Origin of the sequence: Agromyces zhanjiangensis (assembly GCF_040496055.1) — a bacterium.
GTDB lineage: Bacteria > Actinomycetota > Actinomycetes > Actinomycetales > Microbacteriaceae > Agromyces > Agromyces zhanjiangensis.
The window spans coordinates 114120-227531 of the sequence record NZ_JBEPKB010000001.1; the positions used below are offsets into that span (position 1 = coordinate 114120).

The 113412-nt window shown below is 72.6% G+C and carries 108 protein-coding genes, 1 tRNA gene and 1 other RNA gene (1 of these 110 cut by a window edge); 45 read left to right on the forward strand and 65 right to left on the reverse strand.

What is annotated here, in order from left to right:
* The 7 genes from ABME02_RS00510 to ABME02_RS00540 all read right to left on the reverse strand — a co-directional run.
* Positions 1-564, reverse strand: the start of a protein-coding gene (locus tag ABME02_RS00510; protein WP_353813306.1) for a DUF4012 domain-containing protein. Its footprint begins 1266 nt before the window's first position; 564 of the gene's 1830 nt are visible here — the first part of the coding sequence; its start codon is at positions 562-564; the stop codon falls past the left edge of the window.
* A gap of 67 nt (positions 565-631) precedes the next feature.
* Entirely contained in the window at positions 632-2110 is a 1479-nt protein-coding gene (locus ABME02_RS00515; RefSeq protein ID WP_353813307.1) for a sugar transferase, read from the reverse strand.
* Between the two features lie 154 nt (positions 2111-2264).
* Positions 2265-2882 carry a thymidine kinase gene (locus ABME02_RS00520; protein ID WP_353813308.1) on the reverse strand — a complete coding sequence of 206 codons (618 nt, stop codon included), beginning with the start codon at positions 2880-2882 and terminating at the stop codon, positions 2265-2267.
* On the reverse strand, positions 2882-3562 hold the full coding sequence (locus tag ABME02_RS00525; RefSeq protein WP_353813309.1) for a response regulator: 681 nt from the start codon (positions 3560-3562) through the stop codon (positions 2882-2884). Before ABME02_RS00525 ends, ABME02_RS00520 begins: the two co-directional genes overlap by 1 nt.
* The gene (locus tag ABME02_RS00530; protein ID WP_353813310.1) at positions 3552-4700 is read right to left on the reverse strand and encodes a hypothetical protein; all 1149 of its coding nucleotides are present in this window, start codon (positions 4698-4700) and stop codon (positions 3552-3554) included. Before ABME02_RS00530 ends, ABME02_RS00525 begins: the two co-directional genes overlap by 11 nt.
* Positions 4697-6040 (reverse strand): sensor histidine kinase, encoded by a 1344-nt coding sequence (locus ABME02_RS00535; protein WP_353813311.1) that lies wholly within the window; start codon positions 6038-6040, stop codon positions 4697-4699. Before ABME02_RS00535 ends, ABME02_RS00530 begins: the two co-directional genes overlap by 4 nt.
* A 90-nt stretch (positions 6041-6130) precedes the next feature.
* The gene (locus ABME02_RS00540; RefSeq protein WP_353813312.1) at positions 6131-7201 is read right to left on the reverse strand and encodes an Rv2578c family radical SAM protein; all 1071 of its coding nucleotides are present in this window, start codon (positions 7199-7201) and stop codon (positions 6131-6133) included.
* 91 nt (positions 7202-7292) lie between these two features.
* Between ABME02_RS00540 and ABME02_RS00545 the strand changes: the two genes are divergently transcribed.
* On the forward strand, positions 7293-7820 hold the full coding sequence (locus tag ABME02_RS00545) for a VanZ family protein (RefSeq protein WP_353813313.1): 528 nt from the start codon (positions 7293-7295) through the stop codon (positions 7818-7820).
* On the opposite strand, the gene ABME02_RS00550 is transcribed toward ABME02_RS00545, so the two are convergent.
* The 3 genes from ABME02_RS00550 to ABME02_RS00560 form a co-directional block, all read right to left on the reverse strand.
* Complete coding sequence (locus ABME02_RS00550) at positions 7756-9573, reverse strand: ABC-F family ATP-binding cassette domain-containing protein (protein ID WP_353813314.1); 1818 nt, start codon at positions 9571-9573, stop codon at positions 7756-7758. The genes ABME02_RS00545 and ABME02_RS00550 overlap by 65 nt on opposite strands.
* A 321-nt stretch (positions 9574-9894) precedes the next feature.
* Positions 9895-11373 carry a malate:quinone oxidoreductase gene (locus ABME02_RS00555; RefSeq protein ID WP_353813315.1) on the reverse strand — a complete coding sequence of 493 codons (1479 nt, stop codon included), beginning with the start codon at positions 11371-11373 and terminating at the stop codon, positions 9895-9897.
* A gap of 85 nt (positions 11374-11458) precedes the next feature.
* Positions 11459-11905 (reverse strand): hypothetical protein, encoded by a 447-nt coding sequence (locus ABME02_RS00560; RefSeq protein ID WP_353813316.1) that lies wholly within the window; start codon positions 11903-11905, stop codon positions 11459-11461.
* 60 nt (positions 11906-11965) lie between these two features.
* Between ABME02_RS00560 and ABME02_RS00565 the strand changes: the two genes are divergently transcribed.
* Positions 11966-12586 carry a MerR family transcriptional regulator gene (locus ABME02_RS00565; protein WP_353813317.1) on the forward strand — a complete coding sequence of 207 codons (621 nt, stop codon included), beginning with the start codon at positions 11966-11968 and terminating at the stop codon, positions 12584-12586.
* 61 nt (positions 12587-12647) lie between these two features.
* Here the strand turns inward: ABME02_RS00565 and ABME02_RS00570 are convergent, their stop codons facing one another.
* The 5 genes from ABME02_RS00570 to ABME02_RS00590 all read right to left on the reverse strand — a co-directional run bounded on the left by ABME02_RS00570 (position 12648) and on the right by ABME02_RS00590 (position 18666).
* Positions 12648-13703 carry an aspartate-semialdehyde dehydrogenase gene (locus ABME02_RS00570; RefSeq protein ID WP_353813318.1) on the reverse strand — a complete coding sequence of 352 codons (1056 nt, stop codon included), beginning with the start codon at positions 13701-13703 and terminating at the stop codon, positions 12648-12650.
* Positions 13704-13869: 166 nt separating this feature from the next.
* A complete protein-coding gene (locus ABME02_RS00575) occupies positions 13870-15144 on the reverse strand; it encodes an aspartate kinase (RefSeq protein WP_353813319.1) in 1275 nt (424 codons plus the stop codon).
* Positions 15145-15319: 175 nt separating this feature from the next.
* Positions 15320-15673: a nuclear transport factor 2 family protein gene (locus ABME02_RS00580; protein WP_353813320.1), complete on the reverse strand. Its 354-nt coding sequence runs from the start codon at positions 15671-15673 to the stop codon at positions 15320-15322.
* A 62-nt stretch (positions 15674-15735) separates the two neighbouring features.
* Positions 15736-16332 (reverse strand): recombination mediator RecR, encoded by a 597-nt coding sequence (gene recR, locus ABME02_RS00585; protein WP_166548388.1) that lies wholly within the window; start codon positions 16330-16332, stop codon positions 15736-15738.
* Positions 16333-16335: 3 nt separating this feature from the next.
* Positions 16336-18666: a DNA polymerase III subunit gamma and tau gene (locus tag ABME02_RS00590; protein ID WP_353813321.1), complete on the reverse strand. Its 2331-nt coding sequence runs from the start codon at positions 18664-18666 to the stop codon at positions 16336-16338.
* 221 nt (positions 18667-18887) lie between these two features.
* Between ABME02_RS00590 and ABME02_RS00595 the strand changes: the two genes are divergently transcribed.
* Positions 18888-19262 carry a TraR/DksA family transcriptional regulator gene (locus tag ABME02_RS00595; protein ID WP_353813322.1) on the forward strand — a complete coding sequence of 125 codons (375 nt, stop codon included), beginning with the start codon at positions 18888-18890 and terminating at the stop codon, positions 19260-19262.
* A gap of 7 nt (positions 19263-19269) precedes the next feature.
* Here ABME02_RS00595 and ABME02_RS00600 read toward each other — a convergent pair whose 3' ends face one another.
* The 4 genes from ABME02_RS00600 to pta form a co-directional block, all read right to left on the reverse strand.
* Complete coding sequence (locus ABME02_RS00600) at positions 19270-20724, reverse strand: MFS transporter (protein ID WP_353813323.1); 1455 nt, start codon at positions 20722-20724, stop codon at positions 19270-19272.
* Positions 20721-21314 (reverse strand): helix-turn-helix domain-containing protein, encoded by a 594-nt coding sequence (locus tag ABME02_RS00605; RefSeq protein ID WP_353813324.1) that lies wholly within the window; start codon positions 21312-21314, stop codon positions 20721-20723. Before ABME02_RS00605 ends, ABME02_RS00600 begins: the two co-directional genes overlap by 4 nt.
* A gap of 87 nt (positions 21315-21401) precedes the next feature.
* Complete coding sequence (locus ABME02_RS00610; protein ID WP_353813325.1) at positions 21402-22613, reverse strand: acetate/propionate family kinase; 1212 nt, start codon at positions 22611-22613, stop codon at positions 21402-21404.
* The gene (pta, locus tag ABME02_RS00615; protein ID WP_353813326.1) at positions 22610-24742 is read right to left on the reverse strand and encodes a phosphate acetyltransferase; all 2133 of its coding nucleotides are present in this window, start codon (positions 24740-24742) and stop codon (positions 22610-22612) included. The genes ABME02_RS00610 and pta overlap by 4 nt, the downstream gene beginning before the upstream one ends.
* Before the next feature lie 138 nt (positions 24743-24880).
* Between pta and ABME02_RS00620 the strand changes: the two genes are divergently transcribed.
* From ABME02_RS00620 to ABME02_RS00650, 7 genes are all read left to right on the forward strand, one after another.
* A complete protein-coding gene (locus tag ABME02_RS00620; protein ID WP_353813327.1) occupies positions 24881-26278 on the forward strand; it encodes a flavin-containing monooxygenase in 1398 nt (465 codons plus the stop codon).
* Entirely contained in the window at positions 26275-27246 is a 972-nt protein-coding gene (locus ABME02_RS00625; protein WP_353813328.1) for a bile acid:sodium symporter family protein, read from the forward strand. Before ABME02_RS00620 ends, ABME02_RS00625 begins: the two co-directional genes overlap by 4 nt.
* A complete protein-coding gene (locus ABME02_RS00630) occupies positions 27243-28205 on the forward strand; it encodes an NAD-dependent epimerase/dehydratase family protein (protein ID WP_353813329.1) in 963 nt (320 codons plus the stop codon). Before ABME02_RS00625 ends, ABME02_RS00630 begins: the two co-directional genes overlap by 4 nt.
* 6 nt (positions 28206-28211) lie before the next feature.
* Positions 28212-28308, forward strand: an RNA gene (ffs, locus tag ABME02_RS00635) — signal recognition particle sRNA small type.
* Positions 28306-28390: transfer RNA gene (locus ABME02_RS00640), tRNA-Ser, on the forward strand. Before ffs ends, ABME02_RS00640 begins: the two co-directional genes overlap by 3 nt.
* A 197-nt stretch (positions 28391-28587) precedes the next feature.
* Positions 28588-29169, forward strand: coding sequence for a hypothetical protein (locus tag ABME02_RS00645; RefSeq protein ID WP_353813330.1), 582 nt, complete (start codon positions 28588-28590; stop codon positions 29167-29169).
* A 186-nt stretch (positions 29170-29355) separates the two neighbouring features.
* Entirely contained in the window at positions 29356-29856 is a 501-nt protein-coding gene (locus ABME02_RS00650) for a hypothetical protein (RefSeq protein ID WP_353813331.1), read from the forward strand.
* A gap of 34 nt (positions 29857-29890) precedes the next feature.
* Here the strand turns inward: ABME02_RS00650 and ABME02_RS00655 are convergent, their stop codons facing one another.
* Entirely contained in the window at positions 29891-30532 is a 642-nt protein-coding gene (locus tag ABME02_RS00655; RefSeq protein ID WP_353813332.1) for a GNAT family N-acetyltransferase, read from the reverse strand.
* The gene (locus ABME02_RS00660) at positions 30529-32364 is read right to left on the reverse strand and encodes a helicase HerA-like domain-containing protein (RefSeq protein WP_353813333.1); all 1836 of its coding nucleotides are present in this window, start codon (positions 32362-32364) and stop codon (positions 30529-30531) included. The genes ABME02_RS00655 and ABME02_RS00660 overlap by 4 nt, the downstream gene beginning before the upstream one ends.
* A 49-nt stretch (positions 32365-32413) precedes the next feature.
* Here ABME02_RS00660 and ABME02_RS00665 point away from each other — a divergent pair, with 49 nt between their 5' ends.
* Entirely contained in the window at positions 32414-33265 is an 852-nt protein-coding gene (locus ABME02_RS00665) for an aminoglycoside phosphotransferase family protein (RefSeq protein ID WP_353813334.1), read from the forward strand.
* An 11-nt stretch (positions 33266-33276) separates the two neighbouring features.
* Here ABME02_RS00665 and ABME02_RS00670 read toward each other — a convergent pair whose 3' ends face one another.
* Positions 33277-33702, reverse strand: a complete 426-nt coding sequence (locus ABME02_RS00670) for a rhodanese-like domain-containing protein (protein ID WP_353813335.1) — start codon at positions 33700-33702, stop codon at positions 33277-33279.
* 44 nt (positions 33703-33746) lie between these two features.
* Here ABME02_RS00670 and trxA point away from each other — a divergent pair, with 44 nt between their 5' ends.
* From trxA to ABME02_RS00690, 4 genes are read left to right on the forward strand one after another with little or no spacing between them, the layout of a single operon-like run.
* Positions 33747-34127 carry a thioredoxin gene (gene trxA, locus ABME02_RS00675; protein ID WP_129235775.1) on the forward strand — a complete coding sequence of 127 codons (381 nt, stop codon included), beginning with the start codon at positions 33747-33749 and terminating at the stop codon, positions 34125-34127.
* On the forward strand, positions 34124-34399 hold the full coding sequence (locus ABME02_RS00680; RefSeq protein ID WP_353813336.1) for a YgaP family membrane protein: 276 nt from the start codon (positions 34124-34126) through the stop codon (positions 34397-34399). Before trxA ends, ABME02_RS00680 begins: the two co-directional genes overlap by 4 nt.
* Before the next feature lie 40 nt (positions 34400-34439).
* A complete protein-coding gene (locus tag ABME02_RS00685; protein ID WP_353813337.1) occupies positions 34440-35318 on the forward strand; it encodes an endonuclease/exonuclease/phosphatase family protein in 879 nt (292 codons plus the stop codon).
* Entirely contained in the window at positions 35318-35920 is a 603-nt protein-coding gene (locus ABME02_RS00690; RefSeq protein ID WP_353813338.1) for a DUF2238 domain-containing protein, read from the forward strand. The genes ABME02_RS00685 and ABME02_RS00690 overlap by 1 nt, the downstream gene beginning before the upstream one ends.
* A 48-nt stretch (positions 35921-35968) precedes the next feature.
* Here the strand turns inward: ABME02_RS00690 and menC are convergent, their stop codons facing one another.
* The 10 genes from menC to aceB form a co-directional block, all read right to left on the reverse strand.
* Positions 35969-37291, reverse strand: coding sequence for an o-succinylbenzoate synthase (gene menC, locus ABME02_RS00695; protein WP_353813339.1), 1323 nt, complete (start codon positions 37289-37291; stop codon positions 35969-35971).
* Positions 37292-37485: 194 nt separating this feature from the next.
* The gene (locus tag ABME02_RS00700) at positions 37486-38307 is read right to left on the reverse strand and encodes a GNAT family N-acetyltransferase (RefSeq protein WP_353813340.1); all 822 of its coding nucleotides are present in this window, start codon (positions 38305-38307) and stop codon (positions 37486-37488) included.
* Between the two features lie 182 nt (positions 38308-38489).
* The gene (locus tag ABME02_RS00705; protein ID WP_353813341.1) at positions 38490-39767 is read right to left on the reverse strand and encodes a saccharopine dehydrogenase family protein; all 1278 of its coding nucleotides are present in this window, start codon (positions 39765-39767) and stop codon (positions 38490-38492) included.
* A 97-nt stretch (positions 39768-39864) separates the two neighbouring features.
* Positions 39865-40764 (reverse strand): factor-independent urate hydroxylase, encoded by a 900-nt coding sequence (gene pucL / locus ABME02_RS00710; RefSeq protein WP_353813342.1) that lies wholly within the window; start codon positions 40762-40764, stop codon positions 39865-39867.
* A 2-nt stretch (positions 40765-40766) separates the two neighbouring features.
* Positions 40767-41141, reverse strand: a complete 375-nt coding sequence (uraH, locus tag ABME02_RS00715; protein ID WP_353813343.1) for a hydroxyisourate hydrolase — start codon at positions 41139-41141, stop codon at positions 40767-40769.
* On the reverse strand, positions 41138-41635 hold the full coding sequence (gene uraD / locus ABME02_RS00720) for a 2-oxo-4-hydroxy-4-carboxy-5-ureidoimidazoline decarboxylase (RefSeq protein WP_353813344.1): 498 nt from the start codon (positions 41633-41635) through the stop codon (positions 41138-41140). Before uraD ends, uraH begins: the two co-directional genes overlap by 4 nt.
* Positions 41622-43058, reverse strand: a complete 1437-nt coding sequence (gene allB, locus ABME02_RS00725) for an allantoinase AllB (RefSeq protein WP_353813816.1) — start codon at positions 43056-43058, stop codon at positions 41622-41624. Before allB ends, uraD begins: the two co-directional genes overlap by 14 nt.
* 8 nt (positions 43059-43066) lie before the next feature.
* On the reverse strand, positions 43067-43894 hold the full coding sequence (locus ABME02_RS00730; protein ID WP_353813345.1) for a bifunctional allantoicase/(S)-ureidoglycine aminohydrolase: 828 nt from the start codon (positions 43892-43894) through the stop codon (positions 43067-43069).
* 52 nt (positions 43895-43946) lie between these two features.
* Positions 43947-45203 (reverse strand): DUF6986 family protein, encoded by a 1257-nt coding sequence (locus ABME02_RS00735; RefSeq protein WP_353813346.1) that lies wholly within the window; start codon positions 45201-45203, stop codon positions 43947-43949.
* A gap of 5 nt (positions 45204-45208) precedes the next feature.
* Entirely contained in the window at positions 45209-46804 is a 1596-nt protein-coding gene (gene aceB, locus ABME02_RS00740) for a malate synthase A (protein ID WP_353813347.1), read from the reverse strand.
* Positions 46805-46964: 160 nt separating this feature from the next.
* Here aceB and ABME02_RS00745 point away from each other — a divergent pair, with 160 nt between their 5' ends.
* From ABME02_RS00745 to xdhC, 3 genes are read left to right on the forward strand one after another with little or no spacing between them, the layout of a single operon-like run.
* Positions 46965-48452, forward strand: a complete 1488-nt coding sequence (locus tag ABME02_RS00745) for a xanthine dehydrogenase small subunit (protein WP_353813348.1) — start codon at positions 46965-46967, stop codon at positions 48450-48452.
* Complete coding sequence (xdhB, locus tag ABME02_RS00750; RefSeq protein WP_353813349.1) at positions 48449-50857, forward strand: xanthine dehydrogenase molybdopterin binding subunit; 2409 nt, start codon at positions 48449-48451, stop codon at positions 50855-50857. Before ABME02_RS00745 ends, xdhB begins: the two co-directional genes overlap by 4 nt.
* 13 nt (positions 50858-50870) lie before the next feature.
* Positions 50871-51716, forward strand: coding sequence for a xanthine dehydrogenase accessory protein XdhC (gene xdhC / locus ABME02_RS00755; protein WP_353813350.1), 846 nt, complete (start codon positions 50871-50873; stop codon positions 51714-51716).
* 106 nt (positions 51717-51822) lie between these two features.
* Here the strand turns inward: xdhC and ABME02_RS00760 are convergent, their stop codons facing one another.
* The 4 genes from ABME02_RS00760 to ABME02_RS00775 all read right to left on the reverse strand — a co-directional run bounded on the left by ABME02_RS00760 (position 51823) and on the right by ABME02_RS00775 (position 55626).
* On the reverse strand, positions 51823-52626 hold the full coding sequence (locus ABME02_RS00760) for a phosphatase PAP2 family protein (protein WP_353813351.1): 804 nt from the start codon (positions 52624-52626) through the stop codon (positions 51823-51825).
* Between the two features lie 145 nt (positions 52627-52771).
* A complete protein-coding gene (locus ABME02_RS00765; RefSeq protein ID WP_353813352.1) occupies positions 52772-54043 on the reverse strand; it encodes a multidrug effflux MFS transporter in 1272 nt (423 codons plus the stop codon).
* Between the two features lie 228 nt (positions 54044-54271).
* Positions 54272-55462, reverse strand: a complete 1191-nt coding sequence (locus ABME02_RS00770; protein WP_436408222.1) for an ROK family protein — start codon at positions 55460-55462, stop codon at positions 54272-54274.
* Positions 55459-55626, reverse strand: a complete 168-nt coding sequence (locus ABME02_RS00775) for a hypothetical protein (RefSeq protein ID WP_353813354.1) — start codon at positions 55624-55626, stop codon at positions 55459-55461. The genes ABME02_RS00770 and ABME02_RS00775 overlap by 4 nt, the downstream gene beginning before the upstream one ends.
* Between ABME02_RS00775 and ABME02_RS00780 the strand changes: the two genes are divergently transcribed.
* From ABME02_RS00780 to ABME02_RS00810, 7 genes are all read left to right on the forward strand, one after another.
* Complete coding sequence (locus ABME02_RS00780; protein WP_353813355.1) at positions 55607-56902, forward strand: ABC transporter substrate-binding protein; 1296 nt, start codon at positions 55607-55609, stop codon at positions 56900-56902. The genes ABME02_RS00775 and ABME02_RS00780 overlap by 20 nt on opposite strands.
* Positions 56902-57900 carry a carbohydrate ABC transporter permease gene (locus ABME02_RS00785; protein ID WP_353813356.1) on the forward strand — a complete coding sequence of 333 codons (999 nt, stop codon included), beginning with the start codon at positions 56902-56904 and terminating at the stop codon, positions 57898-57900. The genes ABME02_RS00780 and ABME02_RS00785 overlap by 1 nt, the downstream gene beginning before the upstream one ends.
* A gap of 1 nt (position 57901) precedes the next feature.
* Positions 57902-58801, forward strand: a complete 900-nt coding sequence (locus tag ABME02_RS00790; protein WP_353813357.1) for a carbohydrate ABC transporter permease — start codon at positions 57902-57904, stop codon at positions 58799-58801.
* Positions 58798-61224: a beta-xylosidase/alpha-l-arabinosidase gene (locus ABME02_RS00795; RefSeq protein WP_353813358.1), complete on the forward strand. Its 2427-nt coding sequence runs from the start codon at positions 58798-58800 to the stop codon at positions 61222-61224. The genes ABME02_RS00790 and ABME02_RS00795 overlap by 4 nt, the downstream gene beginning before the upstream one ends.
* A 107-nt stretch (positions 61225-61331) precedes the next feature.
* Positions 61332-61727: a RidA family protein gene (locus ABME02_RS00800; RefSeq protein ID WP_353813359.1), complete on the forward strand. Its 396-nt coding sequence runs from the start codon at positions 61332-61334 to the stop codon at positions 61725-61727.
* 103 nt (positions 61728-61830) lie between these two features.
* Positions 61831-62145, forward strand: a complete 315-nt coding sequence (locus ABME02_RS00805; RefSeq protein ID WP_353813360.1) for a hypothetical protein — start codon at positions 61831-61833, stop codon at positions 62143-62145.
* Positions 62145-62627, forward strand: coding sequence for an SRPBCC family protein (locus tag ABME02_RS00810; protein ID WP_353813361.1), 483 nt, complete (start codon positions 62145-62147; stop codon positions 62625-62627). The genes ABME02_RS00805 and ABME02_RS00810 overlap by 1 nt, the downstream gene beginning before the upstream one ends.
* A 66-nt stretch (positions 62628-62693) precedes the next feature.
* Here ABME02_RS00810 and ABME02_RS00815 read toward each other — a convergent pair whose 3' ends face one another.
* Positions 62694-63200 carry a MarR family winged helix-turn-helix transcriptional regulator gene (locus tag ABME02_RS00815; RefSeq protein ID WP_154347045.1) on the reverse strand — a complete coding sequence of 169 codons (507 nt, stop codon included), beginning with the start codon at positions 63198-63200 and terminating at the stop codon, positions 62694-62696.
* A 167-nt stretch (positions 63201-63367) separates the two neighbouring features.
* On the opposite strand from ABME02_RS00815, the gene ABME02_RS00820 reads away from it, so the two are divergent.
* Complete coding sequence (locus ABME02_RS00820) at positions 63368-64624, forward strand: MFS transporter (protein WP_353813817.1); 1257 nt, start codon at positions 63368-63370, stop codon at positions 64622-64624.
* 18 nt (positions 64625-64642) lie between these two features.
* Here the strand turns inward: ABME02_RS00820 and ABME02_RS00825 are convergent, their stop codons facing one another.
* Together ABME02_RS00825 and ABME02_RS00830 are read right to left on the reverse strand one after the other, a co-directional pair.
* Positions 64643-64927: a hypothetical protein gene (locus tag ABME02_RS00825; RefSeq protein WP_353813362.1), complete on the reverse strand. Its 285-nt coding sequence runs from the start codon at positions 64925-64927 to the stop codon at positions 64643-64645.
* Positions 64928-64998: 71 nt separating this feature from the next.
* Positions 64999-65697: a hypothetical protein gene (locus ABME02_RS00830; RefSeq protein WP_353813363.1), complete on the reverse strand. Its 699-nt coding sequence runs from the start codon at positions 65695-65697 to the stop codon at positions 64999-65001.
* 171 nt (positions 65698-65868) lie between these two features.
* Here ABME02_RS00830 and ABME02_RS00835 point away from each other — a divergent pair, with 171 nt between their 5' ends.
* The 4 genes from ABME02_RS00835 (at position 65869) to mdlC (ending at position 69959) form a co-directional block, all read left to right on the forward strand.
* Complete coding sequence (locus ABME02_RS00835; RefSeq protein ID WP_353813364.1) at positions 65869-67011, forward strand: sensor histidine kinase; 1143 nt, start codon at positions 65869-65871, stop codon at positions 67009-67011.
* Complete coding sequence (locus tag ABME02_RS00840) at positions 67008-67742, forward strand: response regulator (protein WP_353813365.1); 735 nt, start codon at positions 67008-67010, stop codon at positions 67740-67742. The genes ABME02_RS00835 and ABME02_RS00840 overlap by 4 nt, the downstream gene beginning before the upstream one ends.
* Before the next feature lie 130 nt (positions 67743-67872).
* On the forward strand, positions 67873-68238 hold the full coding sequence (locus tag ABME02_RS00845) for a DUF2255 family protein (protein WP_353813366.1): 366 nt from the start codon (positions 67873-67875) through the stop codon (positions 68236-68238).
* Between the two features lie 89 nt (positions 68239-68327).
* Entirely contained in the window at positions 68328-69959 is a 1632-nt protein-coding gene (gene mdlC / locus ABME02_RS00850) for a benzoylformate decarboxylase (RefSeq protein ID WP_353813367.1), read from the forward strand.
* A 13-nt stretch (positions 69960-69972) separates the two neighbouring features.
* Here mdlC and ABME02_RS00855 read toward each other — a convergent pair whose 3' ends face one another.
* The 6 genes from ABME02_RS00855 to ABME02_RS00880 form a co-directional block, all read right to left on the reverse strand.
* Entirely contained in the window at positions 69973-71019 is a 1047-nt protein-coding gene (locus ABME02_RS00855; protein ID WP_353813368.1) for a LacI family DNA-binding transcriptional regulator, read from the reverse strand.
* A 36-nt stretch (positions 71020-71055) separates the two neighbouring features.
* Positions 71056-73203 carry an alpha-xylosidase gene (gene yicI / locus ABME02_RS00860; protein WP_353813369.1) on the reverse strand — a complete coding sequence of 716 codons (2148 nt, stop codon included), beginning with the start codon at positions 73201-73203 and terminating at the stop codon, positions 71056-71058.
* Complete coding sequence (locus ABME02_RS00865) at positions 73203-74177, reverse strand: carbohydrate ABC transporter permease (RefSeq protein ID WP_353813370.1); 975 nt, start codon at positions 74175-74177, stop codon at positions 73203-73205. Before ABME02_RS00865 ends, yicI begins: the two co-directional genes overlap by 1 nt.
* A complete protein-coding gene (locus tag ABME02_RS00870) occupies positions 74174-75178 on the reverse strand; it encodes a carbohydrate ABC transporter permease (RefSeq protein WP_353813371.1) in 1005 nt (334 codons plus the stop codon). The genes ABME02_RS00865 and ABME02_RS00870 overlap by 4 nt, the downstream gene beginning before the upstream one ends.
* Positions 75179-75287: 109 nt before the next feature.
* Positions 75288-76580, reverse strand: a complete 1293-nt coding sequence (locus ABME02_RS00875) for an ABC transporter substrate-binding protein (protein WP_353813372.1) — start codon at positions 76578-76580, stop codon at positions 75288-75290.
* Positions 76581-76731: 151 nt separating this feature from the next.
* Positions 76732-77754, reverse strand: a complete 1023-nt coding sequence (locus ABME02_RS00880; RefSeq protein ID WP_353813373.1) for a LacI family DNA-binding transcriptional regulator — start codon at positions 77752-77754, stop codon at positions 76732-76734.
* 197 nt (positions 77755-77951) lie between these two features.
* Between ABME02_RS00880 and xylA the strand changes: the two genes are divergently transcribed.
* The 3 genes from xylA (at position 77952) to ABME02_RS00895 (ending at position 80940) form a co-directional block, all read left to right on the forward strand.
* Positions 77952-79142, forward strand: coding sequence for a xylose isomerase (gene xylA / locus ABME02_RS00885; protein WP_353813374.1), 1191 nt, complete (start codon positions 77952-77954; stop codon positions 79140-79142).
* Between the two features lie 26 nt (positions 79143-79168).
* Positions 79169-80617 (forward strand): xylulokinase, encoded by a 1449-nt coding sequence (locus ABME02_RS00890; RefSeq protein ID WP_353813375.1) that lies wholly within the window; start codon positions 79169-79171, stop codon positions 80615-80617.
* A gap of 62 nt (positions 80618-80679) precedes the next feature.
* Entirely contained in the window at positions 80680-80940 is a 261-nt protein-coding gene (locus ABME02_RS00895; RefSeq protein WP_353813376.1) for a hypothetical protein, read from the forward strand.
* Between the two features lie 58 nt (positions 80941-80998).
* On the opposite strand, the gene ABME02_RS00900 is transcribed toward ABME02_RS00895, so the two are convergent.
* From ABME02_RS00900 to ABME02_RS00955, 12 genes are all read right to left on the reverse strand, one after another.
* Complete coding sequence (locus ABME02_RS00900; RefSeq protein WP_353813377.1) at positions 80999-82096, reverse strand: glycerate kinase; 1098 nt, start codon at positions 82094-82096, stop codon at positions 80999-81001.
* Positions 82093-82794, reverse strand: coding sequence for a ThuA domain-containing protein (locus ABME02_RS00905; protein ID WP_353813378.1), 702 nt, complete (start codon positions 82792-82794; stop codon positions 82093-82095). The genes ABME02_RS00900 and ABME02_RS00905 overlap by 4 nt, the downstream gene beginning before the upstream one ends.
* A 34-nt stretch (positions 82795-82828) precedes the next feature.
* Complete coding sequence (locus ABME02_RS00910) at positions 82829-84901, reverse strand: beta-galactosidase (protein WP_353813379.1); 2073 nt, start codon at positions 84899-84901, stop codon at positions 82829-82831.
* A 53-nt stretch (positions 84902-84954) separates the two neighbouring features.
* On the reverse strand, positions 84955-86244 hold the full coding sequence (locus ABME02_RS00915) for an ABC transporter substrate-binding protein (RefSeq protein ID WP_353813380.1): 1290 nt from the start codon (positions 86242-86244) through the stop codon (positions 84955-84957).
* A gap of 389 nt (positions 86245-86633) precedes the next feature.
* Positions 86634-87311 carry a hypothetical protein gene (locus ABME02_RS00920; RefSeq protein ID WP_353813381.1) on the reverse strand — a complete coding sequence of 226 codons (678 nt, stop codon included), beginning with the start codon at positions 87309-87311 and terminating at the stop codon, positions 86634-86636.
* Positions 87312-87321: 10 nt separating this feature from the next.
* Entirely contained in the window at positions 87322-88245 is a 924-nt protein-coding gene (locus ABME02_RS00925) for a carbohydrate ABC transporter permease (protein ID WP_353813382.1), read from the reverse strand.
* Complete coding sequence (locus ABME02_RS00930) at positions 88242-89237, reverse strand: carbohydrate ABC transporter permease (protein WP_353813383.1); 996 nt, start codon at positions 89235-89237, stop codon at positions 88242-88244. Before ABME02_RS00930 ends, ABME02_RS00925 begins: the two co-directional genes overlap by 4 nt.
* 70 nt (positions 89238-89307) lie before the next feature.
* On the reverse strand, positions 89308-90609 hold the full coding sequence (locus tag ABME02_RS00935) for an ABC transporter substrate-binding protein (RefSeq protein WP_353813384.1): 1302 nt from the start codon (positions 90607-90609) through the stop codon (positions 89308-89310).
* 115 nt (positions 90610-90724) lie between these two features.
* The gene (locus ABME02_RS00940; RefSeq protein ID WP_353813385.1) at positions 90725-91690 is read right to left on the reverse strand and encodes a family 43 glycosylhydrolase; all 966 of its coding nucleotides are present in this window, start codon (positions 91688-91690) and stop codon (positions 90725-90727) included.
* Positions 91687-92802 (reverse strand): Gfo/Idh/MocA family protein, encoded by a 1116-nt coding sequence (locus tag ABME02_RS00945; protein WP_353813386.1) that lies wholly within the window; start codon positions 92800-92802, stop codon positions 91687-91689. Before ABME02_RS00945 ends, ABME02_RS00940 begins: the two co-directional genes overlap by 4 nt.
* Positions 92799-93551 (reverse strand): cupin domain-containing protein, encoded by a 753-nt coding sequence (locus ABME02_RS00950; RefSeq protein WP_353813387.1) that lies wholly within the window; start codon positions 93549-93551, stop codon positions 92799-92801. The genes ABME02_RS00945 and ABME02_RS00950 overlap by 4 nt, the downstream gene beginning before the upstream one ends.
* Positions 93548-94504, reverse strand: a complete 957-nt coding sequence (locus tag ABME02_RS00955; protein WP_353813388.1) for a DUF6807 domain-containing protein — start codon at positions 94502-94504, stop codon at positions 93548-93550. Before ABME02_RS00955 ends, ABME02_RS00950 begins: the two co-directional genes overlap by 4 nt.
* Positions 94505-94811: 307 nt before the next feature.
* Here ABME02_RS00955 and ABME02_RS00960 point away from each other — a divergent pair, with 307 nt between their 5' ends.
* The 4 genes from ABME02_RS00960 to arfB are packed head-to-tail and all read left to right on the forward strand — an operon-like array spanning position 94812 to position 97000.
* Entirely contained in the window at positions 94812-95387 is a 576-nt protein-coding gene (locus ABME02_RS00960; RefSeq protein WP_353813389.1) for an ArsR/SmtB family transcription factor, read from the forward strand.
* Positions 95384-95914 (forward strand): SRPBCC domain-containing protein, encoded by a 531-nt coding sequence (locus ABME02_RS00965; RefSeq protein WP_353813390.1) that lies wholly within the window; start codon positions 95384-95386, stop codon positions 95912-95914. Before ABME02_RS00960 ends, ABME02_RS00965 begins: the two co-directional genes overlap by 4 nt.
* Positions 95915-95928: 14 nt before the next feature.
* On the forward strand, positions 95929-96555 hold the full coding sequence (locus ABME02_RS00970; protein ID WP_353813391.1) for an N-acyl homoserine lactonase family protein: 627 nt from the start codon (positions 95929-95931) through the stop codon (positions 96553-96555).
* Between the two features lie 7 nt (positions 96556-96562).
* Positions 96563-97000: an alternative ribosome rescue aminoacyl-tRNA hydrolase ArfB gene (gene arfB / locus ABME02_RS00975; protein WP_353813392.1), complete on the forward strand. Its 438-nt coding sequence runs from the start codon at positions 96563-96565 to the stop codon at positions 96998-97000.
* 69 nt (positions 97001-97069) lie between these two features.
* On the opposite strand, the gene ABME02_RS00980 is transcribed toward arfB, so the two are convergent.
* Together ABME02_RS00980 and ABME02_RS00985 are read right to left on the reverse strand one after the other, a co-directional pair.
* The gene (locus ABME02_RS00980) at positions 97070-97339 is read right to left on the reverse strand and encodes a hypothetical protein (RefSeq protein WP_353813393.1); all 270 of its coding nucleotides are present in this window, start codon (positions 97337-97339) and stop codon (positions 97070-97072) included.
* Between the two features lie 35 nt (positions 97340-97374).
* A complete protein-coding gene (locus ABME02_RS00985) occupies positions 97375-97602 on the reverse strand; it encodes an RNA-binding S4 domain-containing protein (RefSeq protein WP_353813394.1) in 228 nt (75 codons plus the stop codon).
* 51 nt (positions 97603-97653) lie between these two features.
* Between ABME02_RS00985 and ABME02_RS00990 the strand changes: the two genes are divergently transcribed.
* The gene (locus ABME02_RS00990; protein ID WP_353813395.1) at positions 97654-98205 is read left to right on the forward strand and encodes a DEAD/DEAH box helicase family protein; all 552 of its coding nucleotides are present in this window, start codon (positions 97654-97656) and stop codon (positions 98203-98205) included.
* 156 nt (positions 98206-98361) lie between these two features.
* Here ABME02_RS00990 and ABME02_RS00995 read toward each other — a convergent pair whose 3' ends face one another.
* Positions 98362-99312: a S41 family peptidase gene (locus ABME02_RS00995; protein ID WP_353813396.1), complete on the reverse strand. Its 951-nt coding sequence runs from the start codon at positions 99310-99312 to the stop codon at positions 98362-98364.
* Positions 99313-99523: 211 nt separating this feature from the next.
* Here ABME02_RS00995 and ABME02_RS01000 point away from each other — a divergent pair, with 211 nt between their 5' ends.
* Positions 99524-100276, forward strand: coding sequence for a DUF4304 domain-containing protein (locus ABME02_RS01000; protein WP_353813397.1), 753 nt, complete (start codon positions 99524-99526; stop codon positions 100274-100276).
* A 173-nt stretch (positions 100277-100449) separates the two neighbouring features.
* On the opposite strand, the gene ABME02_RS01005 is transcribed toward ABME02_RS01000, so the two are convergent.
* The 3 genes from ABME02_RS01005 to ABME02_RS01015 form a co-directional block, all read right to left on the reverse strand.
* Complete coding sequence (locus tag ABME02_RS01005; protein ID WP_353813398.1) at positions 100450-100830, reverse strand: hypothetical protein; 381 nt, start codon at positions 100828-100830, stop codon at positions 100450-100452.
* Between the two features lie 242 nt (positions 100831-101072).
* Positions 101073-102146: a M24 family metallopeptidase gene (locus ABME02_RS01010; RefSeq protein WP_353813399.1), complete on the reverse strand. Its 1074-nt coding sequence runs from the start codon at positions 102144-102146 to the stop codon at positions 101073-101075.
* A complete protein-coding gene (locus tag ABME02_RS01015; protein ID WP_353813400.1) occupies positions 102143-103150 on the reverse strand; it encodes a LacI family DNA-binding transcriptional regulator in 1008 nt (335 codons plus the stop codon). The genes ABME02_RS01010 and ABME02_RS01015 overlap by 4 nt, the downstream gene beginning before the upstream one ends.
* Before the next feature lie 233 nt (positions 103151-103383).
* Here ABME02_RS01015 and ABME02_RS01020 point away from each other — a divergent pair, with 233 nt between their 5' ends.
* From ABME02_RS01020 to ABME02_RS01040, 5 genes are read left to right on the forward strand one after another with little or no spacing between them, the layout of a single operon-like run.
* Positions 103384-104328 carry an NAD-dependent epimerase/dehydratase family protein gene (locus ABME02_RS01020; RefSeq protein ID WP_353813401.1) on the forward strand — a complete coding sequence of 315 codons (945 nt, stop codon included), beginning with the start codon at positions 103384-103386 and terminating at the stop codon, positions 104326-104328.
* On the forward strand, positions 104325-105323 hold the full coding sequence (locus ABME02_RS01025; protein WP_353813402.1) for a 5-dehydro-4-deoxyglucarate dehydratase: 999 nt from the start codon (positions 104325-104327) through the stop codon (positions 105321-105323). Before ABME02_RS01020 ends, ABME02_RS01025 begins: the two co-directional genes overlap by 4 nt.
* Positions 105320-106432: a mandelate racemase/muconate lactonizing enzyme family protein gene (locus ABME02_RS01030; protein ID WP_353813403.1), complete on the forward strand. Its 1113-nt coding sequence runs from the start codon at positions 105320-105322 to the stop codon at positions 106430-106432. Before ABME02_RS01025 ends, ABME02_RS01030 begins: the two co-directional genes overlap by 4 nt.
* Positions 106429-107967, forward strand: a complete 1539-nt coding sequence (locus ABME02_RS01035; protein WP_353813404.1) for an aldehyde dehydrogenase (NADP(+)) — start codon at positions 106429-106431, stop codon at positions 107965-107967. The genes ABME02_RS01030 and ABME02_RS01035 overlap by 4 nt, the downstream gene beginning before the upstream one ends.
* A gap of 8 nt (positions 107968-107975) precedes the next feature.
* A complete protein-coding gene (locus ABME02_RS01040) occupies positions 107976-109145 on the forward strand; it encodes an MFS transporter (protein WP_353813405.1) in 1170 nt (389 codons plus the stop codon).
* Positions 109146-109153: 8 nt separating this feature from the next.
* Here the strand turns inward: ABME02_RS01040 and ABME02_RS01045 are convergent, their stop codons facing one another.
* Complete coding sequence (locus ABME02_RS01045; RefSeq protein WP_353813406.1) at positions 109154-110215, reverse strand: DUF2510 domain-containing protein; 1062 nt, start codon at positions 110213-110215, stop codon at positions 109154-109156.
* Positions 110216-110314: 99 nt separating this feature from the next.
* The gene (locus ABME02_RS01050; protein ID WP_353813407.1) at positions 110315-111664 is read right to left on the reverse strand and encodes a Gfo/Idh/MocA family protein; all 1350 of its coding nucleotides are present in this window, start codon (positions 111662-111664) and stop codon (positions 110315-110317) included.
* 200 nt (positions 111665-111864) lie between these two features.
* Here ABME02_RS01050 and ABME02_RS01055 point away from each other — a divergent pair, with 200 nt between their 5' ends.
* Positions 111865-112908 (forward strand): LacI family DNA-binding transcriptional regulator, encoded by a 1044-nt coding sequence (locus ABME02_RS01055; RefSeq protein WP_353813408.1) that lies wholly within the window; start codon positions 111865-111867, stop codon positions 112906-112908.
* Positions 112909-113412: the final 504 nt, after the last annotated feature.

Sequence of the window (113412 nt, forward strand, 5' to 3'; positions counted from 1 at the left end):
GGCGAGGTCGGCCTCGAGCCCGTCGAGGATGACCTGTGCATCGGCCGCGATCCGGGTGGCGTCGCGGAGCGGCCCGAGGTCGAGTGCGCCGCTGTCGTCGCGCGAGATGCCGAACTCGCCGACGAGCCCACTCGCGGGCTGGACCACCTGCTGCGAGACGTCGTCGACGCCCTCGGCGATGACGCGGACGGCGTGCACGTTCTCCCCCACGACGGGGACCAGTTCCGCCATGCGCCACACCGGGTTCGCCGTCGGCTCGGCCGCGCTGGCGGCGGCCGAGGACAACTCGTCGGCGATGGGCTGCAGCTCGTCGAACCGGCGCTCGTCCGCAGCCTTCTGGAAGGCGACGACCTGGACGCGCGCGGTCTCGAGGTCGTCCCGGACGGCGAGGGCACTGGTTGCGAGCCACCACGCGGCCAGACCTCCGCCGATGATGAGGATGGCCAGCAGCGGCCAGAAGATCGAGTGGAAGATGATGCGACGACGCCGGCGGCGACGACGGCTGCCGCTGCCGGAACTGCGGTGCTGCCGCTCGGGGGCGAGCACGAAGTCTGGGGTCGTCACGATGCCCAATCGTAGACGCGACCGGCCGGGATCCGACCCGGAGCCGGATCACGATCCCGACACGGCATCAGTAGGCGCCCTGCGCCCGGAGGACGGCTCGCGCCGTGCGGTACAGGATGATGACGTCGCCCGTGAGCGACCAGTTCTCGACGTAGTAGAGATCGAGGCGCACGCTGTCGTCCCAGGAGAGGTCGGAGCGTCCCTGCGTCTGCCACAGCCCCGTGATGCCGGGCCGCACGAGCAGCCGGCGGCGCGCCCACTCGTCGTAGCGCTCGACCTCGGACGCCAGCGGGGGCCTGGGGCCCACGAGCGACATCTCGCCGCGGAGCACGTTGACGAACTGGGGCAGCTCGTCGAGGCTGTACCGGCGGAGGACGGCTCCGATGCGCGTGACGCGCGGATCCGAGCGCATCTTGAAGAGCACCCCGTTGCCGTCGGTCCGATCGAGGAGGGTCGTCAGCTGCGCCTCGGCATCCGCGACCATCGAGCGGAATTTCAGCATGCGGAACCGCCGGCCGTTGAGCCCGACGCGCTCCTGGGCGTAGAACGCCGGGCCGGGGCTGTCGCGTCGCACGAGCAGGGCGATCGTGAGGAAGACGGGGCTGAGGACGATGAGTGCGATCGTGGCGACCACGAGGTCGAACGCGCGCTTCGCCGCGTACTTCCGCCCGGTGAACTCGGGGTAGTCGACCTGGATGAGCGGCAGGCCGGCCACCGGGCGCGCGTGGATGCGCGGGCCCGCGACATCCGTCAGTGCCGGCGCCACGACGAGGTTGGTCGCCGTCGCCTCGAGCTGCCACCCGAGTTCGCGCATGCCGCGGGGATCGATCGTGTCGGCACCGGTGAACACGACCGTGTCGGCCCGTGCCGCGCGCAGCGCGTCGTCGAGCGATCCGTAGGCACCGAGGACCGGGATCCCAGGAGCGAGTTCGCGTGCGGACTCGCCGTGCTCGGTGACCGCTCCGACGATGAGGAAGCCCGAGACGCCGTCGCGCGCGATCTGCTCGGCCACGTGCACGGACTTCTGCCGCTCCCCCATGAGGATCGCCCGGTGCAGGAACCGACCGTCCGCCCGTTGCCGCAGCAGCCACTTCCGCCAGGCCCAGCGCCCGGTGATGAGGAGGACCAGCCCGAGCGGAAGCGCGACGAGCACGTACGCGCGGCCGACCTCCGACCGCAACAGGAAGGCCCCGATCGCCAGCACCGCGAAGACGCGGATGCTCGCGTCCGCGATGCGCCGGTACTCGGCCGTGCCCGCGCCGATGATGGTGCGATCGCGCGTGGCGAAGATGGCGAGCGAGGTGAACCACCCGGCGGCCAGGAGCGCCGAGACGAGCGCGTAGCTCAGCAGGTAGTCGGCGTCGCCGTCGAGCCCCGGGATGCGGAGGGACGTGCCGGTGGTGCCGAACCGGATGAACTGCGATCCGTACACGGCGAAGACGATGACGATCAGGTCGGTCACGAGCAGCCGTCGCGCGTAGGAGCGCTGCCACCCGGCGACCACGTCCGACGGCCTCGTCTCCGTGGCGTGCCGCGTGAGGGTCATGCACCACCTCCGCCGCCGTGGCTCGGCGGGCCCGATGACGGCCCCCGAGCACCCGCCGTTCGGGTCGGCGGGCAGAGTCAGGGTAACGCGCCCATGTCCTCCGATGTGAGGACAGGGCGGAAGTGTCCCCCGAACTGGGGCGCGGCCGGCAGGCTCAGCCGTGACGTCCGTCGAGCGCGCCGCCGCTCTCCTGCAGGTAGCACACCCCGCAGAGCGACTCGTAGGTGACCTCGTCGCCGTCGATCGCGACCTGGTCGCCGTCGAAGATGTACCGGTCGCCGACCCGGCGCCCGTTGAAGATGGCCTTCCTGCCGCATCGGCAGATGGTCTTCAGCTCCTCGAGGCTGTGGGCGACCTCGAGCAGGCGCCGACTGCCCGCGAAGGCCACGGTCTGGAAGTCGGTGCGGATGCCGTAGGCGAGGACCGGGATGTCGTCGAGCAGCGCGATCCGCAACAGGTCGTCGACCTGGTCGCCGCTCAGGAACTGCGCCTCGTCGACCAGCAGGCAGCTCACGTCCCGTCCGTGCGTCTCGATGACCGGAGTGCGGTGACGCTGGAAGAGGTCGAGCACCTGGTCGTCCGGCGCGATCGTGAAGTCGACCTCGCGCACGACTCCCAGCCTGGAGACGATGTCGCGGTCGCCCTTGGTGTCGACCGCCGGCTTGGCGAGGAGCACCCGGTGCCCGCGTTCCTCGTAGTTGAAGGCGGCCTGCAGCAGTGCGGTGGACTTGCCCGAGTTCATCGCGCCGTACCGGAAGTAGAGCTTGGCCACTACTCGAGCATCCCGTCCTCCGCCGCACGGCGGATCAATTCGGCCCTCCGGCCGGCCGGCCGGCCGACCTTGGCGTACTTGTCGCGCGCCCGCCGGAGGTAGGTCTTCGCGGTCTCGTAGCCGACCTCCATGGTCGCGGCGACGTCGGCGGTCGACATCCCCTGCACGTACAGTCCGACCGCACGCCGCTCCGCGGCGCTGAGCGCGGCCTCCGGCGGGGCGGCGACCTCCAGCCCCGCATCGTCGCCGACGGCGGAACCGGTCGGACGGGTCGACGCCCGGGACGCGCGCTCGCCCCGGAGCGCACGCCGGGCCTCCGCCACCACGTCCGCCACGGGCAGGGTCTTGGAGACGAAGGCGTCCGCACCCGCGGCGAGGCAGCGCTCGCGCGATGCGTCGTCGTCGAGCGCCGTCACGACGACGACGATCGCACCCGCCGCCCGGCAGGCACGGATCCTCGACTCGATCGACACCGAGTCGCCGAGCTGGAGGTCCATGAGCACGAGATCGACGGGGAAGTCGGGATGGCGGATCAGGTCGAGCCACAGCGTCGTGCGGATGACGACGCCGAGGTCCGGCGCATGCTCGGCGATCCAACTCGCGATGCCGTCGACGATGACGGCGTGGTCGTCGAGGATCGCGACCCTGACGACTTCCTCGGCGTCGGGCTCAGGCGTCATATCGGAACTCCACCCGCATATTCTCTCGCGTCATCTCGAGATCGCCGCGCACGCCCACCGCGCGGGCGACGGCGAGGAATCGCTCGACCTCTCTCCGGGCCGGTGCCGCGCCGGCGCCCCCGCCGACGACGGCGTGGATTCGGACGATCGCGCCGCTGCCCGTCGCGACCACCTCGACCCGGATCGACTCGGCGCGCTCGGCATTGCCCAGCCAGGACAGCAGCGCGGTGAGCGGAGGCCGCTGGTCGCTGCGCAGTCGTGATGCGGTCGCCGCCGGATCGTCCACGGCGATGGGAATCCGGCGCGCCGCTTCGATGGACGACGCGAGGTCGTCGAGCCAGGTCGACTCGATGCCCGCCTTCAGGGCGCGGCGGAGCATGTCCGCGAGTTCGCGCGCCCGATCCGCATCGCCGACGCTGATGCGCTCGGCGCTCATGACGCCCGCGAGGAACGGCAGCACCTCCCGGCTCAGGACCGAGACCCGCCCCTGCTGCACCGATCGGACGATGCCTTCGCGCACGCCGCCGTCGCGCTCGAGCGCGACCGCGTTCGCCTCCCGCTGCCATGCGAGGCTCTCGCGCACGATGGTCGCCGAGTACGCCGCACCCGCAGCCGACAGGGCCAGGACCGCGACCGAGTTGACCGCGATGAGCGCGGCGGCGTTGGCCTCCGTCGCACTCCCCCCGGCCGAGCCGACGGCGAGGATCGCGAGGACGGACGCGGCGACCGTGCCGGCGGCGAGCAACGAGATCCAGGTGCTGAACGGCGCGAGGCAGAGGATCAGCACGCCCACGACGAGCGGCCCGTAGTCGTCGTACAGGTAGCGGTCCGCGCCGACCGTGCTCACGTACTCGGCGATGGCGCCGCCGACCGCCAGCGCCACGGCGAACCAGAGCCGCTCCACGGTGAACGGCGCTCGCGACGGGAGCGCCGACACGGCCGCCACGGCACCGGCCGCGATGACGAACAGCACCCCGGCGATCGCCGCGATCGGCGATCCGACCTCGTCCCAGTGCCACACGGTCAGGGCGATCGCGGTAATTACCGACAGGATCGTGCCGGCGAGCACGAGCGGGGCCGCGGCGACGGCGCCGATCGGGTCGACCTCCTGCTGCGTGAGGCGGAGCGCGGTGCTCATTCGCCGCCCTCCGGAACTGCGAGCATCACGGTCGTGCCGACGCCCGGGCGGGACCAGATCCGCGCGCGACCGCCCTCCTGCTCGATGCGGCCCCTGATGGACGTGCGCAGGCCGATCCGGTCGTCGGGGACGCGCTCGGGGTCGAATCCGCGTCCGTCGTCGACGACCACGACGGTGACCTCGCCGTCGGCGCGGCCCAACGCCACCTCGACGTCATCCACGCCGGCGTGCCGAGCGACGTTCATCAGGCACTGGGCGACGGCGGCCTCGATCGCGGCGCGACGCCGCGGGCCCACCGCGGCGAGGACGTCCGGGGCGCCGGAGACGTTCACCGCCAGACCGGCGTCGCGGGCCATGCCGATGGCGTCGGCGAGCGGTGGGGGGGCCCCGGCTCCGGCGGCGGTGGACGCCGGGCCCGGGCGGCCCGCGCCGCCGGCACGGGACGGACCTCCGTTCGAGATCTCGCGGGCGGCGGCGGGACCGACCGCATTCGCCGCGGCCGGAACGGCGCTCGTCGACCGGGCGCCTGCCCCGGAACCGTCGCCGGCGTCCTCCGAGTGCTCCATCGCCCAGTCGCGCCCGACGATGAGCGAGAGGTCGTGGCTGATGGCGGTCCGCAACCGTTCGTCGACCGGGCCCGACCCCGATGCGGCGATCGCGATGAGGTGGCTGAGCGCGGTGTCATGCAGGCGCGCGATGGCGCGGAGTTCGTAGTCGTGGCGGATGACGAGTTCGCGGGTCTTCTGGCTGGCCCGATGCAGCGCGGTCTCGCGACGCGCGTCGCTTCGCGTCATCGCGTCGAACGCGCGCGTGAGCACGACGATCCCGAGCGCGGCGGTCGCCGCGGCGCTGGGGGCCCATGCCGCGCCCGCGACCGTGGCGCCGAGGAAGGCGGCCGCCTCGCCGAGTCCCCAGCCGAGCGCCGCCCACGCGATCGCGATCCGGGAGCCGATCCCCGCGCCGCCGACGAGGAGCAGCGCGGTGCGCGGCATGGCGAGCAGGGCGTTGTTCGTCGTCTCGAATCCGTTGCCGGGCGCCATCACGAGCACCGTCAGCCCGTACACGACCGCCGTGCCGCCCAGCAGGTACGCGACGGTGAGCGTGACGCTCGGATGGAAGGCGACGAGCGCGAACAGTGCGGCCTGGACCGCGAGGAGCGCGAACGCCGCGACCGCCGCCTGCCGGTCCGGTCCGATCTCGCCGACGGGCTCGACGACGATGGACGCGATCGCGATGACCATGGCCGACGCGAGGCACACCGCGCCCGCCGCATGCCCGGCGCTCGCGAGCGCCCGACTCAGGGACGCCTTCGCGAGGTGCTCGGGCAGGCCCAGGGTCATGTGTGCTCCGATCCGGCCGTCCGGGGAAACGGCGCTTGCCGGATTATCGCAGTTCGGCGACCGATCGACCCAGTCGTCGACATCGCTACGTCAGAACAGCATCGCGGGTGCGGCGGCCTCGAGCATCGGCGCCGGCGACGACGAGCCGGCGGCGCGCGACCGGTCGGCGACGCTCGACCGCACGCCCCCCGTGACGACGTCCTCCCGCCCTCGTTCGAGGCGATGAGCGCGCATGAGCGGCCGGATCCGCGAGGAGAGCCACGCCCGGTACTCCTTGGGGGCGTACGCCGAGGCGCCCGGGAACATCGCTCGGTATCGCGGCACGAGCTCGGGGTGATCGCGGCCGAGCCACGCGAAGAACCAGGGCTTGACCGACCCGCGCAGGTGGAGCGCGGAGTACACGACGCTCGTCGCTCCGGCCGCCTTGGCGCGCCGCAGGGCGTCGTCGAGGTGCGCCCGCGTGTCGGTGAGGTACGGCAGGATCGGCATCAGGAACACGGTGCAGTCGAAGCCGGCGTCGCGCACGGCGGTGACGGTGGCGAGGCGGGCGGAGGTCGTGGGCGTCCCAGGCTCGATCGATCGCTGCAGGTCGTCGTCGTACACGGCGATCGACATCGCGAGATCGACCGACACGTGCTCGCGGGCGCCCGCCAGCAACGGCAGGTCGCGTCGGAGCAGGGTGCCCTTCGTCAGCACGCTGAACGGGGTCCCGCTTGCGGCGAGCGCCTGGATGATCCCCGGCATGAGCGCGTAGCGGCCCTCGGCCCGCTGGTACGGATCGGTGTTCGTGCCGAGGGCGACCGGTTCGTGACGCCAGGACGCCCGCGCGAGTTCGCGGCGGAGGACCTCGGCCACGTTGACCTTCACGATGAGCTGCCGATCGAAGTCGGCGCCGGGGTCGAGATCGAGGTACTCGTGCGTCGGCCGGGCGAAGCAGTAGACGCAGGCGTGGCTGCACCCCCGATACGGGTTGATCGTCCAGCCGAACGGGACGTACGACTGGCCCGGCACCCGGTTCAGCGCCGACTTCGCGAGCACCTCGTGGAAGGTGAGCCCCGCGAACTCCGGCGTCTGCACGGATCGGACGAGGTTGTTCAACCGGGCCAGCCCCGGCAGCGTGCCCTGCTTCTCGACGCCGAGCTCCTGGCCGTTCCACCGCATACCGTCATTCGAACATACGTTCGATGCTCGCGCAAGCGGACGCACCGCGGGCCGACACGCCGCCGCAACGTCCCGCGGCTACGCTGTGGCGATGCCCCGGAGCCCGCGACACGACCCGTGGCGGTCGACCGCGCCATCCGCCCCGGGCCCGACACCGCGCGCGCTCGCCTGGCGGCGCCTGATCATCGTGGTCGTCGGCATCGCCTACGGCATCGGCCTCTGGACCGTCCTCCTCTGGCCCGTGCACGTCGACGGCGAGGGCGGGCTCATCCGGGTCGACGGCATCATCGACTTCCTCGCCCGCATGGGCATGCCGGCCGCGATCCGCTACCCCCTCGTGCAGTCGGGACTGAACGCCGTCCTCTTCCTCCCGTTCGGCGCGCTGTGGGCGAGCTGGTTCCGGCGCCAGCGCCTCCACCTGGTGATCTCGGCGACGCTGCTCGCGTCGGCCGCGAGCCTCGCCGCCGAGATCGTCCAGGGCCGCTACCTTCCGGAGCGCACCTTCGACCTCCGCGACGTCGTCGCGAACGGTATCGGGGCCGGGATCGGTGCGCTCATCGTGGTCCTCGCAGCGCGCTCGGCACGACCGACGTCGTCACCGAACCGGCCGACCCGATGACGACGGATGCCTCCGCGGCGGGCCGCGCATCGAGGTCGAGCTCCTGCCCTGCCCATCGACGCCGCAGCCAGCGGTCGTGGCTCGCGACGACGACCGCCCCCGGGAACCCGCCGAGCGCGTCCTCGAGTTCGCCCGCGAGGGCGAGCGAGAGGTGGTTCGTCGGTTCGTCGAGCAGGAACACGTGCGGCGGCGCGGCGATCACGAGGGCGAGCGCGAGCCGCCGCTGCTGCCCGACCGAGAGCCGGCCGACCGGGCGGTCCAGGTCGCGCACCGAGAAGAGTCCGAGCCCGTCGAGCGGGACCCGCTCGGCGCGCCGCTCCCCCACGGCGCGCGCGTAGATCGCACGCGGCGACGCATCCGGGTCGGCGAACCGCACGTCCTGCTCCAGCAGGCCGACGCGGAGGCCTCGCCGACGATGGACCACGCCGTCGTCCGCCCGGAGGCGGCCGGCGAGCACCGCGAGGAGGGTCGACTTCCCCGCCCCGTTCGCGCCCGTGACGAGCAGGCGCGTGCCCGGCGCCACCCGCAGCGCGCGGACGTCGAGGCGGCCCCGCACCGACACGTCCGACAGGTGCAGCAGCACGCCGGACTCCTCGGGGAGCGGATTCGCCCCCGCCGGGATCCCGGTGAAGGCGAGCGGCGCCGGCGGTCGGGCGACCTGCGTGCGCTCGAGCTCCCCGAGTCGCACCTCGGCGTTCCGCACTCGACGCGAGACCGCCTGTTCGACGTTCTCGCGCTTGAAGTGCTTGAGGAACTTGTCGTTGTCGGTCGCCGCCCGACCATGGGCGACGCTCCGCGCGGTCTCGGCGACCACGACGCGCAGCCGCTTCAGCTCGGCCTGCTCCGCCTCGTGCTGGCGGCGCCAGCGGTCGCGCTCGTCGGCGCGGACGGCGAGGTACTCGGTGAACGAGCCGCCGAAGGCGGTGCCGGCGGATGCCGCGAGCGTCGCGTCCCGGCCGCCCGAGCCGTGCGCCCCGCCGCCCGCCCGTGCGAGCGCGGCCGCCGCACCACGGCCGGGATCGAGGTCGAGCAGGCCGGTGGCCACGCGGTCGAGGAACTCGCGATCGTGGCTGGCGAACGCGACCGGACCCCGCCAGGCGCGCAGTCGGTCCTCGAGGAAGACCGCCGCATCGTCGTCGAGGTGATTGGTCGGTTCATCGAGCAGCAGCGCCTCGGGTGACGACAGGAGCAGCGCAGCGAGCGCGAACCGGCTGCGCTGGCCGCCCGACAGCTCGTCGATCCGGCGGCCGCGGCCGAGGCCGCCGACGCCGAGCCCGTCGAGCAGTTCGTCGCGTCGCCGATCGACGGACCAGACGTCGGCGCGCTCGGCGGCCTCGAGGGCGCGCGCGTAGCGCTCCGCCGCGAGGTCGGGGGAACGATCGACGCCATCGTCGCCCTCGTCCGCGAGCGCGGCGGCCGCGGCGTCGAGCTCTCGCTCGATCGCGCGGACCTCGGCGATCGCGGCCTCGATCACGTCGTCGACGCGGTCGTCGGGCGAGAACGGCAGTTCCTGCAGCAGCAGCCCGGTGCGCGGCGGGCGCACGATGCGGCCGTGCGTCACTGCGCCGGGGAGGTGCGCACCGGCGAGCAGCCGGAGCAGCGTGGACTTGCCGGCGCCGTTCTCGCCGACGAGCCCCAGGCGGTGGCCCGGGGCCACCGCGAGGCCGAGGTCGGTCACGACGCGACGGTCGTCGTAGGCGACGGAGAGGCCGTCGCCGCGGAGGTGGGTGGCATGGGTGACGGTGACTGACATGGGGAAGGGATCCCTTCGCGAGATGCCCCCGGGCCGTCGGCAGGCGCCCGCGCGCTTCGGCGAGCACGGACGACGCGTCGACCGGCGGTCGTCGCGCAGGAGCGGCGACGACGACCCGGGAGCGGTTGGATCCCGCCGGGCATATGCCGTCGTCGAGGCGCGCGCGAACACGGTCGCGAACGGTGCTGGAGCGCACACCCCGGTGTCGACGGCGCCTCAGGCGCGGGACGGTGGGATGTACTCACTTCATAGCGGGGTCGAGGTTAGCAGACCCCGAGGCGCGTGAGAAGAGCGGATGCCGCGGCATCCGCCCTTCGAAGGTCAGGCCGTGATCTGCAGCGCGGCCGCGGTCCGGGAGAGCGAGGCCGCCGCGGCATCCGGGTCGTCGGAGAGCGTCGTGCCGTAGGACGGGATCATCTCGCGGATCTTCGGCTCCCACTCGGCCATGCGGTCGGGGAAGCACTTCTGCATGACCTCGAGCATGATCGGCACGGCGGTCGAGGCACCCGGCGAGGCGCCGAGCAGGCCGGCGATGGAACCATCCGCACCGCTGATCACCTCGGTGCCGAACTGCAGCACGCCGCCCTTCTTCGGGTCCTTCTTCATGACCTGCACGCGCTGGCCGGCCGTGATGAGCTCCCAGTCCTCGGACTTCGCCGTCGGCATGAACTCGCGCAGCGCCTTCATCTTCGCCTCGCGCGAGGCGAGCAGCTCGGAGACGAGGTACTTCACGAGGTCGAAGTTGCGCAGGCCCACCTGCAGCATCGGCACGAGGTTGTGCAGGCGGATCGAGAAGGGCAGGTCGAACCACGTGCTCGACTTCAGGAACTTCGGCGTGAAGCCCGCGTACGGCCCGAAGAGCAGCGAGGTCTCGCCGTCGACGACGCGCGTGTCGAGGTGCGGGACCGACATCGGCGGGGCGCCGACGGCGGCCTTGCCGTAGACCTTCGCCTGGTGCTGGGCGACGACCTTCGGGTTCGTGGTGCGCAGGAACTGGCCGGAGATCGGGAAACCGCCGTAGCCCTTGATCTCCGGGATGCCGGAGTGCTGGAGGAGCGAGAGCGCGCCGCCGCCCGCGCCGACGAACACGAAGCGCGCCCGCACGGTCTCGGGGGTGTTGCCGACGAGGTTGCGGATGCGCAGCTTCCAGGTGCCGTCCTTCTGGCGCTTCAGCCACGTGACCTGGTGGTCGGTGCGGATCTCGGCGCCGCGCGACTCGATGTCGCGGAGCATCTGGAGCGTGAGCGCACCGTAGTCGACGTCGGTGCCCGACTCGATGCGGGTCGCGGCGATCTTCGCCTTCGGGTTGCGCTTCTTGGCGAGGAGCGGCGCCCACTCGGCGATCGTGTCGAGGTCCTCCGAGTACTCCATGCCGGCGAACAGGGGCTCGCCGTCGAGCGCGTCGACGCGCTTCTTGAGGTACTCGATGTTCGACTTCCCGCGCACGAACGTCATGTGCGGCGTGGAGTTGATGAAGCTGTTCGGCTCGGACAGCGCGCCGGACTCGACGAGGTGCGCCCAGTACTGGCGGCTGACCTGGAACTGCTCGTTGATCGAGACGGCCTTCTCGGCGCTCACGGTGCCGTCGGCGGCCTCGGGCATGTAGTTCAGCTCGCAGAGCGCGGCGTGGCCGGTGCCCGCGTTGTTCCACGGGTTCGAGGACTCCTGGGCGACGCGGCCGAGGCGCTCGTAGAGCCGGATGCTCCAATCGGGCTGCAGCCTCGAGATCAGGGAGCCGAGCGTGGCGCTCATGATGCCCCCGCCGATCAGCACGACGTCGACGGTGTCCTCGGAATTCACGGGTTCCAGTGTATGGGCGTGCGGATGGACGCGATGACCACTGCGTCTCCGACGGATGTACGCGCTGACCAGCCCGGGCGCACGGTCAGAGCGCCTGGACGCCGCCCGCGACGAGCCCGACGCCTGCCGTGAGCAGCCCGATCGTGAGCGACGCGGCGCCGAGCCAGAGCAGCAGGATGGCGCGGTTCGGCTTCGCCGGATCGCGTCCGAGCACGGAGAGGAAGAAGCCGGCCGGCATGAGGATGGCGGCGATCGGCACGCCGAGACGGGCGACCCACAGCCATCCGTCGTCGAGTGCCGCATGCTCGAGCACGGCCAGGATCGCGACGGACAGCACGATGAGCACGCCCGCGTGCGCGTGCCCGGCGCGGAAGAAGGACTGCTGCAGCGGGTTCACCGGCGCGAGGCCGCGCGACACGCGGGTGAGGAACCATCCGCCGCTCTCGACGGTCACGAGCGCGAGCAGGAGCGCTCCGATGAGGATCGTGTCGATCGGCGACGGCATGGTGCGGCCCTCCGGGGTCGGTGACATGATTGGATAGTGTGACTCTCCAATATTAGAGAGTCACGCTATCCAATGCAAGGAGTCGACATGCGCATCTCCGGACTCGCCGACGCGTCGGGCGTCGCCGTCGCGACGATCAAGTTCTACCTGCGCGAGGGCCTCCTGCACCCGGGCGTCGCGACCTCGGCGACGCAGGCCACGTACGACGACTCGCACGTGCGCCGACTCCGCCTCATCCGGGCCCTGACCGGGCCCGTCGGGCTCAGCGTGCAGCAGGCCCGCGCCATCCTGGCCCTCGTCGACGACCCCGGCGACGACCTGTACTCGACGCTCGGCCGCGCCGTCGGCGCACTGCCCCCGTCGACCGCCGTCGCCGCCGCCGCCGACCCGGACCCGTACCCCCGCGCTCGTGCCGCACTCGAGGCGCTCGAGCAGGTCTACGACCCGCGCTTCCCCGCCGTCGCGCAGCTCGAGACCGCATTGGCTGCCGCCGAGGACGCGGGGCTGCCGATCAGCCCCGATCGACTGCTCGCCTACGGGCGCTCGCTGCGCGAGCTCGCCGCGTACGACGTCGAGCGGATGCCGCCGGAGCCCCGCGCCGCGGTCGAGTACACGGTGCTCGGCACGGCGCTGTACGAGCCGGTCGTCCTGGCGCTGCGCCGGCTCGCCCACCAGGACGTCGCGGCGCGCCTCGACCTCGCACCGTGACCGCCTGGCAGCACGAGACCCGGCCGCCACACGGCGACCGGGTCTCGTTCGATCGAATCGGTCAGACCGAGGTGGGGAGCTTCGCGGCGACGAGTTCCGCGATCTGCACGGCGTTCAGCGCCGCGCCCTTGCGCAGGTTGTCGTTCGAGACGAAGAGCACGAGTCCCTTGCCGTCGGGTGCCGACTGGTCCTGGCGGATGCGTCCGACGTAGCTCGGGTCGGTACCCGCGGCCTGCAGCGGCGTGGGGATGTCGCTCAGCGCGACGCCCGGGGCATCCGCCAGCAGCTCGGTCGCGCGCTCGGGCGTGATCGCGTTCGCGAACTCGGCGTGGATGGAGAGCGAGTGGCCCGTGAAGACCGGAACGCGCACGCAGGTGCCGGCGACGCGCAGTCCGGGAAGTTCGAGGATCTTGCGGCTCTCGTTGCGGAGCTTCTTCTCCTCGTCGGTCTCGAGGTCGCCGTCGTCGACGATCGACCCCGCGAGCGGGACCACGTCGAACGCGATCGGGCGCGGGAACTTCACCGGCTCGGGCATGGTGACGGCGCTGCCGTCGTGCACGAGCGCGATCGCGTCCTGCGCGACCGCGGCGCGTGCCTGCTCGAGCAGCTCCTCGCCGCCGGCGAGGCCGGCGCCCGACACCGCCTGGTACGTCGAGACCATGAGTCGCTCGAGCCCGGCCTCGTCGTGCAATACCTTGAGTACCGGCATCGCGGCCATGGTCGTGCAGTTCGGGTTCGCGATGATGCCCTTCTTCGCCTCGTCGATGGCGTGCGGGTTCACCTCGCTGACGACGAGCGGGACCTCGGGATCCATTCGCCAGCCGCTCGAGTTGTCGATGACCGTGACGCCGGCGGCGGCGAAGCGGGGCGCTTGAGCCTTCGAGAGCGTGGCGCCGGCGGAGAAGATCGCGATGTCCAGACCCGTGGGGTCGGCGGTCGAGGCGTCCTCGACGACGACGTCCTCGCCCTTGAAGGGCAGCGTCGTGCCGGCCGACCGCGCCGAGGCGAAGTAGCGGATCGAGGCGACCGGGAAGTCGCGCTCCTCGAGGAGACGACGCACGACCGCGCCGACCTGTCCGGTGGCGCCGACGACGCCGATGTTCACTCCGTGTGCCATGGTGCTTCCTCTCGTGGCATCCATCAAGTATTCAGGAGGTTCCGCGATGTGCAGGACCCCGGGTGGCCGATCGTCCGGCAATGGCAGGGTTCTCCTGATATCCGGCAGTCCGTCGACGGATGGCGCGTGCGGCACCGCGCCGCGGCATCCGCTCGGACTCAGCGGATCAGCGACCCGTTCCGGCGTAGACGACCGCGTCGTCGTCGCCGTCGAGGCCGAATGCGGTGTGCACCGCGCGGGCGGCGGCGTTGACACTGTCCGCGCGCGTGACGACCGAGATGCGGATCTCGCTCGTCGAGATCATCTCGATGTTGATGCCCGCCTCGTAGAGCGCCTCGAAGAGTCGCGCCGAGATGCCGGCCGCCGATCGCATCGCGGCGCCGACGAGCGAGAGCTTGCCGATCTGGTCGTCGTACTGCAGCGACTCGAAGCCGAGCGAGTCCTGCGCGTCGGAGAGGGACGTGAGCGCCTTCTCGCCGTCGGACTTCGGCACGGTGAACGAGATGTCGGTGCGCCCGGTCGCCGCGGCGGAGACGTTCTGGACGATCATGTCGACGTTCGCGTTGGTGCGCGCGACGATCTTGAAGATCTTGGCGGCGGCGCCCGGCACGTCGGGCACGCCGACGACGGTGATCTTGACCTGCCCGAGGTCGACGGCGACACCGGCGATGACGGACTCTTCCACAGCTTCTCCTTCGGGAAGGCGCTCGGGGTCGTAGACGATCGTCCCCTCGCTGTTGTTGAACGACGACCGCACGTGCAGCGTGACGCCGTGGCGTCGCGCGTACTCGACGGCGCGGATGTGCAGCACCTTGGCGCCGGAACCGGCGAGCTCGAGCATCTCCTCGCTCGTGATGCGGTCGAGCTTGTGCGCCTTCTTGACCACGCGCGGGTCGGACGTGAACACGCCGTCGACGTCGGTGTAGATCTCGCAGACGTCGGCGTCGAGCGCCGCCGCGAGCGCGACGGCCGTGGTGTCGCTGCCGCCGCGGCCCAGCGTCGTGATGTCCCGGGACTCGCGGCTGAAACCCTGGAACCCGGCGACGATGACGACCGCGCCCTCGTCGAGCGCCTCGCGGAGGCGCACGGGCGTGACGTCGACGATGCGGGCGGCGCCGTGCACGGAGTCGGTGATCATGCCCGCCTGGCTGCCGGTGAACGAGCGCGCGTCGTGCCCGAGGCTCTTGATGGCCATGGCGAGGAGCGCCATCGAGATGCGCTCGCCCGAGGAGAGCAGCATGTCGAGTTCGCGCGGGGCCTGGATCGGGGTGACCTCGTTGGCGAGGTCCATCAGCTCGTCGGTCGTGTCACCCATCGCGGAGACCGCGACGACGACGTCGTTGCCGGCTCGGCGGGTCTCGACGATGCGCTTGGCGACCCGCTTGATGCTCTCCGCGTCGGCAACGGACGATCCGCCGTATTTCTGCACGATCAAGCTCACGTAGGCGCTCCCGGGAGGTGTCTGGGCCGGGGAAACGTTCACCCGGCGCCGGAAGGTCCATCATACGGCGGCATGCATACGCCGCCCGCCATGTGACGGCGGGCTGGCGGTCGGGTCGTGCGACGGATGCCTCGGCGGCGTGCCTCGCGTCGTGGCCGACGGTCGGTGGGGCCGACTACCGGTCGCGCTCCATGTACCACTCGGTGAAGCGCGATGCCCGGCCGTCGGGTGCGAGGCGGATGACCCAGATGTTGTCGTAGAGCTTGGCGGCCGGGTAGTCGGTGCGGCCCTGCACGACGACGAGGTCGTCGGTCTCGGTGAGGACCTCCCAGTCGAAGTGCCAGTCGCCGGGCTCGTCGCGCGAGTCGAGCCATCCGGCGATGATCGCCTCGCGGCCGCGGAGCGCGTCCGGGTCGTCGGGGCTGAACTCGTACACGGCGTCGTCGGTGAAGAGCGCGGCGATGTCGTCGGCGTCGTTCGACTCCCATGCCCGGACGTAGCCTGCGACCCACTCGGTTCCTGCGCTCATGTGGTCCGTTCTACTTGCGCCGTGCGCACCCGTCAACGGGTGGATCCGGCCGCGCCGAGGGGTCAGCCGACGACGCGGCGACCCTCGAACGCGCGGCCGAGGGTGACCTCGTCGGCGTACTCGAGGTCGCCGCCCACCGGCAGGCCGGAGGCGAGTCGGGTGACACGGATCTCGAGGGTCGTGAGCAGGCGGCTGAGGTAGGTCGCGGTCGCCTCGCCCTCGAGGTTGGGGTCGGTCGCGATGATGACCTCGGAGACGGTGCCGTCGGCGAGGCGCTGCATGAGCTGGCGGATGCGCAGCTCGTCGGGGCCGATGCCGTCGATCGGGCTGATCGCCCCGCCGAGCACGTGGTAGAGGCCGCGGAACTCCCGCGTGCGTTCGATGGCGACGACGTCCTTCGCCTCTTCGACGACGCAGATGAGGCTCGCGTCGCGGCGCGGGTCGCGGCAGATCGAGCAGGTCGACTGCTCGGCGACGTTGCCGCAGATCTCGCAGAACTTCACCTTGTCGCGCACCTCGATGAGGATCTCGGCGAGCCGGGAGACGTCGAACTGCTCGGTCTGCACGATGTGGAACGCGATGCGCTGCGCCGACTTCGGCCCGATGCCGGGGAGGCGGCCGAGTTCGTCGATGAGCTCCTGGACGATGCCCTCGTACACGCGTTACCCCCGCTCGCCGAATCGGGCCTGCGGCGCCTCGACCTCTTCGAGGAAGGTGGCGCCGAGCAGGTCGCGCACGACGGCCTCGCCGTATCGCTGGATCGGCGGGGCGGCGCCCGCCGGCGCGCCCTGTGCGGGACGGGACGCCGGCCTCCGCGCGCCGCTTCGGGACGGCGCCGCCTGGGCCGGACGCGCGTCGGCCTCGGGGCCCGGCGCGTAGTCGGGCTCGGGGTCGAGTGGCGGGGCGTCGGCGTCGTCGAGCGGCGGGACGTCGTCGTCGGCGATCGCGGACGTCGATGCGGGCTCGACCGGCGCGGGCCGTTCCGCGACGGCGGTGCGCGCGGCCGACCGTGCGGCGGGGGCGGATGCCGCATCGTGCGCGGCCGACGTCGGATCCGACGCGGGGATGGCGACGGTCGCCCAGGAGTCGACCGGGCCGCTCGACCCGACCGGGGCCGCCGGAGTCGACGGACCGGTGCCGCCGCCGGGCGCGGAGGTGGTCGGCGCGGACGCGGGAGCGGCGGCCGACCCGGCGGGACGCGTCACCGGCGCGGACGGACCCGATCCCGGTTCGCTCGGCGCCCGACCGCCGTCGCGCGCCGGCTGGGTCGCCGACGACGGGGCGGCGGGTCCGCGGTCGGCCGCGCCGCCCGCTGACACCACGCGCGCGACGAACTTGACCCGCACTCCGAGGACCTCGGCGATGGCGGCGCGGAGCAGGTCGCCGACGCTCTGGCCGGGCGGACCGGAGCGGAAGCTGCCCATGTCGGACTCGCTGGGGAAGCCGACCACGAGCACGTCGTCGTCGCGGTACTCGAGCACCTGGGCCGTGAATGCGACCATCCACGCGCTGCGCTTCGTGCGCTGGAGCGAGGAGAGCACTTCGGGCCACGCGTCGCGCATCTGCTCGACGCTCACGGGACCGACGGGGCGCGCGGGCGTCGCCGACGGGGCGGACGCGGCGGGGGCGGGGTCGGCCGGGGCGTCAGCCGGACCGGTGCGCTCGGCGGGTTCGGCGGTCGGTGTCTCCCACTTCGGGGGCGATGACGGAGCAGGACGTTCCGCCACGGGCCTCTCCTCCGCAGGAGCGGGCGCCGGCGCGGGGGCCGCGGTGACGGGTGCGGGGCCACCGGCGGGCGACCGCGCGGCTCCGCCGTCCGCGGCATCCCCCACGCCCACGCGACGCTCGAGCCGCTCGACGCGTGCGAGCGCGCCCCGCTCGGTCTCATCGCTCGACGGCACGAGGACGCGAGCGAGCATGAGCTCGAGGTGCAGGCGCGGCGAGGTCGCGCCGGTCATCTCGGTGAGGGTCTGGTTGACGAGGTCGGCGACGCGCGAGAGCTCGGCGGCGCCGAACACCGACGCCTGGGTCGCCATCCGCGCGAGCTCGTCCGCCGGCACGCCGCGGAGCACCGCGGCCGCCGCTTCGGGGGTCGTGGCAGCGACGACGATGAGGTCGCGCAGCCGCTCGAGGAGGTCTTCCACGAACCGGCGCGGATCCTGTCCGGTCTGCATGACGCGGTCGGCGGCGGCGAAGGCGCGTGCCGCGTCGGCGGCCCCGATCGCCTCGACGACGTCGTCGAGCAGGGCGCCGTGCGTGTACCCGAGCAGCGCGACCGCGCGCTCGTAGCCGACCGTCGACCCCTCGGACCCGGCGATCAGCTGGTCGAGCAGCGACAGCGTGTCTCGCGGCGAGCCGCCGCCGGCGCGGACGACGAGCGAGAGCACGCCGGGCTCGACCTGCACGCCCTCTTCGTCGCAGAGCTTCTGCACGTAGTCGAGCATCGGCGCGGGCGGCACGAGGCGGAACGGGTAGTGGTGGGTGCGCGAGCGGATGGTGCCGAGCACCTTGTCGGGCTCGGTGGTCGCGAAGATGAACTTCACGTGCTCGGGCGGCTCCTCCACGAGCTTCAGCAGCGCGTTGAACCCCTGCGGCGTCACCATGTGCGCCTCGTCGAGGATGAAGATCTTGTAGCGGTCGCGGGCCGGCGCGAACACCGCGCGCTCGCGCAGGTCGCGGGCGTCGTCGACGCCGTTGTGGCTCGCGGCGTCGATCTCGACGACGTCGAGCGAACCGCCGCCGGCGCGGGACAGCTCGACGCAGCTCGGGCACACGCCGCAGGGCGTGTCGGTCGGTCCTTCGGCGCAGTTGAGGCACCTCGCGAGGATGCGGGCCGACGTCGTCTTGCCGCAGCCGCGCGGGCCGGAGAAGAGGTACGCGTGGTTCACCCGATCGGTGCGGAGCGCCGTCATGAGCGGCTCGGTGACCTGCGACTGGCCGATCATCTCGGCGAACGTCTCGGGCCGGTAGCGGCGATAGAGGGCGGTGACCACGCGTCAATGGTAGTCGCGGCATCCGACACCCTCGCCGCGGCAGCCGACCCACTCGCCCGTGGTCGCCACGCACCGCCGCAGGGCCTGCATCGCCGTCACGAGGGACGCGCCGGGCCGTTCGACCCGGCCGCGAGGTCGGCGGGCTGACATAGGATCGGTGGACCGCATCGGAGCGGACGCGCCATCCACCCGCCCCGGTGCACGACGACGGAGGTGGTCACGTGACGACGGGGGTCCGCACAGCCGAGCAGCTCGAGCGGTTCCGAGAACTCCTGCTCGCGGAACAGCGCGAGGCAGAGGAGCGCCTCGCCGAGCAGAGCGAGGGGATCACGGCCGTCCGCGCGGCGAGATCCGACACGTCGGTCGACGACGAGCACGACCCCGACGGCCCGACCATGAGCCAGGAGTGGTCCCAGCGCACGGCGGTGCTGCATGACGTCGAGCACGAACTGACCGACGTCGACCGGGCGCTGGCCCGCATCGACGACGGCACCTACGGCGTCTGCGAGCGCTGCGGCAACAAGATCACGGTCGCGCGCCTCGAGGCGCGTCCGACCGCGACGCTCTGCATCGACTGCGCGCGGCTCGTCCGCTGACTCGGCCTCAGCGTCGCGGCTCGACCGCGACGTCGACCGCGACGTCGACCCCGACCTCGTCGGCGTCCCGCGTGTCGGCGCCGGATGCCGCGTCCGGCGCCTCGGCGGCGGCCCCGCCGCCGCGGGCGCCCGACAGACCGTCGAACGCGCGCAGCACGAGCGGACTCGCGCCGAGCACGGTGTAGAGCACGGCGGCGCCCCCGACGACCGGTGCGAACCCGAACGCGTCCACCGCGGCGCCCGCGACGATCGCGCCGATCGGCATGGACGCCGCGACACCGGACGTGATGGCGCCGAAGACGCGGGCGCGCATGCCGTCGGGCACGACGCCGAACAGCGCCGTCGAGATCATGGGGTTGAGCGCGCCGGCCGCGAGGCCCGACAGCGCGAGCACGGCGAAGAGCACCTCGACGCCCACGCCGAGCGCCATCGCGGCGTACGGCGGCGCGCCCGCGAGCACGAAGCACGCGGCGAACATCAGCCGCCCCGATGCGCGATGCCCCACGAGCCCGAAGACGGCCGAGCCCGTCAGGGCGCCGGCGGCGAAGCATCCGATCATGAAGCCCAGCGCCGCCCGGTCCCCGAGCACCTGCGAGGCGTAGACGGGCTTCAGGACCGTCAGGCCCGCCGCGTCGATCGCATTGGTGAGGGTCACGAGCAGGACGACCGCGAGTGCGAGGGGCGTCCTGGCGATGAAGCGGATGCCGGCCACGAACCCGGCCGCGCTCTCCGCGGCGCTTCCATGCGCGCCCTCGGGTGGCCCGTCGGCGGTGGCGGACGGCGCCGAGTCGCCCTCCGCCTCGGCCGGCGCCGTGCCGAGCGCCGCGGAGATCCTCGCGCGCGAGGGCACCAGCAGCGCCACGAGGATCGCGGAGACCGCGAAGCCTGCGGCATCGGCCACCAGGGCCGTCATCGGCCCGGCGACGGCCACGAGCGTTCCGGCGGTGCCGGCGCCGATCATGGTCGCGGTGCGCTGCACGGCCGACTGGGCGCCCGCGGCGCGGGCGAGCGGGACGTGCGCCAGCGAGGCCAGGTCTGGCATGAGCACGGTCTTGGCGGTGTCACCAGGAGGGTCGAGGAGGCCGCCGAGGAAGACCAGCGCGAGGAGCATCGGGAACGAGAGCAGGCCCGCGGCGTCGAGGAGCGGGATCGCGAGCACGGTGACGCCGCTCGCGACGTCCGCCGCGATGCTGGAGGCCCGGTATCCGAACCGGTCGACGAGCACGCCGCCGAGGGCGCCGCCGATGACGAGCGGCACGGTCGCGAAGATGCCCGCGACGCCGGCGGCGAGCGGCGAGCCGGTCTGCTCCAGGACGATGAGCGGCACGGCCACGATCGCGATGGCGTTGCCGCCGAGCGAGAAGAGCTGCGCGGCGAACAGGGCCACGAGCGGCAGTCGACGACGCCTCGCCGGGACGGTCTCGTCCGGGGCGACCCCGCCCGGCGCGGATGGCGTGCTCATCCGCCGACCCTCGGGAAGACGTGGGTGATCCACCGCACCAGGCGCGTCCCGTCCGCCGGCTCGCGCCGCCGCGCCCACCACTTCTCGCGGACGGCCGCCAGTTCGGCGGCGAGCTCGCGGAACTCCTCGAGCGTGAGGTGCGCGGCTCCGTCGGACGAATCGCTGGATGCGATCCACTCGGGCTCGAGGGTCGCCTCGGCGTCGAGCGCGGCGAGCAGCTCGCGGTGGTAGCTCTCGAGCACGGTGCGGCGCAGGGCCTCGGATGCCGCATGGCGGGCCGGATCGTCGAGGAACTCGACGGCGTCCCAGCTCGTCATCTCGTGTGCGGCCCGCCACCAGCGTTCGCGGCGGTCGCGGGCGAGCTCGGGCGCCTCCTCGACGAAGCCGTGCTTGGCGAGGGTCGCCATGTGGTAGCTGACGGACCCGGCGGACTCCCCCGTCGTCGCTGCGAGCATGCCGACGGTGGCCGGGCCCTCCATGCGGAGGAGGCCGATGATCCGCAGGCGCATCGGGTGCGCCATCGCGCGCATCGGTCCCGGGTCGTGCAGGCGCACGTTCGATTCCGCCGTCGGACGTTCGGGATCGGCCATGTCGTCAGCATAGATCCACAAGAACTCTTGTACAAGGGTTCTTGTGGAATACGGGACGCAGGCGCGAACACCGAGCGCGTCCCGGTCTCAGCCGGCGACGACCTCGACCGTCTGCCGGGCGATCTCGAGCTCCTCGTTCGTCGGCACCACCAGCACCGCGGTGCGCGAGTCGTCCGTCGAGATCCGCCGGGCCTCCCCCGACCGCTCCGCGTTGCGCGCGGCATCCACCTGGACGCCGAACCCCTCGAGTCCGGCGAGCGACCTCGCGCGCACGTCGGCCGAGTTCTCCCCCACGCCGGCGGTGAACACGATCGCATCGACGCGGCCGAGCTGCGCCGCATAGGCGCCCACGTACGAGCGGATACGGTGGGCGTACACCCCGAGCGCGACGCGGGCCCGCTCGTCGCCGGAGTTCGCGGCCTCGGTGAGGTCGCGCATGTCGCCGTGCCCGCCGAGGCCGAGCATGCCGCTCCGCTTGTTCAGCAGGTCGTCGACCTCGTCGACCCCGAGCCCCGCGCGCCGCTGCAGGTGCAGCACCACGGCCGGGTCGAGGTCGCCCGAACGCGTGCCCATCGCGAGGCCCTCGAGCGGGGTCATCCCCATGCTCGTCTCGACCGAGCGCCCGCCGTCGACCGCACAGGCGGAAGCGCCGTTGCCGAGGTGCAGCACGACGAGCTTCAGCTCCTCGACCGGTCGCCCGAGGAACGCCGCCGCCCCGCGCGAGACGTACCGGTGCGATGTGCCGTGGAACCCGTAGCGGCGGATGCGGTGCTTCTCGGCGAGGTCGCGGTCGAGCGCGTAGAGATGTGCCTCCGACGGGATGGTCTGGTGGAACGCGGTGTCGAACACCGCCACGTGCGGCACCGACGGGAACGCGCGCTCCGCCGCCACGATGCCCGCCAAGTTGGCGGGGTTGTGCAGCGGCGCGAGCAGCGAGAGCTCGTCGATGTTGATCTTCACGAGCTCGGTGATGACGGTCGGCTCGAAGAACCGGGCGCCGCCCTGCACGACGCGGTGCCCGACCGCGACCGGCGCGTGCACCTCGAGCGACGGGCCGTGTTCGGCGAACGCCTGCAGCATCCACGCGAACGCCGCATGGTGGTCGGCGACCGCGACCTCCTCGCGGAAGGCCCGCCCCTCGGCGTCCGTGTGGGTCGCGCGACCGGATCCGGCGCCGATGCGCTCGACGAGCCCCGACGCGAGCGGCTCCCCCGCCGCCACGTCGACGAGCTGGTACTTCAGCGACGACGACCCGGAGTTGACGACGAGGACGACGGCCGAGGCATCCGCCCCGCTCACGACGCCGCCTGGATCGCCGTGATCGCCACCGTGTTCACGATGTCCTGCACCAGCGCACCGCGGGAGAGGTCGTTCACCGGCTTCCTGAGCCCCTGCAGCACCGGCCCGATCGCGACGGCGCCGGCCGAGCGCTGCACGGCCTTGTACGTGTTGTTGCCGGTGTTGAGGTCGGGGAACACGAAGACGGTCGCGCGCCCCGCGACGGACGAGCCGGGCAGCTTCGTGCGCGCGACCGCCGCGTCGGCCGCCGCGTCGTACTGGATCGGCCCCTCGACCGGCAGTTCCGGAGCGCGTTCGCGGACCAGCGCGGTCGCCCGTCGGACCTTGTCGACGTCGGCGCCCGACCCGGACTCGCCCGTGGAGTACGACAGCATCGCGACGCGCGGCTCGATGCCGAACTGCGCCGCGGTCTGCGCCGACGAGATCGCGATGTCGGCCAGCTGCTCGGCGGTCGGGTCGGGGACGACCGCGCAGTCGCCGTAGACGAGCACGCGGTCGGCGAGCGCCATCAGGAACACGCTCGAGACGACGTCGACGTCGGGCCGGGTCTTGATGATCTCGAAGGCCGGCCGGATGGTGTGCGCCGTCGTGTGCATCGCCCCGGAGACCATGCCGTCGGCGAGGCCGAGCTCGACCATCATCGTGCCGAAGTACGAGACGTCCTGCACGGTGTCGCGCGCCTGCTCGAGCGTCACGCCCTTGTGCGCACGGCGGCGCTGGTACTCGTCGGCGAACCGGTACACGAGCACGTGGTCGTGGTTCGAGAGCACCGTCGCCCGCGAGATGTCGAGGCCGAGGCCGATCGCACGCGAGCGGACCTCGATCTCCTCGCCGAGGATCGTGAGGTCGGCGACGTCGCGCGCGAGGAGCGTCGCGGCCGCGCGGAGGATGCGGTCGTCGTACCCCTCCGGCAGCACGATGTGCTTGCGCGCCTCGCGCGCGCGTGCCAGCAGGCCGTACTCGAACATCAGCGGCGTGACGACGTCGGTGCGGGCCACGTCGAGGCGGTCGAGCAGCTCCACGCCGTCGACGTGCTTCTCGAAGAGCGCCAGCGCGGTGTCGCGCTTGCGCTGCGACTCCGCGGCGAGCTTCCCTCGCGTCTGCGTGATCGCGAGCGCGGTGTCGTAGCTGGTGAGTTCGGTGCGGATGATCGGCAGGCCCGACTTCAGGCCCTCGATGAGCCGCTCGACGGTCTCGGAGACGGGGAACCCGCCGTTCAGCACGATGCCCGCGATCGACGGGAAGGTCGCCGAGGCGTGCGCCGTGAGCACGCCGAGGAGCACCTCGCTCCGATCGCCCGGGACGACGACGACGGCGCCCTCGGTGAGCCACGCGAGCACGTTCTCCATCGACATGGCCGCGACCACGACGCCGAGCGCCTCGCGCTCGAGGAGTTCGGGATCTCCCGCGTACAGCGTGCCGCCCACGGCCGTCATGACCGAGCGCATCGACGGCGCGACGAGGTACTGGTCTTCCGGGATCGCCCAGACCGAGGCGGATGACTCGGGGCCACCGGCGGCGCCCGACGCCGACCGCACCGCATCGACGATCGCCTCGAGCCGCTCGGGGTCGGCCCGGTTCGCGACCACGCCGAGGAGCGACGCGTGCTCGCGCTCGAGTTCCTCGACGGCGAGCTCGGTGATCTGGGCGAGTTCGTCGGGAGTGCGGGCGTCCGTGTAGCCCAGCCGTTCGCTCGCGCCGCGCCCCTGCGTGACGCGCCCGCCGACCACCAGGAGGACCGGTGCGCCGAGGTTCGCCGCGATGCGGGCGTTGAAGGCGAGTTCGGTCGGGCTGCCGACGTCGGTGTAGTCGGACCCGATCACCACGACGACGTCGCAGCGGGCCTCGACGGCCTTGAAGCGGCGGACGATCGTCGCCAGCGCGGCCTCCGGATCGGAGTGGACGTCGTCGTAGGTGACGCCGATCGCCTCGTCGTAGCCGAGCTCGATGACGCCGTCGTGGGCGAGCAGCAGCTCGAGCACGTAGTCGCGCTCCTCGGTGGAGCGTGCGATCGGGCGGAAGACGCCCGCACGGGTCGCCCGTCGACTCAGGGTGTCGAGCGTCCCGAGCGCCACCGTCGACTTGCCGGTGTTCCCCTCGGCGGAGCAGATGTAGATGCTGTGCGCCACCCCGAAAGCCTATCGAGGCGTCCTCCGGGCACGCAGGCGCTCGGGTCCCGGTTCCGGAACCCGAGCACCATTCGCCTATGCTGTTCGGACCCGACCCGGCGTCGGCCCCGACGACGCCACCCAGCACAGGAACCACCCGTGAACCCCATCGCCCTCATCGGAGCGGGCCCATCAGGTCTCGCCGGTGCCCGCGCGCTCAGCCGCGCCGGCATCCCATTCATCGGCTTCGAGGCCGGCCCCGACGTGGGCGGCCTCTGGAACATCGCCAACCCGCGCTCGACGATGTACGAGTCCGCGCACCTCATCTCGTCGCGCACGACGACCGAGTTCGCGGAGTTCCCGATGGACTCGACGGCCGACTACCCCGGCCACCGCGAGCTCCACCGGTACTTCCGCGACTACGCGGACGCCTACGGCCTGCGCGAGCACTTCCGCTTCGACACGAGGGTGACCGCGGTCGAGCCGGTCGACGGCGATGCGACCGGGGCGAGCGGATGGCGCGTCACCGCCGTCGACGCGGACGGCGCCACGACCGCGACCGAGCACCCGGCCGTCATCCTCGCCAACGGCACGCTCGCCGAACCGAACGTGCCGGACTTCCGCGGCGAGTTCGCGGGCGAGCTCATGCACACGAGCGCGTACAAGTCGCCCAAGGCGTTCGAGGGCAAGCGCGTGCTCATCATCGGCGCAGGCAACTCGGGCTGCGACATCGCCGTGGACGCCGTGCACCACGCGGCATCCGTCGACCTGTCGGTGCGCCGCGGCTACTACTTCGTACCCCGCTACCTGTTCGGCCGTCCGAGCGACACGCTCAACCAGGGCCGACCGCTCCCGGCGCGCCTCAAGCAGTTCGTCGACACGCGCGTGCTGCGCGCGTTCACGGGCGACCCGGTGCGATTCGGCTTCCCGAAGCCCGATTACCGCATCTACGAGTCGCACCCGATCGTCAACACGCTGATCCTGAACCACCTCGGCCAGGGCGACCTCCGCGTCGTCGGCGACATCGACCGGTTCGACGGATCGACCGTGCGCTTCGCCGACGGCAGCGCCGGCGACTACGACCTCGTCGTCCTCGCGACCGGGTACACGCTGGACTACCCCTTCGTCGAGCGCACCCACCTCAACTGGACGTCCGCCGCCCCGGAGCTCTACCTCAACGTCTTCCCGCCGAGCTTCAACGGCCTCTTCGTGCTCGGCATGATCGAGGCGTCCGGCATCGGCTGGCAGGGCCGCTACGAACAGGCCGAGCTCATCGCCGCCTACCTCGCGGCCCAGCGCGACGAGCCGGATGCCGCATCCCGCTTCCGCGACGCGGCCGCGAAGCCCTGGCCCGACCTCACGGGCGGATACCGCTACCTCGGCCTCGACCGCATGTCGTACTACGTGAACAAGGACGCCTATAGGCGGACGGTGAAGCGGCTGCTCCGGACGCTGCCGACGCCCGCGGCATCCGCCACCGACCGGGCCGCGAACCGAGGCGCCGCGCCGACGAGCGGCCCGGCGACCGGCGACCGGACGGCGAGGACTCGCGCATGAACATCGACGACGTCGTCCTCAACTTCGCGCCGGGCTCGATGATCGCACTGAACGTCGTGCTCGGCTTCATCATGTTCGGCATCGCGCTCGACACCTCGCCGGCCGACTTCCGCGCCGTGACGCGCGCGCCGAAGGCGATGCTCATCGCGCTCCTCGCGCAGGTCGTCCTGCTGCCCGCGGTCACCTTCGGGCTGACGCTGCTCCTCGACGTGCAGGCGTCGGTCGCGCTCGGCATGCTGCTCGTCGCCGCCTGCCCGCCCGGCAACATCTCGCAGGTGCTCACCTACCGCTCGCGCGGCAACGTCGCGCTGTCGGTGTCGATGACCGCGGTCGCGAACGTGGTCTACATCTTCGTGCTGCCGCTCAGCATCGCGTTCTGGGGCAGCATCCACCCCAAGGCGGCGGAGCTCGTGCAGGCCGTGAGCCTCGACGGCTGGCAGATGCTGCTCGACATCTTCCTCATCATCGGGCTGCCCTTCATCGTCGGCTTCGTCATCCGCGCCGTCTGGCCGCGGTTCGCGGCACGCGTGCAGCCCTCCGCGCGCTGGATCAGCCTGCTCGCGCTCGTCGGCTTCATCGTCGCCGCGCTCGTCGGCAACTGGGCGATCTTCATGGCGTACATCGGCGTGGTCCTCCTCGCCGTGTTCCTGCACGACGCGATCGCGCTCGGGCTCGGCTACGCCAGCGCCCGGATCGGCGGACTCGGCGTGCGCGACCGCAAGGCGATCACGTTCGAGGTCGGCATCCGCAACGCCGGCCTCGGCCTCGGCCTCGTCTTCTCGTTCTTCGGCGGGATCGGCGGCATGGCGGTCGTCGCCGGCTGGTGGGGCATCTGGGACATCATCGCCGGCCTCGCGCTCGCCACGATCTGGGCGCGGCGCACGCGACGGGCGGATGCCGCGGGCACGACCGACGCGGAGGCGGACGCCACCGCCGAGACCGCCGCCGACCCGGGGGCGACCTCGTGAGCCGGCGCATCCTCGTCACCGGCGGCAGCGGGTTCCTCGGCTCGAACGCGGTCCGCGCCCTGGCCTGGGACCCGGACGTCGAGCTCGTCGTCGCGGGCGACGTGCGCCCACCTGTGGCATCCGTGCCCGACGGCGTCGTCGTCGAGGCGTGCGACGTGACGGATGCCGCGGCCGTCGCCGACGTCGTCGGACGCCACCGCATCGACACGATCGTGCACCTCGCCGCGATCGTGAACCCCGGCGGGCTCGGCGAGGACGTGGAATACCGCGTCGATGTCGACGGCACCCGCAACGTGCTCGACGCCGCCGTCGCGCACGGCGTCCGCCGCATCGTGGTGTCCTCCTCGGGCGCCGCCTACGGCTACCACGCCGACAACCCGGAGTGGCTGACCGAGGACGACCCGATCCGCGGCAACCAGGAGTTCAGCTACTCCCGGCACAAGCGCATGGTCGAGGAGATGCTCGCCGACTACCGCACGCGGCATCCCGGACTCGGCCAGGTCGTGCTCCGCATCGGGACCATCCTCGGGCCGACCGTGGCGAACCAGATCACGGCGCTGTGGGAGGCCAAGCGCATCCTGCGGATCGCCGGCTCGGAGAGTCCGTTCGTCTTCGTGTGGGTCGACGACGTCGTCGGGGCCATCGTCCGCGGCGCCACCGGCGACGTCACCGGCGCCTTCAACGTGGCCGGCGACGGACGCGTGACCGTGACCGAGATCGCGGCCGCGCTCGGCAAGCCGACCGTGACCGTCTCGCCCGGGCTCCTCACCGCCGTGCTGCGCGTCGGCCGCGCGCTCCGGCTCACGGTGCACGGCCCGGAACGCGTCGGCTTCCTCCGCTACCGGCCCGTGCTCGACAACACGCGACTCAAGCGCGTGCTCGGCTACTCGCCGGAGCTGTCGAGCCGCGAGGCGTTCGAGGCCTACCTCGCGGTTCGAAGCGCTCGCGCTCTCGGGTAGACTGTCCGAGGCTCCTCACGTGGCGCCATCCAGGCCAACTCCCCCAGGGCGGAAACGCAGCAAGGGTAACCGGGCTCTGGCGGGTGCGTGAGGGGTCCCAGGAGGATTCGCCTAGTGGCCTATGGCGCACGCTTGGAAAGCGTGTTGGGTGAAAGCCCTCGGGGGTTCGAATCCCCCATCCTCCGCCGAAGAGATGAGCGTCGCGCCCGAAGGGTGCGGCGCTCATCTGCGTCTCCGGGCACCAGCGCGGCGCCGATTCGACCCCCGAACGGGAGTCGCCGCTTCGGTGAGGATCCATCATGATTCGTCCCAAACCGGAATGAACCGCGCCGCGACGACTCGGCAGCCCGCCGGCTCGGACGCGTCGCGAAGAGGGGGGACCATGTCCGGAACGATCCGCCGCCGCAGCGGCATCCTCGCCGCTTCGGCCGCCGTCGCGTTCGCCGCGACGGTCATCGCGGCACCGCCCGCGACCGCACGCCCGCTGGACCAGGGCACCTTCGTCGACGGGTTCTCGCTCACGGACGACGACTTCTGCGGCGCGGGAGTCGTCGTCGACGTCGAGGCCGTGCAGGAGGTGCGCTTCCTGTTCAACAGCCGCAAGCCCGGAACCGCGCCGTACTGGACGGCCAACGTCTGGGAGACGATCGTCTACTCGAACCTCGACGGCGACAGCGTCACGGAGGTCACCCGACTGGTCGACAAGGACCTGGCGATCACCGACAACGGCGACGGGACCATGACGATCCTCGTCCTGGCGACCGGCAACACCACGGTCTCCGACGAGTCGGGCAAGGCCATCGCGCGCAATCCGGGTCAGGTCCGGTACGAGGTCCTGATCGACTACGGCGACGACATCACCGACCCGTCGGACGACGAGTTCCTCGACTTCCTCGGGCTGGTCAAGGAATCGACCGGTCGCACCGACGACTTCTGCGCCGCCGTCCTGCCCGTCCTCGGGTGAGCACGGAGGAGCGGTCGGGCGCAAGTCCCCCTTAATGCCGAATGGCGCCGCCGCCGCCGTCGGAACATCATGGTTCCGATGTCAGTGGCAACGGTGAGAACGGGATACGGGGACGCAGGGGACTCCCGCACCGGCCAGGCAGGGGGCGGGGGTCTCAGGGTGCTCACCCTGAGACCCCGTCGCTCCTTGACCCGGTCCGTCGGGCTTCCGGTGATCGCCCTCCTCGTGCCCGTGCTGCTCACGGTCGCGTGGCTCGTCTCCCCGCTCGGGAGTGCCGCCGTGGGCCTCACCGCGGTGGTGGTCGTCGTCCTCGCCGCGCTCGGCGTCGCCGCGTACATCGGCTACCAGCGCACCGAGGTCGTCGCGAGCCCGCACGGCATCGTCGAGCGCGGGTTCCTGGGGCGCATCCACAGCGTCGCCCGTCGCGACATGGCCGGCGTGCTCCGCCTCGAGACGTACCGGGGCGACACGCTCGAGACCGTCAAGCAGCTGTTCGTCGTCGACGGCGACGGCCGCTGCCTGTTCCGCATGCGCGGCACCTTCTGGGACGACCGCTCGCTCGACACGATCGCCGAGATCCTCGGGCTCGAGGAGACGGTGCGCACCGAGCCGGTGACGCTGGCCGAGCTTCGCGCCTCGGACCCGTGCCTGCTCTACTGGTTCGAGGGACGCGGACTTCGCGCCTGAGCCGCCGGAATCGGCGGCCGGTTCGACCCGGTGATCACCGCGTCGCGATGCCGAAGCGCGGTGCGTCGGGCCGACTCGACGCCAGCTCGTGGAAGCCGAGTCGCTCGTAGAACGCGCGCGCGCCGACGTTCGCCGCGTCGATGCCCAGGTGCAGCGCGGGCGCGCCGCGCTCGGCGAGCGCGGCTCGGAGGGCGTCGATGAGCCGGCGACCGAGCCCACGCCCCTGCAGTTCGGGGAGCAGGTCGATGTGCAGGTGCGCGGGGTAGTCGTCGAGCTCGGGGATCCGCATGCGCTCGGGGTCGGCACCGTCCGCGACGAGCTGCGCCTCGGTGTACGCGGGTCGACGCGCGGTCGGCGGCGCGCCCGCGGGATGCCGCTCGCGGAATCCGGGGGCCCACTCGCGCGCGTACCAGTCGATGAAGTCCTCGGTATCGGCGATGCCGAGCACGTAGCCGCCGACCCGGCCGTCGAGCTCGACGACGAACGCGAGGTCGGGCGCGTACTCGACGTAGGGCAGGGCGTAGACCTCCGGCATGAGCGAGTCGTCCGAGTACGCGCCGGTCGCGTCGCCGCCAGCTGCGCCCGTCCTCAGGCACACCTCGGCGACGGCGTCCCGGTCCGCCGGACGATAGCGACGGACGACCGCCTCGCCCGCGCCGACGCTCGGTGCGGTCACTTCCGCTTCGCCATCCCGAACAGGCCCGTGAGCACCTGCGTGATCACCTTCTGCGTGGACTTCGAGCCGAGCACCTCCTCGAGGGCCGACCGCTGGGGGGTCCGCGAGCGAGAGCGCGACGAGGTCTGCCTGATGAGCCGGTCGTATTCAGCCTGCGCCTTCTTCTCCGCCTTCGCCCGGTCGGCCTCGATCTTCGCCTGCAGCTTCGCGTACTCCGCCTCGGCCTTCGCCCGGGCCTCGGCGGCGTCGGCCGCATCGGCCGCGGCCGCGGCATCCGCCATGCGCTTCGTCAGCAGCTCGTGCGCGGATTCACGGTCGATCGCCGTGCCGTACCTCGCGGTGAGGGGGGATGCCGCGACCGCGGCCTCGATCGCGGCATCCTCGCTCGGGGCCATCGACGCCTGCGGGGCGCGCAGGCGCGTCCAGGCGACCGGGCTCGGGGCGCCCTTCTCGTTCATGACGGTGACGATCGCCTCGCCGGTGCCGAGCATCGTCAGCGTCTCCTCGAGGTCGTAGCCCGAGTTCGGGTACGTCGAGACGGTCGCACGCAACGCCTTCGCGTCGTCGGGCGTGAAGGCACGCAGCTGGTGCTGCACGCGCGATCCGAGTTGGGCGAGCACGTCGCCCGGCACGTCCTTCGGGGTCTGCGTGACGAAGAAGACGCCGACGCCCTTCGAACGGATGAGCCGCACGGTCTGCACGACCTGCGCGAGGAACTCCTTCGAGGCGTCGCGGAACAGCAGGTGCGCCTCGTCGAAGAAGAACACGAGCTTGGGCCGGTCGAGGTCGCCGACCTCGGGCAGGCCCCCGTAGAGGTCGGCGAGCAGCCACATGAGGAACGTCGAGTACAGCGCCGGCTTGTCCGCGACGCCGGGCACCTCGAGCAGGCTGATCACGCCGCGGCCGTCGGGGCTCGTGCGGAGGAACTCGGCCGTGTCGATCTCGGGCTCGCCGAAGAACACGTCGGCGCCCTCGTCGGCGAACGCGATGAGCTCGCGCAGGATGACGCCGACGGTCGCCTTCGACAGGCCGCCGAGCCCCTCGAGCTCGCCCTTGCCCTCGTCGCTCACGAGGTAGGCGAGCACCGCGCGCAGGTCGTCGAGGTCGAGCAGTGCCAAGCCGTTCGCGTTCGCGTAGTGGAAGACCAGGCCGAGGCTCGACTCCTGGGTGCCGTTCAGGCCCAGCACCTTCCCGAGCAGCAGCGGGCCGAAGCCCGAGATCGTCGCGCGGATCGGGACACCCCGGCCGACGCCGCCGAGCGAGAAGAACTCCGTGGGGAAGCTCGCCGCCTCCCACGCCTGCCCGATGCCCTCGGTCCGCTTCAGCAGCTTCTCGCTGCCCGTGCCCGGCGTCGCGACGCCCGACAGGTCGCCCTTGACGTCGGCCGCGAACACCGCGACGCCGGCGGCCGCGAGCTGCTCGGCGAGCACCTGGAGCGTGCGGGTCTTCCCCGTGCCCGTCGCGCCCGCGACGAGGCCGTGCCGGTTGGTCATCGCCAGCGGGATGCGCACGGGCACGTCGGGCAGGGCCTCGCCGTTCACGAGCGCACCCATCTCGAGCGCCGGGCCCTCGAAGGCGTAGCCGGCGCGGATGCGGTCGACCTCGTTCGCATCGAGCGGTCCGGCGAACGCGGGTGGGACGGGTACTGTGGCGGCATCCGTCGTGCCGGCCGCGGACGCGGCATCCGTCGCCGCCGCAGCCGCGGCCTTCGCGAGCGCCGCGGCCTCCTCCGCCTTCCTGATCGCCGCGGCGGCCTGCTCCTGCAGCGCCGCCGCCGCTGCCGCCGCGGCCTCGGCCGCCTCCTGAGCCCGCTTCACCGCGTCGTCCGACATGGGCCCGATCCTAACGGCGCGCCGGGTCGTGCGCCGGGATACTGGGCGGGTGAGCGATCTCGGTCCCGTCGACCCCGGGAGAGCCGACGAAGCCGCGTGGCTGCGGCGATGGCGGCTCCGCCCGGACGGCGATCCGGCGACCACGACGACGAGTCGCCTGATCCCCGTCAGCACCGACGACGGAGCCCCGGCGATGCTGAAGATCGCGCACGAACCAGAGGAGGCGCGCGGTGCCGCCCTCCTCGACGCGCTCGACGGGCACGGTGCCGTCCGCGTCATCCGTCGCGACCATCACGCCCTGCTGATGGAGCGGGCCACCGGTCCCGGGAACCTCGTCGCGATGGTACGCGCCGGCGACGACGACGACGCCACCCGGATCGTGTGCGAGGTCGCCGACCGGATCCATGCCGAGACCGACCGCGTGCGCGCGCTCCCCGATCCGCCGGTCCTCGTGCCGCTCGAGGACTGGTTCCGCCAGCTGTTCGCCCACGCCGACGGGCTCGGTCCGCTGCATCGCGCGGGCGCCGACCTCGCGCGCCGCCGGCTCGACGACGAGCGCGAGCCGGTCGTGCTGCACGGCGACCTGCACCACGGCAACGTGCTCGACTTCGGCGCGCACGGCTGGCTCGCGATCGACCCGAAGGCACTGCTCGGCGACGCCGAGTTCGATGCCTGCAACCTGCTGTGCAATCCGTCGCACGAGCGTGCACTCGTGCGAGGCCGGCTCGCGCGCCAGTTCGGCGTCGCGGTCGAGGCGACCGGATTCGAGCCACGACGGCTGCGCGACTGGCTCGTCGCCTGGAGCGCGCTGTCGTCGACCTGGTTCGAGCTCGACGGGCGACCCGAGCGGGCGGAATCGGCGGCGCGCATCGGGGAGGTGGCCGCCGGCCTCGCGGTGTAGGCCGACCCCGCCTACTGCACGATCTCGAGCCCGGTGGCGTCCGCCGCCTGCTGCATCGAGCCGGCGTCGGTGACGTCGAGTCCGGCGCCCTCCATGAGCGCGGTGGCCTGCGCCGAGCGGTTGCCCGACTTGCAGTAGACGACGTAGTCGCCCTCGGCATCGAGCGCGGGGATCTCGGCGGCGAGCTGCCCCGAGGTGAGGTCGAGGTTGACCGCGCCGTCGAGGTGGCCGGCGGCGTACTCGGCGGGGGTCCGCACGTCGACGACGACGGTGTCGGCGCCGAGCTCGATGGGCTCGGCCGTCGCACAGCCGGTGAGTGCGAGCGCAGCGGCCGCGGCGCCGGCGGCGAGGGCGGCGCGGATGCCGCGGGCCGGGCGTGCGGGACGATCGGAACGGGTCGCGGCGGCGCCCGTGGAACGGTGAATCGTGGTCTCCATGCGATGAATAATACCCCAGGGGTATCTCATGCTAGAATCGGGGCATGGCTTCCGTGAACATCACCCACGACACGATCGAGTCGACCATCAAGGACAACGACATCGTGCTCCTCGACTTCTGGGCCGAGTGGTGCGGCCCGTGCCGCATGTTCGCCCCGATCTTCGAGTCCGCGTCGGAGCAGCACGCCGACGTCGTCTTCGGCAAGGTCGACACCGAGGCCGAGCAGGCGCTCGCCGCGGGCTTCCGCATCACGTCGATCCCCACGCTCGTCGTGTTCCGCGAGGGCATCATCGTCTTCGCGCAGCCGGGCGCGCTGAACGGCGCCCAGCTCGAGCAGGTCATCGAGGGCACCAAGGCGCTCGACATGGACGACGTGCGCCGCCAGCTCGCCGAGCAGCAGGCCGCCGCCGCAGCCCAGGCGTGAACCGCATCGTCCGCGCGCTCACCTCGCGCTCCTGCGCGGTGAGCCGCGGTGAACGGGTGCTCCGCGGCGCCATCGCGGTGTTCCTCGCCGCGTTCGCGGCATCCAACCTCGAGAACCTCTGGTGCGCGATCCCCGCAGGCATCTGCGCGACGTTCCTCGCGATCGGGGCGGTCACCGGATGGTGCCCCACGGACCTGATCTCCCGCTCCGCCCTCGAGACCGAGCCGAACGTGCTCGGCTACCCCGAGGCGCGTCGGCAGCTGCTGGGCTGAACGACCCGGCCGGACTCATGCCGGGCGTTACGCTGGGCCCATGATGACGGACGAGCCGCTCATCGGTCCGGTCGAGGCCCCCGACCTGCACGTGATGTCGTTCAACATCCGGCGACGCATGCCGCGGAACCGTCCGGGGAGCCCCGACCGCTGGGCGACCCGGAAGCCGCTCGTGCGCCGCCTCCTCGCCGCCGAACGGCCGACCGTGCTCGGGGTGCAGGAGGCGCTCGACGAGCAGGTCGAGGTCGTCGCCGACGCGCTCGGCGGGAGCCACCGGTGGGTGGGCACCGGACGCGATCCCGGCGGGCACGGCGAGGCGTGCCCCGTCTACTACGACGACGCTCGCCTCGAGCTCACGGAGTGGCGGCAGCTCGCGCTCTCCGCGACGCCCGATGAGCACGGCTCCCGATCCTGGGGCAACCTCACGCGCCGCGTCGTGGTCTCCGCGGAGTTCACCGACCGCGAGACCGGTGGGCGCCTGCACGTCTTCAACACCCACCTCGATCACCTCTCGCGCCGATCGCGGCTGCAGTCGGCGCTCATGATCGCCGGCCTCGCCCATGCCGCCCAGCTCGACGAGCCCGGGGCCGCGATCGTCGTCACCGGCGACTTCAACGCCGACGAGCGATCGGCCGTGCACCGCCGACTGACCGGCGACGGCGCCCTCCGCGACGCGTGGGACGTCACGGGCGAGCAGCTCACGCCCGAGTGGGGCACGTTCTCGAACTACGGTCCGCGCCGACGCGGCGGGCGCCGCATCGACCTGATCCTCGTCGGTGGCGCCGCCGAGGTGACGCACGCCGGCATCAACGCGGCGAGGTTCGAGGGGCGCGCGGCATCCGACCACGAACCCGTGCAGGCGGTGCTCCGGCACCGGTCGAACGACGAGGCGGCCGCCGGCCGCGAGGAGGCAGGGTGATGCGGAGCATCTGGGGCGGACTGACCCGACGTGCCGAGGGCCCGGGCGAGATCGCGGCCGACGTGCTGCGGCTCATCGCACTCGTCTGCATCCCGATCGCGGGCATCGGCTGGGGCCCGCTGGGGCTCGTCAGCCTCGCCTTCGTCGCCGCATGCATGGTGATCCCCCGGCTCCTGCACGTCCGGCCGGGACTCGACATCGCCTTCGGCGCCATCGCCCTCGTGTCCGTCTGGAGCAGCGTGACCGACCTCTACGTCAGCGTCCGCTGGTGGGACATCCCGATGCACTTCCTCATGAACGGGCTCGCCGCCGTGATCGCGGTCCTGCTGTTCGCCCGACTCCGACTCATCGCCGACCCGCTCCGACTCCCCCGACCCGTGGTCGCGGCGGTGCTCGTCACCACGGCGTTCGGGCTCGGGCTGGGGGTGATCTGGGAGGTGTTCGAGTGGTTCGGCAAGACCTTCATCGACGACGACATCTACGTCGACTACCGCGACACGATCGGCGACCTCGTCTGGGGTGGACTCGGCTCGGCGCTCGGCGGGCTCGCGCTGCCGGCGCTCGCCCCCGCGCCGGATCGGGCGGCGGTCCGGAGGCCCTGAGCACGCGGGGCGACCCGCGGGGCCCATGCCGGTCGGACGGCCCCGGCGTCACGCGCCGATGGTCACCGCCGGCCGGGACGCCCAGTCGCGCACCAGGTCGTCGCGTACCGCCACGCCCGTGCCCGCGGCATCCGGCACGCGCATCTGGCCGCGGTGCTCGCCCGAGCCGAGTACGAACGGCTCGGTGAGGTCCTCCGCGAAGTAGCGGCCGGACGCCGACGTGTCGCCCGGCAGGACGAAGCCCGGAAGGGCCGCGATCGCGACGTTGGCGGCCCGGCCGACGCCCGTCTCGAGCATGCCCCCGCACCACACGGGCACCTCGCGCGCCCGGCACGCGTCGTGCACCCGCAGCGCCTCGAGGAACCCGCCCATGCGACCGGGCTTGATGTTCACGATGCTCGTCGCCCCGCGCTCGATCGCGTCGACCGCGGTCGTAACGTCGAGGATCGACTCGTCGAGGCACACGGGGGTCGCGGCCGCCTCCGCGAGGCGCACGTGCGTCGCGAGGTCCTCCTCGGCGAACGGCTGCTCGATGAGCAGCAGGTCGAACGGGTCGAGGCTCGCGAGCAGGGGGATGTCGTCGGCCGTGTAGGCCGTGTTCGCATCGACCTGCAGCATCGCGTCGCGGCCGATGAGCTCGCGCACCGCGGCGACCGGCACCAGGTCCCAGCCCGGCTTGATCTTCAGCTTGATGCGTCGGTACCCCTGCTCGAGGTAGCCGGTCACCTCGTCGAGCAACTCCTCGAGGGTCGGCGCGATGCCGACCGAGACCCCGCAGTCGACCCAGTCGCGCACCGCCCCGAAGCACTCGGCCATCGAGCGCCCCTGCGCGCGGAGCTCGGCATCGAGCACGGCCGCCTCGAGCGCGCCCTTCGCCATGCGGTGCCCGGCGACGAACGACAGGGTCGGGGCGACGGATGCCGCGAGCGGCACGCTCGCGATCGACGCGGCCGCACCTCCGCCCACGCCTGCCGCGGCCGCGCCTGCGCCACCGGCCTGCTGCTCGCGGTCGTCGACCCAGATGCCCGTCGCGTGCGCGGGATCCTCGATGAGCACGCCGCTCACGTGGCCGTCGTCGACGAGGTGGGGCGCGGGAGCGCGCAGCAGCGCGGGCGCGAGGTAGTGCTCGATCACGGATGCCGCGCCGTCGACGTACTCACCCGAGTAGAACGGGTCGCGACCCGCCACGCACTCGCCCCAGCCGTCGCCGCGATCGGTGCGGACGTGCACGAGCAGCACCTCGCGAGCGGTCTCGCGTCCGAACGACGTCTCGAACGGTCGCACGAGCGGCACCTCGAGGCGGTGCAGCTCGATCGCCTCGATGCGCGGTGCGGCGGATGCGGCGGATACGGCAGCGGGGTCGGCGGTCATGGATCCTCCATCGGGTCCGGGGCACGTTCCGGCTCGACGAGCGGATGCCCCACCACGACGCTAGCGCGCCGGGAGCGCGCCGTCTCGGGACCTCCGCACTTGCCGTCGGATCGAGCCGGTCGACGTGTCGACGGGCTCGATGATCCGGGCGACCCGCGACCCGGCCGGCACGCTCGGGGCTCCCGACCGAGCCCTCACCCCGCGCGGTCGGGGTCGTCGGCGGTGAAGGCGTAGTCGCCGCTCGGGTCGAGCTCCGGGCGGAGGCGACCGTCGGCGAGCGCGGCGAAGGCGTCGCGGGAGGCGTCGCGCAGGGCGCTCGCCGTCTCGGGGTCGGCGGCACGGACCGCCTCGAAGTCGGCCACGAGCGGCAGCCCGCCCTCGGCGTGCCACGTCGGCTGCGGCATCCGCTCGAGGGCGCGTCGCACGCGCGGTGATGCCAGGCGCCAGCGCACTTCGAAGCGGTCGCTCCGGTCCCCGCCCGAGATCGCGTCGCGGAGCTCGCCGTAGAAGTCGGGGTGGTACGCGGCGACCTCGGCACCGAGCCGCACGAGGTTCATGCGGGCGTTGCGGCGGATCAGCGGGTCGTAGGTCCAGCGGATCTCGTCGACACCGTGGTCGAGGCAGATCGCACGCTGGCGCAGCTTCAGTGCGACCCCGATGCCGCGGCCGCGTGCGGCGGGATCGACCGCGTTCATGTGGGAGTGCACGTGGAGGCCGCCGTCCCAGCCGAGGAACCCGAGCGCGGCACCGAGCGGCGGCTCGGCGGAGTCGGGAGGCTCACCCACGCCGCCGGCCGGCGCCGACGCGGGCACGGCGACGAGGACGGTGTTGCCCGCGTGCGAGATCGCCTTGAGCGACGCCAGGTCGACCGTGCGGCCGACGCCCCACGTCGCGTCGAAGCGCGCGAGCGCGCCTGCGAGCTCGTCGGGCCGCGCCTCCCGCGTGACGACGCCGGCCCGGCGATCCTCCTCGTCGGCGAGTCCGTGCGCGCGGGCGAGGGTCGCGGCATCCGTCATGGTGGGGACCCTACCGCGTGGGCGGCACGCGCGACGTGCCCGACAGGATGTGCGCGGCCATGTCGCGGCACGGCGCATCCGCGGCCGGATCGTGCACCCGAGGCGGATCGCGAACGAGCCTCGGGTGCACGGATCGACGGTGCGCGATGCGTTCGACGTCGCACCGCGCCGAGCGTCGAGCGTCAGCGGGCCAGGCGATCCTCCATGCCCCACTGCTGGCCGTAGCCGCCGTCGGCCTCGGCGCGGGCCATGAGCTCGAGGAACGGCTTCGCGTCGAAGGCCTCGGGGCCGAGCACGCCGCGGCCCGACCAGGCGCCGGTCGCGAGCAGCTCGAGGGCGACCACGGGGTTGAGCGCGGTCTGCCAGACGACGCACTGCGCCTCGTACTCGCGCATCGTCCACTCGTTGTCGCTCACGTGGTAGAGGTAGACCTCGCGCGGCGCGCCGTCCGTGCCGGTGCCGGTGACCCAGAGCCCCGCGCAGGTCTTGCCCGTCATGCGCGGCCCGATCGTCGCGGGGTCGGGCAGCGCTGCGGCGACGACGTCGCGCGGAGCGACCTCGACCGGGCCGTTCGCGCTGCGGACGCGGATCGGGGTCGTCGAGTCGAGCCCGAGCAGGTGCAGGGTCTTCAGGACGTTGATGAACTCGTCGCCGAGGCCGTACTTGAACGTGACGCGCTTCGCGTCGACCCAGCGCGGCATGAGGAGGACCTCCTCGTGCTCGACGTTGACGCACTCGACCGGGCCGATGCCCTCGGGGAACTCGAACACCTCGGGCTCGCTGAACGGCGGGGTCGTGAACCAGCCGCGCTCCTGCTCCCACACGACGGGCGGGTTCAGGCACTCCTCGATGGTCGTCCAGATCGAGAACGACGGGGCGAAGATCTCGTTGCCCGCCTCGTCGCGCACGACGAGGTTGGCGCCGTCGCGCGTGCCGAGCTCATCGATCTCGCTGAAGAGGTGATCGGCCGCGTACCGGGCGAACACGTCGGAGAGCCCCGGCTCGACGCCCATGCCGACGAGCGCGAGCCGCCCCGCGGTCTCCCAGTCGTCGGCCTGGGCGAACTGGTCGTCGCCGAGCTTGACGCCGGTCTCAGCGTACGGCTCGGTCGGGTGCGGCTCGGACAGGCTCATCGCCATGTCGAGGTAGTCGGCGCCGGCGGCGAGGGCGCCGCGGAAGATCGACGGCACAAACTTCGGCTCGACGGCGTTCATGACGTGGGTGGCGCCGTGCTCGCGGGCGACGGATGCCACGACCTCGGGGTCGCTCGCGTCGACCTGGGCGGTGGCGAAGCGCGCCGCCACGTCGTCGCCGTGCTTCGCGGCGATCCAGTCGACCGTGCGCCGGGCGCGGGATTCGTCGTAGTCGCTCACGACGAGGAGTTCGTAGAAGTCACGGCGGGCGGCGATCTTGGCGATGGCATCGCCCACGCCCCCCGCGCCGATGAGGAGGATTCGCATGGTGGGTACGGTAGCCCGCATCCACTGAATTGTCCAGTTGGATAATTGGATCGGGAGGAAGTTCCGGCTCCGGTGCGAGCTACTGCCGCCGCGCCCGTCAGCAGAACCCGGCGATGCCCTCCCAGGCGGCCGCGGGGCTCGCCACGCCCTCGCGCACGACCGCCGCCTCGATGAGCCCGTACGGCCGGTCGGCGGCGTGGAACACCTCGTTCGGGTTGTCGAGCCCGAAGGGCGAGAGATCGACCACGAAGTGGTGGTTGTTCGGCATCGAGAAGCGGATCTCGGCGATGTCGTCGTGCGCCTCGAGCACACGGCGCCCCATCGCGAAGAGCGTGGCCTGCAGCCCCGGCGAATACCCCTCGGCGAACGCCTCGAGCAGCAGCGCCCGCACGCTCGCGTACCGCGCGTCGAAGTCCACGTCGGCGCGCGCGTAGCGCCAGCGGGCCGAGACATCCGTCGCCAGGATGCGGTCGTGGGTCTCGGCGAGCGTCGTGTACCGGTCGTGCGGATAGGCCTCGAAGCCCGAGCCGGTGGACTTCATGACCGTGAGGTCGCGGAGCCCGGCGATGACATGCCGATCCTCGCCGTCCGCGACGACGACGGCGGTGCGCACCTCGTGCCCCGACCGCACGAACGCGTGGTCGTGCTCGGCGCCGCCGGCGAGGATGCGCTGCCAGGCGAACCGCTCCGCCGCCCAGCGGCCGCCGGCGACCCATTCGAACGACGAGGTGAAGTGATCGGCCAGCCGCAGCAGGAACGCCTCCGGCGAGCCGATCCCGTCGCGCGCGAACGCGAAGATCGTGTTCTTCTGCGTGTCGGTCGGCACGACGTGCGCGTTGTCGCCCGCGAGATGGGCGGCAGCGAAGTCCCCACGCAGCTGCGAGGTCACGTTGAGGTCGTCGATCTCGTGGCGCGCGGTCTCGCGCGTGACCTTGACGACGCGCACCTCGGCCTTGCCGTACTGGTTCGCGCCGAGGACGATGGCGGATTCGGACATGGTCAGCTCCCTCGATAGGTGGAGTAGGCGAACGGGCTGAGGAGGAGCGGTGCGTGCACGTGCCGGCCGTCGTCGGCGACGCGCACGGTGAGCACGACCTCGGGGTAGAACGTCGGCGTGCCGCGTGCGGCGAACCATGCCCCGGTGTCGAAGCGGAGCCGGTAGTCGCCCGCGGGCAGCTCGTCGGGGCCGATGCGGGAGACCCGGCCGTCGGCGTCCGTCACCGCACCGTCGAGCTCGCGCCATACGTCGCCGTCGACCGTGCCGTCGCGCGCGGAGAGGATGACGGCGACGCCCTCGGCGGGACGGCCCGACGTGGCGTCGAGCACGTGGGTGGTGATGCGCGAGCGCGATCGCGCGGCATCCTGGTCGCTCATGCGAGGAGTCCCTTCAGTCGGAGGACGGCGATCTGGCGGAGCTGGTCGGCGACGACGGGCTGCTCCTCGTCGGGCGTGTGCCGGAGTCGGCGGGTGAGCGCGTCGAGGATCTCGCGCGACGAGCGTCCGGCGGCCCGGATCAGGAACACGCGCCCGAACCGCTCCTCGTACGCGCGATTGCCCGCGGCGAGCGCGGCGGCGACCGCGGCGTCGGCGGGGTCGACGCCCGCCTGTTCGGCGCGCGACATCGCCGCCTCGGCGCCCGCGCCGGACGGCCGCTCCCCGATCCGCGGGTGGTGGGCGAGCGCGCCGTCGACCTCGGCCGGCGTGAGCGGGGTCGCCGCGACCTCGGCGCGCGCCACCAACTCGTCGACCGAGGCGAACGGGCGGGCGTCGACGAGTTCGGCGCACCAGCGGTCGACGTCGAGGCAGGGCCTGAGAAACGCGATCGCGTCGTCGCGGTCGGCCCCGTTGAACGTGTCAAGCGTCGTCACGCGGTCCTCCATCCGATCGTTCCCGCCGCAGCAGCTGTCCACGCGCCACGGTGCCGTCGACCTCGCGGCCCGCGAGGTACGTCGCCCGCACGACCCCGACGAGCTCGCGGCCGTCGTACGGCGTGATCGGGTGCCGATGGTGCAGGGCCGCGGCATCCACCGTGAACGCCTCGTCGGGCGCGACGACCGCGAGGTCGGCGTCCGCGCCCTCGAGGATCGCGCCCTTGCCGGCGCGGTCGAGGCCGACCAGCCGCGCGGGGGCCGGCGCCATCCACTCCACGACCCGCTCGAGGCGGATGCCGCGTCGGCGCGCCTCGGTCCAGGCCACCGGCAGTCCGAGCTGGAGCGACGCGATCCCGCCCCACGCCGCGGCGAAGTCGCCGTCGCCCGCGAACTTCACCGAGGCGGGCGCCGGCGAGTGATCGGAGACGATCGTGTCGATCACGCCGTCCTCGAGCGCCCGCCAGAGCGCGTCGCGGTTCGCCGCCCCGCGGATCGGCGGGCAGCACTTGAACGCCGTGGCGCCGGCGGGCACGTCCTCGGCGGCGAGCACGAGGTAGTGCGGGCAGGTCTCGACGGTGAGTCGGACGCCGTCGGCCCGCGCGCGGGCGATCGCGTCGAGCGGCGCGGCCGAGCTGAGGTGGAGGATGTGTGCGCGCGACCCGGTTCGACGGGCGGCCTCGATCACGGCCGCGATCGCCGCGCCCTCGGCGGCGTCGGGCCGTGAGGCGAGGAAGTCGGCGTACTCGCGGCTGTGCGGGTGCGGCGCCGCGTCGACGACCGCGGCATCCTCGGCGTGCACGATGACGAGCGCGTCGGCGTCCGCGGCGCCCGCGGCGTCCGCGGCATCCGACAGCACGGTCATCGCGCGCTCCAGCTCTGGGGCCGTGACCGGCGGGAATTCGGCGACGCCCGAGTCGATGAGGAAGCACTTGAACCCGAACACGCCCTCGGCGGCGAGCGGGAGCAGGTCGCCCTCGTTGCCCGGCACGATCCCGCCCCAGAACCCGACGTCGACGAACACGCGCCCGGTCGCCCGCGCCCGCTTGACGGCGAGCGCCGCGACCGACGTCGTCGGAGGGATGCTGTTGAGCGGCATGTCGAGGATCGTCGTGACGCCGCCCGCCGCGGCGGCCCGGGTGGCCGTCTCGAACCCCTCCCACTCGGTGCGGCCGGGCTCGTTGACGTGCACGTGCGTGTCGACCAGCCCCGGGATGAGGACCTCGTCGTCGCTGAGCCGGACGCGATGCGCCGCCCTGAGCTGGGCGCCCGGTTCGGCGATGCGCGCGATGCGCCCGTCGAGGACCGCGACCTGCGCGGGAGCGAACGCCCCGTCGAGGAGCACGCGATCGCCCGCCAGGACGAGGTCGAACACGACGGATGCCCCGGCGCCTCCGGTCGGGGAGGCGTCGCCGCGCGGCATCCGCTCGCTCATGGCCGCCCCGGCCGGGTCAGCCGAACCTGCCGGTTCACGTCCTTGTAGAGCAGGTACCGGAAGGGCCCCGGCCCGCCCGCGACGCAGGCCTGCGGGCAGAACGCCCGGAGCCACATGAAGTCGCCCGCCTCGACCTCGACCCAGTCGCCGTTCAGCCGGTAGACGCCCGTGCCCTCGAGCACGAAGAGCCCGTGCTCCATCACGTGCGTCTCGGCGAACGGGATCTTGCCGCCGGGCTGGAAGGTGACGATGTTCACGTGCATGTCGTGCGCGAGGTCGTCGGGGTCGACGAACCGGGTCGTCGCCCAGGCACCGTCGGTGTCGGGCATGGGCTGGGGCGCGACATCCGCGTCGCTCGTGAGGAAGGATGCCGGCGCCGGGGTGCCGTCGACGGGCTCGTACGCCTTGCGGATCCAATGGAACGACGTCGGTTCGTCGCCCTCGTTGGCGATCGACCAGGTCGCGCCCGCCGCGAGGTACGCGTAGCCGCCCGGTCGGAGCTCGTGACGTTCGCCCTCGAGGTCGAGCGTCAGCGAGCCGGACGTGACGAAGACGACCCCCTCGACGCCGGCCTCCGCTTCGGGTCGTTCGGCGCCGCCGCCCGGTGCCACCTCGACGATGAGCTGCGCGAACGTCGTGGCGAAGCCGGCGATGGGCCGGGCGAGGATCCACGCGCGGGTCCGCGTGAACCCCGGCAGGTTGCTCGTGACGATGTCGCGGAGCACGCCCTTCGGGATCACCGTGTACGCCTCGGTCACGATCGCGCGGTCGGTGAGCAGGTCGGTCTGCGCGGGCAGGCCGCCCGGCGGGGTGTAGTAGCTCATGGGACCTCCTCGTCCGTGGGCCGTGGTCGTCGATCGCGTCCGCGGCCTCCGCTCAGCCGGAGGACCGTCTCGGGCGCGCGAGCGAGGCGAGCGCGGCCTCGCCGAGGCCGGTGTCGCGCTCGACCTCCTCGGCGGTGATCGCCCCGCACCGCACGCCCCGTTGCACGAAGCCGGCGAGCGCGCGCACCGTGGCCGGTTCGTCGAGCACGGCGCCCGAGGTGCGCTCGTGCACGTGCCGCAGGCGCTCCGCCGCCTCGAGCCAGCCGTCGCGGTAGTAGGCGTACGTGGCGAGGAACCGGGTCGGCAGCTGCGCCGGGTGCAGGTCCCAGCCCTGCGGGAACCCGCCCTCGAGCGCCCGCCGCACGAGCCGCGCGTGCAGCCGCCACGCCTCCGCCGCCCGATCGCCGGTCGGCAGCACGTTCGACGACCCGTCGGAGAGGCGGATGCCGGTGCCCGCCACGGCGAGCTGCATGACCTGCTTCGCGTGGTCGGCGGCCGGGTGCTCGAGCGACTGCTGCGACGCGTCGATGCCGAGGGCGGCGCTGTAGTCGTAGGTGCCGTAGTGCAGCCCGGCGATGCGTCCGGATGCGGCGTGCGCGACCCGGGCGACCGTGGCGACGCCGTCCGCACCGAGCACGAGCTGCGGGGTCTCGACCTGCACCTCGAACCGGAGCCGGCCGTCGGGCAGCCCGTGCGCTCGCTCGAGGGCGGCCGCGGCATCCGCCATCGCCTCGACCTGGGCGAGTGTCGACACCTTCGGCAGCGTGAGGGCGAGCCCCTCGGGCAGGCCGCCGCGGTCGACCAGCGCGGTCACGAACAGGTCGAGCGTGCGGATGCCGCGGGCACGCGTGGCGGCCTCGAACGACTTGAACCGGATGCCGAGGAACGGCGGCGTCGCGCCCTCCGCGATCGCGTCGGCGACGTGCCCGGCGGCGCGGACCACGTCGGCGTCCTCGACGTCGTCGCCGCGGTCGCCGTACCCGTCCTCGAAGTCGATGCGGAGGTCCTCGACGGGCTCGTGCGCGAGCTTGCGCTCGACGAGCGGGGCCACGACGGCCGCCGCCGCGTCCCCGATCCCGACGACCCGCGCGAGCGCGTCGAGGCCGCCGGCCGCCTCGGCGGAGGCCAGTGCCGCGCTCCCCCACTCGGCCGGCAGTCGCGGCGTGAACGCGTCGCCCGGGACGTACACGGTGTGCACCGGCTGCCGCGCCCCGTCGTCGCCGGGATACTCGGTCGCGAGGAGCCGGTCGGTCTCCGCGAGCCGGGCGTCGATGGACGCCAGCACCGACGTGGGCAGCGAGGTCCGCACGGCGGTCAGGCCAGCAGCTCGTAGGCGGGCAGCGTCAGGAAGTCGACGTACGCGTCATCGAGGACGAGGTCGGCGATGAGACGCGCGGCGGACTCGTAGTACGTCGAGAAGGGGGCGGGCGGAGACTCGGCCCGGAGCGCCGCCACCTCCTCGTCGAGCACCTCGCGCACGAGCTCGCGCGTCATCGTGCGGCCGGTGTCGGCGAGCACGACCTCGTGCTGCAGCTGCTGCCAGACCTGGGAGCGCGAGATCTCCGCCGTCGCGGCGTCCTCCATCAGGCTGTGCAGGGCGACCGCGCCGCTGCCCGCGAGCCATGCGGCCGTGTACGCGACGCCGACCGAGAGGTTCGTCCGCAGCCCGGCCTCGGTGACCGCGCCGCCCGTCGATGCGACGTCGAGCAGCTCGGCTGCCGTGACCTCGACCTCGGGCCGCTGCCGGTCGATCTGGTTCGGTCGGTCGCCGAGCACGTCGTCGAAGACCTCACGGCACACCGGCACGAGGTCGGGGTGCGCGACCCAGGAACCGTCGAACCCGTCCCCCGCCTCGCGGGTCTTGTCGGCCCGCACCTTCTCGAACGCGACCGCGGTGGCCTCGGGGTCGGCGCGGTTCGGCACGAACGCGGCCATGCCGCCCATGGCGACCGCACCCCGTCGGTGGCAGGTCTTCACGAGCAGTTCGGTGTAGGCGCGCATGAAGGGCGCCGTCATCGCCACCGACGCGCGGTCGGGCACGATGAACTCCGGCCCGGCGTCGCGGAAGACCTTGATGATGCTGAAGAGGTAGTCCCAGCGGCCCGCGTTGAGCCCCGACGCGTGGTCGCGGAGCTCGTAGAGGATCTCGTCCATCTCGAACGCCGCCGGGATCGTCTCGATGAGCACCGTCGCGCGGATGCTCCCGGCCGGCAGCGACATCCGCTCCTCGGCGAACGAGAACACGTCGTTCCAGAGCCGGGCCTCGAGGTGGCCCTCGAGCTTGGGCAGGTAGTAGTACGGGCCGGCGCCGTGCTCCATGAGCGCGTGCGCGGTGTGCGCGAAGTGCAGGCCGAAGTCGACGAGTGATCCCGACGCCCGCTCGCCGTCGACGAGCACGTGCTTCTCGGGCAGGTGCCAGCCGCGCGGGCGCGTCACCACGGTCGGCCGGCGGACGTCGTCGCGGAGCGCGTAGGCCTTGCCCTCGGGCGAGGTCCAGGCGAGCGTGCCGTGCGCCGCGTCGCGGAGGTTCCGCACGCTGCCGACCACGTTCGCCCAGGTGGGGCTCGAGGCGTCCTCGAGGTCGGCGAGCCAGACGCGGGCGCCCGAGCTGAGCGCGTTGATCGCCATCTTCGGCGGCGCGGCCGGTCCGGTGATCTCGACCCGCCGGTCGGCGAGCGCGTCGGGCGGCGGCGGCACCCGCCATTCTGCCTCGCGCACGTCGCGCGTCTCGGCGAGGAAGTCGAGCGGCTCGCCCTGCGCGATCCGGTCACGACGATCGCGGCGCGCGGCGAGGAGCTCGCGTCGTCGCGCGTCGAACCGGTGGTGCAGCTCCTCGACGAACGCGAGGGCGTCGTCGGTGAGGATGTCGTCGCCGGCGACGCCGTCGGCATGGACGATCTCGATGGTCATGCGGCGCTCGCTCCCTTCCGCTCCCTTGCGGGGTGGTTGCTCCAGGCCTCGCCCTCATCTTCGCGCAGAAGCGCGCGGGTCGGAACCGGCGCGCGCGCATGAGCGCGACGGGAAGCCGGGCCTGCGCGCGGCGTAGACTCCGGGCAGAGGGAGCCAAGGCATGGACATCGTCGTCACCGTCAACGGCCGGCCGCGAGATGCCTCGGGCATCGCGGCCCACACCACCGCGCTCGACTGGCTCAGGTCGCTCGGCCTGACCGGTGCGAAGGAGGGCTGCGCCGAGGGCGAGTGCGGCGCGTGCGCCGTCCTGCTCGCCACGCCCGACGGCGGCGGCGGGACCGCCTGGACCGCGGTCAACGCCTGCCTCATGCCCGCCGCGGCGCTCGACGGCCAGGAGGTCGTCACGACCGAGGGCCTCGGCACGCCCGAGCGGATGCATCCGGTGCAGGCCGCTCTCGCGGAGGCGGGCGGGTCGCAGTGCGGCTACTGCACGCCGGGCTTCGCGTGCAGCATGGCGGCCGAGTTCTACCGGGCGCGCAACGGCACGGATGCCGCGGCCGCGACGCCCGCGGCCGTCGCCGTCGCCGACGACAGCGCCGCCGCACCCGTCCCGCACGACGACGCCGGATTCGACCTGCACGCGCTGAGCGGCAACCTCTGCCGGTGCACGGGGTACCGCCCGATCCGCGACGCCGCGCTCGGGCTCGAGGTCGCGCCTGCGGAGGTCGATCCACTCGCAGCACGGCGCGCGCAGCCCGCGCCGGCGCCCAGGCCGACCCGCGTCGCGGGCGACGGCGGACGCTTCGTGCGACCCGAGTCGCTCGACGAGGCGCTCGCCCTGCTCCACGTCGAGTCCGATGCCGTGGCGATCGCCGGCTGCACCGACTGGGGCGTCGAAGCGAACCTCCGCGGCCGGCGCGCTCCGCTCACGGTCGCCATCGACCGGCTCGACGAACTCCGCACCTTCGAGGCGGACGACGCGGGGATCGACCTCGGCGCCGCGCTCACCCTCACCGAGGTCGAGCGGCGACTCGCCGGACGCGTGCCACTGCTCGCCGCACTGTTCCCGCAGTTCGCCTCGCCGCTCATCCGCAACCGCGCCACGCTCGGCGGCAACCTCGGCACCGCCTCCCCAATCGGCGACGCGCCGCCCGCCCTGCTCGCCCTGGAGGCGCGGCTCGTGCTCGCCTCGCCCGACGGCGAGCGCGAGGTCGACCTCGCCGACTACTTCACGGGGTACCGCGAGACCGTCCGCCGGCCGGGGGAGCTCATCCGCACGATCCGGGTCCCGCAGCCGACGGCCAACCTCACCGCGTTCCACAAGGTCGCGAAGCGCCGCTACGACGACATCTCGAGCGTCGCCGTCGCGTTCGCGATCGACCTCGACGAGGAGCGCGGCACCGTGGCCTCCGCCCGCATCGGTCTCGGCGGGGTCGCCGCGACGCCCATCCGGGCGCGGGCGACCGAGGCCGCGCTCGTCGGACGCGAGTGGAGCGCCGACGCCGTTCGCGAGGCGGCCTCCGTGCTCGCCGGCGAGGGCACGCCGATGTCGGACCATCGTGCGAGCGCGGGGTACCGATCCGCGATGCTCGCGCAATCGCTGCTCCGCCTGCACCGGCGGACTGCGCGGGAGGGGGTGCCCGCATGAGCGAGCTCAGCGACCGTCCTGCCGGCGGCGTCGCCGGAGCACCCGTCCCGCACGAGAGCGCCCGGCTGCACGCGACCGGCACGGCCGTGTACACCGACGACCTCGCCGCCACCCGCCGCGATGTGCTGACCGCCTGGCCCGTCACCTCGACGCACGCCCACGCGCGCGTCCTGCTCGACGTCGCGCCGGCGCTGGAGGTGCCGGGCGTCGTGCACGTGCTCACGGCCGACGACGTGCCGGGCGTCAACGACGGCGGCGCGAAGGGCGACGAGCCGCTCTTCCCCGATGAGGCCCAGTACCACGGGCACGCGCTCGCCTGGGTGCTCGGCGAGACCGCCGAGGCCGCGCGGCTCGGCGCCGCCGCCGTGGTCGTCGACGCCGAGGAGCTGCCGTCGATCGTGACGGTCGAGGAGGCGATCGCGGCGGGCTCATTCCAGGGCATCGCGCCGACCGTGCGGCGCGGCCACGCGGCATCCGCCCTCGCTTCGGCCCCGCACGTGTTCGAGGGCGTCAGCGTCGTCGGCGGCCAGGAGCACTTCTACCTCGAGACGCACGCGTCCTTCGCGCACGTCGACTCGGAGGGCCAGGTGTTCGTCGAGTCGAGCACGCAGCACCCCTCGGAGACGCAGGAGATCGTCGCGCACGTGCTCGGTGTGCCGAACCACCGGGTGACCGTGCAGTCGCTCCGCCTCGGCGGCGGCTTCGGCGGCAAGGAGATGCAGCCGCACGGACTCGCCGCGGTCGCGGCGCTCGGCGCCCTGCGCACCGGACGGCCCGTCCGACTCCGCCTCACGCGCGCGCAGGACATGGTCATGACGGGCAAGCGGCACCCGTTCCACGCCACCTGGCGCGCCGGCTTCGCCGACGACGGCCGCATCCTCGGCCTCGAGGCGACGCTCACCTCGAACGGCGGCTGGAGCCTCGACCTCTCCGACCCCGTGCTCGGGCGCGCGCTCTGCCACGTCGACAACGCCTACTGGATCCCCGACCTCGAGGTGCACGGGCGCATCGCGCGCACGAACATCACCTCGCAGACCGCGTTCCGCGGCTTCGGCGGCCCGCAGGGCATGTTCGTGATCGAGGACATCCTCGGCCGGGTCGCCCCGCAGCTCGGCATCGACCCCGCCGAGCTCCGCGAGCGCAACCTGTACCGGCCCGGGCAGACGACGCCGTACGGCATGGAGGTGCGGCACGCCGAGCGCCTCGGCGACGCGTGGTCGCGCGTGCTCCACGAGGCCGACGTCGCCCGGCGGCGTGAGGAGATCGCGGCGGCGAACGCCGCCGACCCCGACGTCAAGCGCGCGCTCGCGATCACGCCCGTGAAGTTCGGCATCTCGTTCACGTTCACCGCCTACAACCAGGCCGGCGCGCTCGTGCACGTCTACCGCGACGGCTCCGTGCTCGTGAACCACGGCGGCACCGAGCTCGGACAGGGCCTGCACACCAAGATGCTCCAGGTCGCGGCGACCGCGCTCGGCCTGCCGCTCGCGCAGGTGCGCCTCGCGCCCACGCGCACCGACAAGGTGCCGAACACCTCGGCGACCGCGGCGTCGTCGGGCGCCGACCTCAACGGCGCGGCGGTCAAGGACGCGTGCGACCAGATCATCGCCCGTCTCCGGCCCGTCGCCGCGAACGTGCTCGGCGTCGACGCCGCCGACGTGCGCTTCGAGGACGGCCGCGTGCACGGCGGCGACCCCGAGGTCTCCGTCCTCTTCGGCGAACTCGCCGCGACGGCGTACGCCGAGCGCGTGCAGCTCTTCGCCGCGGGCTACTACCGGACCGAGGGGCTCGGCTGGGACCCCGCGACGATGACCGGCACGCCGTTCAAGTACTTCGCGTGCGGCGTCGCCGCCAGCGAGGTCGAGGTCGACGGGTTCACGGGCGCGACCCGGTTGCGGCGCGTCGACATCGTGCACGACGTCGGCGACTCGCTCTCGCCGCTCATCGACCTCGGGCAGGTCGAGGGCGCGTTCATGCAGGGCGTCGGATGGCTCACGCTCGAGGAACTCCGCTGGGACGAGACCGACGGCCCCGGCCGCGGGCGCCTGCTCACCCCGTCGGCGAGCACCTACAAGCTGCCGAGCTTCTCGGAGTTGCCCGACGAGCTCAACGTGCACTTCCTCGAGCGCGCGCACGAGGACGGCGCGATCTACGGCTCGAAGGCCGTCGGCGAGCCGCCGTTCATGCTCGCGTTCAGTGTGCGCGAGGCGATCCGCGAGGCGGTCGCGGCCTTCGGCCCGGCCGGGCACTCGGTCGAGCTCGCCGCGCCGTCGACGCCCGAGGCGGTGTTCTGGGCGATCGAGGCCGCACGCGAGGCGAGCCGGCACGCGTCACCGGCTGCGCCGCAGGCGACGGATGCCGCGTCCGACGCCGTGCACGCGGGGCGCGTGCCGGCGGAGCACTGACGGACCGGTGCCGATGGACTGGGTCGACGCCGTGCAGCGCCTCCGGGCCGCGCGCACGCCGGCCGTGCTCGTGACCCTCGCGATGGTGCGGGGCCACGCGCCGCGCAACGGCGGGGCGAAGATGGTCGTCGCGCCAGACGAGGTCGTCGGCACGGTCGGCGGCGGCAACCTCGAGCAGACGGCGCTCGCGCGGGCGCGCGAGATGCTCGGCGCCGGGGCCGCGGAGCCCGAACTGCTGACGCTCACGCTGAGCGACCGCGCCGCCGTCGACTACGGCGTGCAGTGCTGCGGAGGAGAGGTCACGATGCTGCTGGAACCCCTGCCGGTCGTCCCGGCGGTCGCGATCTTCGGCCTGGGTCACGTCGGGCTCGAGCTCGCACGGATCCTGTCGCGGCATCGGCTCGAACTCGACCTCGTCGACTCGCGCGAGGCGATGCTCGCGCCGGAGCGCATCGGCGAGTCCGGCGTCACTGGGCCCTTCGCCGATGCGGTCGCCACGATCCGGGTCCACCACCTGCCCGTGCCCGAGGCGGCACTCGCCGACCTGCCGACGGGTTCTCACGTGCTCGTCATGACGCACGACCACGCCGAGGACCTCGCGATCTGCGACGCCGCGCTGCGCACGCCCGGCCTCGCCACGATCGGGCTGATCGGCTCGCGATCGAAGTGGGCGCGCTTCCGCGCGCAGCTCGCCTCGGCGGGCCACGACGGGGCGGCGCTCGCCCGGATCGAGACCCCGATCGGCATCGACGGCATCCGCTCGAAGGAGCCCGCCGCGATCGCCGTGAGCGTCGCCGCCGAGCTGCTGCAGCGCGTCGAGCAGGAGGCCGCCGCGCCCGCCGTGGTCCGCCGTCCCTGAACCCCGCTCGGGAGGAGCTTCCGGGGCCGACCGCGCGTGTCGACCCGCGACACGCCGGGCGCCGGGCGAGATCTCCTCCCGAACCGTCGCGGACGGCACGCCCCCGCTATGCGCGCGGACGCGCGGGCGGCGTGACGTGCGACTGCGCGACGGCGCGGTTGTGCTCCGCGATCGCGGCCGCGCGGGCGAGCCGCTCGCGCTCGATCCGCTGGGCGAAGAGCGTCCAGACGAGGAGCGCGGCGCCGGCGCCGACCAGGGCGCCCCCGATGGTGTCGGTGATCCAGTGGGCGCCGAGGTACGTGCGGCTGATCGCCATCAGCACCGTGTACACGGCGCCCCAGAACCAGACCCAGCCGCGCGGCACGATGATGCCGATCGTCACGGCGATCGTCGCGGCGTTCGCGACGTGCCCGGACGGGAACGAGCCGAAGTCCGAGAGCACGATGATGTCCTCGGGACGGGCCCGCCCGAACAGGTTCTTCAGCACCTGCACCACGAGGGCGCTGAACGCCGACGCCGTGACGAAGTAGAGCGCCGCCCAGGGCCGTCGGACGACCAGCAGGATCACGGCGATCGTGATCGGCACGACGAACACCCCGAGGATGCCGCCGCCGAGGGCGTTCATGCCGAAGGCGAAGACGTCGCCGATCGGCCCGCGGAGCATGAAGATGTCCTCGGCCCACTCCTCGTCGATCTCGAAGACGGTGCCCGCGCGGAACAGGATGACGATGCCGAGCACCACGGCGATGACGAGCGAGGCGATCCCCGCGGCGAACGGCACGAACCTGCCGACGTGCTCGGTGCGCTCCTCCCGGGTGCCCGGGTCGAGGCTGACGTCGGGGGCGCTGACGGGGCCGCGGCCCTCGACCGTCGAGTCGAGGTCGGGCGCGGTCCGGTCGGGTTCGCTCATGACGCCACGCTAGTCGCGACGGTGCCGACCGCCGGTGCACCGGTGCCGCGTGGCTCGGACCCCGCGCCGACCGGCCCGAGCGGCCGTGCGACGAGAGGATGCCGCGGCCGGCATGCGGCACGCGGCATCCGCCCCTCGCCTCGGGTCAGTCGGAGAGCGCGGGCACCGTCTTCGGCCGGACGAGCAGCCACACCGAGGCGATCGCGACGAGCGCGGCACCCAGCATGAACGCGGCCATCGGCACGGCGCTGTCGACGCCGAACAGGCCGATGAGCGGCGAGATCACGCCTGCGAGGCCGAAGTTCAGCGCGCCGAGCAGCGACGCGGCGGTGCCGGCCTCGGCGCCGTGGTGGGCGAGCGCGAGCACCTGCACGGCGGGGAAGCTGAAGCCGCACGCGGTGATGTAGATCCACAGCGGGATCGCGGTGCCCCAGAACCCGGCGCCCGACGAGTCGAGCACGATGATCGCGATCGCCATCGCCGCATGCACGATGGTCGTGCCCGCGAGCACGTACTGCGGCGGGATGGGTCCGCGGATGAGGCGCGAGGAGGTCTGCACGCCGATGATGACGCCGACCGAGTTCACGGCGAAGAGCAGCCCGAACTCCTGGGCGCTGAACGCGTACACCTGCTGGAACAGGAACGATGAGGTCGTCAGGTACGAGAACAGGCCCGTGAACGTCATGCCGCCGATGATCGCGGCACCGAGGTAGATGCGGTCGCGGAACAGCGCTCGGTAGCGCTCGCGCATCGACGAGTGCCCGGCCACGTGGCGGCGGGACTCGGGGAGGGTCTCGACGATCAGGAACGCGACCGAGAGCACGACGACCACGGCGTAGCCGGCGAGCACCCAGAAGACGCCGCGCCAGTCCATGAAGGCGAGCAGCTGCGAGCCGATGACGGGCGCGAGCACCGGCGCGAGGCCGTTGACGAGCGCGAGTCGCGAGAGCATGCGCACGAGCGGCTTGCCGCCGAAGAGGTCGCGGACCATGGCCATCGCGACCACGCCGCCAGCGGCGGCGCCGAAGCCCTGCATGAGGCGGAAGAAGGCGAGCCAGGCGATGTCGGGCGCGAGCGCGGCCGCGATCGACGCGGCGATGTGCAGCGCCGTCGCGAGGATCAGCGGGAGCCGCCGCCCGACCTTGTCGCTCCACGGGCCGACGATGAGCTGGCCGAGGCCGAAGCCGATCATGGTGCCCGTGAGCGTGATCTGCACGGCGGCGGCGCCGACGCCGAACTCGGACTCGAGTGCCGGGAACGCCGGCAGGTAGAGGTCGACCGTGAACGGGCCGAGCGCCGTGAGCGCGCCGAGCACCAGCACGTAGACGAGCCGCTGGCGGCGGCTGAGCAGGTCGCCGGGGTGGCGGGGAGCTGAGTAGTCGTCCGGTCGGACGATGGGGATGGAGGCGGTTGACATAGGCGGTTCCCGAGGCGTGCGTGAGTGCGGTCGTGCGGAGGCGGCTGTGCTGGCGCACGCCGTCGGGCGCCGGGCGAACAGGAACGGCGCCCCGTGGGGCGCCGTCGGGAGCGATCTCGGCCGTCGTGGCCTCGAATCGATTCGACTGAGGTTCGATTCTAACGCCTCGACCCCCCGGTGACGCAAGCCGAGCCGCATTCGGATTCCGCTCGCGGGCCTCGGCAACGGTCAGCCGGCGACCGAGAGCGGGTCGTCCAGGAGCCTCGCGAACGCGAGCTCGGCGGCGCCGATCATGAGGCGATCCTCGCCGAGCGCGGCGACGACGACCTCGACGTCCTCCATCGCGGCGGGCATGGCCTGGCCGGCGACCGCGGCGCGCAGGGCATCGGGGTCCTGCTCGGCGAGCGTCGCGAGGAACCCGCCGAGGATCACGAGCGACGGATTCAGCACGTTCACGGCGTTCGCGAGCGCCGTGGCGAGGATCCGGCGCTGGCGATCGAGCTCGGCGGCGATCGCCGGGGACCCGGCGTCGAGGGCCGAACGGATGGCGCTCGCGAGCGTGGGCTCGTCGGCCGACCGCAGCCCCACCGCCTCGAGCAGCCTGGCCCGACCGACCTCGTCCTCGAGCACGCCGCCGCCGGCGCGGCGGTCCTCGACCGCGGCGATGCCCGGCCGGTTCTGCCCGAACTCCCCCGCGTAGCCGCTGTGGCCGCCGACGGCCCGCCCGTGCACCACGAGCCCGCCGCCGATGCCGCTCGCGCCGCCGTTGAGGTAGACGAGGTCGTCGACGCCGCGCCCGGCACCGAACAGGTGCTCGGCGAGCGCACCGAGGCTCGCGTCGTTGCCGACCGAGGCCGGCAGGCCGGTGGCCTCCTCGACGAACTCGCGCACCGGCGCGTCACGCCATTCGAGGTGGGGTGCGAATCGGACGAGCCCGTCGGAGGCGCGCACGAGTCCCGGGACGGCGAGCCCGACGCCCGCGAACCTCGCGTGGGCGAGGTCGCCCTCGCGCCACCGACGGATCGCGTCGGCGATGAGGAGCGCGGTGCGCTCGGGCGTCACGAGGTCCTCGACCTCGATGCGCTCGCGCGCGTCGATGCGGCCGCCCAGCCCGACGGCGGCGAGGGTGACCGCATCGACCTCGGGGTTCACGGCGACGGCGACGACGCCGGGATGTGCGGCGACGACCGGCGACGGGCGTCCGACCCGGTTCGTCGGATCGGGCGCGCGCTCCTCGACCAGGCCGAGCTCGATGAGCTCGCCGGCGAGCGAGGCGACGGTCGAGCGGTTGAGTCCCGTGAGCGCGGTGATGCGCGCGCGGGAGAGCGGGCCCTCGAGGTGCGCGAGCCCGAGGATCCTCGCGAGGTTGCGGCGATGCACCCCGTCGAAGCTCCCGGTGCTGCCGTTGCGGTCGGTCACGCGCACCACTCTAGGTTCGCCGCGGCGGAAACGGATGCCGCATCGCCGAATATGTTGCGCTTGACCGCAAAACTGCTCGGGCGTATATTCATCACGTCCAGATCACTTTCGACGTTGTCGTCGAAATTTTCGAGAGGTTCGATGATGAACAGACGCAGCACCACGCGGCTCGTCACCTTCGCCGCGGCGACCGGGCTCGCCGTCGCCTCGCTCACCGGCTGCGCCGGCGGCGGTGGCGACGAGGGCGGCGAGGGCGAGGTCACCCTCACCTGGTGGCACAACGGCACGACCGGCCCGCTCCCCGAGGTCTGGGAGGAGGTCGCCACGGAGTTCGAGGAGTCCCACCCCGGCGTCACCGTCGAGCAGACCGGCTACCAGAACGAGGACCTGCAGCGCACGCTCATCCCCAACGCGCTCGCGGCGGGCGACCCGCCCGACCTCTTCCAGGTCTGGCCGGGCGGCGAGCTCCGCGACCAGGTCGAGAACGGCTACCTGATGCCGCTCGACGACGTGATCCCCGACACGATCGACAGCGTGGGCGCGACGGTGAACCCGTGGCAGGTCGAGGGCACCACCTACGGCATCCCCTTCACGTTCGGCATAGAGGGCTTCTGGTACAACACCGACCTCTTCGACGAGGCTGGAATCGACGCACCGCCCACCACGCTCGACGAGCTGATCGACGACGTCGGCGCGCTCCGCGAGGCCGGCATCACGCCGATCGCCGTCGGCGCCGGCGACAAGTGGCCCGCGGCGCATTGGTGGTACCAGTTCGCACTGCACTCCTGCTCCCCCGAGTCGCTGCAGGCCGCCGAGACCGAGTTCGACTTCAGCGACGACTGCTGGGTCGAGGCGGGCGAGCAGCTCGAGGACTTCCTCGGCATCGACCCGTTCCAGGAGGGCTTCCTCGGAACGCCCGCCCAGCAGGGCGCCGGCAGCTCGGCCGGCCTCGTCGCCAACGGCCAGGCGGCCATGGAGCTCATGGGCCACTGGAACGCCGGAGTGATCGGCGGGCTGACGCCCGACCAGCAGGTGCCCGAGTTCCTCGGCTGGTTCCCCTTCCCCGGCATCGAGGGCGCGGCCGGCGACCCGACGGCGGCACTCGGCGGCGGCGACGGCTTCGCCTGCTCCGCCGAGGCGCCGCCCGAGTGCGCCGAACTGCTCGAGTTCATCATGAGCGCGGACGTCCAGGCGAAGTTCGCCGCGAGCGGCGCGGGCATCCCCACGGTCCCCTCCGCCACGAGCTCGCTCGAGGACCCGAACCTGACGCTCGTCGCCGAGGGCCTCGCGGCCTCCTCGTTCGTCCAGCTCTGGCTCGACACCGCCTTCGGCACGACCGTCGGCAACGCCATGAACGACGGCATCGTCAACCTCTTCGGCGGCTCCGGCACGCCCGATGAGATCGTCACGAAGATGCAGGACGCTGCGGCGACGCTCTGATGACTGCGACGCTCCAGCCGGCCGGGCCCGCGACCACCGCGGGCCCGGCCCCGACGCCGGAACCACGGCGACCGCGATCCAGCGCGACGCGGCAGCGCGTCGAGATCGTCCTGCTCGTGGGCCCCGCCCTGATCCTGTTCCTCGGCTTCGTGATCCTGCCCGTGATCCTCGCCGCGGTGTACAGCCTCTACAACCTTCCGCCGGCCTTCCGGTGGGAGCAGCTCGCCGAGCCGGAGCGGTTCGTCGGCCTCGCCAACTACCAGCGCGCGTTCGACTCCCCCGAGTTCGTCCGCGCGATCGGCAACAACTTCATCATCCTGTTCGCGTCGCTGCTCATCCAGGGCCCGCTCGCGATCGGCATCGCGCTGCTGCTGAACCGCCCGCTCCGCGGCCGGACCGCGCTCCGCCTCCTGATCTTCGTCCCCTACGTGCTCGCCGAGGTCATCGCGGGCCTCGCGTGGAAGCTCCTGCTGCAGCCCTCGGGCGGCGTCAACGCCATGCTGGAGGCGCTCGGGCTCGGGTTCCTCCAGCAGAACTGGCTCGCCGATCCGAGCATCGCCCTGTGGACCCTCTTCTGGATCCTCACGTGGAAGTACCTCGGCTTCGCGATCATCCTCATGCTCGCCGGACTGCAGGGCGTGCCCGAGGAACTCGCCGAGGCGGCCGCGATCGACGGCGCCAGCTGGTGGCAGATCCAGCGGCACATCACGATCCCGCTGCTCGGCCCGACGATCCGCATCTGGGCGTTCCTGTCCATGATCGGCGCACTCCAGCTGTTCGACATGGTCTGGGTCACCGTCGCACCGACCGTGCGCGGGATGGCCACCGAGACCATGGCGACCTACATGGTCCAGCAGGGCCAGTTCGCCGGCCAGCCGGGCTACGGCAGCGCCATCGCCGTCATCCTCTTCTTCATCTCGCTCGCCGTCGCGCTCATCTACCAGCGCCTGGCCCTCCGCCGCGACCTCGCCGGCGCCGTCACCCGAGGAGTGCGCTGACATGGCCGAGACCACCGCCATCACCACCGGCCGCCCGCCGTCCGAGCTCCCCCGGCGCGGCGCCGGGCGCGGCATCGACTGGGGCCAGCCGTTCGTGTACCTCGTTGCCCTCGTCGTCGCCGCCGTCGCCATCGGCCCGGTGCTCTACGTCTTCCTCGGCGGGTTCCGCACCACCGCCGACCTGAACGCCGACCCGGCGGGCCTGCCCGACCCGTGGACCCTGCAGAACTGGGCGAGCGTGCTCGTCTCCGAGCGGTTCTGGGGCAACGTGCTCGCGAGCGTCATCCTCGCCGCCGGCACGACCGCCGGCGTCGTCATCGTCGGCATTATGGCGGCGTTCGTGATCGCGCGCTACGACTTCCGCGGACGCCAGGGGCTCTACACGCTCTTCACCGCCGGGCTCATGTTCCCGCTCACGGTCGCCGCGCTGCCGCTCACGCTGCTGCTGCGCACGCTCGGCCTGCACGGGTCGTACCTCGGGGTCATCATCCCGTCGATCGCGTTCGCGCTGCCGACGACGATCATCATCCTCGTGCCGTTCCTCCGCGCCATCCCGGACGAGCTCGAGGAGGCGGCGTCCATCGACGGGACGAGCCGCATCGGGTTCTTCTGGCGGATCCTCCTGCCCCTCTCGATGCCCGGGCTCGTGACGGTCGGCGTGCTCGCCTTCGTCGGCAGCTGGAACGGCTACCTGCTGCCGCTGCTCGTGATCTCGACAGGCACGCTCCCGCAGGAGCTGTGGCCGCTGCCGCTCGGGGTGACGCAGTTCTCGACGCAGTACTCGCAGGACACGGCGGCGGTGCTCGCGTACACGTCGCTCGCGATGATCCCGGCGCTCGCGTTCTTCCTCGTCGCCGAACGCCGCATCGTCGGAGGCCTGCAGGGGGCGGTGAAGGGATGACCGCGCTCGACGGCATGGCCCCGCTCGGCGGGACGACGCAGGCGACGGATGCCGCGTGGCGCGACGCCGCGCGTCCCATCGACGAGCGCGTGGCGGCCCTCATGGCCGAGATGACGCTCGACGAGAAGCTCGCCCAGCTCTACGGCGTGTGGGTCGGCGCAGCCGACGACGGCGGCGGCGACGTCGCGCCGCACCAGCACGACCTGAACGACGACGTCGACCTCGACGCCCTGCTGCCCTCCGGGCTCGGCCAGGTGACGCGCCCGTTCGGCACGGCACCCGTCGACGCGGCGGTCGGCGCGCTCTCCCTCGCGCGCATGCAGCGGCGCATCGCCGACGCGAACCGCCTCGGCATCCCAGCGGTCGCGCACGAGGAGTGCCTCGCCGGCTTCGCGGCGTGGGGCGCGACCGCGTACCCGGTGCCGCTGTCGTGGGGTGCGTCGTTCGACCCGGCACTGGTCGAGCGGATGGCACGCCGGATCGGCGCCGACCTGCGCGTGGTGGGCGTGCACCAGGGCCTCGCGCCCGTGCTCGACGTCGTCCGCGACGCGCGCTGGGGCCGCGTCGAGGAGACCATCGGCGAGGACCCGTACCTCGTGGCGACGGTGGGCACCGCGTACGTGCGCGGACTCGAGGCGTCCGGCGTCGTCGCGACCCTGAAGCACTTCGTCGGCTACTCGGCCTCGAAGGCCGGACGCAACCTCGCGCCCGTCTCGATCGGGCCGCGCGAGCTCGGCGACGTGCTCCTGCCGCCGTTCGAGATGGCGGTGCGCGAGGGCGGTGCGCGCAGCGTCATGAACTCGTACTCCGACCTCGACGGCGTGCCGTCGGCCGCGGACCGGCGGCTGCTCACGGAACTGCTGCGCGAGACGTGGGGCTTCGACGGCACGGTCGTCGCGGACTACTTCGCGGTGGCGTTCCTGAAGCTGCTGCACGGCGTCGCCGACACCTGGGCGGATGCCGCAGCCGCGGCACTCGAGGCGGGGCTCGACGTCGAGCTCCCGACCGTGAAGGCGTTCGGCGAGCCGCTGCGCGCGGCCGTGGAGGCCGGCGCGGTGGACGTCGGGCTCATCGACACGGCGCTGCGGCGGGTGCTGCGGCAGAAGGTCCAGCTCGGGCTGCTCGACGCCGACTGGACGCCCGTGCCGGCCGCGCTCGCCGGGCTCGGCCTCGCCGACGCGGACCTCGCGGACGCCGACGCGTCGCACGCCGAGCGGCTGCGCGGCCGGATCGACCTCGACCCGCCCGGCAACCGCGCGCTCGCGCGCGAGCTCGCCGAGCGCGCCGTGGTGCTGGTGCGCAACGACGGCACGCTTCCGCTCGAGGCGCCGCCGGTCATCGCGGTGATCGGCCCGAACGCCGACGACCCGTACGCGATGCTCGGCTGCTACTCGTTCCCGACGCACGTCGTGACGCAGCACCCGGGCGTCGCGATCGGCATCCGGATCCCGACGCTGCTCGACGCGCTCCGCGCCGAGTTCCGCGGCAGCGAGGTCCGGCACGTGGTCGGCACGAGCGTGGACGGCGGGGAGACCGACGGCATCGCCGAGGCGGTCGAGCTGGCGTCGACCGCCGACGTCGTCGTGCTCGCGCTCGGCGACCGCGCAGGGCTCTTCGGCCGCGGCACGAGCGGCGAGGGCTGCGATGCCGAGTCGCTCGCGCTCCCGGGAGCGCAGCAGGCGCTCGTCGACGCGGTGCTCGACTCCGGCACGCCGGCGGTGCTGACGATGCTCGCCGGGCGCCCCTATGCGCTGGGGCGCGGCGCGTCGGAGTCGGCGGGCATCGTGCAGGCCTTCTTCGCGGGCGAGGAGGGCGCGGGCGCGATCGCCGGCGTGCTGAGCGGCCGCGTGAACCCGAGCGGGCGCCTGCCGGTGTCGATCCCGGCGTCGCCCGGCGCGCAGCCCACGACCTACCTCGCGCCGCCGCTCGCGCGCGCCAGCGATGTCTCGAACATCGATCCGACCGCGGCGTTCCCGTTCGGTCACGGGCTGGGGTACGCCGCGTTCGACTGGTCGTCGTTCGCGGGCGACGAGGCGTCGATCGGGACGGACGGTGCGACCACCGTGCGACTGCGGGTGCGCAACTCCGGCGAGCGTCGGGGTGTCGAGGTCGTGCAGCTCTACCTGCACGACCCGGTCGCATCGGTCGTGCGGCCCGTGCAGCGTCTCGTGGGCTTCGCGCGCGTCGACCTGCCGCCGGGCGCCGCCGCCGAGGTGCGGTTCACGGTGCCCGCCGACCTCGCGTCGTTCACGTCGCGCACCGGCGAGCGGATCGTCGAGCCGGGCGAGCTCGTGCTCTCGGTGGGACGGTCGAGCAGCGACCTGGTGCACGCGCACGCCGTGCGGCTGGATGGTCCCACCCGCGTCGTCGACCACCGACGGGCGCTGCACCCGACGGTCGCGATCGACCGGGTGCTCCCGTGACCGGCTGACCGCCGAGTCTGGAGCCGCGACCGAGGCCGATCGGCGGGGCGACCGGCGTGGTGTCGGATGCGGGAGGGAGACTCGGAGCGACCCGAGAGGAGCCTCGCATGAGCACCCACGTCACGCCGGTCGACCCGGCCGGACTCGCCACGAGCCCGGCCTTCGCGCAGGGGATGATCGCTCCGGCCGGGCCGCTGCTCTTCGTCGGCGGCCAGAACGGCACGGATGCCTCGGGCACCCTGCTGAAGGGCCTCCGAGCGCAGACCGAGCAGGCGCTCCGCAACGTGCTCGCGGTGCTCTCGGCCGCGGGCACCGGGCCCGAGCACGTGGTGAAGCTCACGATCCACCTCGCGCCGGGCATCGATCCGGCCGACGGCTTCGCCGCGAGCGCAGCCGTGTGGGGGTCGCACCGGACGGCGGTCACCGTGCTCTCGGTCGCCCCCGCGCGGCCGGGCGCCCTGGTCGAGATCGACGCGATCGCCGCGATCCCGACCGCCGGGTGATGGGGCCGATCGACGTCATCGGGTCCGATCCCGATCGTCGCCCGATCGGCGCATGCGCGCGCGATAGCGTGGCCGTGCACGCGACGGAGCGACGAGGAGAGCGATGAGCACGGAGTCCATGCCGAGAACGGTGATCTGGTGGGGCGTCGCCATCGCGTCGGCCGGTGGCGCGCTCGTCGCGGCCGCGCCGCACGCGCTCACGGCCTGGTGGGGCGTGAACACGGCGGAGTGGAGCGCGGCCACCGTCGTGGTCGAGTTCGTCCTCGCGATCGCGCGGACGACGCTCGCACCGCTCGGCGCCGCACTCATCGCCGCCGGGCTCGTGATGCTCTACGTCGACCGTCGCCTCCGCGGCGACCGGATCGCCGACCGACCGCACCGCTGGCGCTTCCCGAGCGCCGAGGAGGCCGAGCGGTGATGGGTGCGTCGAACCCGGGAGACGGTGCTCGCGCCGTCCTGCACGGCGCGTTCGAGCTGCCGCTGTCGCGACGCGAGGCGTTCCGGCTCTTCACCGCGCGCGGCGAGGAGCTCTGGGTGCCCGGATGGGCGCCCCGGTTCTTCGTCGAGGGTGCGGACGACCTCGAGGTCGGCACCGTGTGGCAGACGAGCGGCGACGACGGCCGCCCGACGACCTGGGTGGTCCTCGACTGCGAACCGGGCCGGTCGGTACGGTACGCGCGGGTCGCCGAGGGCTGGACCGCGGGCACCGTGACGGTCGATCTCGCCGACGCCGACGACGGGTGCCTCGTGCGGGTCACGTACGACCTGACGGCGCTGACGCCGGATGCCGGAGCCGACCTCGCTCGATTCGCCGACGGCTATACGGACTACCTCGGGGAGTGGCGCACGACGATCCTCGACCACGTGGCGTCCGGCGGCGCGATGCCCGATCCCGTCTGAGCCGACCCGGCCCCGGCGTGCGGCCCGCGCGACCATGGGGCAGGTCGGCGCGGACTGCGCCGGCCGCTACGCCTCGATGTCGTCGAGGCGCGCGATCACGACCTCGAGCAGGCGCGCGAGCTCACCGCGCTCGGCGTCGCCGAGGTCCTGCAGCACGTCGGACTCGACGACGTCGGAGCTGCGGATCGCCAGGCTGAACAGCTCCCACCCGCCGTCGGTGAGCCGCACGAGGATCCGCGTGCGGTTCTCGGCGTCGGGCGTCCGCTCGACCAGGCCCCGATCGACGAGCTTGTCGAGCCGATGCGTCATCGACGAGGGTGCGACGTTCGTGAGGTCGGCGAGCTGGCTCGGCGTGAGCGCGCCGCCGTCCTTCGCGAGCGTGGCGACGACCGCCCACTCCCCCGCCGTGACGTCGAGGTCGGCGAGCTGCCTGGCGTACCACTGGTCGAGCTTCTTCGAGAGGCTCTGCACGGCGGTGATCACGCGCTGCACCGACTCCTCGCCGCCCGCGGCCACGTAGGCCGCGACGGCCCTGCGGTGCTGCTCGGCCGCACTCGGCCCGCGTCTCGCCATGCGGGAATTCTCGCACACCTCTTTCGGTTGCTAAGATTTCGATATCGAAATATTCGACACCGAAACCACGTGCAGGCCGCCGTTGTCAACGCGGCGACCGGCCGCGGCATCCCCCATCGATCGCTCGACGATCGACCACGTGAAAGGAAGGTGCGCCCGTGCGCGCGATGCTGCTCGTCCTCGCTTCGAGCATCGGTTCTCTGGGATGGGGCGGGATCCTGCCCTACCAGTACGCCTATGCCGCGGAGACGAGGGACTGGGGCGCACTCGTCGCGGCCGGCGCCGCATCGCTGTTCTCGGTCGGCGCCCTCGTCGCCGCGCCGCTCGCGGGTCGGCTGAGCGACCGGTTCCCGGCGGTCCGGGTCGCCGTCGTCGCCCAGGTGGTCGGTGCCGCTGCGGCGGGGTCGCTCATCATCGCCGACGAGCCCGGCGCCTTCCTCGCGGGCATGCTCGTGTTCGGGATGGGCCTCTCGGCGGCCGCACCCGCGAAGCAGGTGCTCGCGCTGCAGTGGTCCTCGAGCGGCGACCGACGGAAGGTGTTCGCCTACAAGTTCACGGGCGAGGCCCTCGGCATGGCCGCCGGCGCCTTCATCGCCGGGCTGCTCGTCGACCTCGACCGGCACGACGGCCTCGACGTCGGCTTCCTCATGGCCGCCGCCGGGTTCGCCGTGTCGTCCGCCATCATCGCGATCGCCGGTCGCGGCGCCCCGGTGCCGGTCGACTTCGCGAGCGACCCGACCGGCTCGATCGCGGCCGTCGAGGCGCGTTCGCGCGGCATCCTGCGCATCATCTTCGCCACCCCGGCGCTGCGTTGGACCGCGATCGTGACCATCACCCTCGCGCTCGGCTTCTACGCGCAGTTCGAGGCGGGGCTGCCCGCGTACGGCATCACCGTGCTCGGCGTCGACCCGACCGTCATCGGCACCGCGGCAGCCGTGAACTGCCTCGTGATCGTGGCGATCCAGGTCGTCATGGTGCGCCTCACCGCCAAGCGCAGCGCGCCCGTGCTGCTCATGGGCGTCGGCGCGATCTGGGTGATCGCGTGGCTCGGACTGTCGGCGGCGCAGCTCGCCCCCGGCCTCGCCGCGGCGATCTTCGTCATGACCTACGGCGTCTTCGCGGTCGGCGAGACGATCTACAGCCCCGTCCTGAACCCCCTCACCGCATCGCTCGCGCCGAAGGGCATGGTCGGGCAGACGCTCGGCACCATGGCGGCGCTGCAGACCGCGTTCACCGCGGCCGGACCGCTCGTCGCGGGCGTCCTGCTCGGCGCGGGCCTCGTCGACGGGTTCCTCTGGATGCACCTCGGGGTGAGCGTGGTCGCGGTGTTCGCCGCGTGGCGCGTGCACCGCGCGCTCGTCGCGTCGCGGCGCGCGGCGGAGCCGCCGCTGACCCGGCCGATCCCGGTCGCCGGCGGCGTGTGAGCCCGCCTCGGCCGACGGCTAGGACGCGGTGCGCAGCCCGGTGATCCGGATCACGGGCTCGCGCAGTCCGTCGTCGGTGTCCTCGAGCCCGCGTGCGAACTCGAGGTCCGAGACGTCGTAGTGCGTCGCGAGCTTCGAACGGATCGCCGCCTCGTCTCCGTCCGCGCCGATGTCCCTCGGATGCACGACCTCGACGTCGAGCACCCGCCCGTCACCGGCCGTCACCGCGATGGACCATCCCGAGTTCTGCGCGGTGTCGCTCAGGTGCGGCCGCGCGACAGCGTGCAATGTGTTCTCCCCCATGGCTCGACTCTACGACGCCGGCCCCGCTGCAGGCAGGGCGCCCGGGACGATCCCGGGCGCCCCGCGGTGCATCACGCGACGGATGCCGCGGCCGCGCGCCGCGCCACCGACTCCGCCGCGAGCGCCCATCCCCACATCAGCGGGAGCATGGCGCTGCCCATCGAGGTGATCTCGGTGATGACGAAGAAGAACGGCAGCATCGCGATCAGCAACCACGCGGTCGTCCGCGGACGGAACCCCCGCCGCAGGAGCACGATGCCGAGCGGGATGCCGCCGAGCCCGATGACCGCGAAGGCGGTGAGTCCGACCAGGAAGAACATGTCGGTCCACGGCGTGTAGTAGTCCCCGGCGAGCGCGAGCACGAGCAGCCCGTACGCGCCGAGCTGCACGCGCCAGAGCACCCGCTCGGCGCCGAACGGCCCGCGGACGCGATACGCGAGGATCGCCGCAGCCAGGAACGCGAGTCCGACCGGCAGCCAGATCTTGCCGTAGGTCCAGTAGACGAGCGTCGGGTCGCCCCAGTCGAGCAGTGGGCGGAGGGCATCGATCGCGGGCGGCGTCCACGCCGCCACCAGAGGCGACTCGAGGTCCTCGGGGTGCGCGGCGACGCGGCTCAGCGCGTGCAGCTGGCCGGCGACCGTGCCGAACGCGGCCATCGCCCAGGCGATGACGGCGATCAGGCGGGCACGGCGGGCTGAGACGGGTGGGGCGGCGGGCCCCGCCGCGGCGGTGGCCGCGTCGGGTGCGACGGTCGTGGTGCGTTCGCTCATGGTCGATCTCCTCCGATGCTGGTGCGATGACGTGCGGTCGGCGCCGACCGTACGGTCGACCGGATGCCGCGGCGTCGCGCCCCGGCACGAAGCGGGTGGACCACGGGACGAACCGGCGTGTCCTGCCACGGGAGGATGCCCTCGGTGCGCTGCCGGGCGTACCATCCCCTCGTGCAGGCGAGGACCGGGGCCATCGACATCGCGATCGCCGCGATCGTGTGCCTGGTCGCGCAGCTGGATGTCTGGGCCGGCATCGGCACGACGAACGCGGTCGGGCCGGAATGGGCCCGTTCACTCGCATTCGGCTTGGCCGCCGCCCTGCTCGTGTTCCGACGGGCTCACCCGCTCGGCGTGCTCGCCGGCGTGATCGGGGTGTACCTCGTCGAATTCGCGATCGTCGGTTCGCCCGAGGGCAACGCGGTGCTGCTGGCGCCGCTCGTCGCCATCTACACGGTCGGACGGCTCGAGACGATGCCCCGGTCGTTGCTCGGCGTCGCGCTCGGCGTGGTGCTCTGGTTCGGCTGGTCGTGGTTCGACCCGCTGAACGCGACCTTCGCGGACATGCTCGACACCGTCGTATGGCTCGCCCCATGGGTGATCGCCTGGCTCGTCGGGGCGCTCGTCCGCGCCACGGTGCAGGCCCGGGAGCAGCGGCGCGCGGCGCTCGCGCAACGGGAGTCCCGCGCGATCGCGGAGGAGCGCAACCGCATCGCACGCGAGCTCCACGACGTCGTCGGCCACAGCCTCTCGGTGATGACCGTCCAGGCCGCGGCGGTGCGCCGACGACTCACGGCCGACCAGCAGGTCGAGCGGACCGCGCTGGAGGCGGTGGAGTCCGCCGGCCGTGAGGCGCTCACCGAGATGCGCCGGCTCGTCGGCGTGCTGCGGACCGACGAGGCCGCCGACCGCGAACCGGCGCCGGGACTCGGCGACCTCGATCGGCTGGCCGAACGCGTGACCGCGGCCGGGCTCCCGGTCTCGGTGTCGGTGACGGGCGAGGCGCGCGAGCTCCCCGCCGCGCTCGACGTGACCGCGTACCGGCTCGTGCAGGAGGGCCTGACGAACGCGCTGCGACATGCTGGCGGCGCCTCCGCGGCGCGCGTGGACGTCGAGTACGGCGACGCCGCACTGCGTCTTCGGGTGATCGACGACGGCACGGGGCCCGACACGGAGGTCACGCACTCGGACGCGGGCGGAAGCGGCCTCGCGGGCCTGCGCGAGCGCGTGGCGCTGTACGGCGGATCGCTGTTCGCCCGCCCGCACGACGGCGGTGGATTCGAGCTGCTGGCCGAGTTGCCGTTGGAGGCCGCATGACCGGATCCACGCCGTCGAGGCATCCGTCACCGGGCGCCGACGACGCTCGTGGCGACGCCGTCCGCGTGCTCGTCGTCGACGACCAGGCGCTGGTCCGCACCGGCTTCCGGATGATCCTCGAGATCGAGCCCGACCTGGAGGTCGTCGGCGAGGTCGCCGACGGCGAGCAGGCGGTCGAGGCGACGCGCGACCTCCGACCGGACGTCGTGCTCATGGACGTGCGGATGCCGCGCGTCGACGGCATCGAGGCGACGCGCCGCATCGTCGCGGAGCACGGGAGCGCCGTCCGCGTCGTCATGCTCACGACCTTCGACCTCGACGAGTACGTCTACGACGCGCTGCAGGCCGGTGCGAGCGGGTTCCTGCTGAAGGACGTGCAGGCCGAGCTCCTCGTCGCGGGCGTGCGCGCCGTGCACGAGGGCGAATCCCTCCTCGCGCCGAGCGTCACCCGGCGGATGATCGAGACGTTCATGGCGCGGCCCCGGCCGGATGCGGCCTCCGCCCCGGCGCACCTCGTCGCCGCGCTCACGGACCGCGAACGCGACGTGCTCGCGCTCGTCGCCCAGGGGCGCACGAACGGCGAGATCGCCGCCGACCTGTTCATCTCGGAGACGACGGTGAAGACGCACGTGGGTCGGCTGCTGGCGAAGCTCGGCGCGCGTGACCGCGTGCACGCGGTGATCATCGCGTACGAGGCCGGACTGACCGGAGGCGTCCCGCGCCGCGACTGACCCGGCGGGCGGCGGACGTGCGCGAGGCACGTACCGGCAGGGCACCCCTCCCGCCGCCGGATGCGCCTACCGTGGTCCACGACAGCGCCGCGCGCGACCGCGCAGGCGCGCCGACCGAGAGGATGCCGCGATGATCGCATGGAACCCCGGCGACCTCGATTCGCTCGAGCGCACCTCGGAGATCCGCGTGGCGGGACGACGCACGGACGGCTCGCTCCCGACCCCGACGACCGTCTGGGGCGTCGTGGTCGACGGCGCACTGTACCTGCGCTCGTACAAGGGGCCGGACGGCCGGTGGTATCGAGCCGCCAGGCGACACGACGAGGGCGCGATCACCTGGGGCGGCAGGACGGTCGACGTCTCGTTCGTGCCCGACGCCTCCAAGGACGCGGAGATCGACGCCGCCTACCTCGCGAAGTACGGCAACGGCAGTGCGACGCAGGCGATGATCACGAGCCCGGCCACCGAGACGACGCTGCGCGTCGAGCCGCGCTGATCGGGCCGCCCCGCGGGCCCTCGTGCCGTTGCGGCATCCGGGCCGCTCTGGCAGGGTGTGCGCCGGGGATGCCGAGGGGGCGAGGCGACGTGGTCACCGTACGAGAAGCGACGTTCCAACTGTTCCGCGACCTGGGCCTGAGGACCGTCTTCGGCAATCCGGGCTCGACCGAGGAGACCTTCCTCAAGGACTTCCCGTCCGACTTCACCTACGTGCAGACGCTCGCCGAGGCCGCCGCCGTCGGTGCGGCCGACGGGTTCGCGCAGGCGACGCGCGCGCCGACGCTCGTCAACGTGCACACGTCGGCGGGCCTGTCGAACGGGATGTCGAACATCCTGACCGCGTTCATGAACCGCACGCCGCTCATCGTGACGGCAGGCAACCAGACGCGCGACATGCTGCTGATGGAGCCGTGGCTGACGAACATCGAGCCGTCGGTGCTGCCCAAGCCGTGGGTCAAGTGGAGCTACGAGCCGGTGCGGGCCGGTGACGTCCCGGCCGCCTTCATGCGGGCGTACGCGATCGCGACCCAGCCGCCGCAGGGCCCGGTCTTCCTCTCGATCCCGCTGGACGACTGGGATCGGGAGGCCGACGGTCCCGCGGTCGTCCGCCGCGTCGCGAACCGGATCGCGCCCGATCCGGCGCGCATCGCGGAGTTCGCGGTCCGTCTGTCGTCGGCGGAGCATCCGGCCCTGATCCTCGGCGCCTCGGTCGCCCGCGAACAGGGGTGGGACCAGGCCGTCACGCTCGCCGAACGGCTGAACGCCACGGTCTGGGCGGCACCGGCTTCGGAGCGGGCACCGTTCCCCGAGCACCACCCGCTGTACGCGGGCGGCCTGCCGTTCGCGATCGGCCCGCTCGCCGAGAAGCTCGCCGGGCACGACGTCGCGATCGTGATCGGCGCGCCCGTCTTCCGCTACTACCCGTACGTCGCTGGGTCGTACCTTCCCGACGGCCTCCAGCTCCTGCACGTCTCGGACGATCCGGCGGAGACCGCGAAGGCTCCGGTCGGCGACAGCCTGATCGGCGATCCGCTGCTCGCGATGCAGGCGCTGACGGAGATCATCGAGGCCCGCCCGGCGCCGATGCGCACGGTCGAGATGCTGCCGCACCGGATGGCGCCGACCCCGGTCTCCGCGGACGCCGAGCAGGAGGCGCCCGAGGGCGTCCTCACCCCGCTGCAGCTGTTCCGCATCCTCAGGGATGCGACTCCGCCCGACACCGTGCTCGTCGAGGAGTCCCCGTCGAACCTCGCCGAGCTCCACGCCGCGTGGCCTGTCGAGGTCCCGGACACGTTCTTCACGTTCGCCTCGGGCAGCCTCGGGTGGAACCTGCCGGCCTCCGTGGGCATCGCGCTCGCGGAGCGCAGGACCGGTCGCAACCGCCCGGTGCTCGCCGTGATGGGCGACGGCTCGCTGCAGTACTCCATCCAGGCGCTCTGGACGGCGGCGCAGCACGATGCGCACCTGATCGTCGTCGTGCCTCGCAACGGCGAGTACGCGATCCTCAAGTCGTTCGCGGAACTCGAGGAGACCCCCGGCGTGCCGGGCCTCGAGATCCCGGGGCTCGACATCGTCTCGCTGGCGAAGGGCTACGGATGCCGCGGCGTCGAGGCCGGGACGGACGACGAGGTGCGCTCGGCGCTCGCGCACGCGCTCGAGCACGGCGGCACCTCGGTCATCGTCGTCCCGGTCACGCCGACGGTGCCGTCGCTGCTCTGACGCGCGGCGGCGGTCACCTCGTGATCGCTGCGGCCGGCGCCGCCGTGCTGTCGCGCACGACGAGGCTCGTCGCGAGGTCCATGCGCGGCGTCGGCGCGCCCGGATCGAGCGGCTCCTCGGCGAGGCGGATGGCGAGGCGTGCCGCCTCCTCCCCCATGCGCCGCAGCGGCTGGTGGACGGTCGTGAGCTTGGGCGTGAGCCAGCGCGCGAGCGGGATGTCGTCGTACCCGACGACCGAGAGGTCCTCGGGTACGCGGATGCCGCGCTCGCGCGCGGCCTCGAGCACGCCGAGCGCCTGCATGTCGCTGCCGGCGAAGATCGCCGTCGGACGGTCGTCGCGATCGAGGAGCTCGCGGGCCCGGTCGCGGCCGCCGGACACGTGGAAGTCGCCGAAGCGGATCCACTCCTCGTCGACCGGGAGCCCGGCCGAGTTCATCGCGGAACGGTAGCCGTCGATGCGCGCGAGCGAGCACATCATGTCGCCCGGTCCGGTGATCGCGGCGACCCGCCGGTGGCCGAGCTCGATGAGGTGCCGCGTCGCGGCCAGGCCGCCTGACCAGTTCGCCGAGCCGACCGACGGCACGTCGGGCGACGGGTCGCCGGCGGGGTCGACGATGACGAACGGGATGGCACGCGAGTGGAGCTGCTCGTGGTACTCGGGCGCCAGGTCGCTGAAGACGAGCACGACTCCGACGGGCCGCCGACGCATGACGCCCTCGACCCAGTCGGGGTCGGGCGAGTGGCGGGTGCCGCTCACGGTCAGCACGACGCTCAGCCCGTGCTCCTTCGCCACCGACTCGACGCCGTCGATGACCTCCATCGACCAGATCGGGTCGAGCTCGTGGAAGACGAGCTCGATGAGTTCGGCGCGCGCCTCCGAGCGCCCGCCCCCGCGACGTCGGTACCCGCGCTCGGCGAGCACGTGCTCGACGCGCGCGCGGGTCGCGGCCGCGACGTCCGACCGGCCGTTCAGCACCTTCGAGATCGTCGCGAGCGAGACGCCCGCCTCGGCGGCGATGTCGGCGAGCGTGACGCGCTCGGGCGCGGCATCCGTTGTCATGTTTCGAATCCTAGTCTCGAAACTTACGGAAAGCACTCAGCCGCGCACCTCGCCGACCGCGCCGTCGTCGCCGACCACCGGGATGACCGCGCCGCCCCGGATCCACAGCGGGACCGTGTCGAACCCGTGGCGCTCGCGGCGCCATCCGCCGCCCTCGACGACCTCGCGCGTGAACCAGTTCGTCCAGCGCCCGCCGGGCAGGTAGAACTCGACCTCGCCCGTCGCCGAGAACACCGGCGCGACGAGCAGGTCGGGGCCGAGCAGGTACTGACGGTCGAGGTGGGCCACCGCTGGGTCGCCCGGGAACGCGAGCTGCATGGGCCGCATGATCGGCGTGCCGCTCCGGTGCGCCTCCTCGCCGGCCGCGACGAGGTACGGGCGCAGCGAGGCCTTCAGCGTCGCGAAGGTGCGGGCGACCTCGACTGCGCTCTGTCCCGGCGCCTCGTCGCCCGCGTCGAACGCCCACGGCACGCGATAGCTCGTCGACCCGTGGAGCCGCGAGTGGCTCGAGAGCAGGCCGAATGCGAGCCACCGCTTGAAGACCGCGGGGTCGGGGCTGCCCTCGAACCCGCCGATGTCGTGGCTCCAGTAGCCGAACCCGGTGAGCGCGAGCGAGAGTCCCCCGCGGAGGCTCTCGGCCATCGACGTGAACGTCGAGGAGTTGTCGCCGCCCCAGTGCACGGGCATCGACTGGCCGCCGGCCGTCGCCGAGCGCGCGAAGAGCACCGCCTCACCGGCGCCGCGCTCCGCCTCGAGCACGTCGAAGACGGCCCGGTTGTACAGGTCGGTGTACCGGTGGTGCATCGCCTCCGGGTCGCTTCCGTCGTGCCAGACCACGTCGATCGGGATCCGCTCGCCGAAGTCGGTCTTGATCGCGTCGACGCCCTGCGCGATGAGACCCCGCAGGTGTTCCTGGAACCATCGCGTCGCCTCGGGGTTCGTGAAGTCGACGAGCGCCATGCCCGCCTGCCAGAGGTCCCACTGCCACACCGAGCCATCCGCTCGCCGCACGAGGTAGCCGTGCTCGAGCCCCTCACGGAACAGCTGCGACCGCTGCGCGATGTAGGGATTGAGCCAGGCGCTCACCCGGAGGCCTCGATCGTGCAGCCGGCCGAGCATCCCCTCGGGGTCGGGGAAGACGGCGGGGTCCCACTGGAAGTCGGTCCAGTGGAACTCGCGCATCCAGAAGCAGTCGAAGTGGAACACCTCGAGCGGGATGTCGCGCTCGGCCATGCCGTCGATGAAGGCGTTCACCGTCGCCTCGTCGTAGTCGGTCGTGAAGCTCGTCGAGAGCCACAGGCCGTACGACCAGTCGGGCACGCGCGCCGGACGGCCCGTCAAGCGCGTGTAGCGGTCGAGCACGTCGGCCGGCGTCGGGCCGGCGATGACGAAGTACTCCAGGCACTCCCCCGCGACCGAGAACTGCACCTGCTCGACGGCCTCCGAGCCGACCTCGAACGAGACGTGGCCCGCGTGGTTCACGAGCACGCCGTAGCCGCGGTTCGTGAGGTAGAACGGCACGTTCTTGTACGACTGCTCGCTCGACGTGCCGCCGTCGGCGTTCCAGATGTCGACCGTCTGGCCGTTCTTCACGAGCGGCCCGAACCGCTCGCCGAGCCCGTAGACGAGCTCGCCGACGCCGAGCGAGAGCTGGGTGTGCAGGTAGGCGGACGCCTCGGCGAGGCCCGTCATCGTGATGCCCGTCACGCCCGTCGGCTCGGCCGCGACGGGAGCCCCCGGCGCGAGCTTCAGGTACCCGACCGACTTGTGGCCGCTGCTCGTGAGCGTCGTGCCCGCGGCATCCTCGAACGTCAGCTCCCACGGGGCGCCGCGGCGGACCCGGGCGCGAAGCGAGCCCGCGTCGACCTCTCCGCCGTCGTCGTCGATCTCGAGCTGCGCGCGGTAGGCGTCATCCGTCGCGATCTCGAACCCCACGTCGCGCGGCGTGCCGCAGTGGTGCTCGACCCGCACCCGGATCACGCCCTCCGCGACGCTCGCGAGCGAGACCGTCAGCATGGGCCGGTTGAGGGTGTCGCCGCGCGCGGTGATCACCCGCGTGGGCGCCCAGACGACCAGCTCGTCGCGGCCGTCCGCCCCGCGCTCGACCGCGAGGTCGCGCGCCTCCTGCGCGTACAGCGCCTCGACGCCGGGGCGCACGTGCCAGAACCCGTCGGTGAACTTCATTACTTGACCGCCCCTGCCGTGATGCCCCTCGTGAGGGTGCGCTGGAAGATGAGGAAGAAGACGAGCGTCGGGATGAGCCCGAGCAGGGCCGACGCGCTCGTCGTGGTGACGTCCATGAGCCGGTCGCCCTGCAGCACCGTGATGGCCACGGGCACCGTCTGGGTCGCGTTCGACACGAGGAACGTCAGCGGGATCAGGAACTCGTTCCACGTCCAGATGAAGAAGAAGATGAGCAGCACCGACAGCGTCGGTCGCGAGATCGGGTAGACCACGCGCCAGAGGATCTGCCAGCGCGAGGCGCCGTCGAGCGACGCGGCCTCGAGCAGCTCCTTCGGGAACGTGCCGTACACCGAGGCGAGCAGGTACGTGCCGAACGCCGACTGGATCACCGTGAAGATGATGATGACCGCCCATTGGCTGTCGTACAGCCCCGCCTCCTTGAACATGAAGTACAGCGGGTAGAGCAGCACCTCCTGCGGCAGCATGTTCGCCAGCAGGATGAGCACGACGATCCAGAGCCGGCCCTTCACGCGTCCGATGCCGAGCGCGAACGCGTTGAACATCGAGATGAGCACCGCGAACACAGCGACGAGGCCCGAGATGAACACGGAGTTCCAGAGCTTCTCGGGGAAGTTCACGCGCTCCCAGAACGCGACGATGCCGTCGACGTAGAACTCGGTCGGCAGGGCCAGCGGGCCCGACGTGTTGTAGTCGGCCGGCGACTTGAACGAATTGACCAGGATCAGCAGGAACGGCACGGCGATGAAGAAGCCGAGCACGATCGCGACGACGAGCACGAGCCAGTCGCCCGGCTTCCGGCGGTTCGGGCCACGGCCCCGGCGCGAGCGGCGGCCCGTGTTCGGCACCCGGCGGCGCGGCCGGCGCGCTCGCCCGGTGCTGGGGTCGGGCGCGGCATCCGTCGGCAGTTCGACGTCGCGGCGCTCGGGGTCGAGCTCCTCGATGATGGTGCTCATCGCTCGGCCTCCTTCTTCTCCAAGCGGTGCTGGGCGAGGATGAACAGCACGCTGACCGCGGCGATCACGACCGTGAGCGCGGTCGCGATCGTGGCGCCGTACCCGACCTGCTGAGACTGGAAGAACTCGCTGTACGCGTAGTACGCGGGCACGATCGTCGAGGTGCCCGGCCCGCCGCCGGTGAGGGCGTAGACGGGACCGAACACCTTCAGCGCCGCGATCGTGCAGGTCAGGGTGACGACGAAGATCTCGGGGCGGATCATGCCGAGGGTGATCGCGCGGAACCGCTGGAACCAGTTCGCCCCGTCGAGCTCGGCGGCCTCGTACAGTTCGGGATCGACCCGCTGCAGCGCGGCCATGAAGATGACGATCGGGTAGCCGAGCTGGACCCAGACCATGATGACCATGAGGCTCGGCAGCGCGGTGTCGGGGCTGCCCAGCCAGTTGTGGGCGAGGTCGCCGAGGCCGATCGCCTCGAGCACCTGGTTGAGCGCGCCGTTCTGCGGTCGGAGGATCCAGCCGATGACGATCGCCGCGATCACGGCGGGCAGGATCTGCGGCAGGTAGTACGTCGCGCGCAGGAAGCTCGCGAGCCGGCCGCCGAACTTGCGGCCGATCAGGTCGAACAGCATCGCCGCGAGCAGCAGGCCGAGGAGCGTCGGCGCGATGACCATGGCGAGGATCATCGCGATCGAGTTGCCGAAGCTCGTCCAGAAGACGCGATCGCCCATGAGCTCGACCCAGTTCTCGAGGCCGATCCACTCGGGCGGGCGGATGCCGCGGTACTCGGTGAACGTGAGGTAGACGTTCCAGACGAGCGGGACGACGACGATCACGGCGAGGAGCGCGAGGCCGGGCACGAGGTAGAGCCAGTAGGTGCCGCGGCGGGCGCCGGGGATCAGGCCGTCCGCCGGCCCGGCGGGGCGACGCGACCTGCGGCGGCCGCCTGCGGCATCCGTCGCCTCGATCGTCGTGGCGGCCCTGGTGTCGAGGGCTGACATGGGTGGTTCCTTCCGGTGGTCCGGGCGGGCCGCGCTGCGGCCCGGGACGGGGCGTTGCCCCGAGGGGCGGATGCCGCGGCGCACGCACTCGCCGCGGCATCCGAGCCGGTCAGCCGACGATGTCGTCGACGCCCGACTGGTACTGCTCACCGAGCTGCTGCTGCACCTCGGACGGGGACTTGGTGCCGTTGACGAGCTCCTGGAGCCCGGCGTTCAGCTCGTCGTAGAAGGTCGGCGTGGGCCAGTCGGGGTAGAACGAGATGCCGTCCATGTCGTTCAGCGCGTTGAAGTTCGCGATGAGCTCCTGCGACTTCTCGTCGGTGATGTCGGCCTCGTCGGCCGCGACGGGCACGCCGCCGTTGTTGCCGAGCAGCGCCTGGATCTCGGGGCGCATCGTGATGTCGATGAACTCGTAGGCGAGTTCCTTGTTCTTCGCCCGCTCGGGCACGACCCACATGTTGCCCGCGGATCCCGGCGACAGCTCGGCCTCGGGGAAGAGGAACGTGCCCCACTCGAAGTCGGTGATCTCGTTCACGAAGCGGCCGTACCACCAGCTGCCGGAGTAGAAGATCGGGGCGTCCCCGCTGATGAAGCCCACGCCGGCGTCCTCGGCCTTGAGGCCGGAGGCATCCGTCGAGATGTAGCCCGCGTCGACCCAGTCCTTCACGGTCTCGGTCGCGGTCGAGATCTCGTCGCCCGACCAGTCGATCGGGTTCTCGTAGAGCTGGTAGTCGTCGACGAACTGCCGGTCGGCCTCGCTCAGCGCGAGCTGGTACCAGAGCTGGCCGAGCGGGTACTCGGCGGCGGACTCGGCGAGCGGGGTGACACCCTGGTCGGCGAACGTCGCCATCACGTCCTCGAACTCGGCGAGCGTGGTCGGCACCTCGACGCCGGCCTCGGCGAACGCGTCCTTGTTGTAGTAGACCTGCACGAACTCGCCGTAGTTGGGCACGCCGTACCAGCTGCCCGAGCCCATGACGCCGTCCTCGTCGTACTTCGCGGTCGTCTGGAGCGCGGGCGCCAGCCGGTCGCCCCAGCCGTACTCGTCGACGACGTCGTCGAGCGGCGTGAGCAGGCCCTCGCTCGAGAGCAGGCCCGCGGTCGCGTTGCCCTTGTTGTACTCGAGCAGGTCGGGCGCCTCGTCGGAGTTCAGCACCTGGCTGGCCGTCGAGCGGATCTGCTCGAAGCTCTTCTCCTCGAACTCGACCGTCGCTCCGGTCTCCTCCTCGAAGACCTCGATCGCCTCGGCCCAGGCGATGCCCATGGCCGAGTCGGCGCCCTCGTAGTGCCAGAGGCGGAGGACGTTCTCGTCGCCCCCCGCGTCGCTGCCGGAGCAGCCGCTGAGGGCGAGGGCCGCGACGGCGACCGAGGCCGCGACGGCGAGGGTTCTGGTGTGCTTCATTGCTACCTCCTGGTGTGGGTGGTGCGGTTCCCGGCGGGGATGGTGGGTGCCGGGGGTGTGCGGTGGTGGTGGGTGTCGGGTCGGGTCGAAACGAGCTGTCGAAGCGCTTCGATGACGAGCGAACGGATGCCGCGTGGCCGAGGTGGGCTCGTCAGTCGGAGGCGCCCGGGGGCGGCGCGGTCGAGCCGTGCGCCCGGTACTCGGGGGCGATCAGGTGGACGGCCGCCGGGACCTCGCCACCGTCGACCATGCGCATGGCGAGCTCGACGGCGAGCTCGCACGACGCGCTCGGCACGAGCGGGACGGAGTCGATCGGCGGATGGAAGGCGGACGTGTCGAAGGTCGCTCCGACGGAGACGACGGACACGTCCTCGGGCACGCGACGGCCGAGCGTCGCGAGTTCGTCGAGCGCGACCGCATGGCTCGCGTCGTCGCAGTGCAGCACGAGCGCGGTCGCGCCCGCCTCGACGAGGCCGCGAACGGCGTCGCGGACCGGCGAGCGGCGCGGGCCGTCGGCCTCGGGCAGGACGGTGGTGCAGTCCAGGCCCCGCTCGGCGGCACGGGCCTCGAGCCCGCGGCGCACGCGCGGCGGGAAGTTCGACATCTCGTACGCGGTCGGCGGGTGCCCGACGAAGCCGATCGACCGGTGGCCCAGGTCGGCCAGTCGATCGACCGCCAGCGCCGCGGCGGCCTCGAAGTCGAGGTCGACGCAGACGAGGCCCTCGTGGTCGTCGGGCACGCCGATGAACACGGTGGGCAGCGCGATGCGCCGGGCCAGGTCGACGCGCTCGTCGTCGGGTGCGACGTCGAGCACGAGCACGCCGTCGGCGAGCCCGCTCGACGCGACCCGGCGCATGCCGGCCGACGCCTCCTCCTCCGTGAGGAGCAGGATGTCGTACTCGTACCGGCGTGCGGCGATGGAGGTCGCGAGCACGAACGCCATGTGCGCGGGCGCATGGGTGTCGGCTCGGAACGGCTCGGTGAGCGCGAAGATCTGCGTCCGGCGACCGGCGAGCATGCGAGCACCGGCGTTCGGCCGGTAGTCGAGCGCGAGCGCCGCCTCCTCGATGCGCCGACGGGTGTCGGGCGAGATCGATCGCTTGCCGCTCAGCGCGTACGACACGGTGCTGATGGACACGCCGGCGGCCTCGGCCACCTCATGGATCTTCGCCATGTCGACTCCATCGTCTCGAAGCGTTTCGACTGATTGCGATGGGACTCTACGCAGGTGTCGAAGCGTTTCGCAAGTGTTTTGTCGAATTCAAGAACAAATGGCTCTCGGCGTGGCGGGCCGGACTTGCCGCCGGCGCGACATCCGGTTATGTTTATCTCGCCAACAAATCATCGATGACGCTGAAAGGCGGATCACCCATGGCCAGCGCGCCCACCCGCGACGACAAGTTCTCCTTCGGCCTCTGGACCGTGGGCTACAACGGCACCGACCCGTTCGGCGGCCCCACCCGCAACGCGCTCGACGTGGTGCACGTCGTCGAGAAGCTCGCCGAGCTCGGCGCCTACGGCCTCACCTTCCACGACGACGACCTGTTCGCCTTCGGCTCCTCCGACGCCGAGCGGCAGACGCAGATCGACCGGCTGAAGGGCGCGCTCGCCGACACCGGCGTCATCGTGCCGATGGTCACGACCAACCTCTTCTCGGCGCCCGTCTTCAAGGACGGTGGCTTCACCTCCAACGACCGCCAGGTGCGCCGCTTCGCGCTCCGCAAGGTGTTCCGCCAGCTCGACCTCGGCGCCGAGCTCGGCGCGAAGACGTTCGTCATGTGGGGCGGCCGCGAGGGCGCCGAGTACGACTCGGCCAAGGACATCCGCTCGGCCCTCGAGCGCTACCGAGAGGCCGTGAACCTGCTCGGCGACTACGTCACCGACAAGGGCTACGACATCCGGTTCGCCATCGAGCCGAAGCCGAACGAGCCCCGCGGCGACATCCTGCTGCCGACCCTCGGCCACGCGATCGCCTTCATCGACTCGCTCGAGCGCCCCGAGCTCGTGGGCCTCAACCCCGAGGTCGGGCACGAGCAGATGGCGGGCCTCAACTTCGCCGCGGGCATCGCCCAGGCGCTCTACCACGGCAAGCTCTTCCACATCGACCTCAACGGCCAGCGCGGCATCAAGTACGACCAGGACCTCGTGTTCGGCCACGGCGACCTGCACGACGCGTTCGCGCTCGTGGACCTGCTGGAGCACGGCGGCCCCGGCGGCGTGCCGGCCTACGACGGCCCGCGCCACTTCGACTACAAGCCCTCGCGCACCGAGGACGAGACCGGCGTGTGGGAGTCGGCCGCGGCGAACATGCGCACCTACCTGCTGCTGAAGGAGCGGGCGGCGGCGTTCCGCGCCGACCCCGAGGTGCAGGAGGCGCTCGCGGCGGCGCGCGTCGACGAGCTCGCGCAGCCGACCCTCGGCGAGGGCGAGACCTACGACGACTTCCTCGCCGACCGCTCGGCGTACGAGGACTTCGACCCGTCGGCCTACCTCGGCGGCAAGGGCTTCGGCTTCGTCCGCCTCCAGCAGCTCGCCACCGAGCACCTGCTCGGCGCGCGCTGACCCCCGACGTCGCTGGGGATGATGTGATGACGCTCGTCGCCGGCGTCGATTCGTCGACGCAGTCGTGCAAGGTCGTGATCCGAGATGCCGCGACCGGGGCGCTCGTGCGCTCCGGCCGCGCCGCCCACCCCGACGGGACCGAGGTCGACCCCGCCGCCTGGTGGGGCGCGCTCCTCACCGCGTTCGCCGACGCCGGCGGCTTCGAGGGCGTCGCGGCGATCTCGATCGCCGGTCAGCAGCACGGCATGGTCGTGCTCGACGCGGAGGGCCGGGTCATCCGCGATGCCCTGCTCTGGAACGACACGCGCTCCGCGCAGGCCGCGCGCGACCTCATCGACGAGGTCGGGGCCGCGGCGTACGCCGAGCGGACCGGTGTCGTCCCCGTCGCCTCGTTCACCGCGACGAAGCTGCGATGGCTGCGCGACGCCGAACCCGGGAACGCGGCGCGCATCGCGGCCGTGGCGCTCCCCCACGACTGGCTCACCTGGCGGCTGCGCGGCTTCGGGCCCGCCGATGAGTCACCGCTCGGGCCGGTGCTCGAGGAGCTCGCGACCGACCGCTCCGACGCCAGCGGCACCGCGTACTGGGGCGCCGACGGCTACGACCGCGACCTGCTGGTGCGTGCGCTCGGGCACGACGCGATCCTCCCGCGCGTGCTCGGACCCGGTGAGGCGGCGGGCCGGACGCCCGACGGCATCCTCGTCGGGCCGGGCGCGGGCGACAACGCCGGCGCCGCGCTCGGGCTCGATGCGGCCCCCGGTGACGTGGTCGTCTCGATCGGCACGAGCGGCACGGTGTTCGCCGTGACGGATGCCCCGGTCGCCGACCCCTCGGGGACCGTGGCGGGCTTCGCCGACGCGACCGGGCGATTCCTGCCGCTCATCGCGACGCTGAACGCCGCGCGCGTCCTCGACGCGACCGCCGGGCTCCTCGGCGTCGACCACGCGGAACTCGGCCGGCTGGCCCTCGAGGCCGAGCCCGGCGCATCCGGCGCCGTGCTCGTGCCCTACTTCGAGGGCGAGCGCACTCCGAACCTCCCCGACGCGACCGCCTCGCTCTCGGGGCTCACGCTCGCGAACACGACCAGGCCGTCGATCGCGCGCGCCGCGGTCGAGGGCCTGCTGTGCGGGCTCGCCGACGGGCTCGACGCGGTCCGCGGGCAGGGCGTGGCGGCGCAGCGCATCCTGATCATCGGCGGGGCGGCGCAGAACCCGGCCGTGCAGCTCGCGGCGACGCAGGTGTTCGACGTCCCGGTCGTGGTGCCGACCCCGGGCGAGTACGTCGCGGACGGCGCAGCACGGCAGGCGGCGTGGGCGCTGACCGGCGAGCGACCGGCGTGGCCGATCGAGGCCGGTGATCCGCTGCCGGTCGACACCCGCCCGGCGATCCGCGCACGCTACGCACAGGCGAGCGCACAGGCGCACTCCTCCGCCTCAGGGTCGTCGGACCCGGCGGGACCCGACGTCGGCGCGTAGCATGGGACGTGGACGTCGCCGTCCGACGACGCCCCTCCGACCGACCAGGAGGATCGATGATGATGTCCGAACCCGACGAGGCCCGCGGAACCGATCCCGACGACGTCGAGGGAACGTACACCGAGGTCGAGGGCGAGGCACCGCGGAAGCGGACCGTCGAGGGCGAGTACACGCGCCGCAACGGCGTCGACGAGGACGAGTCCGTCGTCGGCGACTACACCTCGACGGCCGAGCACCCGGAGGTCCACCCGGCGTCCGAGGAGCACGGGGAGTACACGCGCGAGGAGCCGCCGAAGCCGCACCCCGGCAAGCACAAGGTCTGAGCCTCGCGTCGATCTCGCGCGGGCGCGAGCCCGCGCGAGCGGTCGAGTGCGCCTCGGCTCAGCTGGCCGGACGTGCCAGTTCCGCGCCCGCGGCCTCCAGCCAGCGGAGCGGGTCGGCCATGGCGGCCGCTCCCCCGCCGGCGAGGTCGGTCAGCGACGCGGATGCCGCGAACGCCGACGCATCGGCGTCGATCGCGCCCGCCACGAGCGCGACGCGCACGCCGGCGGCATCCGCGCGCGCGGCGACCTCGCTCGGCACCTTCCCGGCGGCGGACTGCCCGTCGAACCGGCCCTCGCCCGTGATGACGAGCGACGCGCCGTCGAGCGCCTCGGCGAGCCCGATCGCGTCGGCGACCGCCGCGGCGCCGCCGGCCATGTGCGCGCCCCACACGAGCAGCCCGAACCCGGTGCCGCCCGCGGCGCCCGCCCCGGCGGCATCGGCGAACGCCGCGCGGTCGGGCATCGCGCGCACGAGCCGGCCGAGGTTCCGCTCGAGCGGCTCGACCTCGTCGGGCGTCGCGCCCTTCTGGGGTCCGAAGATCGCGGCGGCGCCGAACGGGCCGAACAGCGGGTTGGTGACGTCGCTGAGGATCGCGGCACCGCCGGCGGGCCGTTCGCGCAGGCCCGACAGGTCGACCCGCACGATCGCGCCGAGTCCCCGGTTGCCGGCGGGGACCGGCCACCCGTCGGCGTCGAGGAACCGCCCGCCGAGCGCAGCGAGCGCGCCGGCGCCGCCGTCGGTGGACGAGCTGCCGCCGATCGCGAGGAGCACCCGGTTCGCGCCGCCGTCGAGTGCCGCCGCGATCGCCTGCCCGAATCCGATGGTGTGCGCGTCGAACGGGCGGAGCGGGTCGAGCAGCGTGATGCCGCTCGTGAGGGCCAGTTCGACGAGCGCGCCGCCGTCGGGCAGCCGCAGCCATGCGGCATCCACCGGCCGGTCGTCGGGGCCCTTGACGGTGACGGGCACGCGGACGGCGCCGGCGACCGACGCCTCGAACGCGTCGAGCGTGCCCTCGCCGCCGTCGGCCATCGGCTTCAGCACGAGCTCGTCGTCGGGGGCGACCGAACGCCAGCCGCGCGCGAGTGCCTCGGCGGCCTCGGCGGCGGTCGTGGTGCCCTTGAACGAGTCCGGTGCGATGACGACGCGGCGGCTCACGCGGCGCCCGCCGTGGGTGCCGGCACGCGGCGCAGCCAGTCGATCGCGTTGGCGATGAGCGCGCGGTGCCCGGGCGAGTCGTACGACCGCGTGTCGTGGCCGAGCGCGTCGTACACGAGGCGCGACGGGCCGATCTCCCGGGCCCAGACGAGCGGGTGCCGGATGCCGTCCTGTTCGTGCTCCGCGATGGGCTCGATCACGTCGTGCAGGAGCAGCGAGCTGTAGCGCTCGTCCTCGAGCGCGAAGTCGTCGAGGCCCTCGCGGACGGCGTGGTTGCCGACGAGGTGCACGCGCGCGTCGCCGAACGGCGGATGCCACGACACGTCCCATTCCCATCGACCGCCGATCGCGCGGTCGAACGCCTCGACCTCGCGCAGGCTCGACGCGGCCGCGTGGACGGCGAGGATGCCGATGCCCCGGTCGAGCGCGGCGGCCAGCGGGCCGTCGTCGACCGCGGCCGGCTCGGCGTCGGCCGGCAGCGGCTCGCCGTCGATGCTCGAGCGATCCGGGTCGCCGGCGTTCACGACGAGCAGGGTCACGTCGTCTCCGAGCGTGCCGAGCGCCGCATCGACGTCCTCCCGGATCTCGACCTCGAAGCCGGCGTCGGCGACGAGCTCGGCCAGGCGCGCGCTCGTCTCGGCGTACGGATGCCACGGGTCGGCGTACCGCCCGGCTCCACTCAGGATCATGGCGCGCATCGGAACCTCCTCGTTCGGCTGCATCGTACGACCCTCAGTCGACGACCACCATGGCCCAGTCGTACGCGTCGAGCCGGACCCGGTCGACCCGATCGCCGCGCACGGCGTCGGTCCCCGCCACCTCGACCTCCACGGCCGGTCCGCCGTGGTTGACGAGCGTGAGGAGCGCGCCGCGGCGCGCCGCCTCGACGTGCTCGGGGAGCCCCGCGACGACCGGCTCCACCCCGGTCGTCGCGAGGAGTCGGTCGACGAGCGCCTGCGCGCCGGCCTCGTCGGGGATCGTGGCGAGGTAGCGGGCGGTGCCGCCGTGGTCGCCGACCTCGCGCCGCGTGAGCGCGGCGCCGCCGGCGCGGCGACCCTCGGTGAACGATGCCTCGACGTGCGCGCCGCCGGCGGCGTGCACCTCCTCCGCGAGCAGCGTGCCCGTTCCGGCGATGCCGTCGCCCGCGAACGGCGCCGTGCGCTCGCCCGGCACGCCGGGCGCGGCATCGGCCGGCACGAGCGCGCCGAAGTCCTCGATGCGGATGCCGCAGAGCGGCCCGAGCTGCGTCGCGAACCCGCCGTCGCGGAAGCGGTCGAATTCGTCGACGAGGTCGCTGAACGGCCCCACGAGCAGGTGCCCGCCCGCCTCGACGAACGAGGCGAGCGCGGCGGCATCCGCTTCTCGCACCAGGTAGAGCAGCGGCGCGATCGCGACGTCGTAGCCCTCGCCCACCCGCGCGGCCGGCACGATGTCGACCTGGATGTGACGTCGATGCAGCGCCCGGTACCAGCGCTGCACGACCGCGACGTAGTCGAGCGCGTTCTGCGGGTGGTCGGACGCCTCGACGGCCCACCAGTTCTCCCAGTCGAAGACGAGCGCGACGCGTGCATCGCGGGCCGTCGCGTCACCGGCCGGGAGCGGGGGCAGCGCGGCCAGCGTCCCGCCGAGGGCGACGACCTCGCGCCAGGTGCGCGTCTCGGTGCCGGCGTGCGGGAGCATCGCCGAGTGGAACTTCTCGGAGCCCGCCCGCGACTGCCGCCACTGGAAGAACAGGATGCCGTCGGCGCCGCGCCCGATCGCCTGCGCGCTGAGCGCCGCCATCTGCCCCGGCGCCTTCGGAGCGTTCGTCGGGCGCCAGTTGAGGGCGTTCGTCGACTGCTCCATGAGGATCCACGGCACCTCGGGCTTCAGCGAGCGGACCAGGTCGCGCTGGAACGCGGCCGCGCGGAACGACTCGGGGTCGTTCGGGTCGGGGTAGCAGTCGTCGCTGATGACGTCCATGTGCCGGGCCCACGCGCCGTAGTCGGCCGGCTTGAAGGCGCCCATGAAGTTCGTCGTGATCGGCTGCGTCGCGCCCGCGGCGCGGATGATCTCGCGCTCCATGAGGTAGCACTCGAGCAGCATGTCGCTCGTGAACCGGCGGAAGTCGAGCTCCTGCCCCGGGTTGCGCGAGTATGGCGCCTTGCGCGGCGGGAACACCTCGTCGAAGGCCTGGTACCGCTGCGACCAGAAGTCCGTGCCCCAGGCCTCGTTGAGGGCCTGCACGTCGCCGTAGCGGTCGGCGAGCCAGCGGCGGAACGCGTCGCGCGCGGCATCCGAGTAGTCGTGGTTGAGGTGGCAACCGTACTCGTTGTTCACGTGCCACATGACGATCGCGGGGTGGTCGGCGTAGCGCTCGGCCAGCGCCGTGACGAGTTCGGCCGCGAGGCGGCGGTAGACCGGCGACGAGGGCGCGAACTGCTGACGGCTGCCCGGCCAGTAGGTGGCGCCGTCCTCGTCCTGCGGGAGCATCTCGGGGTAGGCGGCCGTGGCCCACGGCGGAGGCGAGGCGGTCGCGGTCGCGAGGTCGACCGCGACGCCGCCCTCGTGCAGCAGGTCGATGACCCGGTCGAGCCATCCGAAGTCGAACTCGCCCTCGCGGGGCTGGATGCGCGACCACGAGAAGATGCCGAGGCTGACCATCGTGACGCCGGCCTCGCGCATGCGCGCGACGTCCTCCGGCCAGATCTCCTCGGGCCACTGCTCGGGGTTGTAGTCGGCGCCGTACTGCACGTCGGTGTCCTCCTCGGGTGTCTTCGAGCGGCGGGCGGATGCCTCCGGCCCGCCGCCGCAGCTCTGCATCATGCCGTGGGCGCCGGCCCCCGTACGGGAACCGGCGCCCACGGGGCCGGATCAGGTCAGCCCAGGATCACCTGCGCCTCGCTGAAGAACTGGCTCACCGCGTCGTCGACCGAGATCGCGCCGAGTCCGATCGACTTGCCGAGGTCCCAGAACGTCTGCTCGAGCGAGCCGTAGCCGACGACCGGGACCGGCGGCGCGTCGCCGATGCGGTCGGCGACCGAGTCGAGGTAGTCGGCGACCTGCGCGTCGACGCCCTCGAGGGTCGTGCCGGCGAGCTTCGTCTCGGAGGCGGGGAAGCCGAGCGTGGTGCCGAAGACCTCACCGGCCTCCTCACTGTTCACGACGAAGTCGAGCCACATCGCGGCCGCCTCGGGGTGCTCGGTGTCCTCCGAGATCGCCACCTGGAGGCCGGCCTGGCGGTAGAGGTCGGTGCCGCCGGGCACGTCGAGCGGCGGGGCCACGAGGGTCACGGACTCGGCGCCGGAGTCGGCCAGGTAGCCGCCGAGGAAGTTGCTCCAGCTCGCCTCGCTCGCCGTTCGGTTCGAGCCGAACCCCGAGATGGGGGCGATCTCCTCGAGCTGCTGCTGCGGGATCGCGACGCCGTCGCGCGCCTCGGCGCCCGAGTTCCAGAAGTCGCGCAGCTGGTCCTCGGTGAAGCCGAGCTCGCCGTCCTCGGTGTAGAGGTTGTCGCCCTCGGCGCGGAGCACGTTCTCGAACGTCTGGATGCGCTGGGTCATGTCGGTGCCGCCGTAGACCTCGCCACCGGTGGCCTCGGTCACCTCGGCCATCCACTCGGTGTACTCGTCGTAGGTCGTGCCGCCCGCGTAGGGCTCGACACCGGCCTCCTCGAGCAGGCCGTCGTTGAGGAACACCGCCCACGAGCTGTAACCGGTGGGGAGCGAGTACTGGGTGCCCTCGAGCTGGCCGGTCTGCTTCAGGCCGTCGTCGAACGCGTCGAAGTCGATGTACTCGGCGACGGTGTCGAGGTCGAGCAGCAGGCCCGGCTCAGCGTACTCGCGGAGGTAGGAGTCGGAGAACTGCCACACGTCGGGGAGGCCGCCGCCCGCCGCCTCGGTCTTGCGCTTCTCCCAGTACGAGGGGAAGTCGGTGAAGGTGCCGTCGATCGTGATGTTGGGGTGCTCGGCCTCGAAGGCCTCGATGAGCTGCCCGTAGCGGTCGGCGCGGTCGTCATTGCCCCACCAGGTGAAGTTCAGCGTCACCTCCTCCTCGGGGTCGTACTCGCCGCCGGCGTCGCCGCCGCCCGCGCATCCGGTCAGTGCGAGGGCCGCTGCCCCCGTGACCGCCGCCGCGGTGAGCCAGTGCCGGCCGTTCTTCCTCGTGAACATCGTCGTCCTCCGTGCTGTGGGTGGGGTGGTGCCGCACTCTGGGAAAGCGCTTCCCCGCACACTAGCGTGCAACGATTCAATCGTCAAGGACGGGATCTCGCCCCGCCCTGACGAGCCCGGTCCGGCCATCTCCCCGACTCCCGGCCGGGCTTCGGGAGGAATTCCTGCTCGACACGCCGCCGAGCGCGGGCCGACAGGCCGCGCACCGGCGAGATCTTCCTCCCGAAGCGCGCCGGACGTGCACCGCGCGGCCCCGCCGGACGGGCTTCCCACCCCGCCCGACGGTCGTCGAGACCGGTACGCGCGGCCGCTCGGGTCGTCGGGCGACCGACGCAGTCCGTGCCGCTCCGGACGGCCCGCCGCCTGGACGGGCGTCAGTCAGGGGCGGGTCAGGCGTCGACGCCGTCGCGATGCCGCCGCCGCGGCCGCTCGGGCACGGCCACGATCGCGAGCGCCACGCAGCCGAGCGCGGGCACGACGAGCGGGAACAGCTGCCAGGTCACGACGACGGCGAACACCGCCGAGGCCACGAGGTACGCCGCACCGACCGGGTCGCCCGCCACGGCGCGCGGCACCGCGCGCAGTGCGCCCAGCCAGCCGAGCTTCGGCGTCCAGAGACCCGCCGCCGTGAAGAGCGCCAGGGCGAGCGCCGCGAGGCCGAGCCAGCCGACCGCCGCGACCACCGGGCCGCCGGGGAGCGCGCCGCTGTTCGCGAGGTCGATGTCGAGCAGCAGCACGAGCACCAACGCGACGGATGCCGCGCCCACGCCGATCCCGCCGGGGAGCGCGGCCCGCAGGTCGGCCCAGAAGAGCCCGAGCCCCGAGCCCTCCGCGAGCAGGTACCGCCGGAGGTGCCGGACGCCGGCCGCGAGCGCCGCAGGCATGGTCACGAGCGGAATGGACACGAGCGCGACGAGCACGCCCACGAGGAGCACCTCGCCGAGCAGCCCGAACGCGCTCGTGGCGCCCGGGAACCGCGCGGGCGCCGCGCCCGAGCGGACCGGACCGGAGCCCGATCGCTCGGCGCGGCGCGCGTCGCGTTCCGCGCGACCGCCTGCCCGTGACATCCGCTCGCCCCTAGCCCTTGAGCCCTTGGGTGGCGACGCCGTCGACGAGGAAGCGCTGGAAGACGATGAAGAAGATCAGGATCGGCAGCAGCGCGAGGAACGAGACCGCGACGGTCGCGCCGTAGTCCGACGTCGAGGTCTGGTCGTTGTAGAGGCGCAGGGCGACCGGGAGCGGGTACTGCTCGGGACTGTTCACGTAGAGCAGCGGGCCGAGGAAGTCGTTCCAGGTCCAGATGAACGTGAAGATCGCGGACGTGATCAGGGCGGGCTTGATGAGCGGCAGGATGATCGAGAAGAAGGTCCGCCAGTGCCCGGCACCGTCGATCCGGGCCGCTTCGTCCATGTCGCGAGGGATGTTGCGGATGAACTGGACGATCAGGAAGACGAAGAACGCCTCGGTCGCGAGGAACTTCGGCAGGATCAGCGGCCAGTACGTGTCAACGAGTTCGAGCTTCTGGAACATGATGTACTGCGGGATGATCACGACGTGGAACGGCAGCAGCAGCGTGCCGATCATGGCCGCGAACAGGATCCCGACGCCCTTGAACTGCACCCGGGCGAACGCGTACGCGGCCAGCGCCGAGGAGAACAGGGTGCCGATCACGGCCATCACGGCGATGAAGGTCGAGTTCGCGAAGAACCGCCAGAGCGGCACGCCCGCGATGCCCTCGAGCACCTTGAAGTAGTTGTCGATCGTCGGGTTGTCGGGGATCAGGCCGGGGTTCTGGCCGAACTCGCTGGATGGCTTGAACGTGGCGATGAAGAGCCACACGAGCGGGTAGAGCACGATCGCGGTCAGCGCGGCGAGCACCACGAACCAGATGATCGTGTTGATCGTCTTGCGCTTGATGCGGCGCCGTTCGGGGGCGGGCTTCTGGTCGAGCTCGATCTCGAGGAACTCGGGACGGGCGATCTCGCTGGTCGACGTGGTCATCGGTTGTCTCCCGCGTAGTGGACCCACGACTTCTGGGTCTTGAAGAGGATGGCGGCGATGATCGCGACCACGATCACGAGGACCCACGCCATCGCGGCGGCGTAGCCCATCTGCAGGTCGGCGAAGCCGCGCTTGTACAGGTAGACCGTGTAGAAGTTCGTCATGCCCGCCGGGCCGCCGGAGCCGTTGGAGATGATGTAGGCCGACGCGAACACCTGGAACGCGTTGATCAGCTCGAGCAGCAGGTTGAAGAAGATCACGCTGGAGAGCATCGGGAAGGTCACCGACCGGAACTTCCGGATCGGGCCGGCGCCGTCGACCTCGGCCGCCTCGTAGAGCTCCCGCGGCACCTGCTTCAGGCCGGCGAGGAAGATCACCATCGGGGCGCCGAACTGCCACACCGCGAGCAGGATCATCATCGGCAGCACCAGGGCGACGTTGCCGACCCAGCCGCCGATGTCGAGGCCGAAGAAGCTGAGCGTGTTGTCGACCGGGCCGTCGGTGGAGAACATCGCCCGCCACACGATCGCGACCGACACCGATGCGCCGATCAGCGACGGGGCGTAGAACGACGAACGGAAGAACGTCGACCCGCGGTCGCGGTAGTTCAGCAGCATCGCGACGCCGAGGGCCGCGGCGAGCTTGATCGGGGTGCCGACGAGCACGTAGACGAGCGTGATCTGCACCGACTGGATGTACTGCGGGTCCTCCGTGAACATGCGCACGAAGTTGTCCAGGCCGATCCACTCGGGCTCGGTGAACAGGTTGTACTTCGTGAACGCGAGGTAGAGCGAGTAGATCATCGGCCCGAGGGTGAGGCCGAGGAAGCCGATCATCCACGGGAGGAGGAAGGTGTAGCCCGTCGCCGTCTCACGACGGTTGCGGACCTTCAGCCCGTGCCGCGTGGGGGTCTCGGGGCCGCGACGGCCCAGGAGGCGCGGACGCTTCTCCCGATCGGCCGTGACGATCGCTCTCGTCAGGGTGGTGCTCATGGTCTCTCTCCCGGTTCCGTGCCGAGGGTACCCCGGGTCCGGGCCGTCTGGGCCCGGACCCGGAGGATCCCTACTGGTTCAGGACGACGTCCATCTCGGAGAAGAACTGGCTCACGGCCTCGTCCACGGTGAGGGTGCCGAAGCCGAGCTCGGTGCCGAGCTGGCGGAACTTCTCCTCGAGGGTGCCGTAGCCGACGATCGGCACGGGCGGGGCGTCGCCGAGGCGGTCGCTGATCGACTCCTCGTAGGCGCGGATCTGCTCGCCCAGCGGGTCGAGCTCAGCGCCCTCGAGCATGGTCTCCGACGCGGGCAGGCCGCGGTTGGTGCCGAAGATGGCACCCGCCTCGGGGCTGTTCACGAGGAAGTTCACGAGCGTCGCGGCCGCCTCGGGGTGGTCGGTCGTCGCGGCGATCGAGTGCAGCATCGAGGGCTTGAGGTAGAGGTCCTGCGCGCCCTCCTCGGTGACCGGCGGGGCGATGAGGCCGAGCTCGGTGTAGCCCTCGCCGAGGTTGCCGAGGTACCCGGCGCCGAAGTTGTCCCAGGTCAGCTCGCTCGTGGTCTTCGCCGCGTCGAAGCCCGAGACCGGGTAGATCTCCTCGAGCTGCTGCTGGCTGATGACCGTGCCGTCCTCGCGGATCGAGTCGCCCTGCTCCCAGAAGGCGGCGAGGTCGTCCTCCGTGAAGTTCGGCTCGCCCTCGTCCGTGAAGAGGTCGTCGCCGCCGGCGCGCTGCTGGATCTCGAAGTTCTGGATGCGACCGGTCCAGTCCGTGCCGCCGTAGACCTCGCCGCCTGAGGCCTCGGTCACCTCGGCCATCCAGTCGTTGTAGTCCTCCCAGCTGCCGCCGGCGAAGTCGTCGACGCCGGCGTCCTCGAGCAGGACGGGGTTGGTGAACATGCCCCACGCGTTGGTCGAGGTCGGGATGCCGGTGGTCTCGCCGTTCACGACGCCGATCGAGAGGATGTTCTCGCTGAGCGGCTCGGTGTCGATGATGTTCCCGAGGTACGGCTCGAGGTCGAGCAGGAGGCCGTTCTCGGAGTACTGGCGGAGGTAGGAGTAGTCGAACTGCATGACGTCGGGGAGGCCGCCGCCGGCTGCCTCGGTCTGCCGCTTCTCCCAGAACTCGGGGAAGCCGAGGAAGGAGGAGTTGACCGTGATGTTGGGGTACTCCTCGTTGAAGGCCGCGATCGCCTGGTCGTAGAGATCGGCGCGGACGTCGTTGCCCCAGAAGGCGAGGTTGAGGGTCACTTCCTCGTCGGGGTCGTAGGTCGCGGCCGGCTCGGAGCCGCCGGAGCAGCCCGTCAGCACGAGCGCCGCGCTCGCCGTGACCGCCGCGGCGGCGAGTGCCGCGCGTCGGGTTCGGATGTTGAACATCGTTGTCCTCCCGGAAACGTCTCTGTCTGCCTGGTGCATTCACGCTGGGTGGGAAAGCGCTTCCCCAAATGTAGCCCCATCCACTCGAATGGTCAATGCGAGCCGAAAAATCGTTTCAATCCGTGATCGAACCGAGATCGACGACGACGTCGCGATCGCACGTCAGCACGCCGTCGACGACCTCGAGCGGGGCCGCGAAGATCGCCCTGCGGCGCGCACCAGCGGCATCCGTCGACCCCAGCTCCGACCCGCCCCAGTGCGGGTGCGTGAAGTAGAACAGGATGCCCCGACCGCCGCCGACCACCACGTCGCCGTGCCGTCCGAAGGTCTCGTCCCCGCGCCGCCGGCCCGGCGCGCCGAGGATCACGTCGTCGGGGCCGCCCTGCCGCTCCCACGTCACCGCGTCGGCCGACCGGTGCACGCCCATGCCCCGCCACTCGTCGACGAGCATCCACCACCAGCCGCCGAGCTCGAACACGTTCGGGCCCTCGTGCGGCCGCCCGCCGACCGCGCGGCCCTCCACCCGCCACGAGCCGGGCGCGAGATCGGTGCTCGCCGCGACCCACGTGGTCGAGTCATCCGCCTCGTCCTTGACCCACATGCGCCAGAGCCCGTCGGGGCAGCGCGCGACGCACGCGTCGATCACGCGGTCGGAGCTCAGGGGGATCTCGCCGACGAAGCGCCACGATGCGAGGTCGTCGCTCGCGTACTCGACGATCCGCCGCGCGTGGCCCGCCCACCGGTCGGGGATGCCGTCGATCACGGTGAGGTACATGCGGTAGCGCTCGCCGTCGAAGATCACCTCGGGCGCCCAATGCGTCTCGTTCCACGGGTCGGCGTCATGGCCGAGCCGCAGGTCGTCGAGCGTGCCGTCGTAGCGCCACCGCACCCCGTCGACCGAGCGCGCGACGCCGATGCGACTGCCGTGCACCCACGCCACGCCCGGCTCGTCGACGCTGGCACGCCGCTGGGTGTAGAACATCCACCACTCCCCCGTCAGGTGGTGGCGGATCACGGTCGGATCGGTCGCGCCGTCGTGGACCGGGTCGTGGAAGAGGGCGTCGTCGGTCGGCGTGCTCATCGTCGCAGGTCGACGATGGGGCTCTCGAGGCTGCGCATCCGGTCGGCGTCCTCGCGCAGCGACGCGCGCTCGACCGTGCGTCCGGTCGTCGCCGACGAGTAGATCGCCGTGACGATCTCGAACGATCGCGCGGGATCGGTCGCCGTCGAGGGCAGCGGCGCGCCCGTCGCGAGCGCGCGGTAGATGTCGCGCACGAGCGGGTCGTGGCCGCTCGGCTCCTCGTCGGACGGCAGGGCCGACCACTCGTCGACGACGGCGGGGTCGACGCCGGGCGCGGGCGTGATGCGCCAGTGCTCGTGACCGTGCCCGTAGAGGTGGTCGACGGTCACCGTGGCGAGCTCGGTGTCGATGCGGATCGAGCTCGTCTCACGGGGCGACAGCGCGCTCGTGACGACCGACGCCACGACGCCGTTCTCGAACGCGACGGTCGCCGTCGAGACGTCCTCCATCTCGGTCTCGCGAGCGAGCCGCCAGAGCTGGCCGTTCACGCTCGCCCAGTCGCCGAGGAGCCACGCGAGCAGGTCGATCTGGTGGATGCCGAGGCCGAGCGTCGGCCCGCCGCCCTCGGTCGCCCACTTGCCGCGCCACGGCACCGCGAAGTACTCGGGGGCGCGGTACCAGAGCGTCTGGCACGTCGCGACGAGCGGCCGGCCGAGCGCGCCCGACTCGAGCAGCCCCTTGACGTGCGCCGCGGCCGTGCCGGTGCGCTGCTGGAACACGACGGCGAGGCGCCGGTCGTTGCGGGACGCGGCATCCGTCATCGCATCGAGCTCGTCGAGCGCGAGCGCGGCGGGCTTCTCGCACACGACGTGCACGCCCGCGTCGAGCGCGGCGATCGCCTGCTCGGCGTGCACGCCCGGCGGGGTGCAGACGTGCAGCACGTCGACCTCGCCCGCCGCGAGGAGCGCCTCGAGCGAGTCGGCGACCGCGGGCCCGCCCCACCGGTCGGCGAAGGCCTGCGCGTGCTCGAGGTGGCGGTCGACGACGGCGACGAGTTCGCCGTCGGGCGTGGCCCGCAGCGCCTGCGCGTGCGCGTCGGCGATGGCGCCGGTGCCGACGATGGCGGCGCGCAGCGGCGCGGTCGGGGCGCGGTGGTCGGTCTGCTCGGTCATCGGGCTCCTCCGTCGGGGGCGATGTCGGGGTCGGTGGTCGTGTCGTATCGCTGGAGCCGCCCGCACATGCCGAAGGCGGGGGCGACGGATGCCTCGGCCACGCGCGCCTCGGCGAGGCCCGGGTCGCCGCCGCTCGCGAGCGCGTCGAGGCGATCGCCGGTCTCGCGGGCGACGGCGAGCGCGCCGGCCTCCCAGCGTTCGCGCCAGTCGTCGACCCGCGGGCGCGCCAGGTCGGCCGCGCGGGCGTGGAGCCGGGCGAGGCGGTCGGGGTCGACGCTGCCGTCGTCGCGGAGCAGCGCGAGGTACCCCTCGACCGCGAGGTCGCGTCGCGCGTGCGCAGCCGCGAGGCGATCGGCGTCGGATGCCTCGGGCCCGGGCAGGCGCGCGGCCTCCACGTATCGCCCGGGGTCCGCGAGCACGTCGTCGGGGAACGTCATCACGGCGTCCCCCGCCTCGGGGAGCCCCGCGTTCTGCATGATGACGCGCATCTCGAGGCCGCCGTCGTTGATCGCGCGGTGGATGACGCCGGGCGCGAACCACGCGAGGTCGCCCGGCGCGAGGGTGCGCTCCGCGAACGTGCCGGCGCCGTCGATCGTGTGCAGGCGCCCGCGGCCGCCGACGACGAGGTACGCCTCGGCCGAGACGAGGTGCAGGTGGGGCGTGCCGCCCGCGAGCCCGTCGGGCGCGACGCCGTCGTAGACCTCGAGGGCGCTGACCGAGGTCGCGCCGGGGAACGCCGAGGTCGTCACGGGGCGCCCCGGGTGTCGGCGGCGGCGGGCCCGAGCAGGGCGGGCAGCCGCTCGATCGCGAGCGCGGCGAGTTCGGCGGCGCGCGCCGGGTCGGACGCGCCGTCCGCGATCACGACGCCGTACCGCAGCGCCATCGTCGCGCCGGGCTCCACCACGTGCTCCTCGCTGAAGAACGGCGCCGGGCAGAGGCACGCGAACTCCTCGCTGCGCGCGAACCACTGCGGCGGGTGCTGCAGGTTGCCGGGGTCGTCGACCATGACGATCGTCGACGCCGTGCCCGTCTGGTCGTGCCGGCCCGTGAAGCCCATCCAGGGCGCGCGCGTTCCGCGCAGCTCGTCGCCGCCCGCGACGCCCGGTGCGAGCACCTGCCCGCCCGTGAACGAGCGCGGCCCGCGCCAGAACAGGCCGCCGTATCCGGCGTTCTCGCGGCCGCGGGTCGTGGGCGAGCCGATCGGAATGGCGCGATCGGTCGTGTTGGCGAGCGCCGTCTCGAAGCCGAGCACCCACGCGTCGCCAGCGATGACGGATGCCGCGAGCGTGCGCTCCTCGGCGAAGATCGACTCGCCCGCCTGGGTGACCCAGTCGAGGCGCTCGCGGATGCGGGCGACGGAGCCGGCCGCGGCATCCGCCTCACCGGTCTCGAACGCGACGTGCCGCTCCTCGCCGTTGTTCGGCAGCTGCACGTAGCCCTCGCCGCGCACGAAGGTGGGCCCGCCCCAGAAGTTCTCGTCGCCGACGACGGGCAGCGACCAGGCGATGCCCTTGTGCCAGACGTGGTCGTGCGGGCGGTAGAGCGAGACCGTCTCGCCGCCGAGCGTGCGGATCGGGCTGAGGTAGGGGCGCGGCGACTCGAACGTGGGGTGGTCGGGGCGGAAGACGTACTCGGCGAGCACCTCGCCGTCTGCGTGGATCACCAGTCGGTCGTCGTCGCGGGCGATGCGGAGGTCTGGCATCGGGCTCCTTCGGGTTCGTCGTCGATCCGGGATGCGTCGCTGGTGCTCGCGCGGCGGTCGGGAAAGCGCTATCCCGAGCCTACACCGTCCTCCGGGATCGCGCACGAGCGCTCGCGCCCCTCGGGCCGACGCCAACCATCCGCGCGGCTCGCCGTCCACGCAGCGGCCGGTGCTCGATCCAGTCGAGGCCCATCGGGCCAGTGTCGCACGACCGTTGCCCCGCGACCGCTGCCGCGGTGCTCGCTGCCGCGGTGCTCGCTGCCGCGACCTCTTGACAACTTTTTCTGTCAAAACGTACCCTTGCCCCGTGCATGAGGTGCGAGTGCTCGCAGACAGCGGCTCGGTGGAGGTCGCGCTCGACCCGACCCGGGCGTCGATCCTCGACGCGCTGACGGAACCAGGGTCGGCCACCACCGTCGCGGCGAAGATCGGCTCGACCCGGCAGAAGGTGAACTACCACCTGAAGTCGCTCGAGGCGCACGGGCTCGTCGAGCCGGTCGAGACGCGCGCCTGGGGCGGGATCAGCGAGCGCTTCGTGCGTCGCTCGGCGCGGCACCTCGTCGTCTCGCCGAACGTGCTGGAGCGCACCGCGGTCGATCCCGAGGCGATCGCGGATCGCCTCTCCGCCGCGTACCTGATCGCGGTGAACGCGCGGACCGTGTCGGAGGTCGGGGCGATCGCGAGCGACGCGGCGCCCGCGACGCGCGTGCCCACGCTCACCGTCGACGCGGTGATCGGGTTCGCGTCGCCTGAGGACCGGGCCGGGTTCGCCGCAGACCTGCAGACGGCGGTCGCCGCCCTCGTCGCGAAGTACCACCACGACGACGGCCGGCCGCACCGCCTCACCATCTCGTCCTACCCGCGACCGAAGGAGTCGTCATGAGCACGCCAGATCGACTTGGCCGCGTCGAGCACCGGATGGAGCGCACCTACGACCTGGCTGCCACGCCGGAACAGGTGTGGGAGACGATCGCGACCGCCGACGGGATCTCGTCGTGGATGGCGCCGGCTCGGCTCGAGCCGCGCGTCGGCGGCGAGGTCGCCTTCGACCTCGGCGAGTTCACCTCGACCGGAACGGTCACCGAGTACGCACCGAACCGGCGGTTCGCGTACGAGGAGCCGTGGCCGATCGGCACGCGGCCCGAGGAACTGCCTCCCGGCATGGCCCGGTGGTTCGAGTCGATCGGCGCGCCGCTCTCGGAGGTCTACGAGGGACTCGACGGGGTGACCCCGATCGCCACGGAGTTCCTCATCGAGGCGGCGTCCGGCGGCACGTGCGTGCTCCGCGTCGTCACGAGCGCCTACGGCAGCGGCGCCGACTGGGAGAACGAGTTCTTCGACCAGATGGCCCGCGACCTCGTTCCGATCCTCGACCGGCTCGCGACCCGCTTCGCGATCGCGACGCTGTGATGGGGGCGCATCAGATGAACGCGCGAGTGCCGATCAGCGTCACGCCGGTCCACGTCGCCGACCTGATCGCCGAGGGCGAGCTGATGCCCGTCTCCGCGCACGTCATCGAGCATCCCGACGGCCGGGTGCTGGTCGACACGGGCTTCACCGAACTCCACCCGGCTGCGGCCGACCTCGATCCCCGCCCGTACCCGCTCGACGCGCAGGGATTCGACCTGGCGAGCGTCGACCTCATCGTCAACACCCACCTCCACTTCGACCACTGCGGCGGCAACCACCTCTTCCCCGGCACCCCGATCCACGTCCAGCGCCGGGAGCTCCACGACGCGCGAACGCAGGACGGGTACACGATCCGCGAGTGGATCGATCCCCCGGGCGTCTCGTACGTCGAGGTCGACGGCGAACTCGAGCTGCTCCCCGGAATCCGGCTCCTGCCGGCGCCCGGCCACACCCCGGGGTCGCAGATCGTCGTCGTCGATGGCGTTTCCGGCCCCGTGGTGATCGCCGGCGACACCGCGGTCTGGTTCGGCGAACTCGACGACCCGCACACCGAGGGGCAGCGGCTCATCCACTCGCTCGATCCGCAGCACGTCTGGCTCTCGCACGAGCGCGAACCCTGGCGGCCGCGCGAGCGACGATGATGGACCCATGCCCGCTGTCCACCGACCCGGCCTTCGCGTCGACTCGCGGCTCACGATCCCCGAGTCGGAGCTGTCGTGGCGGTTCTCGCGGTCGTCGGGTCCCGGGGGGCAGGGAGTGAACACCGCCGACTCCCGAGCCGAACTCGTCTGGGATGTGGCCGGCTCGGCCGCCCTCTCCGCGATCCAGCGGGAGCGACTCCTCGCGAACCTGGGCGGTCGCGTGGTCGATGGCGTGCTCACGATCACGGCGTCCGAGCACCGCGCCCAACTGCGCAACCGGGACGCGGCACGGGCACGGCTCGCGACCCTCGTGGCCGACGCTCTCCGTCCTCCGGCACCGACTCGGCGTGCGACGAAACCCAGCCGTGGGGCCAAGGAACGCCGCCTGGCGGCCAAGAAGCGGCGCACCGACGTCAAGCGACTGCGGCGCCCACCCGGCGACTGATCGCTGCGGGCTGCGGACGGGCATCCGGTCGTTCATCGACGACCGAAGCGGATGCTCCGGCCGGCCGACCTACCAGACCACGCCGCCGCCGACGGAGATGCCACCCCACGTGAGCGCGATGAAGATCGCTGCGAACACGACCGGAGCGATGCCCTTGCCGCTGCGCGCGAGCCCCTTGAAGAGGGCGATGACGGCGAGGATGGCGGCGATGATCGAGAGCCCGCCGCCGAGGATCAGCCCGATGAACAGCGGGATGGGCATGAGCACGAGGCCGGCCAGTGCGATCCAGAATGCCGCCCAGGCGGCCGGATTGGTGCGGACTTCAGCAGAGGAGGACATCCTCCATTATCTCGGTTCCCGCGGGCTCGCAGTTCTCAGGGGCAGACGCGAACCCTGTGCCCGTCGAAGCTGACGACGTCTCCGATCGTCAACTGCCGTCCGCGTCGAAGATCGACCTCGCCGTTGACCGCCACTTCGCCGTGGAGGATCGCCTCCTTGACGTCTCCACCGGAGTCGAGGAGCCCAGCGAACTTCAGGAACTGCCCGAGGCGGATGCCCTCACCACCGATCGGGACGTCTTCGATGGGAGCCGCGGTCGTCATCCCCGAATGCTATCGACCGAAAGCATGGGACGCAGGTCCTAGAGTCGCGACATGCGCATCGTCGTCTCCGGGACCCACGCGAGCGGGAAGAGCACGCTCATCTCCGACTTCTCCCTTCGCCATCCGGAGTTCACGGTGCTGCCCGATCCGTTCGAACTCGTGGACGAGTCGTGGGACACCCCGAACGCCAGCCTGTTCGCCACGCAGCTTCGCATCTCCGCAACCCGGCTCCACCCCGAGGAATCCCCCGAGCAGTTCATCGCCGAGCGCGGACCCGTCGACTTCCTCGCGTACCTGCACGCCCTGGATGACCTGGCGGGCGCGTCCGTCTCACGCGATCTGTTGGAGCGCTCGACAGCGATCACGCGGCAGGCGCTCCAGCACGTCGACCTCCTGGTCGTCCTGCCGCTCACGACGATGGATCAGATCGTCGCCGAAGCTGACGAGCACTTGGCGCTCCGAGACGCGACGAACGACGCCCTGCTCGATCTCATCGACGACCCGGACGTCGTCGGCGAACGTCCGCACGTCGTCGAGATCACCGGGAACCGGAACCAGCGACTGGCCGACCTCGAGGCTACGGCCACCGGCGCGCACATGTGATCCCACTCCCGCGAGGCCGTGCGAGAACACATGCTCGACGGGACCCTCCTCCGACGCACCCGCGGTCCCCAAGCGCGAACCATCCGGTCAGCCACCCCTGGCAGATTTGAGTGTGCCGGTGCCAAGAGGGCGCCCTTCGACGTCGCCGATCCGCATTCAGGAGTCGGGACACTGGCCGGCAACCCAGTCTCGGGCTACCGCTTGTGATGATCCATCGCCGTGCGTCAGTGCCCGGTCGGGCGCCAACGGGCCTTCATAGGAGTTGCCCTCGCGATCTCCCATCACGGCGAACGAGAGCGTCACAGCGGCACCGTCCGGAAGCTCGAATCCGTCGTTCACCGTTGTGAATCCACCTGTCGCGGAGCCGAACGTCTTCACGTCCTCCTGCCCGGTGAACGCGATGATCACCGATTCCCCGGCGCTCGCGGTCGCGCCGCTCTGAACGATTGCGATCGGCCGGCTCGTGAGCTTGGTCGTCTCGGACGGCAGCTCGCCCCAGACTTCATCTCCCCACGAGACGGTATTGGCATGTACCACGACGTCGCTCGTGGAGCCGTCACGCTCCCGGAACACCTCGACGACGCCGTCATCGAGCAACGGGCTCAACGCCACGAGCATCACCCGCAGGTCACCTCCGGTGTTGGCGCTCACGTCGATGACCCATCCGCAGGTGGACCGCCCCCGAGGCGACGTGAAGATCTCCGCTGCCGCCTGGACGTACAGGTCCGCCTCGTCCTGGTGCGCGCTGGAGAACCCGGGCACCACGACCGTCGCGACCGAGCCGTCGTAGGTCACCGTCGGAACCGGCACGTGGCCGAGCGGGTATGGCTGCTCCCACGCGGCGACATCTGCCGGCGTCGAGAAGAAACTGTGGCTACCACCCGCGACCTTCGTCAAGGACGAGAGAAGCCGGTATGTGCCGGGGATGTTCTTCGCCGAATAGAGATCGGGGAGCGCCTCAGCGACAGCCGCGTCCCACTCCGGAGAATCCGCGTAGTACCCCTCACCAAGGCCCGCGATGGCCTGATCGACGTAGTCACGCACGCTCACCTCAGCGGACGGCGCGCAACCGCTCACGGTCAGCGCCAGCAGCGCTGCGAGCCCCAACAGCGCTCCACGCCGAACGTGCCCTGCTCTCACACCAATCCGCCCTCAGACTGCTCGGCTGATCTCGACCCCGCCAGGCAAGGCTCGCACATGTCGACCAACCGCGCCCAGATGCCGGCGACGCACGAACGATCCCTCATCGCGCCGTCCAGGCAACGGAGTCGACGGACGGTCACGTGGGTCAACCGACGCGCTTGGTGTCCTTTCGCGCTTGGCTGACCTGCCAGATCGTTCCCGACGTGGCGACTACCGCAATCATGGCGGCGGCGAGGTACCTTTCGACCGAGACCGTGACGCCTATGGCGACCGCTGCCCCGGCAATAGCGATTGCGAGGTCCAGCCCACTGATTCGACGCACCGCTTGATGCTCCATGCGGAAGTCGCCTCGAATGCCGTCGCTCAGAGGGGATACTGGCGCTGGCCTGCTGTTGGCGCGGGTCGACATCATTGGGCTGTGGCCCGGATTCCTGAAGACTTCCTTGCTTGGCGCACGCGACGGCGGGGCGGCCCAGCGCCCTTGACCCCCGAGGTCAGGGCGCAAGACCTCTACGCAGTGCTCATCAGGGACCGTATTTCGCCTGCGATGAGGCTGAACGGATTGACTGGCTCTGGGGGTCGATATGCGCTCACGTCGGACACACACTGGGCGCTGATCGGGTTTCAGAAGTCGTGGTACAGCGACCGGGCCGAACTGCGCTTCACGGTGAATCTGCTGGTCGTGCGGCGCACGGTATGGGCTGAACTCGTTGAGCAGAGGCCCCATTACGGAGCCAAGCCCTCCCCGTTGACGCACTATGGGGACTCCGTACGCCAGGAACGGATCGGCATGCTGGTCGACGATCGCGAAGACAAGTGGTGGCGCATCTATCCTGGCCAGGACCTTGCGGTCGTCGAATCGGATGTCCTCTCGAATCTGACCGAACATGGTCTGCCGTGGCTCAGGTCGCAGGTCTCATCGTCGTAGGTTTGCCCGGGAGCCGGTCGATCTGTGCACTGGAGGCACGACCGAATCCGGCCTGCCCTGCACAATCTGACCGTCGACCAGAGGTGCCGGCGCCCGCAAGCCGGTCGCTCCAGCGACGCGTCCGGCTGCCGCTGAAAGCGTTGTCGGTTCCCCGGAGTGGGACCGGCCACTGATCAGTCGCTGGCCGATGATTTCGGCGCGAGTGCGGACAGCATGCTCGTCAGCGAACCGATCTCGACGGTACGCGGATCCGCAGTGAAGTCGTGTTCGGTGTGGAGGTCGTAGTAGGCGTGCAGCAATGTGCTCTCGATCACCTCGTCGATCCGAGAGTGCCGCACCGCCTCCTGGAGGCTGACATGCGCGCCCTCTGCCTCCAGGTCGGTGGCGGCGATGTCGACGAAACCGACCGAGAGGATCTCGCGCGAGTCGTCGACGGAGACGGCGTTGAACACCCGAGCCGGGACGCCGAAGCCTTTGTCGGCCTCCCACGCGCTGATGAAGTCGTCGAAGGTCGCGCCGTCGCGCAGGCGGCGACGAAAGATCGCGATGATCACGGCCCCGAGAGTACCGCTGACGTTGATCGGCGCACCATTCCCGGTCGATCTGTGCACTGGAGGCACGACTGGATCCGGCCTGCCCTGCACAATCCGACCGTCGACCAGAGGTGCCGGCGCCCGCATGACGGTCGTCCACCGAGACCACGTCCCGTGCGCCGCCTGCGGCGCGGCATCCGGTCAGGCACCGTCGCGGCAGCGCCGTCGCGCAGGCGGCGACGAAAGACGCGATGAGGGGGCCATCACTGCAGCAGCTCGGCGGGCCGCGCGCGCCCGCCGGCGAAGACCGTCGGCCAGCGAGGGTCGACGGTGAGCACCTCGATCCCGTCGGCGCCGAGGAGCACGGTGTCCTCGACCTTCGCGCCGGGCGCGGTCGGGTTCCACGCGAACGGCTGGCCGAGCTGCACGACGTCGGGAAGGCCGGGCACGGCGCGCGGGTCGCGGCCGGCGTAGCCGGCTGCGCCGCCCTGGTGGTGCCGCGTCCATTCGTGCGGGTCGAAGCCGTGCGACGCGTAGGCGGCGGTGCCGGTCGCGAAGACGTCGGCGAGGCGCGCGCCGGGCACGGTGGCGTCGAGGAACGCGGCCTCGACGTCGAGGATGCGGCGCGCGGCATCCGTCTCGGCGGGGTCGGCGTCGCCGAAGCGCACCCATCGGGTCGCATCGGCGATGAGGCCGTGGCGGCGACCGCAGACGACGAGCATGGCGCGGTCGCCGAGGGGTGCGTCGGTGGGCAGCGGATGCCGGTGGGCGAGCCGGGATCGTCCGGCGACGAGCGTCACGAGCGGGTCGATCCCGCGCGCGGCGAGGTCGCCCGACAGGCGCGCGGCCACGGCGCGCTCGGAGTCGGCGGGCGACGCGGCGAGCGCGGCATCCGTCATCACCTCGGCGACGTCGCGGCAGAGGGCGCGATACCGCGCGAGCTCGGCCGGCAGGAGCGCGGCGCGGGCTGCGCGCAGGTCGACTGCGGCATCCGCTTCGTCGATGGCGTCGAGGCCGGCCGGCACGAGCGGGTCGTGCCACGGCACGCGGACGACCTCGAGGTCGGACGCATCGCCGAGTTCCTCGGCCATCAGGCGGTCGGCCTCGTTCGAGAACACGTGCAGCACGTCGCCGCTCGGACGGACGACGACCGCGACGACCGGGTCACCCGCGAGCGACACGTGCGTGCGCGCGCCGTCGAGGTACCACGCGAGCGCGGTGTGCGAGCGGAGCAGGAGCGCCGAGGCGCCGCGCCGCTCGAGCAGGTCGAGCACGCGGGCGCGCTTGGCCGGGCGGTCCGCTCCGAGCAGGGATGCCGCTGGCGCGAGCGCGCTCACGCCGACGCCCCGACCGTCGCGGGGGCCGCCGTGCTCTCTCGGGCCTCGAGTCGGGGCCGGTAGAGCACGGTGTGCTCGACGGGGCCACCGCCGATGAGGGTGCGGAGCCGAGCCCAGGCCTGCGCGCCGATCTCGGTGCGCGGCACCGACATGCTCGTGAGCCGCGGCGTCGCGTAGCGGGCCATGGGCACGTCGTCGAAGCCCGCGACGGAGAGCTCCCTCGGCACGTCGATGCCGAGTTCGCGGAGCCGGGCGAGCAGGCCGAGCGCGACGAGGTCGTTGAACGCGATGACGGCGGTGGCGCCATCCCGATGCGCCTCGACGACGGCGGCCGCGACCGCCTCGCCGTCCTCGGGTCGTGATCCGCCCGGGATGCGGTCGATCCGCACCGACGGATGCATCGCCAGGGCCTCCTCGACCCCGCGCAGCCGCTCGGCGTTCGACGCGCTCGTCTCCGGGCCGCTGACGTACGCGAGGTGGCGATGGCCCAGCCCGACGAGGTGGTCGACGAGGTCGCGGATGCCCCGGACGTAGTCGACGCCCACGATCGGCACCTCGATGTCGGGCAGCTGGCGGTTCACGACGAGGACGGGCGCGACGCGCTCGACGAGCCGACGCAGCTTCGCCTCGGGCATGCGCGGTGCGCAGAGCACGAGCGCGTCGCAGCGCTGGCGCGCCTCGATCGCGATCGCCTCCTCGTCGTCGGCACGCTCGGCGGTGTCGGCGACGAGCACCCGGTAGCCGTCATCGGCCGCCGCGAGGCTGAGTCCCTTGAGGATGCCCTGGAACAGCGGGTTCTCGAGGTCGGGCACGACCATCGCGACGGTCGCGTTCCGGCCGCTGACGAGGCTGCGCGCGACGAGGCTCGGGGCGTAGCCGAGCGTCGCGATCGACGCCTGCACCCTGCGCACGATCTCGGGGTCGACGGTGGCCCGCCCGTTGAGCACTCGGGACACCGACGCCGGTGAGACGCCGGCGTGGGCCGCGACGTCGGAGATCGTCACGCCCCTGCTTCGGTCGCCCATGCGTCCCCTTCCGGATGCCGCGGCGCGCGGTGCGCGTCGTCGCCGTGCCGCGCGTCGGCCGGTCGCGGCCCCGCGCGCTCCCCGAACGCCGAGGCGCGCCGGGAAATCGGTTCCTCAGTGTAGCGCCCGGGTTGCCGGTGTCGGCTTGCCTCGCCTAGGCTCGTTCTGAGAAATCGCTTTCTCGTTTCCGTCCCAGCGAACAAGGAGCATCGATGCGCGTCGTCGTCACCGGGTCGTCCGGCCGCCTGGGGCGCTCGCTCGCGACCGGGCTCGCGGCGCGCGGCCACGAGGTCATCGGCCTCGACCGCGCCCCGGCGTCGCTCGTCGGCGTCGACGAGCGAACGGTCGACCTCGCCGCACCCGGTGCCGCCGGTCACGCACTCGACGACCTCCGCCCCGACGCGCTCGTGCACCTCGCCGGCATCGCCGTGCCGTTCAGCGCGCCCGAGCGCGACATCCTTCTCACCAACACCGCGCTCGCGCACGACGTGCTCGCGGCCGCGGCATCCGCCGGGGTCGGACGCGTGCTCGCGGCGTCGAGCCCGACGCCCGTCGGGTACTCCTCCCCCGCGTGGCGCGCCACCGCGGTGCCCATCGACGAGACGCATCCGCTCGCGCCGGCGAACGCGTACGCCCTCTCGAAGGTCGTCATCGAGGAGACGGTGCGGATGTTCGCGCGCACCGCACCCGGCGCGTTCGGGTTCTTCCGCCCCTGCTACGTGATCTCGCCCGAGGAATGGGCGGGCGCGCCGACCCAGCAGGGACACACCGTCGCCGAGCGGCTCGCCGACCCGGCCCTCGCGGCGGTGAGCCTGTTCAACTACATCGACGCGCGCGACGTCGCCGGCTTCGTCGACGCCTGGCTCACGGCCCCCGTCGACGCGGTCGACGGCGAGGGCTTCTTCGTCGGCGCGGCCGACGCGCTCGCCGAACGGCCGGTCGCCGAGTTGTGGCGCGAGGTCGCGCCCGCCCTCGGCCCTGCCGCCGACGAGCTCACGGGCACCGCCCCCGTCTTCTCGATCGCGAAGGCGCGAGACCGCCTCGGCTGGTCGCCGAGCCGCGACTGGCGCACCGAACTCGCCGCAGCCGCGGCATCCGCACCAGCCGCTTCCGCCCCCGCATCATCCGCCACCACCATCGGAACGAGGACCGCATGACCGCCGCCACCCGACGCCTCGACTTCGACGGGGTGCTCTTCTTCCCCGTCACCCCGTTCGACGCCGACGGCCGCGTCGACCTCGACGTGCTCGGCGAGCACCTCGAGACGCGCCTGCCGTTCGGCCCCGGCGGCGTGTTCCCGGCCTGCGGCACGGGCGAGTTCCACGCGCTGTCGGCGCGCGAGGCGATCGACGTCGTCCGCACGAGCGTCGACGTCGTGGCGGGTCGCGTGCCCGTGATCGCCGGCGCCGGCGGGCCGCTCGGTCACGCGATCGAGCTCGCGCGCGGCGCCGCGGAGGCCGGCGCCGACGGCCTGCTGCTCCTGCCGCCGTACCTCGTGTCGGGCACGACCGACGGGCTCGTCGCCTGGGTCGAGGCGGTCGCCGCGGCATCCGACCTGCCCATCGTCGTCTACCACCGCGGCACGGCCCGCTACACGGCCGACGCCGTCACGCGGCTGGCGGCGAACCCCAAGGTCGTCGGCTTCAAGGACGGCACGGGCGACATCGGCCTCGCGCAGGAGATCGTGGTCGCCGCCGAGGCCGCCGGCCGCGACGACTGGGCGTTCTTCAACGGCCTGCTCACCGCCGAGCTCAGCCAGGGCGCGTACCGCGGCATCGGCATCCCGCTGTATTCGTCCGCCGCGTTCGCGATGATCCCCGAGCTCGCGGCGCTGCACTACCGGGCCTACGTCGACGGCGACGAGACGACGCGGATGTCGCTGCTGCGCGAGTTCTACACGCCCCTCGTGCGCCTCCGCGACGAGACACCGGGCTTCGGGGTGTCGCTCATCAAGGCGGGGCTCCGCCTGCGCGGCCTGCCGGTCGGGTCGGTGCGCCCGCCGCTCGTCGACCCGACGCCCGAGCAGGAGCAGCGGCTCGCGGCGATCCTCGACTGCGGCCTCGCGCTCGTCGAACTCGGCGGGACGCGCCCGGCGACGTCGGCCTGCCCGACGACGGCGCCGGCGGATGCGGCTGGGGCCGCGTCGCGGTGACCGCCGCCATCGCGCGCATCGCGACGCGCCCGATCCGCATCCCGCTGCTCCGGCCGTGGGGGCCCGACGTCCGCGACCTCTCGGTCATCGAGGTCGAGGTCGAGGACTCCGGAGGCGCCGTCGGCTGGGGCTTCTCGTGGACGCCGACGATCGGCGCCGCCGCGGTGCGGGCCCATCTCGACCGCGACATCTCCGACTTCGCGCTCGGGCGCGAGGCCGAGGCATCCGCGCTCTGGGAGCCGCTCTGGGCGCACCTGCACGAGGGCGGCAGCGGCGGCATCACGACGATCGCCATGGCCGGGCTCGACCTCGCGCTGTGGGACCTCGCCGCGCGTCGCGCCGGCGTCGGCGTCACCGACCTCATCGGCCGCCGCCACGAGGCCGCGACCGTGTACGGCAGCGGCGTGAACCTGCACTACTCCCTCGACGAGCTGGTCGCACAGGCCGAACGCTGGGTCGAGGCCGGCTTCGACGCCGTGAAGGTCAAGGTCGGCAGCCCCGACCTCGCGCGCGACGTCGAGCGGATCGCCGCGGTGCGCGAGGTGCTCGGGCCCGAACGCGGGCTCATGATCGACGCGAACCAGCGCTGGCGCCTCGAGCACGCCGAACGCGCGATCGGCGAGCTGGCCGCATTCGACCTCGCGTGGATCGAGGAGCCGCTCCGCGCCGACGACCTGCACGGGCACATCGAGCTGCGGCGCCGCATCGAGGTGCCCGTCGCGCTCGGCGAGAACCTGCACACCCGATACCGGTTCGCCGAGTTCATCGATGCCGGTGCGGTCGACCTCGTGCAGCCCAACGCGGTGCGCGTCGGCGGGATCACGCCGTTCCTGGGCATCGCCGACCTCGCCGCCGACCGCGGCGTCGGCCTCGCCCCGCACCTGCTGCTCGAGCTCTCCGCGCAGCTCGCGCTCGCCCTCCCCGGCGAGCCCCTGGTCGAGTCCGTCGAAGATGCGTCGTTCGCGGCGCTCGGCGCACTCGCCGCGCCGTCGCCCGTCGCGGTCTCGGGCGCCACGGTGTCCACGACGGGGCAGCCGGGGCTCGGCGTACGCTTCTCGAACGAGCTGACGGATGCCGCGGCATCCGTCCCACCCACGGAGGACCGATGACCGACACCGCCGCATCCGAACGCGCCACCGCCGCCCCCGCGACGACCGGTGACACCACGCGCGAGGAGCTCGACGCGGTCGCCGCCGCGGCGCGGCACGCGTTCGCGGTCACGGTCGCCTCGACCGCCGCCGAGCGTGCGGCGTGGCTCCGCGCCGCGGCCGACGCCCTCGACGCCGCGCGCGACGAGCTCGTGCCGATCGCCGACGAGGAGACGCACCTCGGCGCCGCGCGCCTGAACGGCGAGGTCGCCCGCACGACCGCGCAGCTGCGCCTCTTCGCCGACGCGATCCTCGAGGGGTCGTACCTCGAGGCCACCGTCGACCACCCCGACGCCACGACGATCCCCCCACGCCCCGACCTGCGTCGCATGCTGCGCCCGCTCGGGCCGGTCGCCGTGTTCGGCGCGTCGAACTTCCCGTTCGCCTTCTCGGTCGCGGGCGGCGACACCGCGTCGGCGCTCGCGGCCGGCTGCCCCGTCATCGTGAAGGGCCACCCCGCGCACCCGCGCCTGTCGGCGCGCACCGCTGAGGTCGTCGGCGCCGCGCTCGCCGCCGCGGGCGCCCCCGAGGGCGTCTTCGCGCACGTCACCGGGCACGAGACCGGCGTCGCGCTCGTGCAGCACCCCGAGATCCGGGCCGTCGGCTTCACCGGGTCGCTCGGCGGCGGGCGGGCGCTCTTCGACCTCGCGCAGCAGCGCCCCGACCCCATCCCGTTCTACGGCGAGCTCAGCGCCGTGAACCCCGTGCTCATCACGCCCGCCGCGATCGCCGCCCGCGCCGACGAGCTCGCCGCGGGCCTCGCCGCGTCGTTCACCCTCGGCGCCGGCCAGTTCTGCACGAACCCCGGGGTCGTGCTCGTGCCCGCCGGATCCGGCTTCGGCGAGCGCGTCGCGGCGGCGCTCGCCGCGGCGTCCGCCGGCGCGGTCTTCATGCTCACCGACGGCATCGCCGGGGCCTTCGCATCGGGCGTCGCGCGACTCGCGGGTCACGACGGCGTCGACGTCGTCGCGGGCGACCCGGCGGCGCAGTCGGCCGGCACCGGCTCGCCCGTCGTGCTCCGCACCACGACTGCCGCCGTGATCGCCGACCCCGCCGCGCTGCTGCACGAGTGCTTCGGGCCGTCGACGCTGGTCGTCGAGTACGCGGACGTCGCGGACGCGCTCGCCGCCGTCCGGGCCGTGGGCGGCAGCCTCACCGCGACCGTCCACGCCGAGCCGGGCGAGGAGCTCGGCCCGATCGTCGACGTGCTGTCGGAGATCGCCGGCCGCGTGCTCTTCGCGGGCTGGCCGACGGGTGTCGCCGTCAGCTGGGCTCAGCAGCACGGGGGACCGTGGCCGTCGACCACGTCGATCCACACGTCGGTCGGCGTCACCGCGATGCGGCGGTTCCTCAGGCCCATCGCGTTCCAGGACGCGCCGGATGCCGCCCTGCCGCCGGAGCTCCGCGACGGGAACCCGCTCGGGATCCCGCGCCGCATCGACGGGGCCCTCGTGCTGCCGGCGGGCGCCGCGGGGCACCGCCCGGCCGCCGGCTGAGCCGCCGCGTGGGCGTCGCCTCCTACCTCGTCGCCGCCACGCCGCCGCGGCTCGCGGTCGGCGGGATCACGATCGCGATCCCGGTGCTCGCCGTCGAGCAGGGCGTGGGCGTCGCCGTCGGCGGCCTCCTCGCCTCCGCCGCGCTCGGCCCGAGCATCGTCGCGGCGCCGATCGCCGGCGCGATGCTCGACCGAAGCCGCCGTCCGGGCGTGCTCGTGGCCGGCGCCGGGCTGGTCATCGCGGCGGCGTACGCCTTCGCGGCGTTCCTCGGGCCCATGCCCGCGTGGGCGATCGCGATCGCGCTCGTCGCGGCGGGCACGGTCACCCCGTTCGTCTTCGGCGGGCTGTCGAGCTTCGTGACCGAGGGCATCCCCGACGAGCGCCGCGCGTACGCGATCGACGCGCTCGCATACAACCTCGGGGCCGTCGCCGGTCCGGCCGCCGTCGCCGCGGCCGCGGCGCTCGGATCGGCGCGCATCGCGACGATCGCGATGGCGGCGAGCGCACTCGTCGGCGCGATCGGCACGGTCCCGCTGCGGCTGCATCCGGCCTCGGCGTCCCCCGACGACCGCCCCTCGTTCCTCGGCACGATCGCCGCCGGGTTCCGCCACATCGCGACGCACCGTCCGCTCGCGGTCATCACCTGGAGCGGCACGCTCAGCCAGTTCGGTTCGGGCGGCCTCGCGATCGCCGCGGTCGCGCTCTCGGTCGCCCGCTCGGGCGACGCGGGCGAGGGCGCGATCATCGTCACGTCGTTCGCGATCGGCGGGCTCGTCGGCGCACTGTGGAACTCCCGCCGGCCGCCGCGTCGCTCGCCCGAATGGGTCATGGGGTGGGGCTTCGCCGCGACGGGGCTCTGCACCGTCGTCGCCGCATTCGACCTCGGCCCGGCCTGGGCGATCGCCGCGATCGGCGCGTCGGGCCTCTTCACGGCGCCGAGCGCGGCCGCGATGCTGCTCATCCGCAAGCAGCAGAGCCCGCCGGCGCTGCGCTCGCAGGTCTTCACGGTCGGCGCGGGCCTGCGCGCGGCGGCCGCCGCCGCGGGCGCCGCCGTCGCCGGTCTCGCCGCCGGCGTGGGCGCCGAGGCGCTCATCGTCGCGATCGGGGTCGTCTGGATCGCATCCGGTGCGATGCTGCTCGCCTACCCGACGCACGCCGCCGCCATCGACGGCAGCTGATCGATCGCCTACTCCGCGACGTTGGTGAAGATCACGTCCTCGTACTCGAACGACGGCGCCGTCTGCATCGTGAGCGAGCCCGGGTCGGCGACCGACCATGCCTCGTTCCAGGTGATCGACGAGCCGGGCAGGACCGCCGTGGTCGGCGGGATGCCGACCTGACCGCCCTCGGCGCCGACGTCGAAGATGCGCGTGGCCTCCACGCCGCCCGAGGAGAGCTGCGAGAACACGACGGGCTGCACGTTCTCGCCTGAGTCGTTCTGGATCGTCAGCGTGAAGACGATGTTCGCGGCCTGGTCGTCGCCGGCCGACAGGTCGGAGGGCGTGAACGGCTCGGGCGACGAGACCGTCATCGAGACGCCGTTGCTCCACACCATGGTCTCGCCGAACTCGAGCACCTGGCCCTCACCGGCCTCCTCGCCGGGCTCCTCGGTCGCCGGACCCGTCGGTTCGCCGAACTCCTCCTCGAGCTGCCGGTCGATCTCGTCCTGGATCACGCCCGAGTCGACGATCTGGCCGAACACGCCGAGCGCGACGACCGCGAACACGATGGTCCCGATGATGCCGCCCACGACCGAGAGGATGAGGCCCGTGATCGCGGGCCACTTCCGGCCCTTGAGGAAGAGCGCGACGATCGCGAGCACGAACGCGATCGGCAGCAGGATGAGCCCCACGACCTGCACGAACGGGATGCACGCGAACACGAACCCGATCGCGGCGATCACCAGTGCGACGATGCCGAGGACGTTCGTGCCGCCCGGCTCGGGCGGAGCACCGGGGGCGCCCGGGGCGCCGCCGTACGGGGCGTACCCCGTGTAGCCCGCGGGCGGCGCGGCGCCGGACCCGGCCGGTCCGGTCGTCGGCAGGCCCGCGAAGGGCGTCGTGTCGGCGTACGGCGACGAGCCGGGCTCCGCGTCACCGCCGACCGCGGCCGTGTCGTACGGCCGCGTCGCATCCTGTGCGGTGGGCAGCGGTGCCGTGTGCTCGGTCCACTGCGTGCCGTCCCAGTACCGCTGCTGTCCGCGCCCGTCGTCGTACCAGCCCGGAGGCGCGCTCGTCGGATCGCTCATGGTCGCGATGATCGCAGCAGCCCGGGGCATCCGCTCGGGTACTAAGCCCCACGGGCGACACAGCGCTCGAGCGATCGGCGAGCGGATGCCGCGGGCGGCTCAGACGCCCAGGTCGAGGTCCGCGATCCGCACCGGCGCGCCGGTCTCGAGCGACCGGTTCCCGGCGATGCCGACCGAGACCGCCCGCACGCCGTCGGCGTAGCCGGCGACGCGGCCGAGGGGCGCGTCATCCGTCACCCGGTCGAACAGGTGCTGCAGCAGGTAGGCGTCGCCGCCGCCGTGGCTGCCGATCCCCTCGGGGATGGGCACGACCTGCGCGCCCTCCCAGTGCCGCTGCACCACGAGCCGCTCGCTGTCGGGGCGGACCTCGTCGACGGGCGAGTGGTCGGGGTGCATGCTCGGGTCGACGACCACCCGGCCGTCCTCCCCGATGAGGACGGCGCCGCGCTCCACGACTTCGAGCTCAGCGCGCCCTTCGGTGCCGTCGACCGTGACGCGGTAGCCCTCCCAAGGGGCGTGCGCGTTGAGCGAGTAGCTGAGCGTCGCGCCCGAGTCGTAGTCCACGAGGGCGGCGAGGTTGTCCTCGATCGTGATGCCCTCGTCGAACACGTCGCGGTCGCGCAGGTAGCCGTCGTGGTGCTCCTGGTCGAGGTAGAGCTCCTTCAGGCGCGCGTCCGCGGCGAGGTCGAGCGAGAACGGCCCGCCGGCTTCGCCCGCACCCGTTCCGCGGGACGGGCGCTCGCCGAGCCCGCGCGACACGGCGTTCTCAGCGCCGTAGAAGCGGAGCCCGCCGCTCGCGAAGACCCGAACCGGCGCGGCGCCGATCCACCAGTTCACGAGGTCGAAGTGATGCGAGGCCTTGTGGATGAACAGCCCGCCCGAGTTGGCCTTGTCGCGGTGCCAGCGACGGAAGTAGTCGGCGCCGTGCACCGTGTCGAGCGCCCACTCGAAGTGCACGCTCGTGACCCGCCCGATGCGCCCCTCGGCGATGACGCGTCGGAGCGTCGAGTTGCGCGGGCTGTAGCGGTAGTTGAACGTCGTGATGACCTCGCGACCGGTCTCGGCGATGGCGGCGCCGATGCGCCGCACGCTCTCGGCGTCGATCGTGAGCGGCTTCTCGACGACGACGTCGGCGCCGGCGCGCAGCGCGCGCACGATGAACTCCGCGTGCGTGAAGTCTGGCGTCGTGATGACGACCCGGTCGAGGCGCTCGTCGGCGATCATCGCCTCGAGGTCGTCCACGCCGTAGCGGGCGGGCGACGGATGCCCCGCCCCGACGACCTCGCGCTCGTACACGTCGAGCCGGCCCGGGTTCACGTCGGACCACGCGACGAGCTCGGCGACCTCGGGCACGCGCTCGGCGCCGAGCACGGTGCCGCTCATCGCCCCGATGTACATCCCGGCCCGGCTGCCCGCGCCGATGAGTCCGTACCGTTCCCGCTGCGCCATCGCTGCTCCACTCACTGGTCCTGCCTTCCGGATGCCGCGTGGTCGGCGCGAACACGTCGGGAAAGCGCTATCTCACTACGGTAGCATTGCGTCATCGGGGCACCCCGCTGCCGCGACATCCGCGGCAACCGTCGCCCTCGGCGATAGCATGGGGCGCCTGCCAGAGCCTCGCGAGAGTGACTCACGGATACGGAGGACGCATGACCGACGACGCCGTCGAGACCCGGCGCACCGCCCCCGCGACCCTGCACGACGTCGCCCGCGAGGCCGGCGTGTCCCTGGCCACCGCCTCGCGCTCGCTCAACGGCAGCACGCGCAAGGTCAACGAGGAGTACCGCCAGCGCGTGCTCGCGGCCGCGGCGAAGCTGAACTACTCCCCCAACCTCTCCGCCCAGGCGGTCGCCCGCGGCACCACCACGACCGTCGCCCTCCTCGTCGCCGACATCGCCGACCCGTACTTCTCGCAGATGGCCGCCGGCGTCGTCCGCGAGGCCGACCGCGAACGGCTCATCGTCACCATGGCCGCGACCGAGCGCGACACCGAGCGCGAGCTCGACCTCGTCCGCACGCTCCGCGGCCAGCGTCCCCGCGTCATGATCCTCGCCGCGTCGCGCCGTGAGGGCGACCCGAACAACGACGCGCTCGAGGCCGAGCTGCAGGCGTTCGAGTCCAACGGCGGACGGGTCGCGTTCGTCAGCAGCGCCGCCGGGGCGTTCCGCGCCGTGCAGCTCGACAACCGCGCCGGCGCCGAGGCCCTCGCACGCGAGCTCATCGACCTGGGCTATCGACGGTTCGCCGCGGTCACGGGCGCCGAGGGCATTCGCACGGCCGACGAGCGCCTCGCCGGCTTCCGCGCCGGGCTCGAGGCGGGCGGCGGCACGCTCGACCGCATCGTGCGGCCGGCGTTCACGCGCGACGGCGGGTACGAGGGCATGGCGCAGCTCATCGAGGAGGGCCTCGACGGCGTCGAGCTCGTCTTCGCCGGCAACGACGTCATGGCCGTCGGCGCGATGTCCGCCATCCGCGACGCGGGCCTCACCCCCGGCACGGATGTCGCGGTCGCCGGCTTCGACGACGTGCCCACGGTACGCGACGTCACCCCGCCGCTCACGACCGTCCGGATCCCGCTCGAGGAGGTCGGTCGCCGCGCCCTCCGCCTCGCGCTCGACGACGCCGACGCGATCGACGACACCCCGGTGCACACCGAGGTCGTGATCCGCGACTCGACGCCGCGCCGCGGCTGATTCCGGGCCTGCACGGCCGAGAACGCAGGACGAGGCGCCCGACGCCCCCGCCTGCGGCGCCAAGATCCACGTCATCCTGCGAACTCCGCGCCGCTCCCTGCCATCCACCGCTCCGTGCCATCCACCGCACCGTGCCATCCGCCTCACAGAGCCCGCTCGCACAGCCCCGAAAACAGGATGAGGCGCACCATGCCCCGGTCCTCAGGGCCATGAGCCGCCTCGTCCTGCGAACTCGACGGAGCCAGCCGCCATCGGCCCGACCGAGCCGACCCGGCACATGCCCAACGCAGGTTGAGCCGCGCGATGACCCGACCTCCGCCGCCATGAGCCGTCCCATCCTGCGAACTCGAGGGGTGCGCGCCACCAGGCCGGGCAGCCGGCCGGCCCGCGCACCGGGTGTTGCGCGAACCGCGCACCGTGCCATACACTCGGGTAAACGCTTTCCCGCAGCGACGCGGCGGCCGGACCCCAGTCACGGCCCGTCGCCCGCTCCCGGCACCGAAG

Bases quoted from the DNA above. Each gene is read 5' to 3' on its own strand.
- ABME02_RS00540 (WP_353813312.1), bottom strand. From the start codon at position 7,201: ATGCGGTGGAACGGCCAGGAGCTCGGCGTCGAGAAGCAGGGCACGCTG.
- ABME02_RS00605 (WP_353813324.1), bottom strand. From the start codon at position 21,314: ATGGCCGATCCCGAACGTCCGACGGCGGAATCGAACGTGCGCCTGCAC.
- ABME02_RS00965 (WP_353813390.1), top strand. From the start codon at position 95,384: ATGAGCACGCCAGATCGACTTGGCCGCGTCGAGCACCGGATGGAGCGC.
- ABME02_RS00805 (WP_353813360.1), top strand. From the start codon at position 61,831: ATGAGCACGGAGTCCATGCCGAGAACGGTGATCTGGTGGGGCGTCGCC.
- ABME02_RS00875 (WP_353813372.1), bottom strand. From the start codon at position 76,580: ATGAAGCACACCAGAACCCTCGCCGTCGCGGCCTCGGTCGCCGTCGCG.
- uraH (WP_353813343.1), bottom strand. From the start codon at position 41,141: ATGAGCGACCAGGATGCCGCGCGATCGCGCTCGCGCATCACCACCCAC.
- ABME02_RS00570 (WP_353813318.1), bottom strand. From the start codon at position 13,703: ATGGCACACGGAGTGAACATCGGCGTCGTCGGCGCCACCGGACAGGTC.
- ABME02_RS00525 (WP_353813309.1), bottom strand. From the start codon at position 3,562: ATGACGCCTGAGCCCGACGCCGAGGAAGTCGTCAGGGTCGCGATCCTC.
- yicI (WP_353813369.1), bottom strand. From the start codon at position 73,203: ATGAAGTTCACCGACGGGTTCTGGCACGTGCGCCCCGGCGTCGAGGCG.
- ABME02_RS00545 (WP_353813313.1), top strand. From the start codon at position 7,293: ATGCCCCGGAGCCCGCGACACGACCCGTGGCGGTCGACCGCGCCATCC.
- ABME02_RS00945 (WP_353813386.1), bottom strand. From the start codon at position 92,802: ATGACCGAGCAGACCGACCACCGCGCCCCGACCGCGCCGCTGCGCGCC.
- ABME02_RS00905 (WP_353813378.1), bottom strand. From the start codon at position 82,794: ATGCGCGCCATGATCCTGAGTGGAGCCGGGCGGTACGCCGACCCGTGG.
- ABME02_RS00670 (WP_353813335.1), bottom strand. From the start codon at position 33,702: ATGGAGACCACGATTCACCGTTCCACGGGCGCCGCCGCGACCCGTTCC.
- xdhB (WP_353813349.1), top strand. From the start codon at position 48,449: ATGAGCGAGCTCAGCGACCGTCCTGCCGGCGGCGTCGCCGGAGCACCC.
- ABME02_RS00955 (WP_353813388.1), bottom strand. From the start codon at position 94,504: ATGCCAGACCTCCGCATCGCCCGCGACGACGACCGACTGGTGATCCAC.
- ABME02_RS00685 (WP_353813337.1), top strand. From the start codon at position 34,440: ATGATGACGGACGAGCCGCTCATCGGTCCGGTCGAGGCCCCCGACCTG.
- menC (WP_353813339.1), bottom strand. From the start codon at position 37,291: ATGACCGCCGACCCCGCTGCCGTATCCGCCGCATCCGCCGCACCGCGC.
- trxA (WP_129235775.1), top strand. From the start codon at position 33,747: ATGGCTTCCGTGAACATCACCCACGACACGATCGAGTCGACCATCAAG.
- ABME02_RS00910 (WP_353813379.1), bottom strand. From the start codon at position 84,901: ATGATGCAGAGCTGCGGCGGCGGGCCGGAGGCATCCGCCCGCCGCTCG.
- ABME02_RS00730 (WP_353813345.1), bottom strand. From the start codon at position 43,894: ATGAGCTACTACACCCCGCCGGGCGGCCTGCCCGCGCAGACCGACCTG.
- ABME02_RS00645 (WP_353813330.1), top strand. From the start codon at position 28,588: ATGTCCGGAACGATCCGCCGCCGCAGCGGCATCCTCGCCGCTTCGGCC.
- ABME02_RS00815 (WP_154347045.1), bottom strand. From the start codon at position 63,200: ATGGCGAGACGCGGGCCGAGTGCGGCCGAGCAGCACCGCAGGGCCGTC.
- ABME02_RS00940 (WP_353813385.1), bottom strand. From the start codon at position 91,690: ATGAGCACGCCGACCGACGACGCCCTCTTCCACGACCCGGTCCACGAC.
- ABME02_RS00985 (WP_353813394.1), bottom strand. From the start codon at position 97,602: ATGACGACCGCGGCTCCCATCGAAGACGTCCCGATCGGTGGTGAGGGC.
- ABME02_RS00760 (WP_353813351.1), bottom strand. From the start codon at position 52,626: ATGAGCGAACCCGACCGGACCGCGCCCGACCTCGACTCGACGGTCGAG.
- ABME02_RS00580 (WP_353813320.1), bottom strand. From the start codon at position 15,673: ATGAGCGCAGGAACCGAGTGGGTCGCAGGCTACGTCCGGGCATGGGAG.
- ABME02_RS00780 (WP_353813355.1), top strand. From the start codon at position 55,607: ATGAACAGACGCAGCACCACGCGGCTCGTCACCTTCGCCGCGGCGACC.
- ABME02_RS00970 (WP_353813391.1), top strand. From the start codon at position 95,929: ATGAACGCGCGAGTGCCGATCAGCGTCACGCCGGTCCACGTCGCCGAC.
- ABME02_RS00705 (WP_353813341.1), bottom strand. From the start codon at position 39,767: ATGCGAATCCTCCTCATCGGCGCGGGGGGCGTGGGCGATGCCATCGCC.
- ABME02_RS00565 (WP_353813317.1), top strand. From the start codon at position 11,966: ATGCGCATCTCCGGACTCGCCGACGCGTCGGGCGTCGCCGTCGCGACG.
- ABME02_RS00550 (WP_353813314.1), bottom strand. From the start codon at position 9,573: ATGTCAGTCACCGTCACCCATGCCACCCACCTCCGCGGCGACGGCCTC.
- ABME02_RS00800 (WP_353813359.1), top strand. From the start codon at position 61,332: ATGAGCACCCACGTCACGCCGGTCGACCCGGCCGGACTCGCCACGAGC.
- ABME02_RS00890 (WP_353813375.1), top strand. From the start codon at position 79,169: ATGACGCTCGTCGCCGGCGTCGATTCGTCGACGCAGTCGTGCAAGGTC.
- ABME02_RS00845 (WP_353813366.1), top strand. From the start codon at position 67,873: ATGATCGCATGGAACCCCGGCGACCTCGATTCGCTCGAGCGCACCTCG.
- ABME02_RS01035 (WP_353813404.1), top strand. From the start codon at position 106,429: ATGACCGACACCGCCGCATCCGAACGCGCCACCGCCGCCCCCGCGACG.
- ABME02_RS00840 (WP_353813365.1), top strand. From the start codon at position 67,008: ATGACCGGATCCACGCCGTCGAGGCATCCGTCACCGGGCGCCGACGAC.
- ABME02_RS00980 (WP_353813393.1), bottom strand. From the start codon at position 97,339: ATGTCCTCCTCTGCTGAAGTCCGCACCAATCCGGCCGCCTGGGCGGCA.
- ABME02_RS00935 (WP_353813384.1), bottom strand. From the start codon at position 90,609: ATGTTCAACATCCGAACCCGACGCGCGGCACTCGCCGCCGCGGCGGTC.
- ABME02_RS00870 (WP_353813371.1), bottom strand. From the start codon at position 75,178: ATGTCAGCCCTCGACACCAGGGCCGCCACGACGATCGAGGCGACGGAT.
- ABME02_RS00530 (WP_353813310.1), bottom strand. From the start codon at position 4,700: ATGAGCACCGCGCTCCGCCTCACGCAGCAGGAGGTCGACCCGATCGGC.
- ABME02_RS00830 (WP_353813363.1), bottom strand. From the start codon at position 65,697: ATGAGCGAACGCACCACGACCGTCGCACCCGACGCGGCCACCGCCGCG.
- ABME02_RS00930 (WP_353813383.1), bottom strand. From the start codon at position 89,237: ATGAGCACCACCCTGACGAGAGCGATCGTCACGGCCGATCGGGAGAAG.
- ABME02_RS00790 (WP_353813357.1), top strand. From the start codon at position 57,902: ATGGCCGAGACCACCGCCATCACCACCGGCCGCCCGCCGTCCGAGCTC.
- ABME02_RS00515 (WP_353813307.1), bottom strand. From the start codon at position 2,110: ATGACCCTCACGCGGCACGCCACGGAGACGAGGCCGTCGGACGTGGTC.
- ABME02_RS00865 (WP_353813370.1), bottom strand. From the start codon at position 74,177: ATGAGCACCATCATCGAGGAGCTCGACCCCGAGCGCCGCGACGTCGAA.
- ABME02_RS00765 (WP_353813352.1), bottom strand. From the start codon at position 54,043: ATGTCAACCGCCTCCATCCCCATCGTCCGACCGGACGACTACTCAGCT.
- ABME02_RS00825 (WP_353813362.1), bottom strand. From the start codon at position 64,927: ATGGGGGAGAACACATTGCACGCTGTCGCGCGGCCGCACCTGAGCGAC.
- ABME02_RS00690 (WP_353813338.1), top strand. From the start codon at position 35,318: ATGCGGAGCATCTGGGGCGGACTGACCCGACGTGCCGAGGGCCCGGGC.
- ABME02_RS00810 (WP_353813361.1), top strand. From the start codon at position 62,145: ATGGGTGCGTCGAACCCGGGAGACGGTGCTCGCGCCGTCCTGCACGGC.
- ABME02_RS00745 (WP_353813348.1), top strand. From the start codon at position 46,965: ATGGACATCGTCGTCACCGTCAACGGCCGGCCGCGAGATGCCTCGGGC.
- ABME02_RS00660 (WP_353813333.1), bottom strand. From the start codon at position 32,364: ATGTCGGACGACGCGGTGAAGCGGGCTCAGGAGGCGGCCGAGGCCGCG.
- ABME02_RS00925 (WP_353813382.1), bottom strand. From the start codon at position 88,245: ATGACCACGTCGACCAGCGAGATCGCCCGTCCCGAGTTCCTCGAGATC.
- aceB (WP_353813347.1), bottom strand. From the start codon at position 46,804: ATGACCATCGAGATCGTCCATGCCGACGGCGTCGCCGGCGACGACATC.
- arfB (WP_353813392.1), top strand. From the start codon at position 96,563: ATGCCCGCTGTCCACCGACCCGGCCTTCGCGTCGACTCGCGGCTCACG.
- ABME02_RS00560 (WP_353813316.1), bottom strand. From the start codon at position 11,905: ATGTCACCGACCCCGGAGGGCCGCACCATGCCGTCGCCGATCGACACG.
- ABME02_RS00820 (WP_353813817.1), top strand. From the start codon at position 63,368: ATGCTGCTCGTCCTCGCTTCGAGCATCGGTTCTCTGGGATGGGGCGGG.
- ABME02_RS00625 (WP_353813328.1), top strand. From the start codon at position 26,275: ATGAACATCGACGACGTCGTCCTCAACTTCGCGCCGGGCTCGATGATC.
- ABME02_RS00795 (WP_353813358.1), top strand. From the start codon at position 58,798: ATGACCGCGCTCGACGGCATGGCCCCGCTCGGCGGGACGACGCAGGCG.
- ABME02_RS00920 (WP_353813381.1), bottom strand. From the start codon at position 87,311: ATGTCACGGGCAGGCGGTCGCGCGGAACGCGACGCGCGCCGCGCCGAG.
- ABME02_RS00855 (WP_353813368.1), bottom strand. From the start codon at position 71,019: ATGACAACGGATGCCGCGCCCGAGCGCGTCACGCTCGCCGACATCGCC.
- xylA (WP_353813374.1), top strand. From the start codon at position 77,952: ATGGCCAGCGCGCCCACCCGCGACGACAAGTTCTCCTTCGGCCTCTGG.
- ABME02_RS00785 (WP_353813356.1), top strand. From the start codon at position 56,902: ATGACTGCGACGCTCCAGCCGGCCGGGCCCGCGACCACCGCGGGCCCG.
- ABME02_RS01055 (WP_353813408.1), top strand. From the start codon at position 111,865: ATGACCGACGACGCCGTCGAGACCCGGCGCACCGCCCCCGCGACCCTG.
- ABME02_RS01050 (WP_353813407.1), bottom strand. From the start codon at position 111,664: ATGGCGCAGCGGGAACGGTACGGACTCATCGGCGCGGGCAGCCGGGCC.
- xdhC (WP_353813350.1), top strand. From the start codon at position 50,871: ATGGACTGGGTCGACGCCGTGCAGCGCCTCCGGGCCGCGCGCACGCCG.
- ABME02_RS00600 (WP_353813323.1), bottom strand. From the start codon at position 20,724: ATGAGCACGCCATCCGCGCCGGGCGGGGTCGCCCCGGACGAGACCGTC.
- pucL (WP_353813342.1), bottom strand. From the start codon at position 40,764: ATGTCCGAATCCGCCATCGTCCTCGGCGCGAACCAGTACGGCAAGGCC.
- ABME02_RS01020 (WP_353813401.1), top strand. From the start codon at position 103,384: ATGCGCGTCGTCGTCACCGGGTCGTCCGGCCGCCTGGGGCGCTCGCTC.
- ABME02_RS00700 (WP_353813340.1), bottom strand. From the start codon at position 38,307: ATGACGGATGCCGCGACCCTCGCCCGCGCGCACGGACTCGCCGACGAG.
- ABME02_RS00895 (WP_353813376.1), top strand. From the start codon at position 80,680: ATGTCCGAACCCGACGAGGCCCGCGGAACCGATCCCGACGACGTCGAG.
- ABME02_RS01045 (WP_353813406.1), bottom strand. From the start codon at position 110,215: ATGAGCGATCCGACGAGCGCGCCTCCGGGCTGGTACGACGACGGGCGC.
- ABME02_RS00880 (WP_353813373.1), bottom strand. From the start codon at position 77,754: ATGGCGAAGATCCATGAGGTGGCCGAGGCCGCCGGCGTGTCCATCAGC.
- allB (WP_353813816.1), bottom strand. From the start codon at position 43,058: ATGCCGCGCGGCGACGCCTCCCCGACCGGAGGCGCCGGGGCATCCGTC.
- ABME02_RS00990 (WP_353813395.1), top strand. From the start codon at position 97,654: ATGCGCATCGTCGTCTCCGGGACCCACGCGAGCGGGAAGAGCACGCTC.
- ABME02_RS00915 (WP_353813380.1), bottom strand. From the start codon at position 86,244: ATGTTCACGAGGAAGAACGGCCGGCACTGGCTCACCGCGGCGGCGGTC.
- ABME02_RS01025 (WP_353813402.1), top strand. From the start codon at position 104,325: ATGACCGCCGCCACCCGACGCCTCGACTTCGACGGGGTGCTCTTCTTC.
- ABME02_RS00535 (WP_353813311.1), bottom strand. From the start codon at position 6,040: ATGACCCTGGGCCTGCCCGAGCACCTCGCGAAGGCGTCCCTGAGTCGG.